Source organism: Streptomyces sp. NPDC052023 (assembly GCF_044548465.1).
In the GTDB taxonomy this organism is placed as follows: Bacteria; Actinomycetota; Actinomycetes; order Streptomycetales; family Streptomycetaceae; genus Streptomyces.
This window is the reverse complement of the sequence record NZ_JBIUBW010000024.1, coordinates 1-104,308: the sequence shown is the minus strand read 5'-3', so window position 1 is coordinate 104,308 and position 104,308 is coordinate 1. Positions and strand designations below refer to the sequence as shown.

The window sequence follows — 104,308 nt, the reverse complement described above, 5'->3', positions numbered from 1 at the left end:
GGGCAGGCCACCCGCACGATCTGGCAGCCCGACGCCGTCAGCTCCGCGATCTGCTGGAGCGTGGCACCGATGTCCGACGTACGCGTCGTCGTCATCGACTGCACCGACACCGGTGCCCCGCCCCCGACCGCCACCGGCCCGACCTGGATCTGCCGCGACGCCCGTCGCCCGGCGACCGGCCGCGTCGCAATGTCGGGGACGCCCAGGGGAACGGCGGTCATGACCTCACTCCCGGTTTCCGGAGACCGTCTCGCGCATGGCGCGCAGCGACTCCTTCAGCGACCCCATGGTGGCGAGGACGGCGGTCGGCTCGTAGCCGCAGTGCGCCATGCAGTTGGCGCAGCGCGGGTCCTTGCCGCGGCCGTACTTGTCCCAGTCGGTCTCCTCGACCAGTTCGCGGTACGTCGGCACGTACCCGTCGCTCATCAGGTAGCAGGGGCGCTGCCAGCCGAAGAGCGAGTAGTTCGGGATCGCCCACGCGGTGCAGGGGAAGTCGACCTTGCCCTCCAGGAAGTCCAGGAAGAGCGGCGAGTGGTTGAGCCGCCAGCGGCGCCGGTTGCCGCCGGAGAAGGCCTTCTTGAACAGCTCGCGGGTCTGCTCCACGCCGAGGAAGTGCTCCTGGTCGGGCGCCTTCTCGTACGCGTAGGCGGGCGAGATCATCATCTCGTCGACCTGAAGGTCGTCGTTGAGGTAGTTGAGCACCTCGATGACGGTCTGCGGGGTGTCGGTGTTGAAGAAGGTGGAGTTGGTGGTCACCCGGAAGCCGCGCTTCTTGGCCTCCTTGATGGCCGCCACCGCCTCGTCGAACACGCCCTCCTTGGCGACCGACTCGTCGTGCCGCTCGCGCAGGCCGTCGATGTGCACGGCGAAGGCGAAGAACGGCGAGGGCTTGAAGTCGTCCATCTTCTTGCGCAGCAGCATCGCGTTGGTGCACAGGAACACGTACTTGCGCTTGGCCACCAACTGCCGCACGATCTCGTCGATCTGAGGGTGCATCAGCGGCTCGCCGCCCGCGATCGACACCATCGGCGCCCCGGACTCCAGCACCGCTCCCACGGCCTGCGCGACCGGCATGCGCTGCTTCAGCACCCCGGCGGGATGCTGGATCTTGCCGCAGCCCTCACACTTCAGGTTGCAGGCGAACAGGGGCTCCAGCTCGACGATCAGCGGGAACTTGTCGCGCCTGCGGAGCTTCTGTTCAGCCAAGTATGTAGCGACCTTGATGGACTGGCGCAGCGGCATGGCCATCGGGCTCACCTCCTGGGGAGCAGCACATTACGGTGCCATTCAAAGAATGCGGGAAGAATGGAACGAAGGACGCGGAAAGCCGATATTCCACCGCGTACCGTGCCGATACGGACGAGTTCATGTTCTGGAGCGTCCACGACCACCCGGACGGCCGCAACGGGACGTGCGCCCGAGCGCCCGGCGCTCAGAAGCGTTGCGGCGGACTCCATGTCGACGGCGATCGCGCCGGTGGCCAGCAGGCCGGACCGCTCCTGACCGCGCACGACATGGTCGGAGCCGGTGACCGGGCCGGTGTGTACGGTGCGGCCGGGCACCGCACGGCTGAGTTCCTTGACGAGCAGGCCGGTGCCCACGCAGGGCGTCGTACCGTTCGGGTCCCGGGTCTCCTCGGCGACCACCAGGTCACCCGGGTGCATGCCGGGTGCCAGCCCCGCGCAGAAGCCGGTGGCCAGTACGGCGGCATCGGCGAGCGCGGGGTCGGCGAGCGCCCGCGAGACGGACCGCTCGGCGGCGGCCGGCCCCATGCCCGTGCGCAGCACCGTCACCGGCCCGTCCGCGCCGCCCCGCTCACCCAGCCGCAACGCCAGCCGCTCGATGCCGAGCGCACAGGCGATCAGCAGCGGCGGCGAGGCGGCAGTGGCGCTCATGCGCTCCCCTTGGCCCCGGCGCGCGGTCTCTGGGCGAACGGCTCTCCGTGCACATAGCGGCCCAGGGCCGTGAGCGGGAAGACCTGCCGGTAGAGGTGGTAGTTGATCGAGAAGTCCCAGGGGAAGCCCGTCCCGGTGAAGTACGGCTCGTCCCAGGAGCCGTCCTCCCGCTGCGTCGCCGCGAGCCACTCGACGCCGCGCTCGACCGCGCGGGAGTCCCGCTCACCCGCCGCCAGCAGCGCCATCAGCGCCCAGGCGGTCTGCGAGGCGGTGGACGCCCCCCTGCCGCTCCACTCCTTGACGTGCTTGTACGAGCGCAGGTCCTCGCCCCAGCCACCGTCGTCGTTCTGCACGCTCTCCAGCCAGGTCACCGCCCGCCGGATCGCCGGGTGCGAGACGGGGAGACCTGCCGCGGTCAGCGCCGGCACCACCGAACCGGTGCCGTAGACGTAGTTGACGCCCCAGCGTCCGAACCAGGAGCCGTCCGGCTCCTGTTCGGCGAGCAGCCACTCGATGCCGCGCCGGGTCCGCGGGTCGTGGGCGAGGCCCTCCACCGCGAGCATCTCCACCACGTGCGCCGTCACGTCGGCGGACGGCGGGTCGATGACCTCGCCGAAGTCGCAGAACGGCAGCCGGTTGGGGAACCGGCTGGTGTTGTCGACGTCGAAGGCGCCCCATGCGCCGTCCTTCGACTGCATGCCGAGGTTCCAGCGCACCCCGCGCCCGATGGCCTTCTCCACCCGCTCCGGGTCGTGATGGCGGACCCGGCGCAGCGCGAGGACCACCTCGGCGGTGTCGTCGATGTCGGGGTAGTTGTCGTTGTGGAACTCGAACGCCCAGCCACCCGGCGGCAGGTGCGGCCTGCGGACCGACCAGTCGCCGGGCCGTACGACCTGCTCCCCCAGCATCCAGTCCGCCGCCTTCACCAGCCGCGGATGGTCCGCCGGCACACCGGCGTCGGCCAGCGCGATGGTGGCCAGGCAGGTGTCCCACACCGGCGACTGGCAGGCCTCGATCATCCGTGCCCCGTCCTCGCGCCAGACGGCGTACCGGTCGAGGGACTCGAGGCCCGTGCGCATCACGGGGTGCTGGAGGTCGTAGCCCAGCAGGTGCAGGGCGATGAGCGAATACACGGCCGGCGGCTGGATGCCGCCCCAGCAGCCGTCGTTCTCCTGCCGCTCGATGATCCAGCGTGCGGCCGACCGTGTCGCCGCGCGCCGCACGGACCTCGGCACGACCTTGCGCAGGGCGTGCAGGCCCTTGTCCAGGCGCTGGAAGGCGCCGTCCCAACTCGCCATCGCCGCGAGGGGTTTGGCGGGGTTCGGCCGGTCCGGGTCGGTGTGCAGCTCGTCCAGCGGGAAGGGCGCGGGCCGTACCGGGCGCTTGGCGGAGACGACGGTCAGCGGGACGATCGTCTGCCGGGCCCAGCACCCGAAGTCGTAGATGTTGAGGGGCAGCCACTTCGGGAACCAGATGAGTTCCGGGGGCAGTTCGGGCAGGTCCTCCCACTTCCACCAGCCGAACAGGGCGAGCCAGATCCGGGTGAAGACCCGGGCCGCCGCGATGCCGCCCTGGGCGCGGATCCACTCCGCCGCCCTGGCCATGTGCGGCGCGTCGGGGGCGTCACCGGCCAGGCGCAGGGCCACGTAGGCCTCGATGGTGGTGGAGAGTTCGCCGGGCCCGCCGTGGAAGGTGGCCCAGGTGCCGTCGTCGCGCTGCTCGCCGCGGATGAAGAGGGCGGCGGCGCTCGTCGTGGACTCGTCGCGGATGCCCAGGAACTGACGGAGCAGCAGGTCCTCGGCGTCCATGGTGACGTTGGTCTCCAGGTCGCCCTTCCACCAGCCTTCGGCGTCCTGGCGGGCAAGGAGGTGGTCGGTGGCGCGCCGGACGGCGCGTTCGGCGGCCTCGTGGATCCCTGCCGCCACCGGGACGGTGCCGTCGGTTTCGCTGGCCGCGGCAGCCCGGGGCGGCACGGCCCCGGTGCTTCCGTCGGTCGTCGCTGTCATGGCTTCCCCTTCGTGCAGTGCGGCAATGGGTGCGTCTGCTGTGGGTCCGCCGTCGGCCGGTGCACACGGAGATCCGCTGCACCGGCCGGCGACTACGCGAGGGCTATTCGGCCGATAGTGATCATCTCTTTCGTACGACGACGAAGTCGGCGAGCGCCACGAACCGCTCCCGCACCCGGTCGGGCATGGCGACGGCGTCGAGGGCTTCGATGGCGACGGTGTGCTGACGGCGTGCCTCTTCGGCGGTCCACTCGCGGCCGCCGGCCTCCTCGATCAGGGCGGCGCGGGCCGCGAACTCCTCCTCGGAGAAGTGCGCGACGTCGCTGCTCTTGGCGTCGGCGGCGAGCAGCTCGCCGAGCCGCTCCGAGGCACTGCCCCCGGCCGCGAGGGCGGCGACGACCGGCAGGGACTTCTTGCGCTGGCGCAGATCGCTCCAGGTCTGCTTGCCCGTGGCCTCCGGGTCGCCCCAGATGCCGAGCAGGTCGTCGACGGCCTGGAAGGCCAGGCCGAGGTGGTAGCCGTACTTCTCCAGGTTGTCGGCGGTGCGGTCGTCGGCGCCGCCGAGCACGGCACCGATGGAGCTGGCGCAGGCCAGCAGGGCGCCGGTCTTGTTGCCCTCCATCTCCAGGCACTCCCCGACGCTGACGCGGTCCCGGTGCTCGTAGGAGATGTCCTGTGCCTGGCCGTCGATCAGGGCACGGGTCGCGGTGGTCAGCCGGCGGGTGGCGCGGCCGGCCTCGACGGTGCCCAGCTCCAGCAGGATCTCGTTGGCCAGCGCGAACAGGGCGTCGCCGACCAGGATGGCCTGGGCGGGGCCGTGCACCTTCCAGACGGTGTCGCGGTGCCGGCGCTGTTCGTCGCCGTCCATCAGGTCGTCGTGCAGCAGGGAGAAGTTGTGCACCAGCTCGACGGCGACCGCCCCGGGGATGCCGGTCTCGGGGGCGCCCCCGGTGACCTCGGCGGACAGGATGGCGAGGGCGGGGCGTACCGCCTTGCCGCCGTCGCCGTCGGCGGGGTTGCCGGCGGCGTCGATCCAGCCGAAGTGGTAGGCGGCGACCGTGTCCATGGGAGACGCCAGGCGGTCGACGGCCGCCCGCAGTACCGGTGTGGCCAGGGTCCGGCCGCGCTCCAGGAGCGCGGCCACGTCCGCCGCGGTCTCTCGAGCGGCCTTCGAGGCCGGGGGCACAGTGGGCACAGTCTCTCCTCTTGTTGCGGTACCGGAGGTGCGGGAGCCTGCCGCGCGCTGCTCGGTCGTCACGCCGCCTCCTCGACGTCGAAGAGATGGCGGGGGCGGGGCCGGCCCAGGGCACGCAACGCGGCGTCCGCCGCGCCGATGCCGCTGCGGACCGCACTCTCCATGGTCGCGGGCCACCCGGTGGCGGTCCACGCTCCGGCCAGGTACAGGCCGGATGCCTTGGTGCGGGCGCCGGGCCGCAGCCGTCCGACGCCGGGGGCGGGAGCGAAGGTCGCGGTGCGCTCCCGGGTCACGAAGAAGTCCCTCACCCCGGCGCCACGGCTCCGCGGCAGCAGGCGCTCCAGCTCGGGCAGGTACCGGCTACGCAGCGCGGCCACGGGCGCGTCGATCTCGTCCTGCGCGGCCGACTGCGACAGCGCGAGGTACTGGCCGGACTTCAGCCCCGAGGCGGCGGTGCGGTCGAAGACCCACTGCACGGGCGTGCCGAGCGCGGTGAGGAAGGGCGCGTCGACGACCTTGCGGTCGTAGACGACATGGACGTTGAGGATCGGCGCGGTGCCGATCCTCAGCAGCTGTGCCGGATCGTCGAGCGCGCCGTCCGGCAGCAGGTCGTACGTCTCGCGCTGGGGTACGGCGAGCACGACCGCGTCGGCCTCGACGACCTCGCCGGGAACCTGAACGCTCCAACGCCCGTTGCCGTTGTGGGAGATGGAGGTGACGCGTGAACGGATCCTGGTGCGGACGCCCACGGAGTCGAGCGCCCTGCGCGCCAGCCGGTCGTGCAGTTCGCCCAGCGGGACGTGCGCCCAGCCGATGTCGGCCGCGCCCGGGTCGGACAGCAGACCGGTCTTGAACACCATCGCGGCGAGCCCCAGTGAGGCGTCGCCCGCGACCGCGTTGAGGGTGGCGACCCCGACCAGGTCCCACAGGGCCTCGACGGCACGCGCCGACTGACCGTGCGCGGCCAGCCAGCTGCCGAAGTCCTGGGCGTCCAGCGCCGGATCGGCGAGGTCGAGGCCCTTGAGCGCGAGCGCGGCGCGGCCGACCTTGGCGCGTTCGGCGAGTGAGAGGTGCGGATACGTCGCGAGGCTGCGCCCCAGATGCAGCGGCACCGGCAGCGCGTCGCGTCGCAGTCTGCCGAGCCGCCGGCCCTCGGGCTTGGTGACGTCGAGGACGGGCACGTCGAGTCGGTCCTGCAGCGGAGCCAGTGCCGCGCCGCCGATCCGGTCGAGGAACCAGCGGTAGGCGGTGCAGCAGCGCAGATAGACGTGCTGGCCGTTGTCGACGGTCAGTTCGCCACGCTGGAAGGAGAAGGCCAGACCGCCCAGTCTCGGCCTGCCTTCGAGCAGGGTGACGCGCACGCCGGCGTCGGCGAGCGCGAGCGCGGCGGTGATTCCGGCCAGCCCTCCGCCGACCACCACCGTCTCCCGTGCGGGTCCGGACCGCATGCCGTCGGTCATCGCGCACCCTCCCCTGCGCACCCACCGCGAGGCGTCACAGCGCCCCGGCAGGCCGTCTCAGTCAGGGACGCCATCCGGCCACGGAGGGTTGCCTGCCGCTTCCCGCCGGCTCCCCCCTTCCCCAGGGTGCCGTCCATCAGGCGCGCCTCCTGACGGTCCGGCGGGTCACGTGCCGGGCGTCCAGACCGGACAGTCCGCGCACGGCGACGTAGGCCTTCTCGCGTCCGGGCAGCGAGACCCGGCCGCGCAGTACCGCCTCGGGTTCGCGTTCGATGCGGTCGAGGAGCCGGCGGTAGATACCGGCCATGGCGGCGACGCAGGCGCCGCTGCGCCGGTCGAGCATGGGCAGCAGCTGGTAGCCCTCGGCGAAAAGGGCGCGGGCCCGACGCACTTCGAAGTGCACGAGGCCCGCGAAGTCGGAGCCCTCCGGCGGGTTCGGCCCGCCGAACCCGGCCGAGCAGCCGAACTTGGCCAGGTCGTCGGCGGGCAGATAGACCCGCCCGCCCTCGGCGTCCTCACGGACGTCCCGCAGGATGTTGGTGAGCTGGAGTGCGAGCCCGAGCGTGTCGGCGTACTCAGGCGCGCGCTCGGCGCCGCGCGCCCCCGGTTCCGTGCCGAACACGCCGAGCGAGAGCCGGCCGATGGCACCGGCCACACAGCGGCAGTAGACCTTCAGGTCGTCCCAGGTCTCGTAGATCTCGCCGCGGACGTCCATCAGGACGCCGTCGATGAGCTCGTCGAGGCCGTCGAGCGGGATCGGGAAGTGCCGGGCGGCGTGGGCCAGGGCGACCCCGACCGGGTCGGTGTCGTCCTCGCCGACGGCGTCCTCGCGGATCCGGGCGAGCAGCGACCGGGTCTCCTGGAGCCGGTCGAACTTCACGTCGTCGGTGAGATCGCCGTCACCGATGTCGTCGACCCGCCGGGAGAAGGCGTACAGCGCCGACATCGCGCGGCGCTTGGGCGTCGGCAGCAGCCGGATGCCGTAGGCGAAGTTACGTGCCTGCTGTGCGGTGACGGCCTCGCAGTAGCTGTAGGCGGCGAGTACCGGTGCGGGCACGAGTGGCGCAGACTCCACGGTCCGGATCACCCCTCTCCTCGCAGGGTCACGCCCACCTCACGCAGCAACCGGAGCTTGCCGGGCTTGGGCGGGCCGGGAAGTACGTCGTACTGGGCGGCGGCGATCGCCTTGACGGCCGCCCTTCCCCCCGCCACGAACCCCGCGAGCAACAGCTTCAGCCTGCCGTGCACGCTACCCACGAGAGGGGCGCCTTCATTCAGGAGCTCGCGGGCGCGTTGCGCTTCGTAGGCGACCAGTGCGCGCACCGATGCGCCGGTGGTCGACGCGGCGAGATCCGCCTCCTGGACGTGAAAGCGTTTCATGTCCTCGACGGGCAGATAGATGCGGTCGCGGCCGAGGTCCTCGGCCACGTCCTGGAGGTGCTCGACGATCTGCAGGGCCGTGCAGATCGCGTCCGAGCGGCGGATGCGCTCGGGGGTGGAGGTGCCGGTGACGGCGAGGACGAGCCGGCCCACGGGGTTCGCGGACAGTTCGCAGTAGGCGAGCAGGTCGTCGTAGGTCTCGTACCGCTTGACGAGCTGGTCCTGGCGGTTGGCGGCGATCAGACCGAGAAACGGCTCGGGGGTGAGGCCGCAGCGGCGGACGGTCGGCCGGAGCCGGCGCAGCAAGGGGTGGCGGGGCGCCGAGTCGAAGACCCGGCGCAGGTCGGCCTCGAAGGCGTCCAGCAGGGCCATGCGGTCGCCGGCCCGCTCGGGCGGGACGCCGAGCAGCCGGGCGTCGGCGCCACCGGGGGCGAGATCGCCGTCGCCGATGTCGTCGACGAGGCGGGCGAAGCCGTAGACGGCCATCAGGTCGGTGCGCCAGGCGCCGGGCAGGAAGAAGGGGGCCACGGGGAAGTTCTCGGCCGCGGCCTTGTCGAGCGTCGCGCGCTCTGTGCCGTCCGTGCGCGTCGTGGCGGTTCCGGTCACCGTTCGCTGCCTACGGCGGGGACGGCGCATGCCTCGCGGAGCTGGGGAGTTTCCGTAGCCATTGCCGTCACATCTCCCGTTCTACACTGCCGACCCAATTCACACTATTTCGGACACGCCGCCATGCGTTCCGGCGACTGCCCCCTTGGAGGGTGTCGCGCATTATGGCCCTACTTGCCGCGTTTCGGCACCGGTACAGCTTACGTTGTACAACGCGGCCCCGGCCGTGGGGGTGTCCGGCGCATCACAAGAACACACCGATTGGCTTCAAGATTCCTACGGCTGACCGGAGTTGACACTTCCTTCACAGCCGCCACAGGGGCCCTTCGCCGACGACGCGGGGCCCCGCCGGAACGGTTCCGGCAGGGCCCTGAACGGCTGTCTACTTACCCGTGAACTTCTCGTACTCCTTGAGGACCTCTGCGGTGGGTCCGTCCATGCGCAGCTCGCCGCGCTCCAGCCACAGCACACGGTCGCAGGTGTCACGGATCGACTTGTTGTTGTGGCTGACCAGGAACACCGTGCCGGCCTGCTTGCGCAGCTCCCTGATGCGCTCCTCGGAACGCTTCTGGAACTTGCGGTCACCGGTGGCCAGTGCCTCGTCGATCATGAGGACGTCGTGGTCCTTGGCGGCCGCGATGGAGAAGCGCAGGCGGGCGGCCATGCCGGAGGAGTACGTCCGCATGGGGAGCGTGATGAAGTCGCCCTTCTCGTTGATGCCGGAGAAGTCGACGATCTCCTGATAGCGCTCCTTGATCTGCTCACGGGTCATGCCCATGGCGAGCCCGCCCAGTATGACGTTGCGCTCGCCGGTCAGGTCGTTCATCAGGGCCGCGTTCACACCGAGCAGCGAGGGCTGCCCGTCGGTGTAGACCTTGCCGCTCTCGGCGGGCAGCAGCCCGGCGATGGCGCGCAGCAGGGTCGACTTGCCGGAGCCGTTGGAGCCGATCAGGCCGATGGCCTCGCCCCGGTAGGCGACGAAGGAGACACCGCGCACGGCGTGCACCTTGCGCACCCCGCGGTCCTCCCGGCGCTTGAGGATGCGGCTGAGGGCCGCGGTGGCGCTGCCCTTGCCGGTCTTGGCACCGTTGACGCGGTAGACGATGTGCAGCTCGTCCGCGACGACGGTGGGGATGCGGTCCTCGGTCGTATGGTCAGCCACGGCCGTACCTCTCCTCCGCCTTCCAGAAGTACACGAAGCCGCCCAGCGCGAACAGCAACGCCCAGCCGCCGGCGATCGCCCAGACATGGTCGGGGAGGTTCTCGGAGCCGTAGCCGTCGATCAGCGCGAAGCGCATCAGGTCCATGTAGATCGCGGCCGGGTTCCACTGGAGGACGTTGGCGATCCAGGACGGCTTGTCGGCCAGCATGATCGGGATGGAGTACATGACGCCGGAGGCGTACATCCACGTCCGCATCACGAAGGGCATCAGCTGCGCCAGGTCAGGGGTCTTCGAACCGGCCCGGGCCATGATCAGCGCGAGGCCGGTGTTGAAGCAGAACTGCAGCGCCAGCGCCGGCACGATCAGCACCCAGGACAGGTCCGGGTAGCTGCCGAAGGCACAGGTCACGGCGAACAGCACGATCATCGAGAAGAGCAGCTGCTGGAGCTGCTGGAGCGCGAAGGAGACCGGCAGCGAGGCGCGCGGGAAGTGCAGGGCGCGCACCAGGCCGAGGTTGCCGGAGATCGCGCGGACGCCCGCCATGACCGAGCTCTGCGTGAAGGTGAACACGAACACGCCCGTGACCAGGAACGGGATGTACACCTCACGCGGCATTCCGCGGTCGGCCTCGAGGATCACACCGAAGACGAAGAAGTACACGGCCGCGTTCAGCAGCGGCGTGACGACCTGCCAGAGCTGGCCGAGCTTGGCCTGGCTGTACTGGGCGGTCAGCTTCGCCCGCGAGAACGCGAGGATGAAGTGACGGCGGTCCCAGAGCTGGCGGACGTACTCGACGAGGGAGGGGCGGGCGCCGCTCACGGTCAGCCCGTACTTCGCGGCGAGCTCCGCCGCGGGCAGTCCCTCGTCGGGTGACACGGGCGCGGTCACCGCGACTGTGCCGTCGTGTGTGGTCTCACTCACTAGTCGAAACTTTCGTCTTCGAGATGCGCAGCCCCAGCGGGCTGGGCAGCGGCCGGGAGCCGAGCGTTACGCCCCGAATGCTCTCAGGGACGAGCTTGTCAGATGACAGGAGGTCGGCCCAGTCGAGTCAGCCGCCACACCGTACGCCACTTCATGGGCCGGCGGGGGCCGCAGGGGGACCTCCAGCCTTCCCGGAAGCCGCCGAACCAGGCCCGCAGGGCCGGCCGCGAGGGGCGGCGCAGCAGCGTGAGGGCGAGCCAGATGCCCAGGTAGACCGGGACCAGGGCGGCCGGAAGGTTGCGGCGGGCGAGCCAGACGCGGTTGCGGGCCACCATGCGGTGGTAGACCGCGTGCCGCGAGGGCGCGGTCGTCGGGTGGTAGAGCACCATGTCCGACCGGTAGTCGATCAGCCAGCCCGCATCCAGCGCGCGCCAGGCGAGGTCGGTCTCCTCGTGCGCGTAGAAGAAGTCGTCCGGCAGACCGCCGACCTCGGCGAACACCCGGGTGCGGACCGCGTTGGCGCCGCCGAGGAAGGTGGTGACACGCGAGGAGCGCAAGGGGTCGGAGGCGCGCAGCCGGGGGACGTGGCGGCGCTGGGTCACCCCGGTGTCGGGGTCGGCGATACGGAAGCTGACGATGCCGAGCCTGGGGTCGGCGTCGAAGGCCTGGCGGCACAGCTCGGCGGTGTCCTCGCGGGCCAGCAGGCCGTCGTCGTCGAGGAACAGCAGTATGTCGACGTCACGGCCGCTGGGGCCGAAGGCCTCGATGCCGACGTTCCGGCCGCCCGGGATGCCGAGGTTCTCCGGCAGCTCGACGGTGCGCACGCCCGGCGGTACCTCGGGAACGGGAGAGCCGTTGCCGACGACGACCACGTCTATCGGGTCGCCGTCCTGCTTGGCGACCGACTCCAGCAGCGCGCGCAGCTCCTCGGGCCGGTTGCCCATCGTGATGATGACGGCCCCGACCCGCATCCCGGGGCTCACCGGAGCCTGCTCGAGACGAGGATGGACACCAGGTGCAGCAGCGTCTGGAGCAGCGCGATCCCGGCGAGCACGGCGACGCCGAGCCGGGTGAAGAACAGGTCGCCGCGGCTCGCGTCCAGGACCGCGAGCACCAGGATCAGCAGCGACGCCTCGATGCCGAGGATCAGCCGGTGGAACTTGAGCGCGGCGGCGGCCCGCCGGGCCAGCGCCATGCCGGAGGAACGCGGCTCGGACGCGGCCTCCTTGACCGGCGGCAGCCCGCCCTGGTGCCGGGCGACCCCGACGAGGTCGGTCTCGGCCTTGATCAGGATGGCGCCGACGGCGGCCAGGGTGCCGAGGAAGGCCCACAGCCAGTCGACACGGCCGCCGCCCCACAGGTCCGCGGCTCGCAGGCCGAGGCCGACGAGCACGGCCGCGTCGGTGAGGTAGGCGCCGACCCGGTCCAGGTAGACGCCGCCCAGCGAGAACTGCTGCTTCCAGCGGGCGATCTCGCCGTCGACGCAGTCCAGCAGCAGGTAGAGCTGGACCATCACCACGCCGAGGACGGCACCCCAGACGCCCGGCACCAGCAGGGCCGGGGCCGCGAGCACGCCGAAGACGGTCATCAGGTACGTCAGCTGGTTGGGCGTGACCCGGGTGTTCACCAGGTAGCGGTCGACCCGCAGCGACACCTCACGCATGTAGAGGCGTCCCGCCCAGTGCTCACCGCTGCGCCGGTCCTTCACCCCGGCGGGGTGGACGACGGGGCGGAGTTCAGCTACCGATGGCCTTGACATAGTCGGCGTAGGTGTCCTTGATCTGGTGGGTTTGCAGGTCGAGGTGTTCGAGGATCGTGTAGCGGCCGGGCCTGGTCCGCGGGGCGTACTCCACGACCCGGACGAACTCGTCGGGGGTGAAGCCGATCTCCTCCGGCAGCACCGGCAGTCCGTGCCGGCGCAGCACCTCGGCCATGAACGCCGACTCCTCGTGCGCGCCGCGCAGATACATCGCGAAGGCCGCGCCCAGTCCGCACTGCTCGCCGTGCGCGGCCGCCCGCTTGGGGAACAGCAGGTCGAAGGCGTGGTTGATCTCGTGGCAGGCACCGGAGGACGGGCGGGAGTCGCCGGAGACCGACATGGCGATACCGCTGAGGACCAGTGCCTCGGCCAGCACCTGGAGGAAGTCGTTGTCGCCGATGCCGCCCGGGTGCCGCAGCACCGCCTCGCCGGCCTGGCGGGCCATCGCGGCGGCCAGGCCGTCGATCTTCTCGCCCTTGACGCGGTGGGCCAGCTCCCAGTCGGCGATCGCGGAGATGTTGGAGACCGCGTCGCCGATGCCCGCCCGGACGAAGCGGACCGGGGCCTCTCGGATCACGTCCAGGTCGATGACGACGGCGATCGGGTTGGGCACGCCGTAGGAGCCGCGCCCGGCGTCGTTGTCGAGGGTCGCGACCGGGGAGCACAGCCCGTCGTGCGCGAGGTTCGTCGGCACGGCGACCAGCGGGAGGCCGACGCGGGCCGCGGCGAACTTGGCGCAGTCGATGATCTTGCCGCCGCCGAGCCCGACAAGCGCGTCGAAATGGCCGGCCTTGATGTCACTGGCCAGCCGGACCGCGTCGTCGAGGGTGCCGCCGTCCACCTCGTACCACGTGGCGCCGGGCAGCTGCGGGGCGACGCGGTCGCGCAGCCGGGCGCCGGAGCCGCCGCTGACGGCGACGGCGAGCCGGCCCGAGTGCGATATGCGCTCGTCGGCGAGGACCGCGGCCAGGTCGTCGAGGGCACCCGGGCGGATGTCCACGACGACCGGCGACGGGATGAGCCGGGTCAGTACTGGCACGCGATCTCCCGTCCCCGTGCCAGGTCGTCATGGTTGTCGATCTCGACCCACGGCACGTCACCGATGGGAGCCACGTCGATCTTGAAGCCCCGGTTGACGAGCTCCTGGTAGCCGTGCTCGTAGAACTGCTGGGGGTCGCTCTCCCAGACGGTCCGCAGGGCGTCCGCCAGCTCGGGGGCGGCGTCGCCCTCGATGAGCGTGACGCCGATGTACTCGCCGGTGGCCTCCGCCGGGTCCATCAGCTTGGTGATCTTCCGGACGCCCCGCTCGGGGTCGGCGACGACCTTCATCTCCTCGTCGGCCAGCGACTTCACGGTGTCCAGGGCGAGGATGATGCGCCGGCCCTCGCCGCGCGCGGCGAGCAGCGTCCGCTCCACGGAAACCGGGTGCACGGTGTCGCCGTTGGCGAGGATGACGCCGTCCTTGAGCGCGTCACGCCCGCACCACAGGGAGTAGGCGTTGTTCCACTCCTCGGCCTTGTCGTTGTCGACCAGCGTGAGTTTCAGGCCGTACGTCCGCTCCAGCTCGGCCTTGCGGGCGTACACGGCCTCCTTGCGGTAGCCGACGATGATCGCGGCCTCGCTCAGGCCGATCTCGGCGAAGTTGGCGAGGGTGAGGTCGAGAACCGTGGGACCGTCCTCGTCGCCCGCGGGCCCCACCGGCACCAGCGCCTTGGGCAGGGTGTCGGTGTAGGGGCGCAGACGCCGGCCGGCGCCGGCCGCCAGCACGAGGCCGATCATGCGGGTTCTCCTTCGTCGTGTACGGCGGGTGCGCCCTGTCGATGGGCGGACACCCAGAACCGGATGCTCTCCAGGAGCACCAGCAGGGCCACGGCCACGGCGAGGACCGTGAGCGCGACCGTGAACTGCGCGGCGGTCAGCACCACGGCGAGCAGCACGACCACCAGCGTCCGGCCCTCGTGCCCCCCGATCGCACGCATCAGCCACGGCGGGGGCGCGCCCGCGTCGCCACGGATGCGGTAGACCGTGTCGTAGTGATGGTAGGCGACAGCCGCAACCAGCCCGAAAGCAGCGGGAAGTGCTCCGTTCACCTCCGATTCAGCTGCCAGGATCAGCACGGTTCCGTACTCGGCGGTCCGGAAGAAGGGCGGAACCAGCCAGTCCAGCGCACCTTTGAGGGGGCGTGAGACGGCCGCCCCCGACAGTGCGACGTAGGCGAGCGCGGCGACGAGGGTCGGCCAGGCAGCGCCCCAGAGTGCGGCGGACGTCACTACGACGCCCCCGCCGACGGCGGCGCACAGCGGAGCCGGGACGGGCACCTTGGGTGTGAACAGGGCCACCAGCGGCCCGCTGTCCGCCAGTTCGGCCAGCGCCCGCGCGGCACGGTCCGTCCGCTCGGCCTTGCGGGTCAGCGACCGCAGGACACGGCCCGCCGTGGTGTAGGCCGCGGCGAAGGCGCAGCCGGCAAGCAGCGCGTAGAAGGTGATGCGCGGGGTCGTGACGGCCGTGAGGACCGCGATGAGCGCCCAGCGTTCGCCGATCGGCAGGACGATCATCCGGCGCAGCCACACCGTCCAGCCGACACTGTCCAGTTTGTCCGAAAGTGCGGCGGTAGGGCTGGTGTTGGCGGTGGCGTCGTGATTCGCCTCGTTGAAGGAGAAGTCGACGATGTGCCGGCAGGTCTGCAGGACCATCGCGCCCAGGGCGAGGGCCCACACGTCGTCGCCGCCCCGGGCCGCGCCGAGGGCGAGGCCCGCGTAATAGGCGTACTCCTTGGCGCGGTCGAAGGTGGCGTCCAGCCAGGCGCCGAGCGTGGAGTACTGCAGGGAGTAGCGGGCCAGCTGGCCGTCGGTGCAGTCCAGCACGAAGGACGCGATGAGCAGCACACCGGCCGCGACGAAGCCGGCGCGGGTGCCGGTGGCCGCGCATCCCGCCGCTGCCAAGGCGGTGAGCAGGGAGGCGGTGGTGACCTGATTGGGGGTCAGTCCGCGCCGGGCGCACCAGCGGGCGATGTAGCGGGAGTAAGGGCTGATGAAGTGGGTGGTGAAGAAGCCGTCGCGCGACTTGACCGCCGACTTCAGGCGTACGGCCTCGTCATCGACGGCGGCGACGGCCTGCCGTGCCTCGTTGCGGGCCTGCGGGTCGGCGGGGACGGCGGCGACGAGGCTGCCCAGCTCGGGCCGGTGCACGTCGGTGTCCAGCGTGCCGGTGATCCGGTCGGCGAGGCTGTCCACCAGCAGCGCGCCCTGGGCGGAGTTCTCGCGGGCCAGCGCGCGCGTCAGGGCCTGGCGGCCGGCGGACTGGGCCGTCACGGCTCCGGGTATCGCAGCGAGCGGGAAGCGCGGGTCGGTGAGGCCGAGGCGCAGCGCGTGCAGATGGCCGACGAAACGCGCGTCCACGACGGCGACCCGCTCCTCGCCCGGGACCTGGGCGAGGAGGGTCTCGGTGTCGGCGGGGTCGGTGGCGGTGCGCACCTCGAAGCCGAGTGACCGCAGATCGCCCTCGATCGACGATCCGGGGACCGGCTGACCGGTGAGGATGGCGGTCGGCAACCGAACTCACTCCCTGGTGGCCGGCGTCTTCCGCGCCGGTCGCGTGCATGGTGGGGCGCCCTGTGGGGCAGGCGGAGCTGCACCGGCGGGCGGCATGTCGGCAGAGGCTATCGGATGATAGGAAGCTCGTGTTCACCGCCCGTTCACGGTCCGGTCGACACGATCTGGCCGGCACCTCCGCGGCGATCATCATCGGGGATGGCAGGGGCGGCGTACAAAATCGGACGTCCGGAAACGGGCAATCAAGACGTACGGGACGCATGGCCGGACCGAGTCGGGCGGCGGCCGGGATTAGGGTGGGCCACCATGACATGGCTGATCACCGGCGGTGCCGGATACATCGGGGCGCATGTGGCGCGGGTCATGGTGGAGGCCGGGGAGCGCGTCGTGGCGCTGGACGACCTCTCGGCCGGGGTGCCCGCGCGGCTCCCGGCGGACATGCCCCTCGTGCGGGGCTCGGCGGGGGACGCCGAGCTGCTGAAACGGGTGTTCGCCGAGCACCAGGTGACCGGTGTGGTGCATCTCGCGGCGCGCAAGCAGGTCGGCGAGTCCGTCGAGCAGCCCACGCGCTACTACGAGGAGAACGTCGGCGGCCTCGCGACCCTGCTGGACGCGGTCGCCGGTGCCGGCATCGGACGCTTCCTCTTCTCCTCCTCCGCGGCCGTCTACGGCAACCCCGATGTGGGACTCATCACGGAGGACACGCCGTGCGCCCCGATGAGCCCGTACGGCGAGACCAAACTCGCCGGTGAGTGGCTGGTGCGCGCGGCGGGCCGGGCGCACGGCATCGCCACGGCGTGTCTGCGCTACTTCAACGTGGCCGGCGCCGCCGCGCCGGCGCTGGCCGACACCGGTGTGTTCAACGTGGTGCCGATGGTCTTCGACCGGCTGACCCGCGGCGAGGCCCCACGGATCTTCGGCGACGACTACCCGACGCCGGACGGCACCTGCGTGCGGGACTACATCCACGTGGCAGACCTCGCCGACGCGCACCTCGCGGCGGCCCGGCGGCTGTCGGCCCCCGGGGAGCCGGGCGACCTGACCGTGAACATCGGCCGCGGCGAGGGCGTCTCGGTGCGGGAGCTGGTCACCCTGATCTCGGAGGTGACCGGCGACACCCGCCCCGCGATCGTCGCGGCGCGCCGGCCGGGGGACGCCCCGCGCGCCGTCGCCTCCGCCGCCCGGGCGGCCCAGGAGCTCGGCTGGCACGCCCGGCGCGACGTACGCGAGATGGTCGAATCGGCGTGGCAGGGGTGGCTGCTGCACCAGCGCCGCTGAGCGCCTGCGCGATCACCGCGGTGCCCTGACCTGCCCGTCGTTTGTGCAGGTCAGGGCACATGACAACGGTGTTCAGTGCCGCGTTGCCGGATACCCCCCGCCCGTAGTTCACTGGGGTCCGTACCCGATCAGCAGGAGGCGGCTCTTCATGGGGGCTGGGCACGATCACGGACATGCGCACGGGGCGCCGGTCACGGGCACGGCCGCCGCGGCGTACCGCGGGCGGCTGCGGGTGGCGCTGGGCATCACGCTCACCGTCATGGTCGTCGAGATCGTCGGCGGCGTGCTCGCGGACTCCCTCGCGCTGATCGCGGACGCCGCGCACATGGCGACCGACGCGCTCGGCCTCGGCATGGCACTGATGGCGATCCACTTCGCCAACCTCCCGGCCAGCGCGAACCGCACCTTCGGTTTCGCCCGCGCCGAGATCCTCGCCGCGCTCGCCAACTGTCTGCTGCTGCTCGGGGTCGGCAGCTATGTGCTCTACGAGGCCATCCAGCGGTTCATCACGCCGGCGGCCACGGAGGGCGGGCTGACCGTGGTGTTCGGCCTGATCGGTCTGGTCGCGAACATGATCTCGCTCACGCTGCTCATGCGCGGTCAGAAGGAGAGCCTCAACGTGCGCGGCGCCTTCCTGGAGGTGGCCGCCGACGCCCTGGGCTCGCTCGCGGTACTGATCTCGGCGGTGGTGATCCTCACCACCGGCTGGCAGGCCGCCGACCCGATCGCGTCGCTGGTGATCGGCCTGATGATCGTGCCGCGCACGCTGAAGCTGCTGCGCGAGACGCTCGACGTGCTGCTGGAGTCGGCCCCCAAGGGCGTGGACATGGCAGAAGTGCGTGCCCACATAGTGGCGCTCGACGGAGTCGAGGACGTGCACGATCTGCACGCCTGGACGATCACCTCGGGCATGCCGGTGCTGTCCGCGCACGTCGTCGTCCGCTCCGACGTCCTGAGCGCGCTAGGGCACGAGAAGATGCTCCACGAACTCCAGGGCTGTCTCGGCGACCACTTCGACGTGGAGCACTGCACGTTCCAGCTCGAACCGAGCGGCCACGCGGAACACGAGGCGGGACTGTGCCACTGAGCGCCCGGAGCGCGCCGGCCGCCGCGCGCCCCCACGCTTTTCCGCACAGCCCGTGACGGACGGTTCCTTCTCCGTGTGCCGGGCACGATCACCTTCCGGGGCCCTCTTCCGGTGCCGACGCGCCGGGAAGTGCCGGGAGTGCCGGATTCGTACGGCAGACTGGGGCGCGAGGAACGAGGCGAAGGATGGGTATGCCGATCACACCTGCCACCGCGACGGACAGCTCGTCGAACGGCACCGCGGAAGCGATCCTGCTGGAACTGGTCGACGAGAACGGCCTGACGATCGGTACCGCGGAGAAGCTCGCCGCCCACCAGCCACCGGGCCGGCTGCACCGGGCGTTCTCGGTGTTCCTGTTCGACGAGTACGGCCGGATGCTGCTCCAGCAGCGTGCGCTGGGCAAGTACCACTCCCCCGGCGTCTGGTCCAACACCTGCTGCGGCCATCCCTACCCCGGTGAGGCCCCCTTCGCGGCGGCGGCCCGGCGGACGTACGAGGAGCTCGGCGTCTCCCCGTCCCTGCTCGCCGAGGCGGGCACCGTGCGCTACAACCACCCGGACCCCGCTTCGGGCCTGGTGGAGCAGGAGTACAACCACCTCTTCGTCGGACTGGTGCAGGCACCGTTGCGGCCGGATGCGCAGGAGGTGCACGCCACGGCGTTCGTCACCCCGGCCGAGCTGGCCGAGCGGCACGCCAAGGACACCTTCTCCGCCTGGTTCATGACGGTGCTGGACGCGGCCCGTCCCGCGATCAGGGAGCTGACCGGTCCGTCCGAGGGCTGGTGAGTATCAGAGCAGCCGGGCGGGGTCGAGCGGCAGGGCGGCCCAGATCACCTTGCCGCCGCTCGCGGTGTGCTCGACGTCGCACACCCCACCCGTCTCGCGGGTGATCTCCCGCACCAGCAGCAGGCCACGGCCGCCGGTCCGGCCGTGGTCGGTCTCCAGGGCGGTCGGGCGGTAGGGGTGGTTGTCCTCCACGGACACGCGCACCCACTCGGCGCCGACGGCGACCTCCACGGCGAGCATCGGGGACAGCACCGCCGCGTGCCGTACGGCGTTCGTGACCAGCTCGGAGACGATCAGCAGCAGTCCGTGGACGACGTCGTCCGCGACCGGCACCCGCTGACGCCGCAGCAGGTCCCGGACGGCGTGCCGGGCCTGCGGGACCGAGGCGTCGACTGCGGGAGCGGTGAACCGCCATACGCCCTCGTAGGGCAGTGGATCGCGCGTCCTCGGCTCGACGGGAGCGTCTGTGCCGCCTTCGGGGCGTGGGGCGGGCCCGCGCCCGTGGTCGTCCATGGTCCGGTCGCCACCCTTGTGCTCGGTTGTCACCACACGTCGAGTGTTGGTACCGCACCGGTCCCCGCCGGAGCACTGAACAGAAGTCAGCGATTATCGAACGCTTCTGACCGCCTTCGTATGACCCCGCCAGGTGTGGGACTGGATCCTGTCCCACCGGTGCCGACTTTCCGAACTATTCGGCTTGTACGCGTTTCGTGGCGTCCCCTCGGGTGCCCTCACCGCCTCCGCCGGCCTCCTCCACCATGCCGACGATCCGGCGCCCGCCGAAGCCGGTGGCGATCAGGCCCAGGCCGTCGAAGAGCAGGGCAAGCGAGAAGAAGGTGCCGATGACGTACTGGCTGCTGCTCGGCCAGGAGGCCAGCACCAGGACCCCCAGCAACAGGTCGAAGGCACCCAAAAGCAGCGTCCAGCCGAACTGCGGGCCGCGCACCACCAGGCCGCCGACCAGCCGGAAGAGCCCGGCGGCGAGGAAGAGCAGCGCGGCGAACATCGCCAGGGCGTCGGCGGCCGCGTCGGGGCTCTTCAGCACCACGACACCCGCCGCGATGTTCAGGGCGGCGACGATCGCCGCGAGCCAGAAGAAGTTGCTGCCGCGACCCTCGATGGCGTGCAGCAGACCGACCACACCGCCGATCAGCAGCAGCCAGCCGAACAGCAGCATGGACGTCAGGGTGGCCACGCCGGCGTAGACGAGCCCGACCAGACCGGCGATCACCAGCAGCACGCCCAGAGCGACCAGCCGGCCGAAGCCGCGCCGGAGTTTCGCCTTCTCGTCCTTCGCGCCTGCGGCCATCGCGACCGCCTCCTCTCCGGGGCCTCTCGTCGATCGTACGGAGCCGGCGTACGGCTAGCATCCGCCATATGGAGCCCCATCTGCAGCACAAGGTCGCCGACTCGGTCGCCACCGTGGTCATCGCCCATCCGGCCAAGCGGAACGCCATGACGGCCGCGATGTGGCGGGCGCTGCCCGAGCTGCTGGACGCCCTGGCGGACGACCCCGGGGTACGGGCCCTGGTGCTGACGGGTGAGGGCAGCACGTTCTGCGCGGGCGCCGACATCTCCACGCTGCGGAACTCGCCCACCGAGGCACAGGGGCTGGCCGTCCTGGCCGAGGAGGCGCTCGCGGCGTTTCCGAAGCCCACGCTGGCGGCCGTCCGCGGGCACTGCGTGGGCGGCGGGGCGCAGCTCGCGGCGGCGTGCGACCTGCGGTTCGCGGAGGAGGGCGCGCTGTTCGGGGTGACACCGGCGAAGCTGGGGATCGTCTACCCGGCCTCCGCGACGCGGCGGCTGGTGTCGCTGGTCGGTCCGGCCACCACCAAGTACCTGCTGTACTCGGGCGAGTTGATCGGCGCCGATCGCGCGCTGCGCAGCGGGCTCGTCGACGAGGTGCTGCCCGAGGGTGAACTCGGCAAGAGGGTCGCCGAGTTCACCCGGATCCTGGCCTCCCGCTCGCAGCTGACACAGGCCGCGGCGAAGGAGTTCGCCGACGGACGCGTCGACCGGGACGCCCACTGGGCGGAGCTGGCGCGCGGCAACGCCGACACCACGGAGGGCGTCGCCGCGTTCCTGGAGCGCCGGCAGCCGCACTTCACCTGGACCCCGTCAGGCTGACGCGGCCTGCGCCCGGAACATCTCGACGAGGTGGGCGGGCGCCTTCAGCGGGGAGCCGGCGTCGTAGGGCGGCTGGGGGTCGTACTCCGTCATCAGCTGGACGGCCTGGGCGTGTTCGTCGCCGGCGATCCTGCCGAGCAGCGTGAGCCCCATGTCGATGCCCGAGGAGACACCTGCGGCGGTGACGTACTTGCCGTCGAGGACGACCCGCTCGGCCGTGGGCTCCACGCCGAAGGGCCTCAGTTCCTCCAGGGTCAGCCAGTGGGAGGTCGCCCGGCGGCCCCGGAGGAGTCCCGCGGCGGCCAGGATCAGGGAGCCCGTGCACACGGACGTCGTCCAGGCGGTACCCGTGTCGGCGGTGCGCAGCCAGTCCAGCAGGGCGTCGTTCGCCATCTGCGGGGCCTGGTCGGGGCCTCCGGGGACCACCACGATGTCGGGACTCGGCACCTCGGCCAGGGTCCGGTCGGCGGTCAGGGCGAGGTTGCCGGTGTCGGTGCGGACGGGGCCGGTGCGTTCGGCCACGAAGACCGTCTCCGTGTCCGGGAGCCGGCCGAGGGTCTCATAGGGGCCCACGGCGTCCAGGGCGGTGAACCCGTCGTAGAGGACGATGGCGATCTGCATCGATGGTCCCTTCCTTCATGGGGTGGGCAGGGTGGGTGGCGCGCCTTCGACTCGTGGTCGAGGGGTCGGTGATGGACGGAAGCGGCGGCGGTACTCCGCCGGGCCGGTGCCGAGTGCCTTCAGGAAGGCGCGGCGCATGGCCTCGGGCGTGCCGTAGCCGCCGGCGCGGGAGATCTCCTCGATGCCGTCGCCCGTGTCCTCCAGCAGGCGGCGGGCGTGTTCGAGCCGGACCCGGTCGACGTAGCGGCCCGGGGTCATGCCGGTCTCGGCGCGGAAGGCGCGGGCGAAGTGGCGCGGGGAGAGCCGCGCGCGGGCGGCGAGCGCCTGCACGGTCAGGTCGTCGGCGGGGTGCTCGGTGATCCACCGCTGGACCTCGCGCAACGGCTGGCGGGAAGCGGTCTGCGCGGCGAGCTGCGCGCTGAACTGGGCCTGGTTCCCGGGGCGGCGCAGGAAGACCACGAGATGGCGGGCGATGGTGAGGGCGGCCTCCCGGCCGAGGTCCTCCTCGACCAGGGCCAGCGCGAGGTCGATGCCGGCCGTGACGCCGGCGGAGGTGGCGACATGCCCGTCCCGCACGTAGATCGGGTCGGGGTCGACCTCGACGGCCGGATGGTCCCGGGCGAGCTTGTCGCAGAACAGCCAGTGGGTCGTCGCGCGGCGGCCGTCCAGCAGGCCCGCCGCGGCGAGCAGGAGCGCCCCGGTGCACACCGACACCAGGCGGGGCGCGGCCGGCCCGTGCGCGCGCAGCCAGTCGGTCAGGCGCGGCTGCGGCGCGCGGGTGCCCTCGCCGCCGGGGACGACCAGGGTGTGCGGCTCGGGTGCGCCGCCGAGAGACCCGTCCGGTACGAGGGTCAGCCCGCTGGAGGTGCGGACCGGGGCGCCGTCAAGGGAGGCGGTACGGATGCGGTACGTCCCCGGCGTGTGGTGCTCGGCGCCCGCGAAGACCTCCACGGGGCCGGTGACGTCGAGGCTCTGCACGCCGTCGAAGAGGACGAACAGAACGGTTCGTTGCTCCATAAAGGCGATTCTTCGCCTGTCCGGGGTGCGGCCGCAATGACGGGCTCCCCACCTTTCCTGCCATCACGTTGATCGGCATGGGTGGCGGAGGACGAGGTACTCGGCGGGCGAAGGACAAGTACCACCAACGAAAGGGGAACGACGTGTTCCGTGCCATCGCGGATGTTCTGCGCCAGATCGGCGGTGCCGTCGCCACGGTCGTGACGCTGCCGTTCCGGGCCGTCGCCCGCCTCCTCGGCGGAGCTTCCGGGTCCGGTCGGCGTGGTGCGCGCCGGGTCTGACAACCGCCGCCCCGCCACTTCCCGCCCTGGTCCCCTCTTGTCGGTGCCACCTGCCACAATTGCCGCGCAACCCGAAGTGGAGAAGGCGGTACGGGATCGTGACGACACCCCTCGTAGGGTCCATCGAAGGCAGGATCGCCGAGGAGCTCGGCGTACGGGAGCGGCAGGTCAAGGCTGCCGTGGAGCTGCTCGACGGCGGTTCGACGGTGCCCTTCATCGCCCGCTACCGCAAGGAAGCGACCGAGATGCTCGACGACGCGCAGCTGCGCACGATCGAGGAGCGGCTGCGCTATCTGCGGGAGCTCGAGGAGCGGCGCTCGGCGATCCTCGAGTCGGTGCGCGAGCAGGGCAAGCTCACCGACGAGCTGGAGGCGCAGATCCGGGGCGCGGAGACCAAGGCGCGCCTGGAGGACATCTACCTGCCGTTCAAGCCCAAGCGGCGTACGAAGGCGCAGATCGCCCGTGAGGCCGGTCTGGAGCCGCTGGCCGAGGGGCTCCTCGGCGATCCGTCCGTCGAGCCCCTCGCGGCCGCGGCCGCGTTCGTGGACGCCGACAAGGGCGTGGCCGATCCGCAGGCCGCCCTGGACGGCGCCCGGGCGATCCTCACCGAGCGGTTCTCGGAGGACGCCGACCTGATCGGCGAGCTGCGTGAGCGCATGTGGGTGCGGGGGCGGCTGGCCGCGAAAGTGCGGGAAGGCAAGGAGGAGGCGGGCGCCAAGTTCGCGGACTACTTCGACTTCGCCGAGCCGTTCACGGAGCTGCCCTCGCACCGGATCCTCGCGATGCTGCGCGGCGAGAAGGAGGAGGTCCTCGACCTCGTCCTGGAACCGGAGGAGCCGGTCGAGGGGCCCTCGTCGTACGAGGGGATCATCGCCGGCAGGTTCGGGATCGCGGACCGCGGGCGCCCCGGCGACAAGTGGCTGACGGACACCGTCCGCTGGGCCTGGCGGACCCGGGTCCTGGTCCACCTCGGCATCGACCTCCGGCTCCGGCTGCGCACGGCGGCCGAGGACGAGGCGGTCGGCGTGTTCGCGGCGAACCTGCGGGACCTGCTGCTCGCCGCCCCGGCGGGCACGCGCGCCACGCTGGGCCTCGACCCCGGATTCCGTACGGGTGTGAAGGTCGCCGTCGTCGACGCCACCGGCAAGGTGGTCGCCACCGACGTCATCTACCCGCACGTCCCGGCCAACAAGTGGGACGAGGCGATCGCGAAGCTGGCCCGGCTCGCCAAGGAGCACGCCGTCGAACTGGTCGCGATCGGCAATGGCACGGCGTCCCGCGAGACCGACAAGCTCGCCGGTGAACTGATCGGCAAGCACCCGGAACTGAAGCTGACCAAGGTGATGGTGTCCGAGGCGGGCGCGTCCGTGTACTCGGCCTCCGCCTTCGCCTCGCAGGAACTGCCCGACATGGACGTGTCGCTGCGCGGCGCGGTGTCGATCGCGCGCCGGCTCCAGGACCCGCTGGCCGAACTGGTGAAGATCGACCCGAAGTCGATCGGGGTCGGCCAGTACCAGCACGACCTGTCCGAGGTGAAGCTGTCGCGCTCGCTGGACGCGGTGGTCGAGGACTGTGTGAACGGCGTCGGTGTCGACGTCAACACCGCGTCCGCGCCGCTGCTCTCGCGGGTGTCGGGCATCTCCTCCGGGCTCGCGGAGAACATCGTGGCCCACCGGGACGCCAACGGACCGTTCACGTCCCGCTCCGAGCTGAAGAAGGTGGCGCGGCTCGGCCCGAAGGCGTACGAGCAGTGCGCGGGCTTCCTGCGTATCCGGGGCGGGGCCGACCCGCTGGACGCGTCCAGCGTGCACCCCGAGGCGTACCCCGTGGTGCGGCAGATGGTGAAGACCACCGGCCAGGAGGTGGCCGCGCTGATCGGCAACACGGGTGTGCTGCGGTCGCTGAAGCCGCAGGACTTCGTGGACGAGACGTTCGGTCTGCCGACGGTCGGCGACATCCTCAAGGAGCTGGAGAAGCCGGGGCGTGACCCGCGCCCGGCGTTCAGGACGGCCACGTTCAAGGAAGGCGTCGAGAAGCTCGGCGACCTTCAGCCGGGCATGGTCCTGGAGGGTGTGGTCACCAATGTGGCCGCGTTCGGGGCGTTCGTCGACGTCGGCGTCCACCAGGACGGTCTGGTGCATGTGTCCGCGATGTCGAAGACGTTCGTCAAGGACCCGCGGGATGTCGTCAAGCCGGGCGACATCGTGAAGGTGAAGGTCCTCGACATCGACATTCCGCGCAAGCGGATCTCCCTGACGCTGCGCCTCGACGACGAGGCCGCGCCCCAGGAGCGGGGTTCCGGCGAGCGCCGCCCGCAGCGGGGCGGGCGGCCGCCGCAGCAGCGGCAGGGCGGGCGCGGCGGCGGTGGCGGTGGCGGTGGCCAGGGCGGCGGTGCCCGCCAGGCACCGGCTCCGGCGAACAGCGCGATGGCCGACGCCCTGCGCCGCGCGGGCCTGCTCGACCCGAAGAGGGGCGGCCGGGGCTGAGGTTGTGCCCCACGGTGTGGCCCGGACGTTTCGCGGATGCGAGGTCCGGGCCTCTGCCGTGGTGCGGGTCGGGCGGGCGCCGCGCAGTGGCCCGGGTCGTGGCCGGGCGTGGGCCGGCACCTTGCCCGTAGGGTGGCGGCATGACCACTTCGCGTGCGGTGACCTGGGACGTCATGGCGAGCCACGGGTACGAGACGGCCTGGGTCGTGTTCGACGGGCAGACGCTGCGGGCGCGGGGGCGGGCGGTGGGGACGGACCCGGAGCCGTACTGGGTGTCGTACGAACTCGACACCGGGGACGGGTACGTGACCCGGCAGCTGCGGGTGACCACCGAGACTCCCGAGGTGACACGGACGCTCGAGCTGCGGCACGACGGGCGGGGCGGATGGACCGCCGACGGCGAGCCGCTGCCGGAGGTGCACGGGGCGCTCGACTGCGACCTCGGCCTGTGTCCCCTGACCAACACCATGCCGGTGCTCCGGCACGGCCTGCACCGGGCCGCCGGTGAGAGGGAGTTCCTGATGGCCTGGGTGTCGGTGCCCGACCTGGCCGTACGGCCCTCGGTGCAGACCTATACGCACCTCGGCGGCGCGGACGGCGGTGGGCGGGTGCGCTACGCGTCGGGTGACTTCCGCAGCGATCTCGACCTCGACGCGGACGGCCTTGTCGTCGACTATCCCGAGCTGGCGACGCGGCTCACGCCTCGTTAGCGCTCGGTCACCTTGCCGTCCGCGATCTCCAGCCGTCGGGTGACGTGGACCGCGTCGAGCATGCGGCGGTCGTGCGTGACCAGCAGCAGGGTGCCGGTGTAGGCGTCGAGGGCCGACTCCAGCTGCTCGATGGCGGGCAGGTCGAGGTGGTTGGTCGGCTCGTCGAGGACCAGCAGGTTGACGCCCCGGCCCTGGAGGAGGGCGAGGGCGGCGCGGGTGCGCTCGCCGGGCGAGAGGGTGGCCGCCGGGCGCAGCACATGGTCCGGCTTCAGGCCGAACTTGGCCAGGAGCGTACGCACTTCGACCGGTTCGGTTTCGGGAACCGCACGGTGGAACGCGTCCAGCAGGGTCTCCGGGCCGTGGAACAGCTTGCGGGCCTGGTCGACCTCGCCGACCAGCACGCCGGAGCCCAGCGCGGCGTGCCCGGCGTCGAGGGCCACCCGCCCGAGCAGCGCCCCGAGAAGCGTCGACTTGCCCGCTCCGTTCGCGCCGGTGACCGCGACCCGGTCCGCCCAGTCGATCTGGAGGGACACCGGGCCGAGCGTGAAGCCGCCCCGGCGGACCTCGGCGTCGCGCAGGGTCGCCACGACAGCGCCGGAGCGCGGTGCCGAGGCGATCTCCATGCGCAGCTCCCACTCCTTGCGGGGCTCCTCGACCACGTCCAGCCGTTCGATCATGCGCTGGGTCTGCCGGGCCTTCGCGGCCTGTTTCTCGCTGGCCTCGCTGCGGAACTTGCGGCCGATCTTGTCGTTGTCGTTGCCCGCCTTGCGCCGGGCGTTCTTCACGCCCTTGTCCATCCAGGACCGCTGCATCTGCGCCCGGTCCTGCAGGGCCGCCTTCTTGTCGGCGTACTCCTCGAACTCCTCGCGCGCGTGCCGGCGGGCCACGTCGCGCTCCTCCAGGTAGGCCGCGTAGCCGCCGCCGTACAGGTTGATCTGCTGCTGGGCGAGGTCGAGTTCGAGGACCTTGGTGACCGTGCGGGTGAGGAACTCGCGGTCGTGGCTGACGACGACCGTGCCGGCACGCAGGCCTCCGACGAAGCGTTCGAGGCGCTCCAGGCCGTCGAGGTCGAGGTCGTTGGTGGGCTCGTCGAGAAGGAAGACGTCGTAGCGGGAGAGCAGCAGCGAGGCGAGGCCGGCGCGGGCGGCCTGCCCGCCGGACAGGGAGGTCATGGGCTGGTCGAGGCCGACGGCGAGGCCGAGCGAGTCGGCGACCTCCTCGGCGCGTTCGTCGAGGTCGGCGCCGCCGAGGCCGAGCCAGCGCTCCAGAGCGGTCGCGTAGGCGTCGTCCGCGCCGGGCGCCCCGTCGACCAGCGCCTGGGTGGCGGCGTCCATGGCGCGCTGGGCCTCGGCGACGCCGGTGCGGCGGGCCAGGAACTCCCGTACCGTCTCGCCCGGCCGCCGCTCCGGTTCCTGCGGCAGGTGCCCGACGGTGGCGGTGGGCGGGGACAGGCGCAGCTGACCCTGCTCCGGCGCGTCGAGCCCGGCGAGCATCCGCAGCAGAGTGGACTTCCCGGCGCCGTTGGCACCGACCAGCCCGATCACGTCGCCGGGCGCGACGACCAGGTCGAGCCCGGTGAAGAGCGCGCGGTCGCCATGGCCGGCGGCGAGGTTCTTGGCGACGAGGGTGGCAGTCATCAGACCGCCGATTCTAGGGCCTGACGGCCGGCTCGCGTCGTCGCCCGCAGGGCGGCCGGACGGCGTCGGGCGCGGCGGCAGCGGGCGCATGGTGCCGTGCGGCGGACGGGGAGTGCCGGACAGGCACCGGTGACCCGGGCAGGCCGCCCCTCGCCTCGGCCCTCAGCGTGCCAGCGCCCCCACCAGCACGCTTCCCGCCGTCCTGGCCACCACGTACGCCTCGCCCCGCATGGCCTTCGCGTCGAGCGGGATACGGTGCAGGCCCGGTTCGAGCAGGCCGTCGAAGACCTCGTGGACGTGGGTGCGGGCGAGCCGGTCGCGGCGGTAGACGGTGAGCCGGACCCGGCACGCGGAGGTGACCTCGATGCCCGCCTCACCGCCGGCCGCGACCAGGCGGGTGAGGCGGCGCTGCTCGGCGGGGCCGCGGTCGAGGGCCTGCTCGATCTGGGCGACGAGCAGCGGGACGATCGGGGCGAGGCCGTCGGCGTAGGCCACCTCGACCCCGGCGCGCTCGAAGGCCCTGCGTACCGCCGCCCGCTCCGCCTCGCCGGTCCCCGGGCCGAAGGTGACGGCTCCGTAGCCGCGCAGTTCGCCGGCGGGGACGCCGTCGGCGTCGCGGGTGATGTCGGCCCCGATACCGATGGTGCGCAGGGCGGCGGCGAGCTTGGCGAGCAGGGCGACGCGGGCGCCGATCAGCAGGACGCGACGGCGGCCGCCGGGGCCTTCGGAGTTCAGCAGGGAGTTCAGCGCCGTGCGGTACTCGCCGCCGTGGAAGCGGAACGGGCCGATTCCCCGGTAGCCGTTCAGCTCCAGGTCGGCCTGTTCGGCGGTCTGCCAGGCGAAGTCCCGCCACACGAAGTCGTCGCCGGCCCGCTCGATCACCGCGGTCACCGCGCCGCACGCGAGGTCGGCGCACTCGGGGCAGCCGTAGATGACGTAGCGCCCGCCGGACAGCGGTGCCCCGGCCTCCAGCAACAGGCTGCGCACCTGGGCGGTGAAGATGGCGGGCGGGACGTCGGAGGCGAGCGGGGAGACGGCGTCCAGGTCCGAGAGCTGGAACAGCAGCGGGCGCCCGTCGACGATGAAGTCCACGAAGTCCCGGTGCACCTGGTAGGCACCGTCCGCGAGGACTCCACCGGCACGCATCGCCGGTGCCAGGCCGAAGGTCGCGTACGCGGCAGACATACGGTGAGTATCCCCATACTTACGGCGCTCTGATCGCAGCATGACACATTCCGCTACCGTCCCGGCATGAGCAGTCACACGCGGGACGAAGTGATCGTCGTCGGCGGGGGTGTCATCGGGCTGACCACGGCCGTGGTGCTGGCGGAGCGGGGCCGGCGGGTGCGGGTGTGGACGCGGGACCCTCTCGAGCGGACCACCTCGGCGGTTGCGGGCGCGCTGTGGTGGCCGTACCGCATCGAGCCGATCAAGGCTGCGCGCGGCTGGGCACTGCGCTCCCTGGATGTCTACGAGGAACTGGCCGGACGCCCCGGGGAAACAGGCGTACGCCTGGTCGAAGGGGTGATGGGCGACACCGGTCCGGACGAGACCGGCTCGTGGACGGCGGGCCGGCTCGAGGGGCTGCGCGCGGCGACGCCCGAGGAGTACGGCGGTCCGGTGGGGCTGTGGGCCCGGCTGCCGCTGGTCGACATGTCGACTCATCTGCCGTGGCTGCGGGACCGGTTGGGGGCCGCGGGCGGGGAGGTGGAGGAGCGCACCGTCTCGGCGCTGGCGGAGGCGGACGCGCCGGTGGTGGTGAACTGCACGGGGCTGGGCGCGCGGGAGCTGGTGCCGGACGCGTCCGTGCGCCCCGTGCGCGGGCAGCTCGTCGTGGTGGAGAACCCGGGCATCCACACCTGGATCGTCTCCAAGGACGCCGCCGGTGGGATCGCGCACGTCTTCCCGCATCCGGGGCGGCTGGTGCTGGGCGGCACCTCGGAGGAGGACGCCTGGTCGAGGTCGCCGGACCCGGCGGTGGCGGAGGCGATCGTACGGCGGTGCGCGGCCCTGCGGCCGGAGGTCGCCGGTGCGCGGGTGCTGGAGCACCGGGTGGGGCTGCGGCCGGTGCGCGACGCCGTGCGGCTGGAGCGCGAACCGCTGCCGGGCGGGCGGGTGCTGGTGCACAACTACGGTCACGGAGGTGCGGGCGTGACCGTTGCGTGGGGGTGCGCGGAGGAGGCGGCACGGCTGGCCGCCTCCTCCTGACGCGGGGACCCGACTCGGGTCAGTGCTTGCCGATCGGGTCACCCTCCACGTCCGGGCCGCGGCCCGGGCCGATGCGGAGTTCGAACTCGCCGTCGTACTTCTTGTGGCCCTCGATGACGGCCAGTTCGACCGCCTCCGAGCCCATCTGGTTGCGGACGATGACCGGGTCCCGGCGCAGGTCGCGCATGAGCGCGACACACATGAAGATCATCACGACGACGAACGGGGCCGCCGCGAGGATCGTCAGGTTCTGCAGACCGGTCAGCGCGTCGCCCTCACCGCTGCCCACCAGCAGCATGATGGCGGCGACCGCCCCGGTGACCACGCCCCAGAACACCACGACCAGGCGGGACGGTTCGAGCGCGCCCTTCTGCGACAGGGTGCCCATGACGATCGAGGCGGCGTCGGCTCCGGAGACGAAGAAGATACCCACGAGGATCATCACCAGCAGGCTGGTGACCGTGGCGACGGGGAACTCCCGCAGCACGGCGAAGAGCTGGCCCTCGGGAGTGGACTCGTCGGCGAGCCGCCCCTGCTGCTGCAACTTCATCGCCGAGCCGCCGAAGACGGCGAACCAGACCAGACTGACCGAGCTGGGCACGAGGATGACACCGCCGATGAACTGCCGGATGGTGCGGCCCCGGCTGATGCGGGCGATGAACATGCCGACGAACGGCGTCCAGGAGATCCACCAGGCCCAGTAGAAGACGGTCCAGCTGCCCAGCCAGTCCGCGACGCCCTCGCCACCGCTCGCCTCGGTGCGGCCCGCGAGCTGCGGCAGATCACCGAGGTAGGAGAAGACCGAGGTGGGCAGCAGGTCGAGGACGACGACGGTGGGGCCCGCGATGAACACGAACACGGCGAGCACCAGGGCCAGCACCATGTTCGTGTTGGACAGCCACTGGATGCCCTTCTCCACACCCGAGACGGCGGAGGCGACGAACGCCAGGGTGAGCACCGCGATGATCGTGACGAGCAGCCCGGTGCTCACCTCGTCCATCCAGTCCAGCTCCCGCACCCCGGACCCGATCTGCAGCGCGCCGAGCCCCAGCGAGGCGGCGGAGCCGAAGACCGTCGCGACGATCGCCAGGATGTCGATGACCCGGCCCGCCGTGCCGTTCGCGTGCTTCCTGCCGATGAGCGGGGTGAAGACGGCGCTTATCGTCTGGCGGCGGCGCCTGCGGAAGGTGCCGTACGCGATGGCGAGTCCCACCACGGCGTAGATCGCCCACGGGTGGAGCGTCCAGTGGAACAGGGTGGTGGCCATGGCCGTCTCCATGCGCTCACCGGAGTCGGCCGGGGACGTGCCCGGCGGCGGCGTGCCGTAGTGCGCCAGCGGCTCGCTCACGCCGTAGAACATCAGGCCGATGCCCATGCCCGCGCTGAACATCATGGCGACCCACGACACCGTGCGGAACTCCGGCTCCTCGCCCTCGGCGCCGAGGTGGATCCGCCCGTAACGGCTGGCCGCGAGCCAGAGGGCGAACACGACGAACCCCGAGGCGGCCAGCATGAACGCCCAGCCACCGTTGTGCATCAGGCCGCTGAGCATGCTGCTGGAGACGCTCTCCAGGGAGTCGGTCGCGGCCGCGCCCCAGACCACGAAGGCCAGCGTGAGCACGGCTGTGACCCCGAACACGATCCGGTCGGTCCGGGGCCGTTCCTTCCCGGGGAGACCCGCCTCCGATCCCGGCAGTGAGTCACCTGCCGGGCGGTCGCGGTCGCGTGGTCGGTCGTTCGTCACGGGCGGCACCTTTCCTCAGAGCCACGGAGGTCACAGGGGGTGCCTCCGTGTCGCCCCTACCCATGTGGCGGAAAGTAGGCCTGTTTCATCTGCCCGTGTCGGGACACGCCGCGCGGATCACCGGCTTTCCTCCGGTAGACGCCGGGCGGTGCGCGGATCGCGTACGCCGGTCAACTCGGCCGCTGCGGATGCGCCCGCGTGCGCGCCCGCGGTGGCGCGGGCGAAGGCGGCGGCTCCACCGGTCAGCGGCACGCGCACGAAGGTGCGGGAGAGGTCCAGGGTCAGGCTCGGGGTGTCGGCCGGCGGGTCGATGAGGTCCTTGTCGGTACCCGCGACGATCAGGGCCAGCCGGTGTCCGGCCGGGATCACGTGGTCGGTCGCCGCCAGGTCGAGGGTGATGGTGTACCGCTTGCCCGGGGTGAGCGGGCGGCCCGCGAGGTCGTCGGCGTGATTGCCGAGGTCGGCCCAGCCGCGGCTGACGATCGTGGCGTCGACGTCGGCGTTCCGGGCCCGGGTCTCCTGGTAGCAGGAGCTGTCGCCGCTGGTGGACGGCCCCCAGCAGGTGCGGTCGGGAAGGGTGGTGATGCCCTCCGCGGCGTCTGCGTAGTCGCGGATGGTGGCGGGGCCGAGATCCACGAGGACGGCCGAGAGGTGGGCCGTCGGGGTCGTGGGCGTCGCGCTGACGGTCACCTCGGAGGAGCCCGCGAGACGCAGGTCGCGGGTGAGGGGGCGAGTGACGAAACCGGCCTTGTCCGGGGTGGTCAGGTCGATCCGCGCGGCCCAGTCGGTCTCGCTCTGCCGCGGGTCGTCCGTGAAGGTCTCGGTGCCCTTGCCGGGACGCAGGCCCAGGGTGCCGACGCCGGGCCGGGAGCCCTGAGCGGTGTTCAGCCGTACCGCGTCGGTGCCGCGCGGCGGCCACACCTTCGACGTCACCCACTGGTCGGGGTGACGCTCGATGTCGGCCATGGGCTCGCGGTCGATGCCGTTGTCGTAGCCCATGAGTTCGTGGTCGAACCAGCGGTGCAGCGTCTTCACCCAGGTGGCACGCCGGAAGTCGAACGGGTCGACGTGGCCCGTCTGGGAGAGCCAGATCTTGCGTGCGACGCCGTTCCTGCCGAGGGCCTTCCACCAGGGGCCGACGTGCTGCATCCGGACGTTGAGGTCCTGCATGCCGTGGACCAGGAAGACGCTCGCCCGCACCTTGCCCGCGTTCCTGAGGTGGTCGCGCTCGGTCCACAGCGGTGTCCAGTCGCCGGTGCGGGGGGCGCCCTCGGCCAGCCTGCGCTGCACAGCGCCGCAGCGGGCGCGGGCCTCGGGGCTGTTGACGTACTGGGAGAGCCAGTCGGGGCCCGAGTCGTACAGCGGGGCGCCCTTGGCGAAGTAGTAGTCGTACCAGGAGGAGATCGCGCTGATCGGCACGATAGTCTCCAGGCCCTCCACGCCGGTGGCGGCGACGCCGTTGGCGATGGTGCCGTCCCAGCTCTTGCCGATCATCCCCGTTCTGCCGTTGGTCCAGCCGGCCGTGGCCCTGGTGGTGCCGGTGCGGGTGGTGTACGCCCTGCCGCGCCCGTTCAGCCAGTCCACGACGGCCTTCGCGGACCGCACGTCGGAACGGCCGCCGACGTCCACACAGCCGTCGGAGCGGCTGGTGCCCGCGAGGTCGACGGCGACGAATGCGTAACCGCGCGGCACGAAGTAGTTGTCGTAGTACAGCGGCATCGAGACGACGTCGCCCTGGGCGTCGTACGACTTGCGCTGGCTCTCGTTGCCCCGGCCGCAGCACGAGTAGTAGGGGCTGGCCTCCATGATGACCGGTACCTTGCGGCCCTGCTCGGCGGGTTCGCGGGGGCGGACGATGTCGACGGCGACGCGGTCGGTGCTGCCGTCGCCGTCGCCGTCGAGGCCGGTGTCCACCCAGACGGCCTCGCGGACGGCGGTGTCGTACGAGTGGACGGGGCGGCTCTCGCGCGGGGCGCTCTCCCGCGGGGTGCCGTGTGCGGCGGACGGGGTGAGCAGGGTGGCCGTCAGGGCGGCGGTGGCCGCCGTCGCGAGCGGTCTCCAGGTCGTGAAGCGCATACGTGTCGGCATGCGCCGGACGGTACCGCCGTCAACTGCCGTGCATAAGGGGGCACCTGACGACGCGCCGGGGCGGATGGAGGTGGCCGGAAGCCGACGCCGGGACGTCCGGGTGTATGAAGGCTGAATGGCGATCTTGTGACGGCGGTTGTTGTGGACAAGCCAGGTACGCCTGAGCCTGAATAGGCTCCGAACGAACCTTTTGCCCCTACGACTTGGAGCTTCAGTGCACCGCAGAATCACTACGCCGGGCGCACTCGCGGCGGCGTCCCTGTTGCTGGCGATCCCGGCATCGGCCGCGAGCCACTCCCCCGGCGCTCCGGGCATCGGCGACCCCTACTACCCGGCGTACGGCAACGGCGGATACGACGTCTCCCACTACGACCTCAGGCTGAAGTACCAGCCGGCGAACGACCGGCTGGAGGGCACGGCGACCTTACTGGCCCGGACCACGCAGGACCTGTCCCGGTTCAACCTGGACTTCCTGCTGGACGTCAGCGAGGTGCGGGTCAACGGCGCGAAGGCGGCGTTCGCCGGCTCGGGCCGACACGAGCTGGAGATCACACCGAGCAAACCGTTGGCCAAAGGAACGGCCGTCACCGTGGTGGTGCGCTACAGCGGGGTGCCGTCCTCCAAGGAGGCGTACGGCTTCACCAGCTGGCTGCGGACCGCGGACGGCGGGGTCGCGGCCGGTGAGCCCGAGTCGGCGTGGTGGTGGTTCCCGAGCAACGACCACCCGCGGGACAAGGCCACGTACGACGTGTCGGTGCAGGTGCCGGACGGCACGCAGGCCATCTCCAACGGCACGCTGCAGTCCACGGGTTCACGGGCCGGCTGGACCCGCTTCAGCTGGCGGTCCGACAAGCCGCAGGCCACCTATCTCGCCACGCTCGCGGTCGGCAGGTTCGACATCACGACCGGAGCGTCGCCCGGCGGCATCCCCGTGGTCAACGCCTACTCCAAGGACCTGGGCTCCCACGACGGCGCGGCGCGCGCCAGCGTCGAGCGGACCGGCGAGATCGCCGACTGGCTGACCGGCTACTTCGGGCCCTATCCCTACAACGCCCTCGGCGGCTACGTACCGAACACAGACACCGGCTACGCGCTGGAGACGCAGACCCGGCCCTTCTACAGCCCCCGGCAGTTCGCCAACGGGTCGAACACGTCCGTGGTCGTGCACGAGCTGGCCCACCAGTGGTACGGCGACCTGGTCTCGGTGTCCGGGTGGAAGGACATCTGGATCAACGAGGGCTTCGCGCGCTACGCGCAGTGGCTGTGGTCCGAGCACGAGGGCGAGGGGACGGCGCAAGAGATCGCGGACCACGTGTACGCGTCGCATCCGGCGGACGACCCCTTCTGGACGGTCCGGCCCGGTGACCCGGGGCCGGAGAACCAGTTCCACCTGGCCGTCTACGACCGGGGTGCGCTGGCCCTGCAGGCGCTGCGCAACAAGATCGGCGACAAGGACTTCTTCGCCGTCCTCAAGGGCTGGCCCCGGAAGTACGCCCACGGCAACGCCTCGGTCGCCGACTTCCGCAGGTACGCCGAGGCGGTCTCCGGCAAGCGGCTGACCGGGCTGTTCGACACCTGGCTGTTCCAGCCCTCGAAGCCGGGGGCACCGGCGGCACGGGACGCCTCGCTGCCGGTCCGGCAACAGGGGCCGGGGCAGCCGCCGAAGTCGTGGAAGAAGATCGCGGCGACCAACGGCGTGCACGACCATGGGCACGGACACGCGGAGTAGAGGGGCCTGAGGTCTTTCAGCCGTCCATCCGAGCCGCGCGCCGGAGGAGAGCGTCCCGGTCCACCGCGTCGGTCCGGGTGGACGGCACCGTGCACGCGTGGGCGCCGGCGAGAGCGCCGTACAGCGCGCACCGTCGGGGTCGCTCGCCGCCCAGGTGACCGAAGAGGAACGCGGCGGCGAAGGCGTCGCCCGCGCCGTTGGAGTCCACCACCGGCGCGGGCGGCGCCACCGCCGGCACACGGGTCAGCTCGCCGTCGGCGAGGAGGTGAGCGCCCTCGGGACCGGCGGTGGCGACGGCGATCCGGGCACGGCCCTCCCCGGCGATCCGGCGCAGGGTGCGCCGGGGGTCGCGGAGGCGGGCGGCGGAGAGGAAGACGATGTCCGCCGCGAGGGCGAAGGGCTCGTGGTAGGGGTTCTCGCCGTCCCAGTCGTGCAGGTCGGTCGAGATCGTCACGCCGCTGTCCAGCAGCGCCGGCAGGGCGTGGACGCAGGGCTGGGTGATGGAGACGTGCGCGTGCCGGCTGCGTGCGGCCAGCTCCCGGACCATGGCCTCGGGGAACCGGTCATCGGGGTGACCGCGGCTGCTGTCGTACAGGGACAGGCGGCGTCCGTCGGGGGCGACCAGGTTGACGGCGCGTTTGGTGCCAGCCGGCTGCGGGATCGCGGTGAACGGGATGCCCCGGTCCCGGTGCAGGGCGCGGACGAGGTCGCCCTCGGGGTCGTCGCCGAGCAGGTCGAGGTGGTGGGTGCGCAGCCCCAGTGCGGCCAGTTGGACGGCCACGAAGTCGCCGGTCTGGCCCGCGCGCGTGTGGATCCCGTCGTGGATCATGTAACTGTCGGCGTCGGGGAGCGGCAGCTCCGGCACGCGCACGACGGTGTCCACGCCCGCTCCGCCCAGCACGAGAACGTCGGTGGCGGTACTCAACTTCCGCTCTCCCCGTGGTCGTAGACGGTCACCGCGACGCCTTGCCGCACCAGCCGCTCGGCGATCAGGGGCTCCACCCGGGACCACCTGCCGCCGGCCAGGCCGCACCCTATGCGGGGCATGTGCACGGAGGCGCCGAGCCCGGCCGCCTTGGCGGCGAGGTGGCCCAGAGCGGTACCGATGGCCTCGTAGCGCACGGGGGCGCCCTTGCTGCCCGTCCGGACACCCCGCTGACCGATCATGTTGGCCACCCACACGTACGGCTCGACCTTGACGAACTGGACGGCGCCCAGCCCGAAGTCGTTCGACGCGCGGTCGCGGTGCCAGGCGCGGTAGGCCGCCTCCGGCTCCGGCCAGCGGCGTGACACGGCCACGACGAAGCCCCTCCCCCAGCCGCCGATGTCGTTGCAGACATGGGCGATCAGCTTGACGCCCTTGACCGACGGAACGGTGGCGTCACCCCGGACATATCTGATCTCCGACATGACGCCACCGTAGGCGCTGCCACTGACAGTGGCCGTGCTCCGTTACTGCGTGAGCTTCGTCAGTTCCTGGTCCGCCGTGCGGGAGACGCGGCGGCGGACGCCGTACCAGCCCGCGACCAGCGCCACCGCGATCAGCGGGACGAGCATCAGCGTCTTGCGGCCGACCTCGGGGTCGTTCCACATCATGGCGAGGCAGGCCAGCAGGAAGGTGATCGTGGCGATCTCCGTGACCGGGCTGCCGGGCAGGCGGAAGTGCGGCCGCTCGACCAGACCCGCCTGGGCGCGGCGGACGAAGATCAGGTGGCAGACCATGATGATCACCCAGGTGCTGATGATGCCGAGCGAGGCGACGTTCAGCACGATCTCGAAGGCCTGGGCCGGCACGAGGAAGTTCAGGCCGACACCGAGCACGCACACCGCGCAGGTCAGCAGGATGCCGCCGTAGGGCACCTGGCTGCGGTTCATGCGGGCGGTGAACTTCGGTGCCGAGCCCGCCATCGCCATCGAGCGCAGGATGCGGCCCGTGGAGTACAGGCCGGAGTTCAGCGACGACATGGCCGCGGTGAGGACGACCAGGTTCATCACGTCGCCCGCGGCCGGCACGCCGATCTTCGACAGCACCGTGACGAAGGGGCTCTGGTCGGCCGAGTACACCGAGCCGGGCAGCAGCAGTGCCAGCAGGACGACCGAGCCGACGTAGAACAGGCCGACGCGCCACATGATCGAGTTCACCGCGCGCGGGACGACCTTCTCCGGCTCGGCGGTCTCGCCCGCGGCGACACCGACCAGCTCCAGCGCGGCGTAGGCGAAGATCACGCCCTGCATCACGAGGACGACGGGCATCAGGCCGTGCGGGAGGAATCCGCCGTTGTCGGTGATGACGCTCAGACCGGGCGTGGTGCCGCCGACCTCGTGCTGGGTGGCGAGCAGGAAGATGCCGACGAACATGAAGGCCACCAGCGTCGCGACCTTGATGATCGCGAACCAGAACTCCATCTCACCGAAGATCTTCACCGAGATCAGGTTCACGGCGAGGACCACCGCGAGGGCGATCAGCGCCAGCACCCACTGGGGGATGTCGGTGAACATGCTCCAGTAGTGCGTGTAGAGCGCGATCGCGGTGATGTCGGCGATGCCGGTCGTCGACCAGTTCAGGAAGTACATCCAGCCGGCGACGTAGGCACCCTTCTCACCGAGGAACTCGCGCGCGTACGACACGAAGGACCCGGAGGACGGCCGGTACAGGACCAGCTCGCCGAGGGCCCGGACGACGAAGAAGGCGAAGACGCCACAGACCAGGTAGGCCAGCGCGAGCGCCGGGCCCGCGCTGTGCAGGCGGCCACCGGCGCCCAGGAAGAGGCCGGTGCCGATGGCGCCGCCGATGGCGATCATGTTGACGTGGCGGGCCTTGAGATCCTTGCTGTAGCCGGCGTCGCCCGCGTCCGCGGGCGTCGTGGTCGTCCCGTTCCCGGCGGTGATTTTGGCCGTGTCCACGGCTTCCTTGCTCACGGGTGGTACCACTCTCTGGTGCGCCCGGACGTCGTGAGTCCGGGTGTCCGTACGTGACTCCGGTCCGTGACCGCGCTCGTGACGTGGCACAGACCAAGGCAGCACCTTCCCATACGAATCACCCCACCGCGGGTGGCTCAGGTCACAGAGCGTTGCTTCTCACACAGTCACCGCACGTTCACCCCCACATCACCCCCGGTTCACCACGGCGTGCTCACGAGCTGTGCACGAGGTTTCACAGCACTGGTGAGACAGCGATACTGCTGCGCATGACGACCGACACCGAGGAGCCGACCTTCACGATCGACGAGCTGGCCGCCCGGGCGGGCGTCACGGTGCGCACCGTGCGCTTCTACGGCACCAAGGGCCTGCTGCCGCCGCCGGAGATCGGTCCGCGCCGGGTGGGTCACTACGGGCGGGAGCACCTGGCCCGGCTGGAGCTCATCGAGGAGTTGCAGCGGCAGGGCATGACGCTGGCGGCCATCGAGCGCTATCTACGGCAATTGCCGGCGGATCTGAGCGCACCCGATCTGGCCATCCACCGTGCGGTGGTGGCTTCCTGGGCGCCGGACACGGTGGAGCGGGTCACGCGTACGGAGCTGGAGCGCCGGGCCGGGCGGGCCCTGCCCGACGCCGACATCGAGCGGCTGACCGCGATGGACGTGGTCCGGTCCCGCGACGGCGCGTACGACGTCGACCTCGGTCTGCTGCGGCTCGGTGTCCGGCTGCTGGACGTGCCGCTCTCCGAGGAGGCGATCCTGGCGGCGCGCAAGGTCCTCATCGAACACTCGCGCGCCGCGGCTCACGAGCTCGCCCAGCTCTTCCGCGGTGAGGTGTCGGAGCGCGGGACACAGGACGTGAAGTCCCTCTCCGCGCACATGCGCCCCTTGGTCGTGCAGGCGCTCCTGACGACTTTCCAGCGGTCGCTGAAGGAGGAGTTGGGCGAGTGGCTCACGGAGTCAGGAACGGGCTGAGTCGCTGAACCGCTCCCCCTTCTCCGCCTTCTCCACCAGCAGCGCCGGCGGGTCGAAGCGGTCCCCGTAGCGCTCGGCGAGCTCCCGCGCGCGGGCCACGAAGCCCGGCAGGCCGCCCTCGTAGCCGTTGATGTACTGCAGGACGCCGCCGGTCCAGCCGGGGAAGCCGATGCCGAGGATCGAGCCGATGTTGGCGTCGGCGACCGAGGTGAGCACGCCCTCCTCGAGCAGCCGGACCGTGTCCAGCGCCTCGGAGAAGAGCATCCGCTCCTGCATGTCGCGGAAGGGGATCTCGGTGCCCGCGCCCGTGAAGTGCTCCCGCAGTCCGGGCCACAGGCGGGCGCGCCTGCCGTCCTCCCCGTACTCGTAGAAGCCGGCGCCACCGCTGCGGCCGGTGCGGCCGAACTCGTCGACCATGCGGTCGATGACGGCGTCCGCCGGGTGCGGGGTCCAGGTGCCGCCCGCCTCCTCGACGGCCCGCCTCGTCTCGCTGCGGATCTTGCGCGGGAGGGTGAGCGTCAGCTCGTCCATGAGGGACAGCACCTTGGCCGGGTAGCCCGCCTGCGCCGCCGCCTGCTCGACCGACGCGGGCTCGATGCCCTCGCCGACCATCGCCACGCCCTCGTTGATGAAGTGGCCGATGACCCGGGAGGTGAAGAAGCCGCGCGAGTCGTTCACGACGATCGGCGTCTTGTTGATCTGCCGCACCAGGTCGAAGGCGCGGGCGAGGGCCTCGTCGCCGGTGCGCTCGCCCTTGATGATCTCGACGAGCGGCATCTTGTCGACCGGCGAGAAGAAGTGCAGCCCGATGAAGTCGCCCTGGCGCTGGACGCCCTCGGCGAGGGCGGTGATGGGCAGGGTGGAGGTGTTGGAGCACAGCAGCGCGTCCGGCGCGACGACCTGCTCGATCTCCTGGAACACCTTGTGCTTCAGCGCGGTGTCCTCGAAGACGGCCTCGATCACCGCGTCGCAGCCGGCGAGGTCCTGGACCTCGGCGGTGGGCGTGATGCGGGCGAGCAGCGCGTCGGCCTTCTCCTGCGTCGTACGGCCCTTGGCGACGGCCTTCGCGCACAGCTTCCCGGAGTAGTCCTTGCCCTTGAGCGCGGCTTCCAGGGAGACGTCCTTCAGGACGACCTCGATACCCGCGCGGGCGCAGGAGTAGGCGATGCCGGCGCCCATCATCCCGGCGCCGAGGACGGCCACCTTGCGGACCTGGCGGGGTTCGACGCCCTTCGGGCGGTTGGCGCCGGAGTTGACGGCCTGGAGGTCGAAGAAGAACGCCTGGATCATGTTCTTCGAGGTCTGGCCGGCCGCCAGCTCCACGAAGTAGCGGGCCTCGATGACCTGGGCGGTCTCGAAGTCGACCTGGGAGCCCTCGACCGCGGCGGCGAGGATGTTGCGCGGGGCCGGGTAGGGGGCGCCGTTCGTCTGCTTGCGCAGGTTGGCGGGGAAGGCGGGCAGGTTGGCCGCGAACTTCGGGTTGGCCGGGGTGCCGCCGGGGATGCGGTAGCCGGGCTTGTCCCAGGGCTGCTGCGACTCGGGGTGGGCGTCGATGAAGGCGCGTGCCTTGGCGAGCATCTCCTCGGGCGTCTCGGCCACCTCGTCGACCAGGCCGTTCTCCAGGGCGCGCCGGGGGCTGTACTGGGTGCCCTGGAGGAGGACCTTCAGCAGGGCGTCGGCGATGCCCAGCAGCCGGACGGTGCGGACCACGCCGCCGCCTCCGGGCAGCAGGCCGAGGGTGACCTCGGGGCAGCCGATCTTCGAGCCGGGCGCGTCCAGGGCGACGCGGTGGTGGCAGGCGAGGGCGATCTCGTAACCGCCGCCCAGGGCCGCGCCGTTCATCGCGGCGACGACCGGCTTGCCCAGGGTCTCGATGCGGCGCAGGTTGCGCTTGATCGCCAGGCCACCGTCGAACAGCTCCTGGACGGTCTCCGGGGTGACGCGGATCAGGTCACGCAGGTCGCCGCCGGCGAAGAAGGTCTTCTTGGCGGAGGTGAAGACGATGCCGCGGATGGAGTCCTGCTCGGCCTCCAGCCGGTCGGTGATCGCGGCGAGGGATTCCCGGAACGCCTGGTTCATGGTGTTCGCGGACTGGCCCGGGTCGTCCAGGACGAGGGTGACGACGCCGGTCTCGTCCTGCTCCCAGCGGATGGTGGTGCTCTCGGTCATTGCTTCTCCGTATCGGGATCTGGGACGGGCCGGTCAGACGCGTTCGACGATGGTGGCGATGCCCATGCCGCCGCCGACGCACAGCGTGGCGAGGCCGAACCGCTTGTCCTGGCGCTCCAGTTCGTCGACGAGGGTGCCGAGGATCATCGCGCCGGTGGCGCCGAGGGGGTGGCCGAGGGCGATGGCGCCGCCGTTGACATTGACCTTGTCCAGGGACAGGCCCATGTCCTTCACGAAGCGCAGGACGACCGCGGCGAAGGCCTCGTTGATCTCGACGAGGTCGATGTCGTCGATGGTGAGCCCGGCCTTGGCGAGCGCCTTGCGGGTGGCCGGGGCGGGGCCGGTGAGCATGATGGTGGGCTCGGAGCCGGAGACCGCGACGGAGACGATCCGCGCGCGCGGGGTGAGGCCGTAGCGCTCCCCCACCTCCTTGGAGCCGATCGCGACGAGGGCGGCGCCGTCGACGATGCCGGAGGAGTTGCCCGCGTGGTGGACGTGGTCGATCTGCTCCACCCAGTGGTACTTCTGCAGCGCCACGGCGTCGAAGCCGCCGAGGTCGCCGATGTCGGCGAACGACGGCTTCAGCTTGGCGAGCGAGTCGGCGGTGGTGCCGGGGCGCATGTGCTCGTCGTGGTCGAGGACGACCAGGCCGCCGCGGTCCTTCACCGGCACGACGGAGCGCTCGAAGCGGCTCTCCTTCCAGGCGGTCGCCGCCCGCTCCTGGGACAGCGCCGCGTACTCGTCGACGTCGCGGCGGGTAAAGCCCTCGATGGTGGCGATCAGGTCGGCGCCGATGCCCTGCGGGACGAAGTTGACCGCGAGGTTGGTCATCGGGTCGTTGAACCAGGCGCCGCCGTCCGAGGCCATCGGCACCCGGGACATCGACTCGACGCCGCCCGCGAGGACGAGGTCCTCCCAGCCCGAACGGACCTTCATCGCGGCCATGTTGACGGCTTCGAGGCCGGAGGCACAGAAGCGGTTCTCCTGCACGCCCGCCACCGTGTCCGGCAGTCCGGCGGCGACCGCGGCGATCCGGGCGATGTCGGAGCCCTGGTCGCCCACGGGCCCGACGACACCGAGCACGATGTCGTCGATCGCGGCGGGGTCGAGGCCGGGGAAGCGGTCGCGGAGTTCGTGGATGAGCCCGACGACCAGGTCGATGGGCTTGGTGCCGTGCAGGGCGCCGTTCGCCTTGCCCCGTCCACGCGGGGTGCGGATCGCGTCGTAGACGTACGCTTCGGTGGTCACTGGGGGGCCTTTCGGTGAGGGGCTTTCGAGAGGGCTGGGGACGGCTCGGGCGCGCCGGGTGTCAGGCCCGGTACGTCCCAGTCGCGGGCCACGTCCGCGGTGTCGGCGCCGGGCCGGGCCGGGCCGGTGCGGACGGCGGTCGGGGTGGCGGAGAAGCGGGGGGCTGGGGCCGGCTGGGTGATGCCGCCGTGGTCGGTGAAGGTGCCGCGCGCGGCCAGGTGCGGGTGGTGCGGGGCCTCGCGCAGCGACAGGACGGGTGCCACGCAGGCGTCGGTGCCCTCGAAGAGGGCCGTCCATTCCTCCCTGGTACGGGTCTTGAAGCGGGCGGCGACGGCCTCGCGCAGTTCGCCCCAGCGGGTGATGTCCTTGCGGGCCGGGGCCTGGCCGTCGATGCCGAGCAGCGTGACGAACTCGTCGTAGAACTGCTGCTCCAGCGCGCCCACCGCCATGTACTGGCCGTCGGCCGTCTCGTAGGTCCCGTAGAACGGGCAGCCGCCGTCGAGGAGGTTGGCGCCGCGCCGGTCCTGCCAGCCACCGGCGGCGAGCATGCCGTGGATCATCGCGGACAGGTGCGCGGCGCCGTCGACGATGGCGGCGTCGACGACCTGGCCGGTGCCCGTGGCGCGGGCGTGGTGCAGTGCGGCCAGGATGCCGGCGACCAGGTACAGGGAGCCGCCCGCGTAGTCGCCGAGCAGGTTGGCGGGGACGGCCGGGGCCTCGTCCGGGCGGCCGATCATGCCGAGGGTGCCGGTCGGCGCGATGTAGGCGATGTCGTGGCCGGCACGGTGGGCGAGGGGGCCTTCCTGGCCCCAGCCGGTCATCCGGCCGTAGACGAGCGCGGGGTTGCGGGCGTGGCAGGCGTCGGGGCCGACGCCGAGGCGTTCGGCGACGCCGGGGCGGTTGCCCTCGATCAGGATGTCGGCGCGGGCCGCGAGGTCCAGGACGCGGGCGGGGCCGTCCGGGGACTTCAGGTCGACGATCACCGAGCGTTTGTTGCGGTTGGTGAGGTCGTAGGCGGGGTCGATCGCGAGACCGGCGCCGCCGGGGCGGTCCACGCGGACCACATCGGCGCCTAGGTCGGCGAGGAGCATGGCCGCGAACGGGCCGGGGCCGATTCCGGCCAGCTCGACCACGCGCACGCCGGTGAGCGGGCCGGGCGGTGGCGTCGCCGCCGGCGTCGTTGCCGTGGTCATCCAGCCCCCTGTCGCTGTGACACAACTGATGTAACACCGGTGATGGTAAGAACGTGTTCCAGTAGGCACAAGGCCTGAACGAGCAAGCGCTTAGACACAGGGTGCCAGGCCGTCGGCCGCACCACCACGCCGATGCGGCGTCAGCGTGCGTCCAGCTCCGCTATCAGCCGCTTGGGGGCGACGACGCGGTAGCTCTCCTCCACCCAGTCGCACAGCAGCTCCGCGGCCGGGGCGCCCTGCGGCTCCACCGGGATCCGCACCCAGCCGGACCTGCCCAGGCCGTAGCCGGCGGGCTCGGCGCCGGGGGCGGTGAGGGCGTGGGCGTGGCTGGTGCCGTCCTTGAGCTTGACGGTGACGCCCATCGGGTAGCTGCCGTCGCTGACGCCGAGGAACACGAACACCTTCTTGTTGACCTTGGCGACGGACTCGCCCCAGGGGAACTCCTCGGCGGCGCCGGGCAGGCCGAGCGCGAACTCGCGCACTTTTTCCCACTTCTTCAGGGCGTTCCTGGGCACCGCCACCGTCCACCTCCGGGCTCGTCTTCGGGCTCCGCACTGCTCACGCTAGCCTCAGCCACCGACAGCGGCGCGGGCTGCGGAAGCGAGGGGTGTCATGAGCAATCCGTCCAGGGCTGACCGTCCGTACGACATCGTGCTCTTCGGAGCCACGGGGTTCGTGGGGACACTGACGGCCGAGTACCTCGCCGAGCATGCCCCGAAGGACCTGCGCTGGGCCGTCGCAGGCCGGGGCGAACTGCAACTGGCCCGGCTGCGGGAGCGGCTGCGGGAGCAGTCTCCGCACGGGGCGGAGATCGGGGTGCTGCGGGCCGACGTGACCGACCCGGCGTCGCTGCGCCGGCTCGCCGAGCAGGCGCGTGTGGTGGCCACGACGGTGGGCCCCTATGTGACGTACGGCGAGGAACTCGTCGCCGCCTGCGCGGACAACGGCACGGACTATCTCGACCTGTCGGGTGAGCCCGAGTTCGTCGACCTGACGTACGTCCGGCACGACGCACGCGCGCGGGAGACCGGCGCCCGGCTGGTGCACGCGGCCGGATTCGACTCGGTGCCGCACGACCTGGGCGTGTACTACACCGTCCAGCAGCTTCCCGAGGGTGTGCCGCTGACGGTCGACGGTTTCGTGACGGTGGACGCCACCTTCTCGGGCGGAACGTTCGCCTCCGCGCTGAACCAGTTCGCGCGGCCCCGGCAGATGGCCGCCGCGGCCCGGGAACGGCACCGGCACGAACCGCGCCTGGTGGGGCGGCGGGCCACGACCCCGGCGGCGGCACCGCGGTTCGTCCCCGAGGTGCGCGCCTGGGCACTGCCGCTGCCGACCATCGACCCGCAGATCGTGCGCCGGTCGGCCAAGGCGCTTGAGCGCTACGGCCCCGACTTCCGCTACCGGCACTACGCCGCCGTACGGCGGCTGCCGGTCGCGGTGGGCGGGGTGGCGGCGCTGGGCGCGCTCGCGACGGCGGCCCAACTGCCGCCCGCCCGGCGCTGGTTGTCCGCCCGGCTCAAGCCCGGCGAGGGGCCGGGCGCTGAGAAGCGCGCCAAGAGCTGGTTCTCCGTGCGCTTCGTGGGCGAGGGCGGCGGACGGAAGGTGTTCACCGAGGTCGCGGGCGGTGACCCCGGGTACGGCGAGACGGCGAAGATGTTCGCCGAGGGGGCTCTGTCCCTGGCCTTCGACGACCTGCCACCGACCGCCGGACAGGTCACCACGGCGACGGCAATGGGCGACGCCCTGCTCGAACGCCTCCGCGCGGCGGGCATCACGTTCCGGGTGGCGGCGAGCCGGTAGCTGCGACGGCGGGGCCCGGACGGCAGGGGCACCGCTTCGGCGGCGTTGGTTCCGGGGGCGCCGCTTCGGGAGCCCCGGCCGCGGGGGCGCCGCTTCGGCAGCCGCGCTCGCGACGCCGCCTCTCCGGCAGAGGCGGTGGCGGCCCCGTCTCGGCACTCCCGATGGCGAGGGCACCCCTTCAGGCAGCCCCCGTGGCGAGGGCGCCGCTCCGGCAGCCCGGGTGACGGGGCGCTGCTTCGGCAGCCCCGGTGACACGAGAACCGCACGCCCCCGCGCGCGGGCTACAGCGACCACCGGGTCAGTGTGTAGATCATTCCGCCGAGCCAGGCGAAGCCGGCCAGTACGGCGACGGCCAGGGTCGATGTCATGGCGCGCTCGACGGGGCGGCTGCGGTGGGCGTGGGGCTCGGGGGCACGGTGCGTCGTCATGCGGCCAGGCTGCCGATCCTGACGGCGCGCCGGCATCCGTACGTGTACTCAGAAGGTGCCGGCCCCGGGCGGCCAGGTACTCACGTACGACCCGGACTCACCCGGCGGTCGCCTCGCGCAGGGCGCGGCGGCACAGGGAGTCGGCCAGGCGGGTGGACTCCGGCAGGCGGTAGCGCGGGCTGAGGCGCAGGACGTGGGCGCAGGACGTGTCCAGGTCGACGCGGTGCCCGACGGACACGTAGACCGGCTTGACGCCCTCCTGGGTGCGCAGGGCGCGGCCGACCTCCTCCTCACCCGCCAGGAGCGGGGACGACGACCCGCGCGCGGGTGCCGGGTCGGCATGGGTGAAGGTGAACGGGTTCTTGGCGACGCCGATGGTGGGCAGGCCGGTGAGGACGCCGAGGTGGCTGGCGAGCCCGAAGCGGCGCGGGTGGGCCAGCCCGTAGCCGTCGCAGACCACCAGGCCGGGCGGGCACGGCAGGGCGTCGAGGGCGGCCAGGACGGTGGGGATCTCGCGGAAGGCGAGCAGTCCGGGCACGTACGGGAAGGAGATCCTCCCGACGGCGGTGGCCTCGGCGACGACGCCGAGGGTGGCCGCGTCCAGCACGACGGCCGCGGCGGCCACCACGTCACGCTCGTCGTCGTAGGCGACGTCGACGCCGGTGACGTGGCCCGTTCCGGGCGGTGGCCCGGGTTCGCCGAGCACCACCTGGCGGCGCAACTCGTCCTGGACGGCGCGGGCCCGTTCCTCGGTGCTGGGCCAGCCCGGGGGGATGCGTACGGTCGTCGTCATGGTGCAGACGAGGATACGGGGCCGGGCAGCCCGCGAACCGGGCCGCCCGGGGCCGGGTCACTTGTCGAGCGCGCGCTGCAGCTGCTGCTTGTTCATGTCCGAACGGCCGTGGATGTTGCGCCGCTTGGCCTCCTGGTACAGCTGGTCGTAGGTCGGGCCCTGAGAGCCCTTGCCGGACCGCTGGCCGCCCCGCTTGCCGGACGACATGTCCTGGATGGACGTACGGCTGGCCGTCTTCGACTCGCCGGACCGTGCCCGCTCCTTGTTCACCGTGCGGGCCGCGATCTCCTTGGCGCGCCCCGTGCTCTCACCGCGGTCCTGAGCACTCTTCTTGATGTGCTCGTACTGCCGTTCTCGTTTGGGGCTCGAACCGCTTGGCATGTCCGCTCACTTCCTCTCGACGTCGGGCGAACGAGTACCCCCATCGTGGGTGAATACGACAATCAGGGCGCGGTCAGCTCTCCAGACGGGCGACTCGGCTCCACCCAGAACCGGAACACGGTGACGAACGTCACTCCGCACGAATGCACGGACACGCGGATTCCGTCGTCTCACCCCATGCCCGGCCGCGTCGCCGGTTGTCCGTCCGGCCGTCACAAGGGAGCAAGGCGATGTCCACCGTCATCGAGCAGTCAGTCGAGGCACGCCTCGTCGCCGCCGCGCCGCGGATGCCGAACATCCCGGCGACTCTCACCTACGACCTGACGGATCCGTTCGCGATCCGGATGACCTTCCCGGCGCAGGCCACACTGGAGGACGAGGAGGTCTGCTGGACCTTCTCCCGCGAGCTTCTCGCCGCCGGGATGCACGGGCCCGAGGGGCACGGCGACGTGCGGGTGCGCCCGTACGGCTACGACCGGACGGTGCTCGAGTTCCACGCACCCGAAGGCACGGCCGTCGTGCACGTCCGCTCGGGCGAGCTGCGCCAGTTCCTGCAGGCGACGCGCGTGCTGGTGCCCGAAGGCCTGGAGCACGCCTACCTCGATCTCGACCACGACCTGGCGGAGCTGATGCGGGACGCCTGCTGACCCGCTCCCCCTCGATGTGCCGGTGAGCCCTGGAGGCGGACGCCCGTTAATCCGTTGACAGGCACCGGCGCCCCTCGTAGCGTTTTGAACGGTCCTGTTGCCGCCGATTGGAGAAGGACGTTGCTCCTCTGAGGTCCTGAGACACCGCGTCACACCTGTCCGGTGTGCACGCCGCGTGCGACCTCGGCGTTCGAGCCGTCCTTGCGGAGCAGGGCTTTTCCCGTTCCCCACACCCCTGGGCCCAGCCATGGCCCGCGCGGTGGTCGCCGCCTTCCGGTGTCTCGACACGCGTTGCCCCTGAACGGATCAAGCAACCGCGAGGCCCGCATGCATACTTCGATCACCTGTACGTCTCTCTCCTTCGCCTGGCCCGACGGCACGGGCGTCTTCGACGGCCTCGACGCCTCCTTCGCCCCCGGCCGCACCGGGCTCGTCGGCGTCAACGGATCGGGGAAGTCGACCCTGCTGAAACTGATCGCCGGCGACCTCACCCCGGCCGACGGCGCGGTACGCGTCGCGGGCGAGGTGGGCCACCTCCCGCAGAACGTCACCCTGGACACCGCCCTGCGCGTCGACGAGGCCCTCGGCATCGCGGACCGGCGCGCCGCGCTGCACGCCATCGAGGCCGGTGACGCGGCCGAGGAGCACTTCGAGGCCCTCGGCGACGACTGGGACGTCGAGGAGCGCGCCCTGGCCACCCTCGGCGAACTCGGCCTCGGCCATGTCGAGCTGGACCGCACCATCGGTGAGATCTCCGGCGGTGAGTCCGTCCTGCTGCGGCTGGCCGCGCTGCTGCTGCGCCGGCCGGACGTGCTGCTGCTGGACGAGCCCACCAACAACCTCGACCTGTACGCGCGCAGGCGGCTGTACGCGGCCGTCGCGTCCTGGCCGGGCGTCATGGTGGTGGTGAGCCACGACCGCGAACTGCTCGAACTGGTCGACCAGATCGCCGATCTGCGCTCCGGGGAGATCACCTGGTACGGCGGGAACTTCTCGGCATACCAGGAGGCCCTGCGGATCGAGCAGGAGGCGGCCGAGCGGATGGTGCGGGTCGCCGAGGCGGACTTCCGCAAGCAGAAGCGCGAACTGGCCGACGCCCAGGTCAAGCTCGCCCGCCGCAAGCGGTACGGCCAGAAGATGTTCGAGCAGAAACGCGAGCCGAAGATCGTCATGGGGGCGCGCAAGCGCGCGGCGGAGGTCTCCGCGGGCAAACACCGCATCATGCACGAGGAGAAGCTCGCCGAGGCCAGGGAGCGGCTCGGCGAGGCCGTGGACGCCGTGCGGGACGACGACGAGATCCGCGTCGACCTGCCGTACACGGCCGTGCCGCAGGGCCGGAGCGTGCTCACCCTGCGGGACCTCCGGCTCGCGTACGGCGCCCGTGTCGAGGGCGGCTTCGACCTGTACGGCCCCGAGCGGATCGCGCTGGTCGGGCGCAACGGCGCGGGCAAGACCACGCTGCTGCGCACCGTCGCCGGGGAACTGGCGCCGGTGTCCGGGGAGGCGACGGCGCATGTGCCGCTGCGCTTCCTGCCGCAGCGGCTGGACGTCCTCGACGGCGGGCTGACGGTCGCCGAGAACGTCGCCCGGTTCGCGCCGGGCGCCACCAACAACCGGATCCGGGCGCAGCTGGCCCGCTTCCTGTTCCGGGGCGGACGTGCCGACCAGCAGGCGGCCACGCTGTCCGGCGGCGAGCGTTTCCGCGCGACCCTGGCCGCGCTGATGCTCGCGGAGCCCGCTCCGCAGCTGCTGATGCTGGACGAGCCGACGAACAACCTGGACATCGCGAGCGTGCGGCAGCTCACCACGGCCCTGGAGTCGTACGAGGGGGCGCTGATCGTGGCCGGCCACGACCTGCCGTTCCTGGAGTCGATCGGGATCACGCGCTGGCTGCTGCTGGACGGAGAACTCCGGGAAACCACGCCGGAAGCTGTCGGGTATCCCGCCTGATCTCGAGTGGGCGAGCGGGCCCCGCGCATCCCGAAAGGCCGGCTGACCGCGTTCACCGGCCTTTCGGGACCAGCACGTGCGCGGGGTGGCGGCGTAGGTGCGGGACTACGGGCCTGTCGTCTCCGACAATGTCGCTGCATGATGTCGCCCGGCCCGACAGGTTTCGGCCACACCCGGGTAACCGGACGGCAAGACCGCCCCATCCGATACGGAGACCGCACGTGCCCAGCAAGAAGGCCCTGATCCGTCGCCCCGGCCCGCGCCTCACCGAAGGCCTGGTGACGCACATCCAGCGGGAGAAGGCCGATGCCGAGCTCGCGGTACGGCAGTGGGAGGCGTACGCGGAGGCGCTGCGCACGCACGGCTGGGAGACCATCGAGGTCGACCCGGCCGACGACTGCCCGGACGCCGTGTTCGTCGAGGACACCGTGGTCATGTACAGGAACGTCGCCCTGATCGCGCGCTCCGGCGCCGAGTCCCGGCGGGCCGAGACCGCGGGCGTCGAGGAGGTCGTCGCCCGTCTGGGCTGCTCGGTGAACTGGATCTGGGAGCCCGGCACGCTCGACGGCGGTGACGTGCTGAAGATCGGCGACACGATCTACGTCGGCCGGGGCGGGCGCACCAACGCCGCCGGCCTGCAGCAACTGCGGGCGGCCTTCGAACCGCTGGGGGCGCGTGTGGTCGCCGTGCCGGTCAGCAAGGTGCTGCATCTGAAGTCCGCCGTCACGGCACTGCCCGACGGGACCGTGATCGGGCACATCCCGCTGATGGACACGCCGTCCCTGTTCGGGCGTTTTCTGCATGTGCCGGAGGCCTCCGGCTCCCATGTGGTGCTGCTGGGCGGTGACAAGCTGCTCATGGCCGCCAGTGCCCCGAAGACCGCGGAGCTGTTCACGGACCTCGGCTACACGCCGGTCGTCGTGGACATCAGCGAGTTCGAGAAGCTCGAAGGCTGTGTGACATGTCTCTCGGTACGGCTGCGGGAGCTGTATGCCTAGTGGGCCTGAACAGGAGTCTTTACAGCGCACTTAACCTACGTCTTCGTAACCTACGGATTCGTAGCCTACGATCCCGTAGGTTCCGGCGCCGCTCGCCGGTCCGACTCTCGTTGTCCCTCGTCCCCCTGGAGTACCCGTGACGATCACCTCTCCGCACCTCGGCAGCCCCTCTGTCTGGACCGACGCCCGGCTGCTGTACGCCCTGGAGGAAGTGGTCGAGAAGGAACTGAACCGCCACCTGCAGGTGGCCAAGGACTGGATGCCGCACGAGTACGTGCCGTGGACCGACGGGCGGAACTTCCCGGGTCTCTTCGAGGACGGCGAGGCCTGGCAGAAGGACCAGTCCAAGGTCACCGAGATCGGCCGGATCGCGCTGGTCGTCAATCTGCTGACCGAGGACAACCTGCCCAGCTACCACCACGAGATCGCCTCCCTCTTCGGCCGCGACGGCGCCTGGGGCACCTGGGTGCACCGCTGGACCGCCGAGGAGGGCCGGCACGGCATCGTGATGCGGGACTACCTGCTGACGTCGCGCGCGGTGGACCCGGACAAGCTGGAGCAGTTCCGGATGTCGCACATGAGTGAGGGCTTCGAGTCGGACAACCGGCACTCGATGCTGCACTCGGTCGCCTATGTCGCCTTCCAGGAGCTCGCGACCCGTATCTCGCACCGCAACACCGGCCACCAGTCGGGTGACCCGATCTGCGACCGGATGCTGGCGCGGATCGCGACGGACGAGAACCTGCACATGGTCTTCTACCGGAACCTGCTGAAGGCGGCCTTCGAGCTCGCGCCCGACCTGACCATGCAGGCGGTGCGGGACGTCGTCGTCGACTTCCGCATGCCCGGCCACGGTATCCCCGGCTTCGAGCGGGCCGCCGCGCAGATGGCGATCGGCGAGGTCTACAACCTGCGCATCCATCACGACGACGTGCTCCAGCCCGTGCTGCGCTTCCTGAAGATCATGGAGATCGACGGCCTCGGCCCCGACGGTCTCAAGGCCCAGGAGGAGCTCGGCCTGTTCATGAACGGGCTGGACGCGGAGGCCCTGAAGTTCGACGAGAAGCTGGCGGCGCGCAAGGCGCGGATGGCGGCACGCGGGGCGGCCTGACCCACCCCGGCCGGGGGCTGCCGGGGCGCGAACCGGCGGCTCCCGGCGTTCCGAGCCCCGGTGGGGCCTGCGCACGGCCTCGGGGCCATGTCGCCGGTCAGTAGGCGGTACGGCGGAGCTGGAGGCGTTCCTTCTCGGACAGGCCGCCCCAGACGCCGAAACGCTCGTCGTTCGCCAGGGCGTAGTCGAGGCAGGCGGTGCGCATCTCGCACAGGCCGCAGATGCGCTTCGCCTCCCGAACCGAACTGCCCGGTTCGGGAAAGAAGAAGTCCGCACCGGTCTGTGCGCACAGGGCCTCGGCCTGCCAGGCGGTGTCCGCGGGGGTGCTGGTTTCGAAAGGCATGGCTGAGAGCGTGCCCAAGTGCGAAAAACGTTCGATCAACGCGCGCTCAACGCCACGCCCGGGGCCGCCGGCCGACCCCGATGATGCCCGCGCGGGCGGGCGCGGCGCACGACGGCGCGCGGGAGCGGCGGCGAACGACGAGGATCCCGCTCGTCACAGACGGTGACCGTCAAGAGTGCGTTCGGCGTGCGCGGTCCGGCACGCGATCGCCGGTGGGCGGTGCAAGACTCGGCAGTGCAGGCAGCGGGCTCTTCCGGGAGGCAGCGATGCTCACCACGCGCTTCGTCCACGGCGCTCCGATCTGGATCGATGTCTCGACCTCCGACATCGACGGCGCCATCCACTTCTACGGCGGTCTCTTCGGCTGGCAGTTCCGCTCGGCGGGTCCCGAAGCCGGGGGCTACGGGTTCTTCCAGCTGGACGGCAGGACCGTGGCGGGGGGGATGCAGACGAGCGGCGAACAGGGTCCGCCGTCCTGGACGGTGTACTTCCACAGCCCGGACGCGCAGGCCACCGCCGAATCGGCCCGGCAGGCGCACGGGCGGGTGCTGGTGGAGCCCACGGACGTGATGGGCGAGGGACACATGGCGATCCTGTCCGACCAGCAGAGTGTGCCGTTCGGCATCTGGCAGCCGGGGAGGACCAAAGGGGTGGACATGATGAACGAGTCCGGCGCGCTGTGCTGGCTGGAGCTGTACACGCCGGACATCGCGGCGGCCGCCGGCTATTACAACAAGCTGCTCGGCTGGGAGACGTCGGCGGTCAACTTCCCGGGTGGCTCCTACACCTGCGTCAATCCGGCCGGTGAGGACGAGGACACCATGTTCGCCGGCCTGGTCCCGCTGCCCGACGACCCGTCGGAGGACACGGCCTACTGGCTGCCGTACTTCGAGGTCGCCGACACGGACGCCGCGGTGGGCCGGGCGCGCGAGCTGGGCGGCACGGTCCGGGTGGAGCCCAGGGACGTGTCCGACGCCGGCCGCGTCGCCAAACTGAGCGACCCCTACGGCGCCCGCTTCGCGGTGATCAGGAGCGCCGCGCCGCAGAGCTGAGCCCCACGTCCGGTGCCGACCAGGTGCCCTCATCCCTGTCCAGGTGTCACGCGGAGGCGCGGCGTACGAGGGTCGTCGACAGGACGACACCGGGCGCCGGGTCCTCCTGCGACCCGCCCCGCCCCGTGCGCAGGCGGCCGAGGAGGAGCCGGGCCATCAGACGGCCCATCTCCTCTATGTCCTGACGGACCGTCGTGAGCGGTGGGTCGGTCTGCTCGGCGATCGGCAGCATGTCGTCGAAGCCGACCACGGCCACGTCGTCCGGCACCCGCCGCCCGGCCTCCCGCAGCACGCGCAGGGCGCCGGACGCCATGAGGTCGTTGCCGGCGAACACGGCGTCCAGGTCGGGGCGGCGGCCGAGGAGTTCACGCATGGCCCGCTCACCCCCGGCCGGGGTGAAGTCACCCTCGGCGACCAGCCGCGGGTCGGCGTCCGGCATCACGTCCCGGAAGCCGTCGAGCCGGTCCACCGCCGAGGTCTGGTCCAGGGCCCCGGCGATGTGTGCGACGCGCCGGCGGCCGAGGGCCACGAGATGTCGTACGGCCTCACGGGCGCCACCCCGGTTGTCGCTGTCGACGTACACGGCCCCGTCCTCGCCGTCGCTCCAGTCCGGCCGGCCGCCGAAGACGGTCGGGACGCCGGCGCGCCGGATCAGGGCGGGCAGGGCGTCGTCGAGATGCAAGGAGAACACCAGTGCCCCGTCGACGTGTCCGCCGGCGAGATAGCGGCCGACGCGGGCGTGGTCGTCGCGGCCCTCGGTGAGGAGCAGGACGAGCTGGTTGTCGTGCGCGGTCAGTTCCTTGCTGATGCCGCGGAGTTGGAGCGCGAAGAAGGGGTCGGCGAAGACGCGGGTCTCCGGCTCGGCGATGACGACGGCCACGGCGTCGTGGCGTTTCGTCACCAGGCTGCGGGCCGCCTGGTTGGGTACGTATCCGAGTTCCTCGACGGCCCGCCGGACCCGCTCGATCAGCGGCTCCCGCACCCCGTCCCCGCCGTTGACCACCCGTGAGACGGTGGCCCGCGACACCCCGGCCCGTGCGGCCACGGCCTCCAGCGTGGGACGTGACACTGCCTCGGACACTTCGGGACTCCTCACCGGCGCTTGCCGATCAGGATAACCGCACGCCAGGGCGCGGGAGGGGGCGCTCACCACCGGAACGCGCCCCCCTTTCCGTGCCGGTGAGCCCCCGCTCAGTGGTGGTGCGCCCCGTGAGCGCCCTCAGCTCCCGCCGCCCCTCCGTCACCCTTCACGCCCTCGGCGTCCTTCGCGCCCCCGGCACCCTTCACTCCCTCGGCGTCCTTCGCGCCCTCCGCGCGCGCACCGTCGGCCGTGCGGGGTTCGTGCGGGTGGTGCGGTTCGTATCCGGGAATCGTCCCGTCCGTCTTCTTCACCAGGAACAGCCCCACCATCCCCATGTCCGAATGGCTCTGGACATGGCAGTGGTACATCCACGCGCCGGCGCCCACCCCCTCCCCCGCGATCACCTGGAAGCCGAAGGAGTCGGCCGGGCCCACGATCTTGTTGTCGACGACCTGGCTGGGGTCGTCGGGGCCGGTCAGCATGCCGGTGCGGTTGTCGGCCCAGCGGTGACCGTGCATGTGGAAGGTGTGGTAGTACTCGCCGTGCGTGATCACGACGAACTCGACGCGATCGCCCACGGTGGCCTCGAAGTCGGGCCCGGTGTGCGGCGGCCTGTTGTTGATGAGCAGGTCGTTGAAGACGATCGTGTGGGTGCGGTCCGGCAGGACGTCGCCCTTGCGGCGGACGATCACCGGACCGTAGAGGCCCTTCCTGATCCCGCCGGTGCCGTGTTCCGTGCCCACCACGTGGTCGTGGTAGTGCCAGTAGCCCGCGCTGCCCGCCCGCCAGGAGCCGTCGCTGCGGCGGCCGGGGGCGTGGGTGCGCCAGGTGTAGGTGCGGGTGGCGCCCGGTTCGACATCGCTCTTGTTCATCTTGGTGCCGTCACTGGTGATTTCGTAGTCCAGCCCGTGCACGTGCAGGCTCGCCGTCACATCCGTGGTGTTCTCGAACTCGATGTGCACGGTGTCGCCCTCGTTGAGCTCGATCAAGGGCCCCGGGATGCCGGCCCGGCCCTTCTCGAAGCCGTAACCGAGCTGCCCGTCGGCGAGCTTCTCCGCATAGAGCTTGATGTGTCTGACCTGGCCTCCGGCCGGGGCCGTCCGCGCCGTCGTCCGGCCGGCGCCGGTCGCCTCCGTGCCCAGGGACAACGATGTCGCGACGGCCGCACCGCCGACGGCGGCGCCACCCAGGAGGACCCGCCGGTTGAACCCACGTCTGTCCATGCCGAACTCCCCACTCCGGTACGGGATTCGAGACGGTAGCGGGACGGGCGGCGTTTATCCACACCCAGGACAAAGTTCGTTCCATCGCGGTCATACCTATTGGCGAACCGAGCAAAGAGGTCTAGCTTCTAGGCGCTGTTGCTGTGACCGACGAGGGGTGGATGACCACATGCGGTCCACATCGCACCACAGACCCATCCGTTTCATAAGGCCGCCGAGAAGGCCGAGCACCGCACGGCGGGCCTGGACGGCCGCCCTGACCGCCGGATTAGTCACCGCGGGCCTGCTCTCGGGCTCCGCCGCGAGTGCACGCCCGGCCCCGGATCCGTCCCTGACAACGATGTCCATCAAGTCACCGCCCGGCGGCGCCAACGTCCGCGTGCTGGTCTTCCACGGCTCCGCGGCAGCCGGGGACGAGTCACCCGTGGTGAACGCCGGCATCGAGGCGATCGAGCAGATCGGCCTGACCGGGCCGACCGCCCAGCGCTTCAGGACCGAGGCCACGGACGACGCCTCGGTCTTCACCAACGAGACCAGGCTGGGCCGTTACCACGCGATCGTGTTCCTGACCGGCGGCGGCGACGTGCTGGAGCCGGAGCAGGAGGCGGGCCTGGAGGCCTACATGGAGGCCGGCGGCGGTTTCGTCGGCATCCATGACGCCGCCCGCGCCGAGCCGTACTCCGACTGGTACACCGGCCTCGTCGGCGCCCGCCCGGCGCCGGACAGCCCGGCGGCCGTCCAGCGGGCCACCGTCGAGGTGGGCGACCGCCTGCACCCGGCGACCAAGGACCTGCCGGTCCAGTGGAGGCGCCCCGACCAGTGGCCGAACTGGGTGAAGAACCCGTCCGGCGCGGTGCACACGGTGGCCCGGGTGCGCGAGGCGACGTACCAGCCGGGCGCGAGCGCCAACGGCTGGGACCACCCGATCAGCTGGTGCCGCGACTACGACGGCGGCCGTTCCTTCTACACCGGCATGGGCGGCACGGTGTCGTCGTACGACGAGACCGACTTCCGCGCCCATCTGCGCGGCGCCCTGCTGTGGACGACCCGTCTCGCACGTGCCGACTGCAAGGCGACGATCAACGCCAACTACAAGGCGGAGCGGCTGACCAAGGCGAACCAGCCCGGTCAGAACGACCAGATCGGCGAGCCGCACGGCCTGGTCACCGCCCCCGACGGCCGCGTGCTGTACATCGGCCGCGGCGGCGCCGACTCCTCCCAGCCGGTGATCACCGACTGGAACAACCCGGACATCGGCAAGGGCAAGGGCGAGATCCACGTCTACGACCCGAAGACCAAGCAGGTCACCCTGGCCGGTGCGCTGACCGTCTTCGGCAACAAGGGCGGCGGCGACGAACTGGTCAAGGTCGAGGAGGGGTTGCTCGGCATCGAGTTGGACCCGCACTTCGAGGACAACGGCTGGGTGTATCTGCACTACACGCCGCACTCGCGGATCGACCGCGACACCAGGATGGCCGAGCGGCGCGTCTCCCGCTTCACGCTGGACCTCGCGACCAACAAGCTGGACCTGGGCAGCGAGAAGGTGCTGCTGCACTGGCCGGTGCAGATCCACAGCTGCTGCCACGCCGGTGGCGGGATGGCCTGGGACTCCGAGGGCAACCTGTACATCGCGACCGGCGACAACAACTCCAGCGGCTTCAGCGGCGGTTACTCCGGCAACAACCCGCAGCCGAACTACAAGGGTGTCTCCTTCGCCGACGCGCGCCGCACCGCCGGCAACACCAACAACCTCAACGGCAAGATCCTGCGCATCCACCCGGAGCCGGACGGGACCTACACCCTCCCCGACGGGAACCTCTTCACCGGCGAGGAGACCGACGAGGGCGGCGGGAAGACGCGCGGCGAGATCTATGTGATGGGGGTCAGGAACCCGGCCCGCATCTTCGTCGACAAGAAGACGGACGTGCTGTACGCGGGTTGGGTCGGGCCGGACGCCTCGGCGCCCTCGACGACCTGGGGCCCGGCCAAGTACGACACCTTCGCCGCCATCACCGAGGCGGGCAACCGGGGCTGGCCGTACTGCATGGGCAACAAGCAGCCCTACCGGGACCGCAACCTGCCGGATCCGTCGCAGCCGCTCGGCTGGTACGACTGCGACCACCCGAAGAACGAGTCCCCGAACAACGACGGTCTCGTGAACCTGCCGCCGGTCACCGGGAACAACATCTGGTACTCGCCGCAAGGTGGCGCCCCGGACTTCCCGCGTGACGCGAGCGGTGTGCCCTCCTACAAGCAGGAGGAGGCGACCTACCGGCTGCCCTGGCTCAAGGGCGGCGGGCAGGCCGCGATGAACGGGCCGGTGTACCGGTCCGAGGACGTCTCGGCCGGCAGCGAGGTCAAGTGGCCGGCGTACTGGGACGGCAAGTGGTTCGTCGGCGACTTCTACGACGCCGACCAGCCGCGCAACGCCGTGCTGATGGATCCGAGGACCCTGGGTGACGGTGGCCTGCCGGTGCACTCGGAGTCGCTGAAGAAGATCGTGCCGATCGGCAACGACGGCATCAAGAACCTGATGGACTGGAAGTTCGGTCCGGACGGCGCGCTGTACGTCCTCGACTACGGGCGTGGCTTCTTCACCTCGGACGCCAAGTCGGCGCTGTGGCGCGTGACGTACCAGGGCGGCGGTCCGACGCCGGCCGCCGGTCAGCTGGCGAGGGGAGCACAGCAGTGACAGGCCATCGAAGAATGTGGGCGGCCCTGCTGGCCGCGCTCCTGATGGTGCTCGGGCTCCAGGCCGCGACGGCCACCGGGCAGCCCGAGCGGTCCGGCGGGAAGGCCGGGGCGGCCGCCGCACAGGTCCTCACCTGGACGGCCGGCAACGCCATCGACAAGTACGTCTCGGCGCCGGCGACGGCGGTGGCGGGGCAGGCCACGATCGTCTTCGAGAACAGTGAGGCGACCGGCAACACCACCGGTATGCCGCACACGCTGACGTTCGTGACCAGCGACCCGGAGTTCAACAGCGACGTCCAGCTCAACATCCTCGCCAACCCCAACGACGACCAGGGCGGCAAGCACACCGCCGAGGTCACGCTCACCCCGGGCCGGTACTTCTACCACTGCACCATCCCGGGCCACGGCATGATGCAGGGCATCCTGACCGTGACCGAGGGCAGCGGCGAGGACACCACAGCGCCGCAGGCGTCGGCGCACGTCAGCGGCACGCAGAACCAGCAGGGCCAGTACGTCGGCTCGGCGAGCGTGGCGCTGCACGCGACCGACGAGACCGGCGGCTCCGGCGTCGACCGGATCGAGTACGCCGTCGGGCCCGCCGGCGCCTGGCAGCCGTACACGGCTCCGGTCGTCGTCGACCAGGTCGGCGACCACAAGGTCCGCTACCGGGCCTTCGACAAGGCGGGCAACGTGTCCGCCGAGAAAAGCGCCGAGTTCACGGTGGTGCCCCCGCCGACGGACGACACGACGCCGCCGGAGACCTCGGCGGCGGTCAGCGGTGAGCAGAACCCCGACGGTACCTATGTCGACATGGCGACGGTCACCGTCTCCGCGTCCGACACCGGGTCGGGCGTCAACACGATCGAGTACGCGATCGGCGTGTCCGGCGCCTGGCAGCCGTACGCCCAGCCCGTGATGGTGCACCAGGCCGGCACCCACACCGTCCGCTACCGCGCCACCGACAAGGCGGGCAACGTGGCGGCTGAGAAGAGCGTCGAGTTCACGGTGGTCGCCGCGCCACCACAGGACACGACACCGCCGGTGACGGGGGTGACCGTCGAGGGCACCCGCAACTCCGACGGGGCGTACGTCGCCACGGCCAAGGTCACCGTCAGCGCCACCGACCACGGCGGTGAGGTCGCGAGCGTCGAGTACTCGCTCGACGGCGGGCCGTACCTCGTGTACTCCGCGCCCGTGATCGTGGACCGGGCGGGTGCGCACACCGTGGCGTACCGCGCGACCGACAAGGCGGGCAACACCTCCGCGGCGCGGACCGTGAGCTTCACGGTGGTGGCCGGCGGCGTGCCCGCGCCGCCCTGTCCCGAGTACGACGAGCGGGAGACGGTGATCGTCGGCACGGTCGACTCGGGTGTGCCGAACCGGCTCACCGGCAACCGGTGCCGGATCAACGAGCTGATCGAGGACGAGAAGGAGTGGACCTCCCACGCACTGTTCCTCAAGCATGTGAAGACGGTCCTCGACGGGCTCCGCACCGACGGCGTGGTCGACGGGCGTGAGTACAACGCCGTCACCAAGGCCGCCCGTCAGTCCGGCATCGGCAAGCCCGGTCAGACGGAGGGCTACCGCCCGCTGTTCGACGGCACGGCGGCTTCCTTCGCCAAGTGGCAGCACGTGGGCGGTGGTTCGTTCGCGCTGAACGCCGACGGGTCGATGACCAGCGGCACCACCAGGGCCGGGCTGGGCATGCTGTGGTTCCCGCAGCGCAAGTACGGCGACTTCTCGCTCAAGCTCCAGTGGCGGGACGACGCTCCGGGCACCGGCAACGCCAACTCCGGGGTGTTCGTGCGGTTCCCGTACGTCCATGAGCATCCGGAGGAGCCACGGCCGGAGTGGGTCGCCATCAAGTACGGGCATGAGGTGCAGGTGTTCGACTCGCCCACCGGCGACATGTACAAGACGGGGTCGGTCTACGGCTTCGACCGGGTGGGACTCGCGGGCGCGGGTGTCACCCAGAAGGGCACGTGGAACGACTACGAGATCCGGGTGGTGGACCAGCACTACTCGGTCTACCGCAACGGCAAGCTGATCAACGAGTTCGACAACACCGGCGGTCAGGACTTCACCCCGCCCCGCTCGGACGACCCGGGCACGGACGGGCGGCGGTTCGCCTCCGGCTACATCGGGCTCCAGGTGCACGGCACGACGGACGTGGTCTCCTACCGGGACATCCGGATCAAGGAGCTGTGACCGTCGGTGAAGTCATGGGGCGGCCCTACGGCGTGGGGTCGCCCTTCTTCGCGCGGCTCGGCTGCACCCGCTTGGGCTCGCCGGGCATCTTCGGGTACTCGGGCGGGTACGGCAGATCGCCGAGCCCGTGGTCGCGCTCGTCCTTGTTCGCGAGCTCCAGCAGCGCGTCCAGCGCATAGCGGCGGTCGTCCATGTCCGCGTGCACGTCGCCGAGTTCGGCGAAGCGCGCGGGCATGGTCGCGAGGTCGAAGTCCTGGGGGTGGGCCACCCCGACCTCCTCCCAGCGCAGGGGCGCCGAGACGGGGGCGTGCGGGCGGGGGCGTACGGAGTAGGCGGAGGCGATCGTGCGGTCGCGTGCGGTCTGGTTGTAGTCGATGAAGATCTTCTCGCCCCGCTCCTCCTTCCACCACTTGATCGTGACGTGCTCGGGCATCCTGCGTTCCATCTCCCGGCCGACGGCGATCGCGGCGCGGCGGACCTGGGTGAAGGTCCAGCGGGGCTCGATGGGCACGAAGACGTGCAGGCCGCGGCCGCCGGAGGTCTTGGGAAAGCCGCGCAGGCCGCCGAACTCGTCGAGGACCGCGCGCAGTTCGTGGGCGGCGCGGACCGCGTCGTCGTAGTCGGTGCCGGGCTGTGGATCGAGGTCGATGCGGAGTTCGTCGGGGCTGTCGACGTCGTCGCGACGCACCGGCCACGGGTGGAAGGTGAGGGTGCCGTACTGGGCGGCCCACACGACGGCGGCCTCCTCCGTCGGGCACATCTCGTCGGCGCTGCGGCCGCTCGGGAAGGTGATGTGGGCGGTGGGGATCCAGTCGGGCATGTTCTTGGGGGCCCGCTTCTGGAAGAAGGACTCGCCGGTCACGCCCTCGGGATAGCGCTCCAGGGTGGTGGGCCGGTTGCGCAGGGCGCGCAGGATGCCGGGGCCCACCGCGATGTAGTACCGGGCGAGGTCCAGCTTGGTGAACCCGCGCTCCGGGAAGAACACCTTGCCGGGACTGGACAGCCGTACGGTCCGCCCGCCCGCCTCCAGTTCCACCGCGTCACCCATGCGAGCCACGGTAGGCGCACCGCACCCGCCTCGCACCCGGGCGTGCGTCCGCGCGGACGGACGCACGGCGGCGGATCCGTAGTCCGCCTAGAGTCGGAACATGGACCTGCCGGTGATGCCGCCCGTCAAGCCGATGCTCGCCAAGTCCGTGGCGAAGATCCCGCCGGACATGCACTACGAGGCGAAGTGGGACGGCTTCCGGGCGATCGTGTTCCGCGACGGCGCCGAGGTGGAGATCGGCAGCCGTACCACCAAGCCGCTGACGAGGTACTTCCCGGAGCTGGTGGAGGCGCTCAAGGAGCGGCTGCCGGAGCGCTGTGTGCTGGACGGGGAGATCGTGATCGCCCGGGAGGGGCGGCTGGACTTCGACGCGCTCACCGAGCGGATCCACCCGGCCGCCTCACGGGTGCGGACGCTGGCCGAGCGCACGCCGTCCTCCTTCGTCGCCTTCGACCTGCTGGCACTGGCCGACCGGTCGCTGACGGACGTGCCGCTCGCCGATCGCCGCGCGTTGCTGGTGACGGCGCTGTCCGGGGCGACCGCGCCGGTCCATGTGGCGCCGGCGACGACCGACATCGACGTGGCGCGGCAGTGGTTCGAGCAGTACGAGGGTGCGGGCCTGGACGGTGTGGTCGCCAAGCCGCTGACACTGCGCTATCTGCAGGACGAGCGGGCGATGTTCAAGGTCAAGCACGAGCGCACGGCGGACGTCGTCGTGGCCGGCTACCGGCTGCACAAGAGCGGGCCCGTGGTCGGCTCGCTGCTGCTCGGGCTGTACGACGACAAGGGTGCCCTCCAGCACGTCGGCGTGTCCGCCGCCTTCTCCATGGCGCGGCGCGCCGAGCTGATCGAGGAGCTGGAGCCGCTGCGCCTGGACGAGGTGTCGGGACATCCGTGGGCGGCCTGGGCCGAGGAGGCGGCGCACGAGACGGCCCGGCTGCCGGGGGCGCCGAGCCGCTGGTCCGGCAAGAAGGACCTCTCCTGGGTGCCGCTCAGGCCGGAGCGCGTGTGCGAGGTGGCGTACGACCACATGGAGAACGGCGCGCGGTTCCGCCACACGGCCCGCTTCCGCCGCTGGCGGCCGGACCGGACGCCGGAGAGCTGCACATACGCGCAGCTGGAGGAGCCGGTGCGGTACGACCTCGCGGAGATCTTCGCGCCGCAGGCGTGAGACACCCGGGGCGCGGCTCCCTCGTGGACCGGGTACTCAGGGCCGCATCACGATCTTCACGGCCCCGTCCCGCTTGTGCTGGAACATCTCGTACGCCTGGGGCGCCTCGTCCAGCGACAGCCGGTGCGTGGCGAAGTCGTCGACGCCGAGCGGGTCCTCGTCGCTCAGATAGGGCAGGATCTCGTCGGCCCAGCGGCGGACGTTGGCCTGGCCCATGCGGATCTGGAGCTGCTTGTCGAACATGGTGAGCATCGGCAGCGGGTCGGCCATGCCACCGTAGACACCGACGAGCGAGAGGGTGCCGCCGCGGCGTACCAGCTCGATGGCGGTGTGCAGGGCGGCGAGCCGGTCGACGCTGAAGCGTTCGGCGAGCGGGCCGCTGAGCTTGCGGGGCAGCATGGCGGACGCCTGCTGGGCGAGCCGGGCGGCGACGCTGCCGTGCGCCTCGGTGCCGACCGCGTCGATCACGGCGTCGGGGCCGCGCCCGTCGGTCTCGTCGCGGATCGCGGCGACGAGCTCCTTCTCGTTGTCGAAGGCCCGCAGGTCGTACGTCTGCACGCCGCGTGCCTCGGCCCTGCGCAGCCGGTCGGGCACCAGGTCGACGCCGAACACCCGTCCGGCACCCCGCACCTGGGCGACCCGGCAGGCCATGTCACCGATCGGGCCGAGCCCCAGCACGGCGAGGGAGCCGCCCTCGGGGACGCCGGCGTACGCGACCGCCTGCCAGGCGGTGGGCAGCACGTCGGACAGGTAGAGGAACCGGTCGTCCGGCGGGCCCTCGGGCACCTTGATCGGGCCGAACTGGGCCTGCGGGACGCGCAGGTACTCGGCCTGGCCGCCCGGCACCGCGCCGTACAGGCGGGTGTAGCCGAACAGGGCGGCGCCCATGCCCTCGCCGGTCACCTGGGTGGTCTCGCACTGCGTGGGCAGCGAGTTGAGACACATCCAGCAGTTTCCGCACGCGATCTGGAACGGCACGACGACCCGGTCGCCCACCGCCAGGTCCGGTACGCCGGGGCCGACCTCCTCGACGATGCCCATGGGCTCGTGCCCGAGGATGTCGCCCGGGGTCATGAACGGGGTGAGCACCTCGTACAGGTGCAGGTCGGACCCGCACAGCCCGGTCGAGGTGATGCGGATGACGGCGTCGGTCGGCTCCTCGATCCGGGGATCGGGCACGTTCTCCACCCGCACGTCCCGCTTCCCCTGCCACGTCACAGCCCTCATCACCCGCACTCCCTTCCGTCGTACGCCTACGTCTGCCGGTACTGCGGTGCGGGCCGGGTACCCGAGGGGGCCGGGGCCGAACCGCCGTCCCGTGGGGCGGTCCGGTGGCTGGGCCGGGCGGGCTAGCCGACGTGCGCGATCGGCTTATTCGTAGTAGGGACCAGGTCTGATCGGGTATGGCCATTGATGAACGGATAAGCGCACAATCGAGAGCACAGAACTGGTCGGGTGGCGGCGGTGGGCAAGGGCAGGGGACGAAGAACGCGCATGCGGCGTGCGGCCGTGGTGGTACTGGTGGGCGCCGGGACGGCGGTCGCGCTCCTGGCGGGCTGCACGGGCGGCGGCGGGCCGCACGACGACGGGCGGGCGCCGGAGCCGGGACCCGCACCGTCGCCGTCGCCGACGCGAACCGCGGAGCGGGCGGGCCCCGTGCTCGCCGTGAAGGTCGACAACGCGCCCCCGGCCCGCCCCCACACCGGTCTCGGCGCGGCCGACATCGTCTACGTCGAGCAGGTCGAGGGCGGGCTCAGCCGTCTGCTGGCGGTGTACGCGAGCAGCTTGCCGAAGGCGGTCGGCCCGGTGCGCAGTGCCCGTGAGTCGGACCTGGAGCTGCTGCGCCAGTTCGAGCGCCCCACCCTCGCCTTCTCCGGCGCGCAGACCAAGCTGCTGCCGCTCGTCGACCGGGCCCCGCTGCGGGCCGAGCCCCCCGGCCGGACCCCCGGCGCCTATGTCCGCGGCAGCGGCAGGGCCGCCCCGCACAATCTCTACCTGCACCCCCACCGGCTGCTGCCCGCCCCTCCCGGCAAGGCCGCCCTCACGACCGGCTTCACCTACGGTGCCGCCCCGGGCGATGGCCGGACCGAGACCACCAGGACCGTCCGGTACCCGGCGGCCCGCTTCACCTTCACCTGGGACGCGAGCCGCGACCGCTACCGGGTCGCGCTGGACGGAACGGCCGCCGCGACGACCGACGGGCAGCCGCCGGAACCCGCGACGGTCGTCGTGCAGCACGTGCGGATGCGCCCTTCGGGCTACTTCGACTCGCGGGGCAGCAACACCCCGTACACGGAGACCGTCGGCGCGGGCACGGCGGAGGTGCTGCGCGGCGGGAAGTCGTACGACGCGCTCTGGAAGCGTCCGGAGCCGGGCGACGGCACACGGTTCACCACGCCCGGCGGCGAGCCGCTGAACTTCGCCGACGGCCAGGTGTGGGTGGTGCTCGCGAAGGGCTGAGTCAGGGCCGGCCCAGGAGAGGTTCCGCCGGGTCGCCCGGATCGCGGAGCCTCTCCGCCGCGTCCGCGACCCGTCGGATCAGCTCCAGGAACCGCGTCCGCTCGTCCGTGGACAGCGGGGCGAGGAAGACCTGGTTCATCCGGGCCGTGCGCACCGCCAGCCTGCGGTGGGTGCGCGTCCCGTCCCCGGTCAGGCGCAGCAGGAAACGCCGGCCGTCGCGCGGGTCACGGACCTTGTCCAGCAGTCCGCGGCGGCCCAGACGGCTGATCACCTCGGCGACGGTGGACCGGTCGAGCCCCACCCGCTCCCCCACCGTGCGCTGGTCCAGGCCCGGCTCACCGGCGACCGCGTTGAGGACGGCGAACTGGGGCGAGGTGATCTCCTCGGACACCATCGCGTTCCACAGCAGATGGTGCGCCTGCTGGAGCCGCCGGGCGAGATGCCCGGGATGGTTGGTGAGATCCACCGCCGACATGTCCGCTCCCGAGACCCTTGTGAATGTCAGTGCACTGAACACTACAGCGGGGGCGTGCTCGCTGTCGCGGGTGCCTGTCCATGCATTCCGGAGCCTTTGCGGGCCTTGACGGCTCCCCGCATGGATGACAGCGTGAAGAAAACTTCACCCAATTGCTCAGTGTCCTGAATGATTGCTCGGAGAGAGGACCTCTCGGATGGACAAGGTGGTCGCCACGGCCCTGGAGGCGGTGGCCGACGTGGGCGACGGAGCGTCGCTCGCGGTGGGCGGCTTCGGGCTGAGCGGTGTCCCGAACGTACTGATCGACGCCCTCCACCAGCGGGGCGTCGGCGGGCTGTCGGTGGTGTCGAACAACTGCGGGGCCATGGAGTCCGGCCTGGCGGTACTGCTCGCGGCCGGACGGATCGCCCGGGTGACCGGCTCCTACATCGGCGCCAACAAGGAGTTCGCCCGCCAGTACCTGGCCGGGGAACTGGAGCTGGAGCTGATCCCGCAGGGCACGCTGGCGGAGCGGCTGCGGGCGGGCGGGGCGGGCATCCCCGCCTTCTACACACCGGCGGGCGTGGGCACGCAGGTCGCCGAGGGCGGACTGCCCTGGCGCTACGACGGCCGGGGCGGTGTCGCGGTCGCCTCACCGGCCAAGGAGGTGCGGGAGTTCGAGGGGGTGGAGCACGTGCTGGAGCACGGCATCCGCACCGACTTCGCGCTCGTCCGCGCCGCCCGGGGCGACCGGCACGGCAACCTGGTCTTCCGCAGGTCCGCCCGCAACTTCAACCCCCTCGCGGCGACGGCCGGCCGGGTGACGATCGCGGAGGTGGAGGAACTCGTCGAGCCGGGCGGCATCGACCCGGACGCCGTTCACCTGCCCGGCGTCTTCGTCCAGCGGGTGGTGGCGCTGACCCCGGAACAGGCCGCCGGCAAGCGGATCGAGCGGCGGACGGTGAGCGGCTGATGGCCTGGACACGCGAGGAGATGGCCGCACGGGCCGCACGCGAGCTCAAGGACGGGCAGTACGTGAATCTGGGCATCGGCCTGCCGACCCTGATCCCCCATCACCTCCCGCCCGGCGTGGAGGTGGTGCTGCAGTCGGAGAACGGCATCCTCGGTACCGGCCCCTACCCGGCCGAGGAGCAGGTCGACCCGGACCTGATCAACGCGGGCAAGGAGACCGTCACCGTGCTGCCGGGCGCCTCCTTCTTCGACTCGGCGCTGTCCTTCGGGATGATCCGCGGCGGGCACATCGACGTCGCCGTGCTGGGTGGCATGCAGGTCTCGGCCCGCGGGGATCTGGCCAACTGGGCCGTACCGGGGAAGCTGGTGACCGGCATCGGCGGGGCGATGGACCTGGTGCACGGCGCCCGTACCGTCGTCGTCGTGATGACCCACACCGCCAAGGACGGCAGCCCGAAGATCCTCGACGAGTGCACCTTGCCGCTCACGGGCAAGGCGTGTGTGAACCGTGTCGTCACCGACCTCGGCGTGCTCGACGTCACCGACGGCGGGCTGGTGCTGACGGAGTGCGCGCCGGGTGTCACCGCCGGGGAGATCGTCGCCCGGACCGCCGCGAAGGTACGGGTCGGCCGCCAGGCACGGCCGTGACGGCCCCGCGCACCGTCCCCGGACTCCTCGAATGCCGCGACCCCGTCCTCCAACCGCAGGAAGTGCCATGGCCCCCACCCAGCACGAGATCGACCAGGAAATAGCGGCCGAGCACGCCGCGTACGACAAGCGCGTCGCCGACGGCGGTCCCGTCGAGCACCACCCGCGCCGCGACTACGCGCCGTACCGCTCCTCCGTGTTGCGCCACCCGAAGCAGCCGCCGGTCGCCATCGACGTGGCCGGGGACCCGGAACTGGTGGAGCTGGCCTCCCCCGCCTTCGGCGAGCGCGACGTCACCGAGACCGACAACGACCTGACGCGGCAGCACACCGGCGAGCCGATCGGCGAGCGCATCACTGTCTCCGGCCGGCTGCTGGACCGTGCCGGGCGACCGGTCCGCGGCCAGCTCGTCGAGGTCTGGCAGGCCAACGCGGCCGGCCGCTACGCCCACCGGCGCGAGCAGCACGACGCCCCGCTGGACCCCCACTTCACCGGTGTGGGACGCACCCTCACCGACGACGACGGCTTCTACAGGTTCACCACCGTCCGGCCCGGCCCCTACCCGTGGCGCAACCACGTGGGTGCCTGGCGCCCGGCGCACATCCACTTCTCGGTCTTCGGCACGGCGTTCACCCAGCGGCTGGTGACGCAGATGTACTTCCCGAACGACCCGCTCTTCGCGTACGACCCGATCCTGCAGTCCGTGACGGACGACGCGGCACGGCAGCGCCTGGTCGCCACCTACGACCACGGCCTGTCCGTGCCGGAGTTCTCGCTGGGCTACCACTGGGACATCGTGCTCGACGGCCCGCACGCCACCTGGACGGAAGAGGGACGCTGACCTCCATGACGAAGATCGACACCAGCAGCCCGGAGAAGGTGCTGCCGACCCCGTCGCACACGGTGGGCCCGTTCTACGGGTACGCGCTGCCCTTCCCGGGCGGCGAGGACATCGCGCCCACCGGGCACCCGGAGACGATCACCCTGCGCGGCCGGGTGCTGGACGGCGCGGGTGCGCCCCTGCCGGACGCCTTCATCGAGTTGTGGGGCCCCGACCCGCGGGGCGAGCTGCCCCGGGTGGACGGCTCCATGCGGCGTGATCCCTCCTCCGGCGGCTTCCTCGGCCGCAACGGCGTCGAGTTCACCGGCTGGGGCCGCGTCCAGACGGACGCGAAGGGTCACTGGTACGCGCGTACGCTGCGGCCCGGCGCGCGCGGGAGCAGCGCCCCCTACCTCAGCGTGTGCGTGTTCGCGCGCGGCCTGCTGACGCATCTGTTCACACGGATCTACCTGCCGGGCGACGAGGCCGCGCACGCCGCCGATCCGCTGCTGTCCCGCCTGGCACCGGCCCGTCGCGACACGCTGATCGCGTGCGCCCTCGACGACGGCACCTACCGCTTCGACATCCGTCTCCAGGGCGAGGGCGAGACGGTCTTCCTGGAGTTCCGGTGACGTCCGGGGACCTGGGCGGCGGGCTGCTCGCCCCGGGCTGGACGGGCTCACCCGCCGCCTCCGCGACGAGCGACACCGCCTTCCTGCAGGCCCTTCTCGACGCGGAGGCGGCCCTCACCCGCGCGCAGGCGGCGCTCGGGCTGGCCCCGGCGTCGGCCGCCACGGCGGTCACCGCGGCGGCCGACGCCGGCCGGTACGACGTACGCTCGCTGGCGGGCCGCGCGCGCGACGGCGGCAACCCCGTCATCCCGCTGGTGGCCGACCTGACGCAGGAGGTGGGCGCGCGGCACGGGCCGTACGTCCACCGGGGCGCGACCAGCCAGGACATCATGGACACCGCGGCCATGCTGGTCGCCGCGCGCACCCTGAACCTGATCCTGGCCGGCCTCGCCCGCGCCGAACGGGCGCTGGCGCGGCTGGCCACCGGGCACCGTGGCACGGCGATGCCGGGACGCACGCTCACCCAGCACGCCGTGCCGACGACCTTCGGTCTGAAGGCGGCCGGCTGGCGGTCCCTGGTTCTGGACGCGCGGGACCGCGTGGCAGCCGTACGGGACTCGCTGCCCGCCCAACTCGGGGGTGCCGCCGGCACGCTGGCCGCGTTCGGGGCGTACGGCGCGAGTGACCCCACCGCGCTGCCGGCGGCGTACGCGCGCGAACTCGGCCTGAAGGCGCCCGAACTGCCCTGGCACACACTGCGGACACCGGTCGCCGACCTCGCCGGGTGTCTGGCGCTGACCGCCGGCGCGCTCGGCAAGATCGCCGTCGATGTCCTCACGCTGTCCCGGACCGAGATCGCCGAGGTCACGGAGGGCGGCGGCGGCGCTTCGTCGGCGATGCCGCACAAGGCCAACCCGGTACGGTCCACGCTCGTCGCGGCGGCGGCCCGGCGGGCGCCGCAGCTCGCCGCCACGCTGTACGCCTCGCTGGTGGCGGAGGACGAGCGGCCCGCCGGGGCCTGGCACGCGGAGTGGGAGTCACTCCGGGATCTGCTGCGGCTGACCGGCGGTGCCGCCCGGGACACCGCCGAACTGGCCGAGGGGCTCCGGGTCCACCCGGACGTCATGCGCGAACACCTGCATCTCACCCACGGGTTGATCGTCTCGGAGCGGCTGGCGGCCGAGCTGGAGCCGGCGCTGGGCCGGACGCGCGCCAAGGAGCTGCTCACCCGGCTGGCGGCCGCGGGACGCCCCCTGACCGAGGCGCCGGAGCTGACGGACACCGACCTCGAACCCGCCCACTACACCGGCTCCGCCCAAGCCCTGGTCGATCGTGCCCTGGAGCGACGTTGAAACTGCTCAACCACCTCATCGAGGGGGCCACTTCCGCGCCCCCGCTGCTGCTCGGACCGTCGCTGGGGACCTCGTACGCCCTGTGGGACGCGGTCGCGCCCGAGCTGTCCGTCACCCACCGGGTGATCCGCTGGGACCTGCCGGGGCACGGCGGTTCGGCCCCGGATCTGATCGGCGCGGGCGCCACCGTGGGTGACCTCGCCGGGCTGGTGCTCGCGCTCGCCGACTCCCTAGGCGTGGAGCGGTTCGCGTACGCCGGGGTGTCGCTGGGGGGCGCCGTGGGACTGCATCTCGCCGTGCACCACCCGCGGCGGGTGTCCTCCCTCGCCGTGATCTGCTCGTCGGCCCACTTCGGCGGGGCTGCGCCGTGGCAGGAACGGGCCGCGCTGGTGCGGCGCGAGGGGCTGGCCTCGCTCGCCGGGAGCGCGGACGCCCGCTGGTTCACGTCCGGGTTCACCGTGCCCCGGCTGGTGCGGGACCACCGGGACGCCGACCCGGAGGCGTACGCGGCCTGCTGTGACGCGCTCGCCGCGTTCGACCTGCGGGAGCGGCTCGCGGAGATCTCGGCGCCGACGCTGCTGGTGGCCGGCCGCGAGGATCCGGCCACGCCGCCCGCGCATCTGCGCCGGATCGCGGACGCCGTGCCGGGGGCGGCGCTGGTGGAGATTCCCGGCGCCTCGCATCTGGCGCCCGCACAGTGCCCCGAGGCGGTGCTCACGGCCCTGCGGGCACATCTCGGCGGCCCCGCCCGGCGCGGCATGGAGGTACGGCGGCAGGTGCTCGGCGACGCGCATGTCGACCGGGCGCAGGCGCGGCAGACGCCCTTCACCGCGCGCTTCCAGGACTTCATCTCGCGCTACGCCTGGGGCGAGATCTGGACCGACCCGACGCTCTCCCGCCGCGAACGCAGCATGATCACGCTGACCGCGCTGGTGGCACACGGCCGCTACGAGGAGCTGGCCCTGCATGTCAGGGCGGCGCGGCGGGGCGGCCTCACGCCCGAGGAGATCGGTGCGGTGCTGCTGCAGACTGCCGTGTACTGCGGGGTGCCGGCGGCGAACTCGGCGTTCGCGGCCGCCCAGCGGGTGCTCGCCGAGGAGGACGAGGACCACGGGTGACCTGCTGGTCGTAGCCTCAGCGGGGCCCCCTCGCGGCGCGGGCGGCGTGCCTGGGCCGGAGACATGTCCACCGTTCTGATCACCGGGGCCACCTCGGGGCTCGGCCGCCTTCATGGACAGGGCGATGGTCCGCGAGGGCGGGATCACCCCGCTGCACGCGGTCGCCGACGGCGCGTCCGGCGTGCCGGCCCCGGCCACCCGGGACCTGGGTTCCGGCGGCTGCTTCGACAGCACCACTCCGGCCAGGACGGACGCGGCGGCGTACGACCCGAAGGTACGCGAGCGGCCGGCGGCGGTCACCGGGCCCTAGGCCTGCAACTCGGCCAGCGCCTCCCGTGCCCGCCGTGCGAGACCGTCGGCACCGCACGAACGGGCCAGGGTCAGGCCCCGGCCGAGCTCGGCGGTGGAGCGGGAGGCGAGGCCGTACTCGATGCGGGCGGCGGCGTGCTCGTACTGGCAGGGCGAGGCCTCCAGGTAGGTGACCGCCTGCGCGGCGAGGCGTACCTTGCGCTGGCCGGTCTCCAGTTGGGCGGCGCAGCGCAGGGCCTCGCCGATGGCGGTGTCCGTGCCGAACCGCTCGGCCCGGCGGCGGGCGTCGGCGGCGAGCCGGGCGGCGCGGGCCGGGTCCTGGCCGGCGAGGGCGACGGCCAGGTCGACGGTCGAGGGCGCCAGCACCGGGTTGTGACCGCCGCGGACGGCGGCTGCCTTCTCGGCCGCCTCCAGTTCGTTGACGCCGTCCTCGGTGCGGCCCACGGCGAGCAGCAGCCGGCCGCGCACCGAACGGGTGTCGGGCAGGACGATCGTGGACGGGTAGGGCGGGGCGAAGCCGTACTGCTCGGCGATCCTCCAGGCCTCCTGCACGTGCCCGCGGGCGAGCAGCGTGTCGACCAGGCCGCAGGTCGCCGACCAGTACAGCGGCAGTCCACGGCCGACCCGCTCCGCCAGGCGCAGCGACTCGCGCAGAACGGCTTCGGCGTCCTTCAGGCGGCCCTGCCTGCGGAAGGCGAGCCCGAGGAAGGCGTTGGCGAGGGCGAGATGGCCGCCGCTCCAGCCGGCTGTGGTGTAGGTACGCAGGGCCTCGGCGAACAGGTTCTCCGCGCGGTCGAGGCGGTCGGCGTAGGCGTAGGAGCTGCCGAGCATCATCAGCAGTTCGGCACCCCACTCGGTGTCGGTCCAGCCGAGGCCGGGGGCGAGCCGGCCGTTGACGAGGGCGCGGTCGCACAGTTCGACGACCTCTTCGGCGTTCTCGCCGTGGGTCATGGCGTCGAAGCCGCGCAGGATGAGCAGCGCCCGCTCGGAGTTGTCGCGGCCGGTGCAGGTGCCTGCGAGTTCGGCGAGCCTCTCGGAGCGTCCCGGGGTCTGCGCCTCACCGGCGTGGATGCCCTCCCACATGTACTGCACGGCCCGCAGCCGCAGCCGGGCGGGTCCCTCCTCGTGCCGGGCGGCCTCGGCCTCGACCGTGCGGACGGCCTGTTCCAGCTGGTCGTTGTGGAGCAGGGCCTGGGAGAGCCGGAAGACCGCGTCGACGCGCGCGGGGCCGTCGAGGCCGGGCATGGCGAGCGCCGTCTGGAGGTGGCCGATGGTCCGGGCGGGCGCGGTGAGCAGGGTGGCGCAGCCGAGTTCGTAGAGCACACGCGCGTGCACGTCGGGCCGGGGCGGTTCCTGCAGGGCGCGTTCGAGGCAGCGGCGGGCGGCGTCGGGGGCGCCGACGGCGAGGTGTTCGCGGGCGGCCTCGCGCAGCTGGTCGACGAGTTCGGTGTCGTCGTCCGGGTGGACCTGGAGCAGATGCCGGGAGGCGGCCGCGGCACCGCGGCCGGAGTCGGTGACGATCTGCGCGGCGATGCCGTGCATGGCGGTGCGCAGGGCGTCGGGGATGGAGTTGTAGACGGCGGTGGCGATCAGCGGGTGGACGAACTCCAGGTCGCCGTCGCCGGCCTGCGCGCCGGCCGGGTCCGGGGCGGTGAGGATCCGGGCCGAGCAGAGCAACTCCGCGCACCGCGCCGCCTGTTCGGGCCGCATGGTGGTGAGCCGGGCGACCAGGTCGACGGATATGCCGGTGCCCAGTATGGCCGCCGCCCAGGCGAACCGGGTCGCGTCGATGCCGAGTCCCTCCAGGCGGGCGACGAGTCCGCCGCCGCGTGCCGAGCGGTTCAGGGCGCGCAGTTCCCCGGCCGAGGACTCGGTCGGCTCCAGCTCGGTGTCCTGCACCTTGGCGAGGAGTTCGACGGTCTCGTAGGGGTTGCCGCCGGTGACGGCCCAGACCTCGCGGCAGAACGGCGCGTCGGCGTGCGGGCCGACGGTGGCGCGGGTGAGCCCGGCGGTGGCGTCCGGGGTGAGGGCGCTCAGCGTGGTCTCCGGGCGGCCCGCGGCGGCGGCGACGGCGTCGAGGTGGCGGGCGCTCTGCCCGGTCACCTCGCCGGGCCTGCGGGCCACGACGACCAGCACGGACAGGTCGTCCAGCCGTTCGGCGAAGGCGGCGAGCCAGTGCAGGGTCTCCTGGTCGGCCCAGTGCGCGTCGTCGATCAGCAGCACCAGCGGCCAGTCCCGCTTGGCCAGCCGGCGCACCGCGACGACGAGGCCGTCGCAGACGCCCTGCGGGTCGGCCCGCCGCCCGCCGGGGTCCGCGATGCCGAGGGCGGGTCCGGCGACGTCGTACCAGTCGCCGAGGTACTCCCGGGCCTCCTCGGGGAGCAGCGAGACGAGGGCGGGCTGCAGCAACTGGCGTACGACGTTGAACGGGACGGAGCGCAGGGTTTCGCCGCCGCGTGCCGACCACACCGTGCAGCCGCGTTCCTCGGCCCGCCGGCGGGTCTCGGCGAGCAGCGCGGTCTTGCCCAGACCCGCCTCTCCCCGGAACACCAGCAGGCCGCCCGACGACGAGCGGTCCGCGCACAGGGCGTCGAGTGCCTCGACCACCCGGGCGATCTCCTCGTCCCGCTCCCACAGGGGAGCCGAGGCGCCCGCCGCCGGCGGTACCACCGTCATCCCGCTACCTCCCCGAGTCGCCCGAACGACCTACAGGGCGAGCGTAGCCCCATGGCAGGTCCGGCGGTGGATGGTCGGGTGGGTGTGGTAGCCATGGGTGACGTCCTCGTGAAAGTTATCGACAGTCAACGGCCCTTGATCTGACGCTAATTTTTTATTGTCGGCTCGACAGCGGTGGCTGGACGGGAGGGACGCGATGAGCGCGCCTGCGAAGGTGACCGGCACCGGGCCGGAGCGGTCCCGCCGGGCGCTGGTCGCGGGCTCGGTGGGCAACCTCATCGAGTGGTACGAGTTCGGTGTCTACGGCTACTTCGCCACCGTCATCGCCGCGCGCTTCTTCACCCCCGAGGGTGGCAGCGAGGCGGAGGCGCTGGTGAAGACGTACGCCTCCTTCGCCCTGGCCTTCTTCTTCCGGCCCGTCGGCGCGGCCCTGTTCGGGCGGCTGGGTGACCGGATCGGCCGGCGGCCGGTGCTGATCCTGGTGATCGTGCTGATGACGGGGGCGACGACGCTGATCGGGGCGCTGCCGACGTACGAGACGGTGGGGGCACTGGCACCCTGGCTGCTGACCTTCCTGAGGGTGCTTCAGGGACTGTCGGCCGGCGGCGAGTTCGGTGGGGCGGTGGCGGTGATGACGGAGTTCGCGCCACCGGGCAGGCGCGGGCTGTACGGCTCGTGGCAGTCGTTCACCGTCGCCCTGGGACTGCTCGGCGGGGCGGGGGCGGCGGCCCTGCTGGCCACCGTGCTGACGGAGCAGCAACTCGGGGACTGGGGCTGGCGGCTGCCGTTCCTGCTGACGCTGCCGATGGGGCTGGGCGCGCTGTGGCTGAGGCTGCGGCTGGAGGAGACACCGGCGTTCAGCGAACAGCGGGAGCTGCGGCGCCCGCCTCCGGGTGAGGTGGTGCGGGCCATCGCGCTGGGCGCCGGGCGGATCATGGGCTGGGCGGCGGCCGGGTACACCTTCCTGGTCGTGCTCCCCTCCTACCTCCAGAGCAGCCTTGACGCGAGCTTCCAGCAGGCGCTGATCGCCACCGTCTTGGCCAACCTCGGCTTCGCGGTGACGATCATCCCGGCGGGGCTGCTCAGCGACCGGGTGGGCCGGCGGGCCGTGATGCTCTCCGGTGCGCTGCTGGTGGTGGTCCTGGCGGTGCCCCTGCTGAACCTGCTCCAGGACCCGGGCGCCTCCGGGGCCCTCAAGGGCCTGGCCGTGTTCGGCGCGGGCGCGGTGGTGGGGCTGATGGCGGGGCCGGGCCCGGCGATGCTGTCGGAGATGTTCCCGACCACCGTCCGCCACACCGGCCTGGGACTCGCCTACGCCCTGTCCAATGCGGTGTTCTCGGGGTGCGCCGGGCTCATCATCACGGAGACGATCGAACGGACCGGCGATGTGGACATCCCCGCGTACTACGCGGCGGCCACCTGCGCGGTCAGCGTGCTCGCCCTCGCCACCCTCCCGGCGAAGGGCACTTCGCAGAAGGCGAGTTGAACGGATGCGGGTGATCGGGCTGATGTCCGGCACGTCGTACGACGCGATCGACGCGGCGGCGGCCGAGCTGAGCCTCGTCGGTGACAGCCTCGTGCTGAAGCCGCTCGGCATGGTGAGCGAGCGCTACGACGACGAGCTGCGGGCGGCGCTCGCGGCGGCGCTGCCGCCGGGGACCACGGCGATGGCGGAGGTGTGCAGGCTCGACACGCTGATCGGGCAGGCCTTCGCGGCCGCCGCCGTCCGCGCCGACCGGGAACTGTGCGCAAGCCAGGGCGAGTTGGTGGCCTCGCACGGGCAGACGGTGTACCACTGGGTCGATGCGGGCCGGGTGCGCGGCACCCTGCAGCTCGGGCAGCCGGCGTGGATCGCCGAGGCGACCGGGCTGCCCGTCGTCGCCGACTTCCGGCCCCGGGACATCGCCGCCGGGGGGCAGGGCGCACCGCTGGTCAGCCTGGTCGACCAGCTGTGGCTGCGCGGCCGTCCGGGCACGCCGGTGGCCCTGAACCTGGGCGGGATCGCCAATCTCACCGCGCCCGGCGGGACCGCCTTCGACACCGGGCCGGGGTGTGCGCTGATCGACGCCGCGGCGCACGGCTTCAGCGGCGGCCGGCTCACCTGTGACCTGGACGGCGCACTGGCGGCCCGTGGCCGCGTCCACCCGGCGCTGCTGGAGCGGCTCCTCGCGGAGCCGTACTACGCGCTGCCCGCGCCGAAGACCACGGGCAAGGAGCTGTTCCACGTCGGATATCTGCGCGAGGCGCTGGCCGGGGTGGGCACGCTGCCCGCCGAGGACGTCGTCGCGACGCTCACCCACCTCACCGCGCGCACCGTCGCCGACGCCGTGCGGACCGTGGGCGCGACCGAGGTGATCGCGTCCGGCGGCGGCACCCGCAACCCGGCGCTGATGCGGATGCTCGGGGAGCTGCTGCCGGGTGTGGCGGTGCGCCGCTCCGACGAGCTCGGGCTGCCGTCGGACGCGAAGGAGGCGTACGCGTTCGCGGTCCTGGGGTTCCTCGCGGCGCACGGCCTGCCGGGGACGGTCCCGGCGAGCACGGGAGCCCGCCATCCGAGTGTGCTGGGCTCGGTGACACCGGGGCGGGACGGGCTGCGGTTGCCGGCGGCCCCCCGGGAAAGCCCGGTGCGGCTGGTGCTGGAGTGACGGCGCGTCAGTCCGTGGGGTCCCCGCGCCATGGCGCGGACGGCCCTCCCTCCCCGGAGGCGGGATCCCTCTCATCCGCTTTTCACCGAGGCCTCATACGGTGGGGGCATGACGCAGCTGACTCCTCCCGGGTGGTACCCCGACCCCGGGCAGACAAGTGACGGTCCCGCTACCGAGCGCTGGTGGGACGGCAAGGCATGGACGGACCGGATTCGTCCGGCGGGGTCGGCCGTGGGCTGGGGTCCCCCGGCGGGGCCCGTGCCGCCCGCTCACGCCCAGCAGGCCCAGCAGGCCCAGCCGGCGTTTCCCGCGTACCCAGGCGGCGGGGGAGCCGCGGGGCACGGGGGACACCTGGCGTACCCGGGACATCCGGGATACCCCGGGTATCCGGTCCGGCCGCCGGGCGGGCGGCGGCGTGCCCTGCGGACCGGGATAGCCGTCGCGGCGGCGGCCGCGGTCCTCGCCAGCATCGGCATCGGGGTGTACGCGCTCACCGAGGACGGCGGTCCGAGCCGCGCCGAGTCGCGGCAGCAGGGTCAGGACGGCGGTTCCGGCGGCGAGGACCGCGGCGGACCGTTCGGAGACTCGGGCGGGTCCGGCGAGTCCGGCGGCTCCGGAGGCGAATCGCCCGGCCCCCGTGAGCCGCAGGCTCCGGAGGTCGAGGGCGGCGGCACGCTGTCCGACCCGGTGAACGGGATCAGCATGCCCGTGCCGGAGGGCTGGACCGGCCAGTCCTTCCGCGTGGGCGCGCAGATGACCTCCGACGAGAGCTACGAGTGCCCCGGCGACACGTCCAAGTCGTGCACCAAGGGCGGCGCGTACTCGGCACCCGCCCAGGTGCTCGGCACCAAGGGCAGCACGCCCGAGCAGGTGGCGAAGGCGGACATCGCGGCGAACGCCGAGGAGTCGTACGGCGGCAACAGCTACGGAGAGATCACCTCGCACCAGGTGCTGGCGTCCGAGGCGGTGACCGTGGCAGGGCAGAAGGGGTACCTGGTCCGCTGGAAGGCGGTCACCAGCAAGGGCGCCGACGGTCTGGTCGAGTCGCTGGTCTTCCCCTCGCCCGCCGACGCCGGCCAGCTGGTCGTGGTCCGCTTCGGCATCGACGCCGACCAGAAGGCGACCGTGATCGACGAGATCACGAAGGGCATCGAGGCGTCGTCCGGCGGAGGCAACGGACAGAACGTCTGAGTCGTACGCCCCCTGTTCGGCCGGGCGGGGTACCCCTCCGCTCCAGAGGTACCCCACCCGGCCGGGGTGCGCGCCGCCCCCGTCCCCACGGTGCGGCGCGATCAGGCCGGTCGTCCCGTCATCCCCTGGACGACGTGGCCTGGGTCTTCAGGTGAGTCCGAGCGCCGGCAGCACGGCGGACTCCACGAACTCCAGCAGAAAGTCCGGGTCGGCGTCCCGGCCCTCCAGCATGGGCCGCACCCGCAGCACGCCGAAGATCTGCGCGGGCACGTACGGCAGCGCCGGGTGGCCGGCGTCGATCTCGCCGCGTTCCACCCCTCGCCGCAGGATCTTCTCGACCGCGGCGATCTCCGGCTCGACGAGCGTCTCGCGCAGCGCCTTCGCCAGTTCCTGGTCCTCAAGGACCGCGTGCCCGAGTGCCTGGACGAGCCGGTGGTCCCGGCCGGACCACTCCCCCAGCACCCGCGCGACCTGCCGCAGGTCCTCCGCCAGCGAGCCGCTGTCGATCCCCGCGAAGCACACCCGGCGCCGGGAGCGCAGCGCCGCCGCGACGAACTGGGGCTTGGTCTTCCACTGCCGGTACAGCGTGGACTTGCTGCACCGCGTGCTCGCGGCGACACCGTCCATGGTCACGGCGTCGTATCCGCACTCGCGGATCTGTGCGAGCACCGCGTCGAAGAACTCCTGCTCGCGCTCCCGCGTCAGCTTGGAGCGGCGCGAGGCGCCGACCGTCTCCGGTCGGTCCGCGGCCTGCGACGTCATGAGTCCTCTCCTCGCTCCGGTCACTTCCGGTACTGCGGCCGAGACCCGCAGTCCAGTGTGTCGTACGCAATCGATACGCCAGTGTACCGGTACTCAGCCGTATCGGTACACTGACGTACCGGTACGTTGCCGTATCGATGAGCTGTCAGCACCACCGTCAGTGAAGGGGCCGGGGGATGAATGCCCGCACCGAGCCTGCCGAGGACGCCTCCGCCATAGCGCGGCCGCCTCTCGTCCGGGAGTTCCTGCTGGTCGCAGGGCTCTTCCTCGTCTACAAGTCCGGCAGGCTGCTCGCGTCCGACCACACCGGCGTGGCCTTTCGCCACGCACATCGGGTGTGGGACCTGGAGCGGGCCGTGCGCCTCCCGGGCGAGGGCTGGGTGCAGTCCCTGCTGCTGCACGGCGACACTCTGGTGCGGGCGGCGAACACCTACTACGCCACCGTCCACTTCCCGGCGACGGCGGCCTTCCTGGTCTGGCTGTACCTGCGGCGCCCCCACCACTACATCTGGGCCCGGCGGGTACTCGCGGCGCTCACCGCCGCCGCGCTGGTGCTGCACCTGACGTTCCCGCTGGCACCGCCGCGGATGCTCGCGGCGACAGGGCTGGTGGACACCGCGCGGGTGTACGGACCGTCCGTGTACGGCTCCCCCGGGGCCGACCAGCTGGCGAACCAGTTCGCGGCGATGCCCTCGCTGCACTTCGGCTGGGCGCTGATGGTGGCCGTCGGCCTGATCGTGGCGACCCGGTCACGGCTGCGCCCCCTGTGGCTGCTGCACCCACTGCTGACCCTCCTTGTCATCGTGGGCACCGCGAACCACTACTGGCTCGACGCGCTGGTCGCGGCCGCGCTGCTCGCCGGGGCGCTCACGCTGGTCCGGCCTGCCGTGCGAGGCGCCGCACCGGCCGCCCGGCCCGTCGTACCGGCACCACGAGCGGCACGGGACGCGGCACCCGGGACGGCGCAACGGCGACCGGCGCGGAAAGACGCGCCGGAACCGGACCTCGTGGAGGCGGGCCGATGAGCGCGACCGTGCTCGCCGTCGTCCTGTCGCTGTTCTCCGCCGTCGCCTAGGCGGCCGCGGCCGTCGCTCAGGAACGGCTCGCCGCCCACGCCTCCGGCTCGGGTGTGCTGCGGTTGCTGGGCAGCGCGACCTGGTGGGCGTCGGTGGCGCTGAACGCCTCGGGCGCGATGCTGCATGTCGTCGCCCTGAAGTACGGGCCGCTGACAGTGGTGCAGCCGCTGGGGGCGCTGACACTGGTCGCCGCGGTGCCGATGGGAGCCCGGCTCGCGGGGCGGCGGGTCAGCGCGGTGGAGTGGCGGGGCACCGCCTTCACACTGGCCGGCCTGGCCGCGCTGCTCGTGACGGCGTCCGGGCCCGCACCCGACGACGTGCTCGGCGTGACCGAGGCACTGGCGGTCGCGGGATCGGCCTCCGTGCTGATCGGCGCGCTCGCCCGGCCCGGGACCCGGCCCGGCCTGCGGCACGCCGGCGCGTCCGGCATCGCCTCCGGGGTGGCCTCCGCCCTCACGCAGACGGTGACGGTGGCCGCGACGGACGCCACGGGCCCGCTGCTCAGCGTCCAGGTGGTGGGAGTCGCCCTGCTCGTCGCGGTGTTCGCGAGCGGCGGTCTGCTCTTGTCGCAGACCGCCTACCGGGGCGGGCTCGGCGCCCCGCTCGCCGTCGTGACCCTCAGCAACCCGCTGGCGGCCTCGGTGATCGGCATCAGTCTGCTGGGGGAACGGCTCAGGGGCGGGACGGCGGGCATGCTGCTGGCCGCCGCGGGGGCGCTGCTGGCGTCCTGGGGCGTGGTGCTGCTGTCCCGGACGCCGTCCGGCGGCCGCCCTGCCCTGCCGCCCGAGCCGGAGACGAGAGTGCCCCGGCCACCACGGCCGGGGCACCTCACGCCGCTCTGAGCGCCGCGCCCGCCACCTGGAGCGCGCCCTGACGGCTACTCCGTGATGATCGCCGGGTCGCTCACACCCGGGCGCCCGTTGTCGACGTGGCCCGCGAAGCGCCGCAGGTACGAGGGGTCGGCGTCGGAGGTGACCGTCAGGTCGTACCAGCGCCTGCTCTTCGACAGGTCGGCGACGTGCTTGACCGTCGAACCGGGGCGCACCTTCAGGTTCTTCGTCCGGCCCGTGTAGCCGTCGGCCAGCTTGAGCTGAGCCGTGCCGGAGCCCTTGTTGGTGAAGGTCAGCACGATGTCGTCGCCGAAGTGGCGTGCGGTGACCTCCGGACCGGCGACCTTGTTCGGGCCCTTGAAGACGCGCACGAAGCCGTTGGGGCCGTGCACGGTGAGGTCGTAGGAGCCCTGGGAGTACGCCGAGTTCCAGGTGTCGGTCAGGCTCTTGCCCGCCTCGGTGGTGTACTGCCACGGCCCGTCGGTGCGGTTGCCGGAGGTGACCAGGAACGCGGCACCGGCCTTCTCCCCGGAGGCGAAGGCGAGCGTGAACTTGCCGGCGGCCGCGTCCACCGTGCCGTCCACCAGCGGGGCGTACTTCAGCGGGCGGGCCGGGCGCAGGCCGCGCTCCTGCTTGGGCATGTCCGGGTCGGCCGGCGGCGTCGGACGGTAGTCCGGGTGACGCTCGCGGTCCGGCGGCTCGTAGCCGTCGGTGTCCGGCAGGCGGGCTGGCCTCGCGTCCTTGCGGGAGAAGTCGAACGCCGAGGTCAGGTCACCGCAGACGGCACGCCGCCAGGGCGAGATGTTCGGCTCCTGGACGCCGAAGCGGCGCTCCATGAAGCGGACGATCGACGTGTGGTCGAGGGTCTCGGAGCAGACGTAGCCGCCCTTGCTCCACGGCGAGACGACCAGCATCGGCACGCGCGGGCCGAGACCGTAGGCGCCGGCCGGACGCCCGCTGTCGCCCTTGTACAGATCGAGCGAGACGTCCACCGTGGACAGGCCCTGCGCGGCGGACTTCGGCGGCAGCGGCGGGACCACGTGGTCGAAGAAGCCGTCGTTCTCGTCGTACGTGATGAACAGGGCCGTCTTCGCCCACACCTCGGGATTGGAGGTGAGCGCGTCCAGGACCTTGGCGATGTACCAGGCGCCGTAGTTGGTCGGCCAGTTGGAGTGCTCGGTGAAGGCCTCGGGGGCGGCGATCCAGGAGATCTGCGGCAGCCGATCGGCCTTCACGTCGGCCTGGAGCTGGTCGAAGTAGCCGTCGCCGTTCTTGACGTCGGTGCCGGTGCGGGCCTTGTCGTACCAGGGGTCGCCCGGCTCGGCGTTGCGGTACTTGTTGAAGTACAGCAGCGAGTTGTCGCCGTAGTTGCCCCGGTAGGGGTCCTCGATCCAGCCCCAGGAGCCGTCCGCGTCCAGGCCGTCGCCGATGTCCTGGTAGATCTTCCAGGAGATGCCGGCCTGCTCCAGGCGCTCGGGGTAGGTCGTCCAGTCGTAGCCCAGTTCGTCGTTGCCGAGGACCGGGCCGCCGCCCTTGCCGTCGTTGCCGGTGTGACCGGACCACATGTAGTAGCGGTTCGGGTCGGTGGAGCCGATGAACGAGCAGTGGTAGGCGTCGCAGACGGTGAAGGTGTCGGCGAGGGCGTAGTGGAACGGGATGTCCTCGCGCGTCAGGTACGCCATGGTGGTGGTGCCCTTGGCGGGCAGCCACTTGTCGTACTTACCGCCGTTGTAGGCCTGCTGGCCGTCGGTCCAGCCGTGCGGCAGGCCCTCCAGGAACTGCATGCCGAGGTCGTCGGCGTCCGGGTGGAAGGGCAGCACCTCCTTGCCGCCGTTCGCCTGGTGCCAGACCGACTTGCCGTTGTCGAGCGCCACCGGGCGCGGGTCGCCGAAGCCGCGAACGCCGCGCAGCTTGCCGAAGTAGTGATCGAAGGAACGGTTCTCCTGCATCAGGACGACGATGTGCTCGACATCCTCGATCGTTCCCTTGCGGTGGTTGGCCGGCAGCGCGGCGGCGCGCTCGATGCTGCTCGCCAGGGCGGTGAAGGCCGTGGTGGCCCCCGCGATCTGGAGGAACTTTCGCCGGTTGACTTCGGGCATGGGTGGGGGACCTCTCGTCCTGAAGGAGTTCGACCGGCCGGATGCTGACGGAATGCGCGCGAAAGGAGTGTTCCAAGAGCACCAAACGTCAGGGAAGGGTCTGGTGGCCTCGTTGTGAAAGTCGCGCGTACGCAGCGGTGCGTCAGGGAGCGTCTGCGCCATTTGGGGCGTCGCAGGGGAAACCGGCACGCAGTGGCCGGCCGGCGCGCACCGGGCGGCCGGCGTGGCGCGTGAGCGGAATCGGGGCTGTCCCGTCGCGTACTGCCGGGACCGCCGCGCCTGCGCTCGGCAGAGCCGTCACCATGGACTGCCGCAACACTCGCCGGCGCGTCACCTCCCCCGGCCCGACCGTGGCGCCGTCGGCGACCTGAACGCCGACGGCGCCCGGTCAGGCCTCGGGGGTGGGTACCACCGTGAGATGGCTCGCGACACCGCGGTCGCGGGACCGGCGGCGGGGAGCGGCGCCGGGCCGGCGTGGCTCGCGCAGCACCATGGTGAGCCGGGTGCAGCCCAACTCCCGCAGCGTCCTCGGCGTCTCGGCGACGATCCGGCAGTCGGTGGCGCCCCAGCGCGGATCGGGGTGCAGCAGCGGACGCACCGCCCCGTCGTGCTCGACGGCCGCCTCACCCACGGCGCGCACCCAGTGCGGCAGCCCCTGCCGGTAGGCGGCCTCCATGATCGGGTCCTGTGCGATCTCCCGCCGGATGGCCTGCAGCCCGGGGTCGTGGCCGTGCCGCTCCACGGTGTCGGCGAAGTGGGCCAGCATCGGCAGGCACCAGCGCGACTCGTGCTCCCCGAGCACGCTCGCGGCATCGGGGTGGAACAGCACGAACCTCAGGAAGTTGTCGCCCGGCATGGCCGTCGGATGGGGCGTGACCCCGCGGAAGAGCGACGCGAACGCGCTGTTGGCCAGGACGACGTCCCAGCGGTGGTCGACGACCATGGACGGGAAGGGCACGGCCTCCATGAAGGCGGCGTAGTCCTGGAGATACGACTGGGCCTCGGAATCCTCGGGGACGGACCGCAACGCGGCCCGCTGCCCTCCTGCCTGGTGTGCCATCGGGAGGTCACCCCTCTTGCCTATGCGGCCTTCACGCGGCGACCCGATCCTGATGCCCCGAAGCTTGCTGTGTCAACTATCGTGGCATTTCATGCCGGTTGACGGCTGAAATTGGCCACAGTTGTGGCGAGACCTGGATGTGAGTTCGAACCAACCGCTACTCTCCGGGAAGTTCACGGGAACCACTCGCGATGAAGTACGTGAGAGACGTAGGAGACCTGTCGGTGACGGATGGCTACCAGGTTCCGGGCGCCACGGCGACGGCCACCCTGCCGGCCGTGATCGCCCGCGTCACCGCACTGGCCGACCGGCTGGGCGTGCCGCACGCGGAGGTCTTCGACACCGCTCGGCTCTCCGTGGCCAGCGGCGTCCCCGAGTCCGTCGTCAGGGACCTGCTGCGCGGCCGCCCGGCGGGCGAGCGCGATGTGCAGGCGCGGTTCCTGCAACGCCTGGACCTGCTGCGCCGCACCCGGCTGAAACCCAACGGGCGCAAGTACACCCAGCAGGAGATCGCCGACGGCGCCGGGATGTCGCGGCAGCAGGCGGGCGCCCTCATCAACGGCGACCGCCGGCCGACCATGGAGCACTGCGACGCCATCCAGCGCTTCTTCCGGGTGCACGCCGGATTCCTCACGGCCGAGGACTCCGAGGCGCTCGCGGACGTCCTCCAGCGCACCGAGCAGGAACTGCTCCAGAAGCTCGCCGACCGGGAACGGGAGGCGGCAGCGGCGGCCGGCGACCCGCTGGAACGGCTGCTCCAGGACCACGGCGTGCGCGGGATCGCCTGGCGGGCCGCTCAACTGCCCACCGACCAGCACCGCGACAAGGTCGCCGAGTGGCTGGACATGCTCCTGGAGAGCGTCAAGCGGCCCGAGTCGTGATCCGGGAGAGAATCTGTGGGCATCGGTAAGGAAATGCGCCGTCTGTGCGGCGAGCTGGTCGCGGAGCTGACCCTGCCCGCGCCCGCGCGCCCCGCCGACCTCTACACCGCGCTGTGCGACGGGATGAGCAGACGCCGCGGCCGCCCCGTCCACTTCCGTACGGCCGCCTTCCCGGTCGGTACGGCCAGCGGGCTGTGGCTCGACATGGCCGACCAGGACCTCGTGGTCATCGAGGAACGCACCGCTCCCGAGCACCAGTTGGTGATCCTCGGGCACGAGCTGTGGCACATGAAGGCCGGGCACTGCAGCCATCACGTGGAGGGCGCCGCCGTCGCGGCGCGTTTACTCGACCACAACGCCGACCTCCAGGACACCGTCCTGAAGGTCGCCGCCCGCACCCGCTTCGACCTCGCCGACGAGAAGGAGGCGGAGAGCTTCGGGTTGCTGCTGGCGAGCAAGTGCCGCACCTGGCTGGCGGGTTCGGCGCTTCGCGGGCCCGTGCAGCGCGATCATCTGGCGGGGCGGATCGAGGCATCGCTGGGCTATATGGGGCCGCAGCACCCGTAGCGGCGACCCGCGCCTGCGCGGTCGGCCACGAGGTGGGCCGGTCCGCCACGGCCCGGCCGAAACCCCTTCACACCGGCGCGGAGCAGCGCCTTCGCGCCGCGTCACGGCGGTGTCGCGCTTCCGCTGAGCGGGCGAACCGGGGCGCCGCCGGGCCGGATTGTCAGTGGTGGACGGCAAGCTGGGGGTGCGCCGCCGAATGCGGGGGCGTACGTGCCGTCCGGGCACGTGTGGCGACGACGAGACGGGGAGAGCCGACCGATGCCCACTGCCGTACTGACCGACCGGGAACGCACCGCCGTGCAGGCCTATCTGCGCCTGCTGCACACCGTGCGAGCGGCGTTCGACACCGCGGCCGGCCCGCCGGAGGCCTGCCGGCCACCCGTCGTCCCGCCCGCCGTGCTCGCCGAGGCGGAACAGGCACTGTCGGAGGCGGGTCTGACGGGCAATGAGGAGGCGTTCTTCCGGCTGTTGCAGAGCCGCTTCCCGGAGCCCTGATCCCGCCTGGCCCCGGGCGAAGTGCGCGAGCGCCGCACGCCGTCAGGCGTGCGGCACCGTCACCGAGGTGGCCACCAGCCCCCGCTGTACCGTCCACCGGCCGTCGAAGGCGCCGACGCGGCGGCCGTCGACCACCGGGCCCGGGACGAGAAGCTCGGCGTGGAAGCGGCCCTGGCCCGCGTCTTCGGGGCCGACGGCGATGTCGATGTCGGCCTCCGTGAAGTCGAGCCACTTCCCGGTGAGCGGGAACCACGCCTTGTAGACGGACTCCTTGGCGCTGAACAGCACACGCGCCCAGTGGACGCCGGGGTGACGCGCGGTCAGCAGGCGCAGCCGCTCCTGCTCGCCCGGCAGGGCCACCACCTCCAGCACACCGGCCGGGAGGGGCGCGTGCGGTTCGGCGTCTATGCCGAGGGACGCCAGGTCGGCCTCGCGGACCAGCGCGGCGGCGCCGTAACCCTCGCAGTGGGTCATGCTGCCGACCAGCCCGGCCGGCCAGCCGGGGGCGCCACGCTCTCCGGGCAGGACGGCCTGCGGGGGCACGCCGAGTTTCTCCATGGCGCGGCGGGCGCAGGTGCGTACGAGAGCGAACTCGCGCCGTCGCTTGGCGACCGCCCGGGCGACGATCGCCACCTCCTCGGGGTACAGCGGCGCCGGCTCGCCCCCGTCGTCGCCGTGCACCTCCACGGTCACGACCGCGGCAGGCAGGAGCTCCTCGATCACGACGTCGTGTCCTCCTTCGGCAGGATGCGGCGCAGCCGGCCCGGCGGCTCCTCGCGCCCCCGCCACTCGCGCGGATAGCCCACCGACACCTCCTCGAAACGGACGCCGTCGTGCCAGGTGGTCCGTGGGATGTGGAGGTGTCCGTAGACCATCGTCTCCACCCGGAACCGCCGGTGCCAGTCGGCCGTCAGCCGCGTGCCGCACCACATGGCGAACTCGGGGTACCACAGGACCTCGGTCGGGTGACGGTCCAGCGGATAGTGGTTGACCAGCACGGTCGGCAGCTCTTCGGGGATCTCGGCGAGCCGCCGCTCGGTCTCCGCGACCCGGGCCCGGCACCAGGCCTCGCGTGTGGGATAGGGATCGGGGTGGAGCAGATGCTCGTCGCTGCACACGATCCCGGTCGAGTGCGCGTACGCCAGCCCCTCGTCCTTCGTCGTGCAGCCGGCCGGCAGGAAGGAGTAGTCGTACAGCAGGAACAGCGGCGCCACGGCGACCGGGCCGCCGGGGCCGTCCCAGACCGGGTACGGGTCCTCGGGTGTCGTCACGCCCAGCTCTCGGCACATGGCGACCAGATGCTCGTAGCGGGCGACGCCGCGCAGGGTGACGGAGTCGGACGGGTGGGTCCACAGCTCGTGGTTGCCGGGGGCCCAGATCACCTTGCGGAACCGGCCCGCGAGAGTCTGCAGCGCCCAGTGGATCCGGGACACGCTCTCCGCCACGTCCCCGGCCACCAGCAGCCAGTCGTCATCGGTGTCGGGGCGCATCTTCTCCACCAGCTCGCGGTTCTCCGCGTACCCGATGTGCAGGTCGCTGATGGCCAGCAGCTGTCCGGCACCACCGGCCGTCGATGTCACCTGTCGCCCCCTCACGATCACACGAAGGCACCACGACAACACATGCGCGCCTCGGTCGGCAAGGGCCACCGGAGTGTATTGGGAGTGTCGGGAACCCGCTCGACGGGTGGGCCCGATCGGCAATTCCGTAACCCGCACGTTGCACGCGGCGGGCCGGCGAAGCCGTATGATCGCCCCAACACCACCGCCCACAACTCCCTTCACGCAAGGGCGGTTCGGTGTCCCTCCCACCACCCCCAGGCCGGGCCGGCCTCGCTCCGCCGTGCCCGCGAACCGTGAAAGGCGGCCTGCATGGTCTCTCGCGTACGCGTCTGGCTCAACCGCACGTACGCGGAGAACGTGTTCTTCATGGATCAGCTGCGGAGAAATCCCGGCGACCGGGCGGTCGAGATCCATGCCACGCACGGCGACCCCGACTCCCCCGTCCTCGCCGCCGCCGACACCGCCGAGCTGGAGCCCGAGGGCCTCTCCCCGGCCGCGTACGTCGAGTACGCCCTGAACGTGTGTGCCCGGCGCGCGATCGACGTGTTCGTGCCGCGTCTGCACCAGGCGGCGGTCGTGGCGCATCGCGCGGAGTTCGAGGCGGCCGGTACGGCGCTGCTGGCGCCGCCGCCGGAGGCCGTGGCCGTCTTCCAGGACAAGGTGATCGCCTACGAGGCGGTCCAGGCGATCGGCGTGCCGGTGCCGCCGTGGTGGCGGGTCCGGGACGAAGGCGAACTGCTCGCCGCCGTGGAGGAGTTGGAGGCGGGCGGGCACAAGGCATGCTTCAAGCCGGCGTCCGGTGCGGGCGGGGTGGGCTTCCGTGTGATCACGCGCGCCCCCTTCTCGCTGCTGCACCTCAACGGGTTCCCCACCCCCTACGTCCAGCTGGAGCTGGTCTTGCAGGCGCTGCGGGAGGCCGACGAGCCGGTGGACTGGCTGGTGATGCCGCGGCTGGAGCAGCCGGAGGTGTCCGTGGACTGCCTCACCGGTCGGGACAACGTGGTCCGGCTGGCCGTCGGACGGACGAAGAGCGGGCGCCGTCGCGGGTTCACGCTGCACGAGCAGTTCGTGGAGCCGGCACGGCGTATCGCCGAGGGGTTCGGGCTGCACCATCTGTCCAACATCCAGTTCCGGATGTTCGGTGAGCGGCCGGTGCTGATGGACGTCAACACGCGTCCGGCCGGCGGGCTGCACCAGCTGTCGCTGTGCGGGGTCAACGCGCCGTGGGCCGCGGTACGGCTGGCCCTGGGCGACGACCCCGGGGAGATCGTGCCGCCGTTCCTCGGCCAGGACTACACGGTGGTGTCCGCTCCACGACCGCTGCGGCCGGTCTCCATTCCGCCGCAGCGGACGGCGGCGGAGCCGGCCCCCCTGCTGCCGGCCGTTCCCTCGCCGGCGCCCGTCGGGCCGACGGCACAGGTTCTGCCGCTCTAGGGGGTGCGCCGGCCGCGGTGCGGGGTGCGGGGCTCGCCGCGCCGTCCGCCGCGCCGCCGCTCCCCGGGGCCTAGTCCGGGTAGCCCCACGCCTTCGCCAACTCCAGCAGGCGGGGCGGGAGCTCCGCCGACGGGTCGGCCTCGCGGGCGGGCTGGATGCGGCCCGACTTGATCGTGCTGCTCCAGTCACCGAGCTGGGGGCGGAACCTGCCGTGGTCGCGGCTTCCGTAGTCGAGCATGCCGCTCTCCCACTCCACGCCGAGGTACGCGCACAGGCCGCGCGTCGCGTGTTCCGGCTCGGCGGTCAGGTTCTCGTAGGTGAGCACATGTGCGTCGAGGTTCCGGCGTGCCTCCTCCAGCTTCTCCGCGTAGTCCAGGACCTCGGCGTGGATGGCCGCCAGGTCGGGGTCCTCGCGGCGGTCGGTCAGGGAGGCGACGATCGCGCCCGGGTGGCGGAGCAGCAGGATGTAGCGGGCGTTCGGCCAGCATCGCTGGAGCCTCGGCCAGATGAGGGTGTTGGGCGGCGTCTTGTCGACGATGACGTCCTTGCCGCTGCGGACCAGCTCCAGGTGCAGGATGCGGTCCCACAGGACGTGTTCCAGCTCCTGCCTGTCGAGCTTCAGCTCCTGCATGGCGGCCGCGGTGAAGCTGCGGGTCAGCTGCACATGGACGGTGCGCAGATGCATCTCGTGCGGGGCGCGGACGCGGCTGTGGCTGTTGAGCAGCACCCGCAGCAGGGTCGAGCCGGAGCGCACCGAGGACAGCACGAAGACCGGCGACTCCACCAGCCGGGGGGCGCGCGGCGCGGTGAACGGGGGGTTCTTGTCCGAGCCCGGCCGGGGTGCGGGAATAGCGTCCAGGGCGCGGCGCGGTGGACTCACCGCCTGGATCATCAGCCTCCCCCGACGCCTCAGTCCCTTGCCGATCGACGACATACGCGGGTCTCGCACCGTGCCACCTCTCTCTAGCGCCGTGCCTCCGCATGTCACGGGCCGCAGGCGAACTCCAGATGTCCGAAGGGCGAACCGCCGGGGTCACGGACACCGAAATTCGGCTCATGACCTGGCGCTTCACCGCTTCCTTAAAACTTCCTAGGAGTTCCCGTCCGGGGGGAGCGCTCTACGTGAGGTACGCCAGGCCGGGATGGACGGCCGTGTAGCCGTCGACCAGCCGCCGGGCCACGCCCACCGAGTCGACCAGCGGATGCAGCGCGAAGGCCTTGACGGCCGAGGCGCGGGAGCCGGACGCGGCGGCCGACAGCACCTCGCGCTCGACCGCCTTCACCGCGCAGACCAGGCCGGTGGCGTGGTCCGGCAGCGGATCCACGGCCACCGGGTGCGCGCCGCCCGCGTCGACCAGGCACGGCACCTCGATCACCGCCTCGGAGTCGAGCACCGGGAGGGTGTGGCGGTTGCGGACGTTGAGGATCAGCGTCGTGCGCTCGTTCCGGGCGATGGCCCGCATCAGCGCGAGCGCCACCTTCTCGTAGCCGCCGGACAGGTCGTCGGCGTCGCGCTCGCCGGCGCCGGCCGTCTCCCGGTTCTCCGCCATGTAGGTGGCCTCGCGCTCGGCGCGGGTGGCGTTCCAGGCGCGCAGCGCGGAGGCGCCGGGGTCGCGCGTCTGCGCGTAGAAGCGGGCCTGCTGGTCACGGAGGAAGGCGCCCCGCGTCTGCTCGGCCTCCTGGTAGGCGCGGACGGTTTCCCGGTTGAAGTAGTAGTAGTGCAGGTACTCGTTGGGGATCGCGCCCAGCGACCTCAGCCATTCGGCGCCGAACAGCTTGCCCTCCTCGAAGGAGCCGAGCAGAGCGGGGTCGGCGAGCAGGCGCGGCAGTTCGTCGCGGCCGGCGACGCGCAGGCCGCGTACCCAGCCGAGGTGGTTGAGGCCGGCATAGTCGATCCACGCCTCGGCCGGGTCGCGCACGCCGAGTACGCGGGCGATACGGCGGCCGAGGCCGACCGGCGAGTCGCAGATGCCGATGACGCGGTCGCCGAGGTGGCGGGACATGGCCTCGGTGACCAGACCGGCCGGGTTCGTGAAGTTGATGACCCAGGCGTCGGGGGCGAGGAGGGCGACGCGGCGGGCGATGCCGTCCGCCACCGGCACGGTCCGCAGTCCGTAGGCGATGCCGCCCGCGCCCACCGTCTCCTGGCCGAGAACACCCTCCGCGAGCGCCACCCGCTCGTCGTGGGCGCGGCCCTCCAGGCCGCCGACGCGGATCGCGGAGAACACGAAGTCGGCGCCGCGCAGCGCCTCGTCGAGGTCGGTGGTCGCGGTGACCTCGGGCGCGTCGGGCACACCGGCGGCCTGCTCCGCCAGGACGCGGGTGACGGCGTGCAGCCGCCCGGCGTCCAGGTCGTGGAGCACGACGTGCGTGACCCGGCCCTCGGCGTGGTCGCCGAGGAGCGCCCCGTACACGAGCGGCACCCGGAAGCCGCCACCGCCCAGAATCGTCAGCCTCACGCCTGCACCTCTCCTGTCACGAGGGCCCACGGGACGGGTCGACGTCGTGGTTCTGCCAGCACCTGATGCACAGTACCCGTCCCCTTCGTCATCCCCACGCGGCTCCCTGCCCGGCGTCGACCACTCTCCCGGAGGGCTGCGGCGAGTACTCCACGCCATGGGCGGCGGCAACGGCACGCCGGCCGACCACTGGGCCGCCATCGAGGCCACCCCGGGTCTTCAGGGCGGCTTCATCTGGCAGTTCTGGGACCACGGCATTCTCCAGCGAGTGAGCGACGGAAGACCGGCCGGGCGCGCTGGCGCCGGGCTGTACGAGCGTGGCGTCGCCGCGTCCGGCCACCGCCGGGCGTACGGCGGACACTTCGGCGAGGTGCCCCAAGACGGCGCCTTCATCGCGGAGGGTGTGGTCCTTCCGGACCGGACGCCCGAGCCCGTGCTGTACGAGCACCGGGAGTTCGCGGCGCCGGTACGGCTGGAGTGCCTCCGGCACGAGGGCCCGGTGATCCGCAACCACCAGCACTTCCGTGGGCTGGACTGGCTGACCGCGCAGTGGCAGCTGTCCCTCGCCGACGGCCGGACACTGACCGCGCCGGCCGAACTTCCCGAGCTGCGCCCGGGCGAGACGGCGGCGGTGCCGCTGCCGTTCGCGCTGCCCGGGGACGCGGCCGAGGCCTGGCTGACACTGAACGTGACGACCGCGCGGGACGAGCCGTGGGCGCCGCGGGGCACGGTGGTGTGCCTGCCGCGGGTACGGCTGCGGGCGACCCCCGTGCAGCCCGCTCTGCCGGTGACCGGAGGCCCCGTCGAGCTCGACGCCGACGGCCTGCTGGTCCACCCCCTGCTGGTCGCCGCCCCCACGCTGTCGCTCCGGCGGGCACCGACCGGCAACGACGAGCCGGCCGGCATGGCGGACCGCCTGCGCGAGTGGGGGCTCGACACGCCCGCCCGCAAGCTGGTCGCCGTGCGCCGGGCGGCCGGGAGTGTCGGCGTGCTCGCCGAGTACGTCTGCGAGGGCGGGACCGTGCGGCACGAGCAGGTGTTCACGGCCGTCGAGGGCGGCATCCACGTCGAGGAGGCGGCGGAGCTGCCCGGCACACTGGACGACGTGGCGCGGGTCGGTTCGGTGTTCGAGACGGTGGCCGGGCTGAATCTGCTGGAGTGGTTCGGGCAGCAGCCCTGGGAGTCGTACCCGGACGGTGGCGCGGGTGCGCCGGTCGCCCGTCACTCGCTCCCCGTGGACGTGGACGAGTCGTCCACCCCCTGTCCGCGGCCGCAGGAGAGTGGCGGCCGGCCCTTCAGGCTGCCGGCGCCGGACCCCACCGGTCTCGCGGCGGAACTGAGGCGGCCCAGCCAGATCTCCGTCCACCGCCACCGTCCCGCGGACCTGGCTGCGGCCGCCCGCCACGACGCACTCGTCCCGCGCGCCGGCTGCGTCGTGCGCATCGACGCCGCCCACCGCGGCCTGGGTACCGCGTCCTGCGGGCCCGGCACCGCACCGGTGCATCTCGTCCCGGCGGGCACGCACCGCTGGGGCTGGACGCTGCGCGCGCTCTGACTCGCCTTCCCCGCTCGCCTCTCGGCTCCCCGCTCCCCCATCGGCTCACCTCCCATCCCGCCGCCCATCCCCCGCCCACGGAGCAGACGTGTGCACTTCGCCTGACCGGCAACAGGCCGAATACGCGCAGGCCGACTCCGGCCGGGGCGACTTCGCGCGCGCCGCCGCGCTGATCGCCGCCGCCGCGGGTGCCGGGCTCCCCGCCACTTCCGCGAGGCCGCCGGGCAGGACCGTTGGCGGCCGGATACGAGGAGCCGGCGCTTCCCGTTCGTCGTGGCGCCGGACACGCAGTAACTGTTCGAGGGGCCCAGCGCCGAGCCGAAGCCGGTCGAAGCCACCCCGCGGCACGCCGCGACGGACGTCGAGGGCTGCCCCGTCGTCCGCGACCCCAGCGCCCGCGCGGCCGGGCCGACCTCGCCGGGGCTGCCCTGGCTGCCCTGGCTGCCCTGGCTGCCCGGCGGCCATGTGTACGGGGGCAGTGCCGAGCAGCTCCCGAACAGGTGGCCCGGCGACGTCCCGATCGTCGAACCCGCCCTGCCCGTCTCCCAGTCCATGAACCACTGAGACTGACCTGAGGACCGTCATGACCGAGCAGCAGCTGCCCGAGTGGGCCGACCCGTCCGTCCCGCGCGCCGAACTCGACCCCCAGGGACTGTCCCGGCGCCAGCTCCTCGCCACCGCGGGCCTGTTCGGCACGACGTTCGCCCTGGGTACGGCTGCCCCCGCGGCCGCCGGTGAGCGCCGGCCGGGCGGCAGCGACCCGCGCCTGGCCTATCTCGTCGGCGACCACCACGTCCATTCCGTCTACAGCCACGACGCCAAGTACACGTTCTCCCAGCTGGCCGGGGCGGGCGCGAAGTACGGCCTGGACTGGATGGTGTTCACCGAGCACTCCAACGTCGGGCACGCCGACCTCGGCGCCGCGCTGGAGCACGAGGAGATCCGCAGGGCCCGCGCCGAGAACCCGCGCCGGCTGATCTTCCAGGGCCTGGAGTGGTACATCCCGGCCGCCGAGCACTGCACGGTCCTCACCGCCCCCGGCCCCCACGAGGTCGAGCTGCTCACCCGCTTCGAGCGCGCCTACGACGGCAAGCTGCTCGGCTGGACCGAGGGCACTCCCGGTCATGCCGACACGGCCCGTAACGAGGCACACGCGGTCAAGGCCATCCAATGGCTGGCCGAGCAGCGCCGCAGCGGGTACGTCGACGACGTCCTGGTGCTCGCCAACCACCCGATGCGCCTCGGCATCGACTCCCCGCACGAGATACGCGCCTGGCGGGACGCCGCCCCGGAGGTCATGATCGGCATGGAGGGCGCGCCCGGCGCCCAGGGCGCCGCCATCCCCGGGTGGCGCGGTGCGACCTCGATCCGCGGCGAGTACGAGAACAAGCCGTCCGCCCAGTCCTGGCCCGGCTACCCGGCCGGCGCCTATCTCACCTACGGCGGCTTCGACTGGGCGACCGCGACGGTCGGCGGCCTGTGGGACGCCATGCTCTCCGAGGGCAAGCTGTTCTCGGTCACCACCAACTCCGACGCCCACCGGGTCGTCTTCGACACCTGGAAGAACGGCGACTGGCAGCCCGGGCAGACCTTCGACAACACCGGCAGGCTGCCGGACCCGGTGAACACCGGCACCCCGCAGCCGGGCAGCGACTTCTGGCCCGGTCAGTTCAGCCGCACCCACGTCGGCGTGACCCGCTACGGCTACCGGGCGGTGATGGCGGGCCTGCGCGCCGGCCGGGTCTGGCTCGACCACGGGCATCTGCTCGACGGCCTGGAGGTGCGCCTGCGGCGCGACCGCGACCAGTCCCGGGGCGTGACGCTGGGCGGCCGGCTGCGGGTCCGCAAGGGCGAGCGGCTCACCCTGTACGTCACGGTGACCACGGCCTCGCGCCACAACCCGGCCGGGATCCTGCCCCAGTTGGCGCACGTCGACGTCGTCCGGGGCGCGGTGCGCGGCCCGGCCGCCGACCGGGACAGCTGGCGCGCGCCCGGCACCCGGGTCGTGCACACCAGGGAGGTGGGCGGCCGCAAGGGGACGTACACCCTGCGCATTCCGCTCACCGCCGGGGACGAGTCGTTCTACGTCCGGCTGCGCGGCAGCGACGGCAAGCGGCACGGCGCCGGTTACCTGGGGGCGTCCGTCGACCCGCACGGGCCGATCACCCACGCGCCGGGCGACGGTGACCCGTGGGCGGACACGTGGTTCTACTCCAACCCGATCTTCATCGACGTGACAGAGTCCCGATGAGACGTCAACCGCCGTGCTCCGTCGCGTAGCCGGCGGCTTTCGGACCGGGACCCAGGACTGACGGAGCCCGGTCCGGCGTACGCCGGCACTCTCGGAGACGGCCTGCGCCCTCGACGGGCAGGCCGCCGACGCAACCGAGACGCCTCGCCGATGTACGCCTCGAACACCGGGCCGACCCGCTGCCGCCCAGGCCGAGATGCCGAGCATGTCCGCGTTCATCGCTTGAACTCCGCTGCCCCGTAAGGACTTTCCCCCGCTGCACCTCTTGACGGCCGCGATGCCCGGGAGCACATTGTCCGCGCACCCCTTGTCTGAGAGCGCTCTCAAACACCCCCACTCCCGTACCGAGAGGCACCCCATGAGTGAAACCTCCGGCACTCCCCGCAGACGCGGACCCCACCGGCGGGCGCTCGTCGCCCTCCTGAGCACGCTGGGTCTCGCCGGGCTCGCCGCCACGGCCGTGACGCCGAGCGCGACCGCCGCCGCCCCGCCGCCCCCGTCGGGCTGGACGCAGGTCTTCGCCGACGACTTCGACGGGGCCGCAGGCTCCGGCGTCAACACCGCCAACTGGCAGTACGCCACCGGGAAGGGCTACCCGGGCGGCCCCTCCAACTGGGGCACCGGCGAGATCGAGACGATGACGTCCAGCACCAGCAACGTCTCCCTCGACGGCAGCGGCAACCTCCGTATCACCCCGCGCCGCGACGCGGCCGGCAACTGGACGTCGGGCCGCATCGAGACCAACCGCACCGACTTCCAGCCCCCGGCAGGGGGCAAACTGCGCGTCGAGGCGCGCATCCAGATGCCCAACGTCACCGGCGCCGCCGCCCGCGGCTACTGGCCGGCCTTCTGGATGCTGGGCGCCCCGTTCCGCGGCAACTACTGGAACTGGCCGGGCGTCGGGGAGCTGGACATCCTGGAGAACGTCCAGGGCCTCAACACCGTCTGGGCGACGATGCACTGCGGCACCTCACCCGGCGGCCCGTGCAACGAGACCACCGGCATCGGCGGTTCGGCCCCCTGCCCCGGCTCCACCTGCCAGTCCGGCTTCCACACGTACCGCATGGAGTGGGACCGCTCCAGCAGCGTCGAGGAGATCCGCTTCTTCGTCGACAGCACACACTTCCACACCGTGCGGGAGAACCAGGTCGACGCGGCCACCTGGACGAACGCCACGGACCACGGCTTCTTCATCATCCTCAACGTGGCGATGGGCGGCGGCTTCGTGGACGCCTTCGGGGGCGGCCCCGACGCGGCCACGGTGCCGGGCCACCCGATGGTCGTCGACTACGTCCAGGTGCTGTCCCAGGGGGGCGGCACAACACCTCCCCCGACCGGCAACCGCGACGCCTACGGCACCATCCAGGCCGAGTCCCACGACGGGCAGTCCGGCACGATGACGGAGGGGACCTCCGACACGGGCGGCGGGCAGAACATCGGCGCGCTGGCCAATGGCGACTGGGCGCTGTACCGGGGCGTCAACTTCGGCTCCTCACCGGCCAGGCAGTTCAGCGCCCGGGTCGCGAGCGGCGCCGGCTCCGGTGTGAGCGGGCTGGTCGAGGTCCGCCTGGACAGCCGCAGCAGCGCGCCCGTCGGCAGCTTCGCGGTCGGCAACACCGGCGGCTGGCAGTCCTGGCGCACGGTTCCCGCGAACATCTCCGCCGTGACGGGCACCCACGACGTCTATCTGACCTTCACCAGCGGCCAGCCGGCCGACTTCGTGAACGTGAACTGGTTCACCTTCGGCCGCTGACGGCGGCACCAGGAAGGGGCCGGGGCGGCGACGTCCCGGCCCGCGGCCGTGCCTGGCCGCCGCTGAGCCCGCCAAGGGCTGGCGCAGCTCCGCCCGGAAGGCCGCCGGCGTCCGGTCCGTGTGCTGCTGGAAGAACTTGGAGAAGTTGGCCGCGTCCGGGAAGCCGACCGCCGCGCCGACGCGGCCTATGGGCAGGTCGGTGTGGGCGAGGAGGCGCTTGGCCTCCAGGACGACGCGTCTGTCGATGAACGCCTTGGGCGTGTCGCCGGTGGCGGCGCCGACCGCGCGGACGAGGGTGCGGCGGGAGTAACCGAGGGCGTCGGCGTAGGCGCTGACACTGTGGTTGGTGGCGAAGTCCCGCTCGACCGCCTCCCGGAAGAGCGTGAACGTGGTGTCCGTCTGCTGCGCCGCCGCTGCCGCCGAGCCGGCCGCCAGATGGGACAGCCGCAGCAGGAACGCGCTGAGGGAGTGGCGCAGGACCGCCGTGTGCAGGCTCAGGGGGAGCGTCGCCGCGTCCTCGTACTCACGTTGCAGATGGGCGAGGGAGGCGCACAGGGCCGCGAGCTGGGTGGCGTCGGGGCGCAGCAGGGGCGGGAGGTCGTAGCGGTACAGGCCGGTGGCCTCGACCGTGGCCCTCGGAAGGAAGCCGGGCTGCATGGTGAGGACCGTTCCGCGGTACTCGCTCGTGGCCGTGAAGCGGTGCACCTGCCCCGGGCGGATCCACAGCACGTCGCCGGCCTTCGCCTCGTACTCGGTGAAGTCGACCATGTGCCGTACGGGTCCGCCGCCGAAGACCATCACGGCATGGAAGTCGATGCGGTGGATGCGATCCAGTGGAACGTCCGAGTGCCAGTCCCGGCCGGGGTCCATCGTGCCGACCTGCATGCCGACGCCGCAGACGGTCTGCTCGACCGGGAAGGCGAACGTCCGGATGCCCTCCCCCGCACCACCACCTTGGATAGATCTGTCCGCCATGTCCTTCTCGTGTCACCTCGTCGCCGTGGGCGTGTCCCACTTTCACCACAGGCTGACACACCCCAACCTTCCCGCCAAAAAGTCAGACTTTTAAGGTCGAACGCGTCCTACCAGCTGGAACGCTGGTTTCGATGACCTTTTGAAGAGGACGGCTTACAGATGAGCACGCAGACACCCGACGGGCCCGGCGGCTTCGAGTGGACCGACCTCGACCGGCGGGCCGTCGACACCGCACGTCTGCTGGCGGCCGATGCCGTGCAGCAGGTGGGCAACGGCCACCCCGGAACCGCGATGAGCCTCGCCCCGGCGGCGTACACCATCTTTCAGAAAGTGATGCGGCACGACCCGGCCGACCCGGAGTGGCCCGGCCGCGACCGCTTCGTCCTCTCCCCGGGGCACACCTCGCTCACCCTCTACACCCAGCTCCACCTCGCCGGGTACGAACTGGGGATCGACGACCTGAAGGCCTTCCGCACCCACGGCTCCAGGACCCCCGGCCACCCGGAGTACGGGCACACCGCCGGCGTCGAGACCACCACCGGGCCGCTCGGGCAGGGTGCCGCCAACGCCGTCGGCATGGCCATGGCCGCCCGCTACGAGCGCGGCCTGTTCGACCCGGACGCGCCCGAGGGCACCTCCCCCTTCGACCACACCATCTGGGCGATCGTGTCCGACGGCGACCTTCAGGAGGGCGTCAGCGCCGAGGCCTCGTCGCTGGCGGGCCATCAGAAGCTGGGCAACCTCGTCTTCCTCTACGACGACAACCACATCTCCATCGAGGGCGACACCGCGACCGCGTTCTCCGAGGACGTGATCGAGCGCTACCGGGCCTACGGCTGGCACACCCAGCGGGTCGAGCCCGCCCCGAACGGCGACATCGACGTCCAGGCGCTGTACGCGGCGCTGCGGGCGGCGCGGGCCGAGACCGGGCGTCCCTCCCTCGTCGCGATGCGCACGATCATCGCCTGGCCCGCTCCGAACGCGCAGAACACCGAGGCATCGCACGGCTCTGCGCTGGGCGCGGACGAGGTCGCCGCCACCAAGCGGGTGCTGGGCTTCGACCCCGAGCGCAGCTTCGAGGTCGCCGGGGAGGTGCTCGCCCACACCCGCCGGGCTCTCGAGCGGGGTGCCGAGGCACACGCCGCGTGGGACCGGCGGATCGCGGCCTGGCGGGAGGCCGAGCCGGAGCGGGCCGCCGAGTTCGACCGCGTCAGCAAGGGCGAGCTGCCCGTGGGCTGGGAGCAGAAGCTGCCCGTCTTCGAGACGGGCCGCCCGGTCGCTACGCGTGCCGCGTCGGGCAAGGTGCTCCAGGCGCTCGGCCCGGTGATCCCCGAGCTGTGGGGCGGCTCGGCCGACCTGGCCGGCTCGAACAACACCACCATCGACAAGGCCTCGTCCTTCCTGCCGCGGGGCAATCCGCTGCCGGAGGCCGACCCGTACGGCCGTACGATCCACTTCGGCATCCGCGAGTTCTCGATGGCGGCGGCGATGAACGGCATCGCCCTGCACGGCAACACCCGCGTCTACGGCGGCACGTTCCTGGTCTTCTCCGACTACATGCGCAACGCCGTACGCATGTCGGCGCTGATGCAACTGCCGGTGACCTACGTGTGGACCCACGACTCCATCGGCCTCGGCGAGGACGGGCCGACGCACCAGCCCGTCGAGCACCTCGCCGCCCTGCGCGCGATCCCGGGGCTGAACGTCGTCCGTCCGGCCGACGCCAACGAGACGGCCGTCGCCTGGGCCGAGATCCTGCGCCGGCACACCACGAACCCGGCACCGCACGGCCTCGCCCTCACCCGGCAGGCGGTACCGGTGTACGAGAGGAACGAGGACGCGGCGCGCGGCGGTTATGTGCTGTTCGAGGCCGAGGGAGGCACGCCCCAGGTCGTCCTCATCGCCACCGGCTCCGAGGTGCAGCTGGCCGTCGAGGCGCGCGAGCGGCTCCAGGAGGCCGGTGTGCCGGCCCGGGTGGTCTCGATGCCGTCCGTGGAGTGGTTCGAGGAGCAGCCGCGCGAGTACCGCGAGCAGGTGCTTCCGCCGTCCGTGAAGGCGCGTGTCGCTGTCGAGGCGGGGGTGGGCCTGACGTGGTACCGCTTCGTAGGTGACGCAGGACGCATCGTCTCCCTCGAACACTTCGGCGCCTCGGCCGACGCCAGGACCCTGTTCGCCGAGTTCGGCTTCACCGCCGAGAACGTCGTCGCAGCAGCCAGGGAATCGCTCGCTGCCGCGCGTGGTTGATCCGATCGCAAGAAAGAAGATGATCACTGTGACCGAAGCATCCGCCACCGCGGGAGCACTCAAGCGCCTGTCCGACGAGGGCGTGTCGATCTGGCTGGACGACCTCTCGCGCGAGCGGATCACGTCCGGAAACCTCGCCGAACTCGTCGCCACCAGCCACGTCGTGGGCGTCACCACCAACCCGTCCATCTTCCAGGCCGCCATCGGCTCCGGCGAGGGGTACGAGGAGCAGCTCGCCGACCTCGCCGTGCGGGGCGTCACGGTCGACGAGGCGGTGCGCATGATGACCACCGCCGACGTCCGGGCCGCCGCCGACATCCTGCGGCCGGTGTACGAGGCCACCGGCGGCCGGGACGGCCGGGTCTCCATCGAGGTCGACCCGCGCCTCGCGCACGACACCCGCGCCACCGTCGCCGAGGCCCGGCAGCTCGCCTGGCTCGTCGACCGGCCCAACGTGATGATCAAGATCCCGGCGACGAAGGCCGGCCTCCCGGCGATCACCGAGGTGATCGGCGCCGGGATCAGCGTCAACGTCACGCTGATCTTCTCGCTGGAGCGGTACCGGGAGGTCATGGACGCCTACCAGGCCGGCCTGGAGAAGGCGCGGGCGGCGGGGATCGACCTGGCCGGCATCCACTCCGTCGCGTCCTTCTTCGTCTCCCGCGTCGACAGCGAGATCGACAAGCGCCTGACCGTGCTGGGCACGAAGGAGGCGCTGGCGCTGAAGGGGCGGGCGGCGCTCGCCAACGCGCGGCTCGCCTACGCGGCGTACGAGGAGGTCTTCTCGGCAGGCCGGTGGACCGTCCTGGCCGGGTCGCGGGCGAACAGGCAGCGCCCGCTGTGGGCCTCCACCGGTGTGAAGGACCCGGCATACAAGGACACCCTGTATGTGGAGGACCTGGTCGCACCCGGCACGGTCAACACCATGCCGGAGGCCACGCTGCGTGCCACCGCCGACCACGGCCACATCCACGGCGACACCGTGAGCGGCGGCTACGCGCAGGCGCGGGCCGACCTGGCGGCCGTGGAGCGGCTGGGGATCTCCTACGACGAGGTGGTGCGGCAGCTGGAGGACGAGGGGGTCGCCAAGTTCGAGGTGGCCTGGCAGGAGCTGCTGGATGCCGTGACGAAGTCGCTGACCGGTAAGGGAGTTGACGGGGAATGAGCACCGAACCGAACACTGGGGAGCATGTCGCCGGGGAGGCGTCCGCGCCGGCCGGCCCGTCCCCCGACTGGAGCAACCCGCTGCGCGACGCGCGGGACCGTCGCCTGCCCCGGATCGCCGGCCCCTCGGGGCTGGTCATCTTCGGCGTCACGGGTGACCTGTCCCGCAAGAAGCTGATGCCGGCCGTCTACGACCTGGCCAACCGGGGCCTGCTGCCGCCGGGCTTCTCGCTCGTCGGATTCGCCCGCCGGGACTGGGCGGACCAGGACTTCGCGGAGGTCGTGCACGACGCGGTACGCGAGCACGCGCGGACGCCGTTCCGTGAGGAGGTCTGGCAGCAGCTGGCCGAGGGCATGCGGTTCGTGCCGGGCGACTTCGACGACGACGACGCGTTCAAGCAGCTGCGCTCGGCCGTCGACGAGCTGGACGCCTCCCGGGGCACCAGCGGCAACTACGCCTTCTACCTCTCCGTGCCGCCGAAGTTCTTCCCCAAGGTCGTCCAGCAGCTGAAGAAGCACGGGCTGGCGGACGCTCCGCAGGGCTCGTGGCGGCGGGCGGTGATCGAGAAGCCGTTCGGCCACGACCTGAAGTCGGCCCGGGAACTCAACACGATCGTGCACGACGTGTTCGACCCGGAGCAGGTCTTCCGGATCGACCACTACCTGGGCAAGGAGACCGTCCAGAACATCCTGGCGCTGCGCTTCGCCAACCAGATGTTCGAGCCGATCTGGAACCGGTCCTTCGTCGACCATGTGCAGATCACGATGGCCGAGGACATCGGCATCGGCGGCCGGGCCGGCTACTACGACGGCATCGGCTCGGCGCGTGACGTGATCCAGAACCACCTCCTGCAGCTGATGGCCCTCACCGCGATGGAGGAACCCGCCTCCTTCGACGCGTCCTCGCTGCTGATGGAGAAGCTGAAGGTGCTCAAGGCGGTGAAGCTGCCCGAGGACCTCGGCCGGCACACCGTGCGCGCCCAGTACACGGCGGCCTGGCAGGGCGGCGAGAAGGTGCGCGGCTATCTGGAGGAGGAGGGCATCGACGCGGCGTCCACCACGGACACCTATGCCGCGATCAAGCTCAACGTCGACAACCGCCGCTGGGCGGGCGTCCCCTTCTACCTGCGCACCGGCAAGCGCCTCGGCCGCCGGGTCACGGAGATCGCGGTGGTCTTCCAGCGGGCGCCGCACTCCCCCTTCGACTCCACGGCCACCGAGGAGCTCGGCAAGAACGCGATCGTGATCCGCGTCCAGCCGGACGAGGGCATGACGGTCCGGTTCGGCTCGAAGGTGCCGGGCACGTCGATGGAGATCCGGGACGTGACGATGGACTTCGCCTACGGCGAGTCCTTCACCGAGTCGAGTCCCGAGGCGTACGAGCGGCTCATCCTCGACGTCCTCCTGGGTGACGCCAATTTGTTCCCCCGTCACCAGGAAGTGGAAGAGTCCTGGAAGATCCTCGACCCGATCGAGGGGTACTGGGCCGCACACGGCAGCCCCGCGCGCTACGTCGCGGGCAGCTGGGGTCCCGCGGAAGCCGACGAGATGCTCGCACGAGACGGACGGAGCTGGCGCAGGCCATGAAGATCGACCTGACCGACACCACGGCAAGCAAGATCAACAAGGCGCTGGTGCAGGGTCGCCGTGCCATCGGCACACCGGCCGTGGGCATGGTCCTGACGATGGTCATCGTCACGGACGAGGAGAACGCCTACGACGCCATCAAGGCGGCCGAGGAGGCCTCGCACGAGCACCCCTCGCGCACCCTGGTCGTCATCAAACGGCACGCCCGCTCCCCGCGCGACCGCACGCAGTCCCGGCTGGACGCCGAGGTGCGCGTCGGCTCCGAGGCGGGCACCGGCGAGACGGTCGTGCTGCGTACCTACGGCGAGGTGTCCGACCACGCCGACTCCGTGGTGCTGCCGCTGCTCCTGCCGGACGCGCCGGTCGTCGTGTGGTGGCCGGTGGACGCGCCCGAGAGGCCCGCCAAGGACCCGCTCGGCGCCCTCGCCCAGCGCCGGATCACCGACATGTACGCCGTCGAGGCCCCGCTGGCCGCGCTGGACGCCCGTGCCCGGTCCTACGCGCCCGGCGACACCGACCTCGCCTGGACCCGCCTCACCCCCTGGCGCTCGATGCTGGCGGCGGCCCTGGACCAGGCCCGGCTGCGGATCACCTCGGCGGCCGTGGAGAGCGAGGCCGACAACCCCAGCGCCGAGCTGCTGGCCCGCTGGCTGGAGGCCCGTCTGCACGTCGCCGTCGACCGGGTGGAGACCGCGGGCCCCGTGGTGACCGGCGTCCGGCTGGGCACGGAAAGCGGTGAGATCGTCATCGACCGGCCCGAGGGCCCGCTGGCCACGCTGTCCCTGCCGGGCCAGCCGCCGCGCACCCTGGCGCTGAAGGTGCGCCCCACGTCCGAACTGATCGCCGAGGAGCTCCGGCGCCTCGACGCCGACGAGATGTACGCCGTCGCCCTGCAGGGCGAGGGCATCACCAAGGAGAAGCTCTCTCATGTCTGACACCCCTCTGCTGACGCGGCGGCCCGAGTGGACGGCGCTGGAGGATCACCGCGCCGAGTGGAAGGCCCACCTGCGGGAGCTGTTCGAGTCCGATCCCGGCCGTGCGGAGCGGTACGTCGTCACCGTCGGCGATCTTCGTATCGACTACTCCAAGCACCTCGTCACCGACGAGACGCTGGCCCTGCTCCAGGAGCTGGCGGCCGCGACGGATGTCTTCGGGCTGCGGGACGCGAT

The 104,308-nt window shown here is 72.0% G+C and carries 89 protein-coding genes and 4 pseudogenes; 44 read left to right on the top strand and 49 right to left on the bottom strand.

Annotation, left to right across the window (positions count from 1 at the left end; all coding sequences use genetic code 11):
• The 16 genes from ACIHCM_RS33045 to ACIHCM_RS32970 all read right to left on the bottom strand — a co-directional run.
• Positions 1-221: flavodoxin-dependent (E)-4-hydroxy-3-methylbut-2-enyl-diphosphate synthase (locus tag ACIHCM_RS33045; protein ID WP_399904175.1), on the bottom strand; the 221-nt coding region annotated here is incomplete at its 3' end.
• 4 nt (positions 222-225) lie between these two features.
• Positions 226-1,248, bottom strand: a complete 1,023-nt coding sequence (gene hpnH / locus ACIHCM_RS33040) for an adenosyl-hopene transferase HpnH (protein ID WP_399904171.1) — start codon at positions 1,246-1,248, stop codon at positions 226-228.
• A gap of 5 nt (positions 1,249-1,253) precedes the next feature.
• On the bottom strand, positions 1,254-1,895 hold the full coding sequence (locus tag ACIHCM_RS33035) for a 1-hydroxy-2-methyl-2-butenyl 4-diphosphate reductase (RefSeq protein ID WP_399904167.1): 642 nt from the start codon (positions 1,893-1,895) through the stop codon (positions 1,254-1,256).
• The gene (gene shc, locus ACIHCM_RS33030; RefSeq protein ID WP_399904164.1) at positions 1,892-3,901 is read right to left on the bottom strand and encodes a squalene--hopene cyclase; all 2,010 of its coding nucleotides are present in this window, start codon (positions 3,899-3,901) and stop codon (positions 1,892-1,894) included. The genes ACIHCM_RS33035 and shc overlap by 4 nt, the downstream gene beginning before the upstream one ends.
• A 121-nt stretch (positions 3,902-4,022) precedes the next feature.
• Positions 4,023-5,087 carry a polyprenyl synthetase family protein gene (locus ACIHCM_RS33025; RefSeq protein WP_399904202.1) on the bottom strand — a complete coding sequence of 355 codons (1,065 nt, stop codon included), beginning with the start codon at positions 5,085-5,087 and terminating at the stop codon, positions 4,023-4,025.
• A gap of 68 nt (positions 5,088-5,155) precedes the next feature.
• Positions 5,156-6,556 (bottom strand): hydroxysqualene dehydroxylase HpnE, encoded by a 1,401-nt coding sequence (gene hpnE, locus ACIHCM_RS33020; protein WP_399904160.1) that lies wholly within the window; start codon positions 6,554-6,556, stop codon positions 5,156-5,158.
• A complete protein-coding gene (locus tag ACIHCM_RS33015; protein WP_399904199.1) occupies positions 6,553-6,630 on the bottom strand; it encodes a DUF6380 family protein in 78 nt (25 codons plus the stop codon). The genes hpnE and ACIHCM_RS33015 overlap by 4 nt, the downstream gene beginning before the upstream one ends.
• A 62-nt stretch (positions 6,631-6,692) precedes the next feature.
• Positions 6,693-7,643, bottom strand: a complete 951-nt coding sequence (gene hpnD / locus ACIHCM_RS33010; protein ID WP_399904158.1) for a presqualene diphosphate synthase HpnD — start codon at positions 7,641-7,643, stop codon at positions 6,693-6,695.
• Positions 7,640-8,542: a squalene synthase HpnC gene (gene hpnC / locus ACIHCM_RS33005; RefSeq protein WP_399904155.1), complete on the bottom strand. Its 903-nt coding sequence runs from the start codon at positions 8,540-8,542 to the stop codon at positions 7,640-7,642. The genes hpnD and hpnC overlap by 4 nt, the downstream gene beginning before the upstream one ends.
• Positions 8,543-8,924: 382 nt before the next feature.
• Positions 8,925-9,704: an ABC transporter ATP-binding protein gene (locus ACIHCM_RS33000; RefSeq protein ID WP_393113318.1), complete on the bottom strand. Its 780-nt coding sequence runs from the start codon at positions 9,702-9,704 to the stop codon at positions 8,925-8,927.
• On the bottom strand, positions 9,697-10,626 hold the full coding sequence (locus ACIHCM_RS32995; RefSeq protein WP_399904151.1) for an ABC transporter permease: 930 nt from the start codon (positions 10,624-10,626) through the stop codon (positions 9,697-9,699). Before ACIHCM_RS32995 ends, ACIHCM_RS33000 begins: the two co-directional genes overlap by 8 nt.
• A 98-nt stretch (positions 10,627-10,724) precedes the next feature.
• Positions 10,725-11,597 (bottom strand): glycosyltransferase family 2 protein, encoded by an 873-nt coding sequence (locus ACIHCM_RS32990; protein ID WP_399904196.1) that lies wholly within the window; start codon positions 11,595-11,597, stop codon positions 10,725-10,727.
• Positions 11,598-11,605: 8 nt separating this feature from the next.
• Positions 11,606-12,385, bottom strand: a complete 780-nt coding sequence (locus tag ACIHCM_RS32985; RefSeq protein ID WP_399904148.1) for a CDP-alcohol phosphatidyltransferase family protein — start codon at positions 12,383-12,385, stop codon at positions 11,606-11,608.
• Complete coding sequence (locus tag ACIHCM_RS32980; protein ID WP_399904145.1) at positions 12,363-13,424, bottom strand: iron-containing alcohol dehydrogenase family protein; 1,062 nt, start codon at positions 13,422-13,424, stop codon at positions 12,363-12,365. Before ACIHCM_RS32980 ends, ACIHCM_RS32985 begins: the two co-directional genes overlap by 23 nt.
• Positions 13,412-14,164 carry a sugar phosphate nucleotidyltransferase gene (locus ACIHCM_RS32975; protein ID WP_399904142.1) on the bottom strand — a complete coding sequence of 251 codons (753 nt, stop codon included), beginning with the start codon at positions 14,162-14,164 and terminating at the stop codon, positions 13,412-13,414. Before ACIHCM_RS32975 ends, ACIHCM_RS32980 begins: the two co-directional genes overlap by 13 nt.
• The gene (locus ACIHCM_RS32970) at positions 14,161-15,936 is read right to left on the bottom strand and encodes a DUF5941 domain-containing protein (protein ID WP_399904138.1); all 1,776 of its coding nucleotides are present in this window, start codon (positions 15,934-15,936) and stop codon (positions 14,161-14,163) included. The genes ACIHCM_RS32975 and ACIHCM_RS32970 overlap by 4 nt, the downstream gene beginning before the upstream one ends.
• A 306-nt stretch (positions 15,937-16,242) precedes the next feature.
• Here ACIHCM_RS32970 and galE point away from each other — a divergent pair, with 306 nt between their 5' ends.
• The 3 genes from galE to idi all read left to right on the top strand — a co-directional run bounded on the left by galE (position 16,243) and on the right by idi (position 19,086).
• Positions 16,243-17,214 (top strand): UDP-glucose 4-epimerase GalE, encoded by a 972-nt coding sequence (gene galE / locus ACIHCM_RS32965; protein WP_399904135.1) that lies wholly within the window; start codon positions 16,243-16,245, stop codon positions 17,212-17,214.
• A 148-nt stretch (positions 17,215-17,362) separates the two neighbouring features.
• Positions 17,363-18,301, top strand: a complete 939-nt coding sequence (locus tag ACIHCM_RS32960; RefSeq protein WP_399904132.1) for a cation diffusion facilitator family transporter — start codon at positions 17,363-17,365, stop codon at positions 18,299-18,301.
• 191 nt (positions 18,302-18,492) lie between these two features.
• Positions 18,493-19,086 (top strand): isopentenyl-diphosphate Delta-isomerase, encoded by a 594-nt coding sequence (gene idi, locus ACIHCM_RS32955; protein ID WP_399904129.1) that lies wholly within the window; start codon positions 18,493-18,495, stop codon positions 19,084-19,086.
• A gap of 3 nt (positions 19,087-19,089) precedes the next feature.
• On the opposite strand, the gene ACIHCM_RS32950 is transcribed toward idi, so the two are convergent.
• Together ACIHCM_RS32950 and ACIHCM_RS32945 are read right to left on the bottom strand one after the other, a co-directional pair.
• Positions 19,090-19,599: an ATP-binding protein gene (locus ACIHCM_RS32950; protein ID WP_399904193.1), complete on the bottom strand. Its 510-nt coding sequence runs from the start codon at positions 19,597-19,599 to the stop codon at positions 19,090-19,092.
• Positions 19,600-19,774: 175 nt separating this feature from the next.
• Positions 19,775-20,395 (bottom strand): HdeD family acid-resistance protein, encoded by a 621-nt coding sequence (locus ACIHCM_RS32945; protein ID WP_399904125.1) that lies wholly within the window; start codon positions 20,393-20,395, stop codon positions 19,775-19,777.
• A 68-nt stretch (positions 20,396-20,463) separates the two neighbouring features.
• Between ACIHCM_RS32945 and ACIHCM_RS32940 the strand changes: the two genes are divergently transcribed.
• Positions 20,464-21,213, top strand: coding sequence for an enoyl-CoA hydratase/isomerase family protein (locus ACIHCM_RS32940; protein ID WP_399904122.1), 750 nt, complete (start codon positions 20,464-20,466; stop codon positions 21,211-21,213).
• Here ACIHCM_RS32940 and ACIHCM_RS32935 read toward each other — a convergent pair.
• Together ACIHCM_RS32935 and ACIHCM_RS32930 are read right to left on the bottom strand one after the other, a co-directional pair.
• Positions 21,205-21,834, bottom strand: a complete 630-nt coding sequence (locus ACIHCM_RS32935; RefSeq protein ID WP_399904119.1) for a DJ-1/PfpI family protein — start codon at positions 21,832-21,834, stop codon at positions 21,205-21,207. The two genes, ACIHCM_RS32940 and ACIHCM_RS32935, sit on opposite strands and share 9 nt — an antisense overlap.
• A gap of 15 nt (positions 21,835-21,849) precedes the next feature.
• Positions 21,850-22,851, bottom strand: coding sequence for a GlxA family transcriptional regulator (locus tag ACIHCM_RS32930; protein WP_399904116.1), 1,002 nt, complete (start codon positions 22,849-22,851; stop codon positions 21,850-21,852).
• 143 nt (positions 22,852-22,994) lie between these two features.
• Between ACIHCM_RS32930 and ACIHCM_RS32925 the strand changes: the two genes are divergently transcribed.
• The 3 genes from ACIHCM_RS32925 (at position 22,995) to ACIHCM_RS32915 (ending at position 26,328) form a co-directional block, all read left to right on the top strand.
• Positions 22,995-23,132: an LPFR motif small protein gene (locus ACIHCM_RS32925; protein ID WP_218512358.1), complete on the top strand. Its 138-nt coding sequence runs from the start codon at positions 22,995-22,997 to the stop codon at positions 23,130-23,132.
• A 98-nt stretch (positions 23,133-23,230) separates the two neighbouring features.
• Entirely contained in the window at positions 23,231-25,618 is a 2,388-nt protein-coding gene (locus tag ACIHCM_RS32920) for a Tex family protein (RefSeq protein ID WP_399904113.1), read from the top strand.
• 140 nt (positions 25,619-25,758) lie between these two features.
• The gene (locus ACIHCM_RS32915; RefSeq protein ID WP_399904110.1) at positions 25,759-26,328 is read left to right on the top strand and encodes a putative glycolipid-binding domain-containing protein; all 570 of its coding nucleotides are present in this window, start codon (positions 25,759-25,761) and stop codon (positions 26,326-26,328) included.
• Here ACIHCM_RS32915 and ACIHCM_RS32910 read toward each other — a convergent pair.
• On the bottom strand, positions 26,325-27,965 hold the full coding sequence (locus tag ACIHCM_RS32910) for an ABC-F family ATP-binding cassette domain-containing protein (RefSeq protein WP_399904107.1): 1,641 nt from the start codon (positions 27,963-27,965) through the stop codon (positions 26,325-26,327). The two genes, ACIHCM_RS32915 and ACIHCM_RS32910, sit on opposite strands and share 4 nt — an antisense overlap.
• Before the next feature lie 162 nt (positions 27,966-28,127).
• A complete protein-coding gene (locus tag ACIHCM_RS32905; protein ID WP_399904104.1) occupies positions 28,128-29,150 on the bottom strand; it encodes an oxidoreductase in 1,023 nt (340 codons plus the stop codon).
• 66 nt (positions 29,151-29,216) lie between these two features.
• Here ACIHCM_RS32905 and ACIHCM_RS32900 point away from each other — a divergent pair, with 66 nt between their 5' ends.
• Positions 29,217-30,173, top strand: coding sequence for an FAD-dependent oxidoreductase (locus ACIHCM_RS32900; protein ID WP_399904101.1), 957 nt, complete (start codon positions 29,217-29,219; stop codon positions 30,171-30,173).
• 19 nt (positions 30,174-30,192) lie between these two features.
• Here the strand turns inward: ACIHCM_RS32900 and ACIHCM_RS32895 are convergent, their stop codons facing one another.
• Together ACIHCM_RS32895 and ACIHCM_RS32890 are read right to left on the bottom strand one after the other, a co-directional pair.
• On the bottom strand, positions 30,193-31,917 hold the full coding sequence (locus ACIHCM_RS32895) for a BCCT family transporter (RefSeq protein ID WP_399904098.1): 1,725 nt from the start codon (positions 31,915-31,917) through the stop codon (positions 30,193-30,195).
• A 117-nt stretch (positions 31,918-32,034) separates the two neighbouring features.
• Complete coding sequence (locus tag ACIHCM_RS32890; RefSeq protein ID WP_399904095.1) at positions 32,035-34,005, bottom strand: Xaa-Pro dipeptidyl-peptidase; 1,971 nt, start codon at positions 34,003-34,005, stop codon at positions 32,035-32,037.
• Between the two features lie 214 nt (positions 34,006-34,219).
• On the opposite strand from ACIHCM_RS32890, the gene ACIHCM_RS32885 reads away from it, so the two are divergent.
• Complete coding sequence (locus ACIHCM_RS32885; RefSeq protein WP_399904092.1) at positions 34,220-35,734, top strand: M1 family metallopeptidase; 1,515 nt, start codon at positions 34,220-34,222, stop codon at positions 35,732-35,734.
• A gap of 16 nt (positions 35,735-35,750) precedes the next feature.
• On the opposite strand, the gene ACIHCM_RS32880 is transcribed toward ACIHCM_RS32885, so the two are convergent.
• From ACIHCM_RS32880 to ACIHCM_RS32870, 3 genes are read right to left on the bottom strand one after another with little or no spacing between them, the layout of a single operon-like run.
• Positions 35,751-36,659, bottom strand: coding sequence for a PfkB family carbohydrate kinase (locus ACIHCM_RS32880; protein WP_399904089.1), 909 nt, complete (start codon positions 36,657-36,659; stop codon positions 35,751-35,753).
• Positions 36,656-37,144: a macro domain-containing protein gene (locus ACIHCM_RS32875; protein ID WP_399904086.1), complete on the bottom strand. Its 489-nt coding sequence runs from the start codon at positions 37,142-37,144 to the stop codon at positions 36,656-36,658. Before ACIHCM_RS32875 ends, ACIHCM_RS32880 begins: the two co-directional genes overlap by 4 nt.
• Before the next feature lie 42 nt (positions 37,145-37,186).
• A complete protein-coding gene (locus ACIHCM_RS32870) occupies positions 37,187-38,653 on the bottom strand; it encodes an amino acid permease (protein WP_399904082.1) in 1,467 nt (488 codons plus the stop codon).
• A 269-nt stretch (positions 38,654-38,922) separates the two neighbouring features.
• Here ACIHCM_RS32870 and ACIHCM_RS32865 point away from each other — a divergent pair, with 269 nt between their 5' ends.
• The gene (locus ACIHCM_RS32865) at positions 38,923-39,627 is read left to right on the top strand and encodes a MerR family transcriptional regulator (protein ID WP_399904079.1); all 705 of its coding nucleotides are present in this window, start codon (positions 38,923-38,925) and stop codon (positions 39,625-39,627) included.
• Here ACIHCM_RS32865 and ACIHCM_RS32860 read toward each other — a convergent pair.
• The 4 genes from ACIHCM_RS32860 to ACIHCM_RS32845 all read right to left on the bottom strand — a co-directional run bounded on the left by ACIHCM_RS32860 (position 39,613) and on the right by ACIHCM_RS32845 (position 44,758).
• Positions 39,613-41,796: a 3-hydroxyacyl-CoA dehydrogenase NAD-binding domain-containing protein gene (locus ACIHCM_RS32860; protein WP_399904077.1), complete on the bottom strand. Its 2,184-nt coding sequence runs from the start codon at positions 41,794-41,796 to the stop codon at positions 39,613-39,615. The genes ACIHCM_RS32865 and ACIHCM_RS32860 overlap by 15 nt on opposite strands.
• Before the next feature lie 33 nt (positions 41,797-41,829).
• Entirely contained in the window at positions 41,830-43,044 is a 1,215-nt protein-coding gene (locus ACIHCM_RS32855; RefSeq protein ID WP_399904074.1) for an acetyl-CoA C-acetyltransferase, read from the bottom strand.
• Entirely contained in the window at positions 43,041-44,237 is a 1,197-nt protein-coding gene (locus ACIHCM_RS32850; protein WP_399904071.1) for a CaiB/BaiF CoA transferase family protein, read from the bottom strand. The genes ACIHCM_RS32855 and ACIHCM_RS32850 overlap by 4 nt, the downstream gene beginning before the upstream one ends.
• Positions 44,238-44,377: 140 nt before the next feature.
• Positions 44,378-44,758: an MmcQ/YjbR family DNA-binding protein gene (locus ACIHCM_RS32845; protein WP_399904068.1), complete on the bottom strand. Its 381-nt coding sequence runs from the start codon at positions 44,756-44,758 to the stop codon at positions 44,378-44,380.
• A gap of 91 nt (positions 44,759-44,849) precedes the next feature.
• Here ACIHCM_RS32845 and ACIHCM_RS32840 point away from each other — a divergent pair, with 91 nt between their 5' ends.
• Positions 44,850-46,040 (top strand): saccharopine dehydrogenase family protein, encoded by a 1,191-nt coding sequence (locus ACIHCM_RS32840; protein ID WP_399904065.1) that lies wholly within the window; start codon positions 44,850-44,852, stop codon positions 46,038-46,040.
• A gap of 281 nt (positions 46,041-46,321) precedes the next feature.
• Here ACIHCM_RS32840 and mmpA read toward each other — a convergent pair whose 3' ends face one another.
• The 3 genes from mmpA to ACIHCM_RS32825 all read right to left on the bottom strand — a co-directional run bounded on the left by mmpA (position 46,322) and on the right by ACIHCM_RS32825 (position 47,642).
• Positions 46,322-46,468 carry a morphogenic membrane protein MmpA gene (gene mmpA / locus ACIHCM_RS32835; RefSeq protein ID WP_399904062.1) on the bottom strand — a complete coding sequence of 49 codons (147 nt, stop codon included), beginning with the start codon at positions 46,466-46,468 and terminating at the stop codon, positions 46,322-46,324.
• Positions 46,469-46,565: 97 nt separating this feature from the next.
• Positions 46,566-47,261, bottom strand: coding sequence for an endonuclease V (locus ACIHCM_RS32830; protein WP_399904059.1), 696 nt, complete (start codon positions 47,259-47,261; stop codon positions 46,566-46,568).
• A gap of 57 nt (positions 47,262-47,318) precedes the next feature.
• Positions 47,319-47,642 carry a plasmid stabilization protein gene (locus tag ACIHCM_RS32825; protein ID WP_399904056.1) on the bottom strand — a complete coding sequence of 108 codons (324 nt, stop codon included), beginning with the start codon at positions 47,640-47,642 and terminating at the stop codon, positions 47,319-47,321.
• A 230-nt stretch (positions 47,643-47,872) separates the two neighbouring features.
• Between ACIHCM_RS32825 and ACIHCM_RS32820 the strand changes: the two genes are divergently transcribed.
• The 4 genes from ACIHCM_RS32820 to ACIHCM_RS32805 all read left to right on the top strand — a co-directional run bounded on the left by ACIHCM_RS32820 (position 47,873) and on the right by ACIHCM_RS32805 (position 52,348).
• On the top strand, positions 47,873-48,289 hold the full coding sequence (locus ACIHCM_RS32820; protein ID WP_399904053.1) for an SsgA family sporulation/cell division regulator: 417 nt from the start codon (positions 47,873-47,875) through the stop codon (positions 48,287-48,289).
• 327 nt (positions 48,290-48,616) lie between these two features.
• A complete protein-coding gene (locus ACIHCM_RS32815) occupies positions 48,617-50,239 on the top strand; it encodes an ABC-F family ATP-binding cassette domain-containing protein (protein ID WP_399904049.1) in 1,623 nt (540 codons plus the stop codon).
• A 221-nt stretch (positions 50,240-50,460) separates the two neighbouring features.
• Positions 50,461-51,237, top strand: coding sequence for a dimethylargininase (ddaH, locus tag ACIHCM_RS32810; RefSeq protein WP_399904046.1), 777 nt, complete (start codon positions 50,461-50,463; stop codon positions 51,235-51,237).
• A 136-nt stretch (positions 51,238-51,373) separates the two neighbouring features.
• Positions 51,374-52,348 carry an acyl-ACP desaturase gene (locus ACIHCM_RS32805; RefSeq protein WP_399904044.1) on the top strand — a complete coding sequence of 325 codons (975 nt, stop codon included), beginning with the start codon at positions 51,374-51,376 and terminating at the stop codon, positions 52,346-52,348.
• Between the two features lie 97 nt (positions 52,349-52,445).
• On the opposite strand, the gene ACIHCM_RS32800 is transcribed toward ACIHCM_RS32805, so the two are convergent.
• Positions 52,446-52,691: a WhiB family transcriptional regulator gene (locus ACIHCM_RS32800; RefSeq protein WP_399904041.1), complete on the bottom strand. Its 246-nt coding sequence runs from the start codon at positions 52,689-52,691 to the stop codon at positions 52,446-52,448.
• A gap of 266 nt (positions 52,692-52,957) precedes the next feature.
• Between ACIHCM_RS32800 and ACIHCM_RS32795 the strand changes: the two genes are divergently transcribed.
• Positions 52,958-53,743, top strand: a complete 786-nt coding sequence (locus tag ACIHCM_RS32795; RefSeq protein ID WP_399904038.1) for a VOC family protein — start codon at positions 52,958-52,960, stop codon at positions 53,741-53,743.
• Between the two features lie 46 nt (positions 53,744-53,789).
• On the opposite strand, the gene ACIHCM_RS32790 is transcribed toward ACIHCM_RS32795, so the two are convergent.
• Together ACIHCM_RS32790 and ACIHCM_RS32785 are read right to left on the bottom strand one after the other, a co-directional pair.
• The gene (locus tag ACIHCM_RS32790; RefSeq protein ID WP_399904035.1) at positions 53,790-54,824 is read right to left on the bottom strand and encodes a LacI family DNA-binding transcriptional regulator; all 1,035 of its coding nucleotides are present in this window, start codon (positions 54,822-54,824) and stop codon (positions 53,790-53,792) included.
• Positions 54,825-54,934: 110 nt separating this feature from the next.
• The gene (locus tag ACIHCM_RS32785) at positions 54,935-56,047 is read right to left on the bottom strand and encodes a multicopper oxidase domain-containing protein (protein ID WP_399904032.1); all 1,113 of its coding nucleotides are present in this window, start codon (positions 56,045-56,047) and stop codon (positions 54,935-54,937) included.
• Between the two features lie 256 nt (positions 56,048-56,303).
• On the opposite strand from ACIHCM_RS32785, the gene ACIHCM_RS32780 reads away from it, so the two are divergent.
• Together ACIHCM_RS32780 and ACIHCM_RS32775 are read left to right on the top strand one after the other, a co-directional pair.
• On the top strand, positions 56,304-58,739 hold the full coding sequence (locus tag ACIHCM_RS32780; RefSeq protein ID WP_399904190.1) for a ThuA domain-containing protein: 2,436 nt from the start codon (positions 56,304-56,306) through the stop codon (positions 58,737-58,739).
• A 14-nt stretch (positions 58,740-58,753) separates the two neighbouring features.
• Positions 58,754-60,949, top strand: coding sequence for an OmpL47-type beta-barrel domain-containing protein (locus tag ACIHCM_RS32775; protein ID WP_399904187.1), 2,196 nt, complete (start codon positions 58,754-58,756; stop codon positions 60,947-60,949).
• Between the two features lie 25 nt (positions 60,950-60,974).
• Here ACIHCM_RS32775 and ligD read toward each other — a convergent pair whose 3' ends face one another.
• Positions 60,975-61,997, bottom strand: coding sequence for a non-homologous end-joining DNA ligase (gene ligD / locus ACIHCM_RS32770; RefSeq protein ID WP_399904029.1), 1,023 nt, complete (start codon positions 61,995-61,997; stop codon positions 60,975-60,977).
• 100 nt (positions 61,998-62,097) lie between these two features.
• On the opposite strand from ligD, the gene ACIHCM_RS32765 reads away from it, so the two are divergent.
• A complete protein-coding gene (locus ACIHCM_RS32765) occupies positions 62,098-63,168 on the top strand; it encodes an ATP-dependent DNA ligase (RefSeq protein WP_399904026.1) in 1,071 nt (356 codons plus the stop codon).
• A gap of 36 nt (positions 63,169-63,204) precedes the next feature.
• Here ACIHCM_RS32765 and ACIHCM_RS32760 read toward each other — a convergent pair whose 3' ends face one another.
• Complete coding sequence (locus tag ACIHCM_RS32760) at positions 63,205-64,395, bottom strand: zinc-dependent alcohol dehydrogenase (RefSeq protein WP_399904023.1); 1,191 nt, start codon at positions 64,393-64,395, stop codon at positions 63,205-63,207.
• Positions 64,396-64,662: 267 nt separating this feature from the next.
• On the opposite strand from ACIHCM_RS32760, the gene ACIHCM_RS32755 reads away from it, so the two are divergent.
• Complete coding sequence (locus tag ACIHCM_RS32755; protein WP_399904020.1) at positions 64,663-65,628, top strand: DUF3048 domain-containing protein; 966 nt, start codon at positions 64,663-64,665, stop codon at positions 65,626-65,628.
• Between the two features lies 1 nt (position 65,629).
• Here the strand turns inward: ACIHCM_RS32755 and ACIHCM_RS32750 are convergent, their stop codons facing one another.
• Positions 65,630-66,103, bottom strand: coding sequence for a MarR family winged helix-turn-helix transcriptional regulator (locus ACIHCM_RS32750; protein ID WP_399904017.1), 474 nt, complete (start codon positions 66,101-66,103; stop codon positions 65,630-65,632).
• Between the two features lie 196 nt (positions 66,104-66,299).
• Here ACIHCM_RS32750 and ACIHCM_RS32745 point away from each other — a divergent pair, with 196 nt between their 5' ends.
• From ACIHCM_RS32745 to ACIHCM_RS32715, 7 genes are all read left to right on the top strand, one after another.
• A complete protein-coding gene (locus tag ACIHCM_RS32745) occupies positions 66,300-67,055 on the top strand; it encodes a CoA transferase subunit A (protein ID WP_399904014.1) in 756 nt (251 codons plus the stop codon).
• Positions 67,055-67,702, top strand: coding sequence for a CoA transferase subunit B (locus ACIHCM_RS32740; RefSeq protein WP_399904011.1), 648 nt, complete (start codon positions 67,055-67,057; stop codon positions 67,700-67,702). The genes ACIHCM_RS32745 and ACIHCM_RS32740 overlap by 1 nt, the downstream gene beginning before the upstream one ends.
• Before the next feature lie 67 nt (positions 67,703-67,769).
• A complete protein-coding gene (gene pcaH, locus ACIHCM_RS32735) occupies positions 67,770-68,543 on the top strand; it encodes a protocatechuate 3,4-dioxygenase subunit beta (protein WP_399904008.1) in 774 nt (257 codons plus the stop codon).
• Between the two features lie 5 nt (positions 68,544-68,548).
• Entirely contained in the window at positions 68,549-69,154 is a 606-nt protein-coding gene (gene pcaG, locus ACIHCM_RS32730) for a protocatechuate 3,4-dioxygenase subunit alpha (protein WP_399904005.1), read from the top strand.
• A complete protein-coding gene (gene pcaB / locus ACIHCM_RS32725) occupies positions 69,151-70,446 on the top strand; it encodes a 3-carboxy-cis,cis-muconate cycloisomerase (protein ID WP_399904002.1) in 1,296 nt (431 codons plus the stop codon). The genes pcaG and pcaB overlap by 4 nt, the downstream gene beginning before the upstream one ends.
• The gene (pcaD, locus tag ACIHCM_RS32720; protein WP_399904000.1) at positions 70,443-71,564 is read left to right on the top strand and encodes a 3-oxoadipate enol-lactonase; all 1,122 of its coding nucleotides are present in this window, start codon (positions 70,443-70,445) and stop codon (positions 71,562-71,564) included. The genes pcaB and pcaD overlap by 4 nt, the downstream gene beginning before the upstream one ends.
• Before the next feature lie 112 nt (positions 71,565-71,676).
• Entirely contained in the window at positions 71,677-71,874 is a 198-nt protein-coding gene (locus tag ACIHCM_RS32715; RefSeq protein WP_399903997.1) for a hypothetical protein, read from the top strand.
• On the opposite strand, the gene ACIHCM_RS32710 is transcribed toward ACIHCM_RS32715, so the two are convergent.
• Entirely contained in the window at positions 71,871-74,549 is a 2,679-nt protein-coding gene (locus tag ACIHCM_RS32710; RefSeq protein ID WP_399903994.1) for an ATP-binding protein, read from the bottom strand. The genes ACIHCM_RS32715 and ACIHCM_RS32710 overlap by 4 nt on opposite strands.
• Before the next feature lie 196 nt (positions 74,550-74,745).
• Between ACIHCM_RS32710 and ACIHCM_RS32705 the strand changes: the two genes are divergently transcribed.
• The 3 genes from ACIHCM_RS32705 (at position 74,746) to ACIHCM_RS32695 (ending at position 78,385) form a co-directional block, all read left to right on the top strand.
• Positions 74,746-76,035, top strand: a complete 1,290-nt coding sequence (locus ACIHCM_RS32705; protein WP_399903991.1) for an MFS transporter — start codon at positions 74,746-74,748, stop codon at positions 76,033-76,035.
• Positions 76,036-76,039: 4 nt separating this feature from the next.
• A complete protein-coding gene (locus tag ACIHCM_RS32700) occupies positions 76,040-77,194 on the top strand; it encodes an anhydro-N-acetylmuramic acid kinase (RefSeq protein ID WP_399903989.1) in 1,155 nt (384 codons plus the stop codon).
• Between the two features lie 108 nt (positions 77,195-77,302).
• Complete coding sequence (locus tag ACIHCM_RS32695) at positions 77,303-78,385, top strand: DUF2510 domain-containing protein (RefSeq protein ID WP_399903986.1); 1,083 nt, start codon at positions 77,303-77,305, stop codon at positions 78,383-78,385.
• A gap of 147 nt (positions 78,386-78,532) precedes the next feature.
• Here ACIHCM_RS32695 and ACIHCM_RS32690 read toward each other — a convergent pair whose 3' ends face one another.
• Entirely contained in the window at positions 78,533-79,147 is a 615-nt protein-coding gene (locus ACIHCM_RS32690; RefSeq protein ID WP_399903983.1) for a TetR/AcrR family transcriptional regulator, read from the bottom strand.
• A gap of 176 nt (positions 79,148-79,323) precedes the next feature.
• Here ACIHCM_RS32690 and ACIHCM_RS32685 point away from each other — a divergent pair, with 176 nt between their 5' ends.
• Together ACIHCM_RS32685 and ACIHCM_RS32680 are read left to right on the top strand one after the other, a co-directional pair.
• A complete protein-coding gene (locus ACIHCM_RS32685) occupies positions 79,324-80,172 on the top strand; it encodes a phosphatase PAP2 family protein (RefSeq protein ID WP_399903980.1) in 849 nt (282 codons plus the stop codon).
• Positions 80,169-81,065: pseudogene (locus tag ACIHCM_RS32680) on the top strand (DMT family transporter). Before ACIHCM_RS32685 ends, ACIHCM_RS32680 begins: the two are co-directional and overlap by 4 nt.
• Before the next feature lie 35 nt (positions 81,066-81,100).
• On the opposite strand, the gene ACIHCM_RS32675 reads toward ACIHCM_RS32680, so the two are convergent.
• Positions 81,101-83,152, bottom strand: a complete 2,052-nt coding sequence (locus tag ACIHCM_RS32675) for a phosphocholine-specific phospholipase C (protein WP_399903977.1) — start codon at positions 83,150-83,152, stop codon at positions 81,101-81,103.
• Positions 83,153-83,540: 388 nt separating this feature from the next.
• Positions 83,541-84,212: a hypothetical protein gene (locus ACIHCM_RS32670; protein WP_399903974.1), complete on the bottom strand. Its 672-nt coding sequence runs from the start codon at positions 84,210-84,212 to the stop codon at positions 83,541-83,543.
• A 224-nt stretch (positions 84,213-84,436) separates the two neighbouring features.
• On the opposite strand from ACIHCM_RS32670, the gene ACIHCM_RS32665 reads away from it, so the two are divergent.
• The 3 genes from ACIHCM_RS32665 to ACIHCM_RS32655 all read left to right on the top strand — a co-directional run bounded on the left by ACIHCM_RS32665 (position 84,437) and on the right by ACIHCM_RS32655 (position 86,155).
• Positions 84,437-85,093 carry a helix-turn-helix domain-containing protein gene (locus ACIHCM_RS32665; RefSeq protein WP_399904184.1) on the top strand — a complete coding sequence of 219 codons (657 nt, stop codon included), beginning with the start codon at positions 84,437-84,439 and terminating at the stop codon, positions 85,091-85,093.
• 33 nt (positions 85,094-85,126) lie between these two features.
• Positions 85,127-85,660, top strand: a complete 534-nt coding sequence (locus ACIHCM_RS32660) for a toxin-antitoxin system, toxin component (protein WP_399904181.1) — start codon at positions 85,127-85,129, stop codon at positions 85,658-85,660.
• A 258-nt stretch (positions 85,661-85,918) separates the two neighbouring features.
• Positions 85,919-86,155, top strand: coding sequence for a hypothetical protein (locus ACIHCM_RS32655; RefSeq protein WP_399903971.1), 237 nt, complete (start codon positions 85,919-85,921; stop codon positions 86,153-86,155).
• 42 nt (positions 86,156-86,197) lie between these two features.
• Here the strand turns inward: ACIHCM_RS32655 and ACIHCM_RS32650 are convergent, their stop codons facing one another.
• Both ACIHCM_RS32650 and ACIHCM_RS32645 read right to left on the bottom strand, forming a co-directional pair.
• Complete coding sequence (locus tag ACIHCM_RS32650) at positions 86,198-86,878, bottom strand: 4'-phosphopantetheinyl transferase (RefSeq protein WP_399903969.1); 681 nt, start codon at positions 86,876-86,878, stop codon at positions 86,198-86,200.
• A complete protein-coding gene (locus tag ACIHCM_RS32645; protein ID WP_399903966.1) occupies positions 86,875-87,735 on the bottom strand; it encodes a metallophosphoesterase family protein in 861 nt (286 codons plus the stop codon). Before ACIHCM_RS32645 ends, ACIHCM_RS32650 begins: the two co-directional genes overlap by 4 nt.
• A 291-nt stretch (positions 87,736-88,026) precedes the next feature.
• Between ACIHCM_RS32645 and ACIHCM_RS32640 the strand changes: the two genes are divergently transcribed.
• A complete protein-coding gene (locus ACIHCM_RS32640) occupies positions 88,027-89,151 on the top strand; it encodes an ATP-grasp domain-containing protein (protein WP_399903963.1) in 1,125 nt (374 codons plus the stop codon).
• Positions 89,152-89,221: 70 nt separating this feature from the next.
• Here the strand turns inward: ACIHCM_RS32640 and ACIHCM_RS32635 are convergent, their stop codons facing one another.
• Together ACIHCM_RS32635 and ACIHCM_RS32630 are read right to left on the bottom strand one after the other, a co-directional pair.
• A complete protein-coding gene (locus ACIHCM_RS32635; RefSeq protein WP_399904178.1) occupies positions 89,222-90,085 on the bottom strand; it encodes a sulfotransferase family protein in 864 nt (287 codons plus the stop codon).
• Between the two features lie 184 nt (positions 90,086-90,269).
• Complete coding sequence (locus tag ACIHCM_RS32630) at positions 90,270-91,610, bottom strand: 6-phospho-beta-glucosidase (protein ID WP_399903960.1); 1,341 nt, start codon at positions 91,608-91,610, stop codon at positions 90,270-90,272.
• Positions 91,611-91,761: 151 nt separating this feature from the next.
• Here ACIHCM_RS32630 and ACIHCM_RS32625 point away from each other — a divergent pair.
• The 3 genes and pseudogenes from ACIHCM_RS32625 to ACIHCM_RS32615 form a co-directional block, all read left to right on the top strand.
• Positions 91,762-93,165 (top strand): annotated as a pseudogene (locus tag ACIHCM_RS32625) (beta-galactosidase domain 4-containing protein); the annotation flags it as partial.
• Between the two features lie 583 nt (positions 93,166-93,748).
• A complete protein-coding gene (locus ACIHCM_RS32620; RefSeq protein WP_399903957.1) occupies positions 93,749-95,416 on the top strand; it encodes a PHP domain-containing protein in 1,668 nt (555 codons plus the stop codon).
• 358 nt (positions 95,417-95,774) lie between these two features.
• Positions 95,775-97,169 (top strand): glycoside hydrolase family 16 protein, encoded by a 1,395-nt coding sequence (locus tag ACIHCM_RS32615; protein ID WP_399903954.1) that lies wholly within the window; start codon positions 95,775-95,777, stop codon positions 97,167-97,169.
• Between the two features lie 81 nt (positions 97,170-97,250).
• Here ACIHCM_RS32615 and ACIHCM_RS32610 read toward each other — a convergent pair.
• Positions 97,251-98,144: pseudogene (locus ACIHCM_RS32610) on the bottom strand (helix-turn-helix domain-containing protein); the annotation flags it as partial.
• 159 nt (positions 98,145-98,303) lie between these two features.
• On the opposite strand from ACIHCM_RS32610, the gene tkt reads away from it, so the two are divergent.
• The 5 genes and pseudogenes from tkt to ACIHCM_RS32585 all read left to right on the top strand — a co-directional run.
• Positions 98,304-100,388 carry a transketolase gene (gene tkt / locus ACIHCM_RS32605; protein WP_399903951.1) on the top strand — a complete coding sequence of 695 codons (2,085 nt, stop codon included), beginning with the start codon at positions 98,304-98,306 and terminating at the stop codon, positions 100,386-100,388.
• A gap of 19 nt (positions 100,389-100,407) precedes the next feature.
• The gene (gene tal / locus ACIHCM_RS32600) at positions 100,408-101,553 is read left to right on the top strand and encodes a transaldolase (RefSeq protein WP_399903949.1); all 1,146 of its coding nucleotides are present in this window, start codon (positions 100,408-100,410) and stop codon (positions 101,551-101,553) included.
• Positions 101,550-103,139: a glucose-6-phosphate dehydrogenase gene (zwf, locus tag ACIHCM_RS32595; protein WP_399903947.1), complete on the top strand. Its 1,590-nt coding sequence runs from the start codon at positions 101,550-101,552 to the stop codon at positions 103,137-103,139. Before tal ends, zwf begins: the two co-directional genes overlap by 4 nt.
• Positions 103,136-104,074 (top strand): glucose-6-phosphate dehydrogenase assembly protein OpcA, encoded by a 939-nt coding sequence (opcA, locus tag ACIHCM_RS32590; protein WP_399903944.1) that lies wholly within the window; start codon positions 103,136-103,138, stop codon positions 104,072-104,074. Before zwf ends, opcA begins: the two co-directional genes overlap by 4 nt.
• Positions 104,067-104,308 (top strand): annotated as a pseudogene (locus ACIHCM_RS32585) (glucose-6-phosphate isomerase); the annotation flags it as partial. The gene opcA and the pseudogene ACIHCM_RS32585, both read left to right, overlap by 8 nt.

What these genes read in the sequence shown, in the direction of transcription:
- ACIHCM_RS32685 (WP_399903980.1), top strand. Translation starts at nt 79,324, where the DNA reads ATGAATGCCCGCACCGAGCCTGCCGAGGACGCCTCCGCCATAGCGCGG.
- idi (WP_399904129.1), top strand. Translation starts at nt 18,493, where the DNA reads ATGCCGATCACACCTGCCACCGCGACGGACAGCTCGTCGAACGGCACC.
- ACIHCM_RS32635 (WP_399904178.1), bottom strand. Translation starts at nt 90,085, where the DNA reads ATGTCGTCGATCGGCAAGGGACTGAGGCGTCGGGGGAGGCTGATGATC.
- ACIHCM_RS33035 (WP_399904167.1), bottom strand. Translation starts at nt 1,895, where the DNA reads ATGAGCGCCACTGCCGCCTCGCCGCCGCTGCTGATCGCCTGTGCGCTC.
- ACIHCM_RS32930 (WP_399904116.1), bottom strand. Translation starts at nt 22,851, where the DNA reads ATGGAGCAACGAACCGTTCTGTTCGTCCTCTTCGACGGCGTGCAGAGC.
- ACIHCM_RS32660 (WP_399904181.1), top strand. Translation starts at nt 85,127, where the DNA reads ATGCGCCGTCTGTGCGGCGAGCTGGTCGCGGAGCTGACCCTGCCCGCG.
- ACIHCM_RS32705 (WP_399903991.1), top strand. Translation starts at nt 74,746, where the DNA reads ATGAGCGCGCCTGCGAAGGTGACCGGCACCGGGCCGGAGCGGTCCCGC.
- ACIHCM_RS32745 (WP_399904014.1), top strand. Translation starts at nt 66,300, where the DNA reads ATGGACAAGGTGGTCGCCACGGCCCTGGAGGCGGTGGCCGACGTGGGC.
- ACIHCM_RS32985 (WP_399904148.1), bottom strand. Translation starts at nt 12,385, where the DNA reads ATGTCAAGGCCATCGGTAGCTGAACTCCGCCCCGTCGTCCACCCCGCC.
- ACIHCM_RS32990 (WP_399904196.1), bottom strand. Translation starts at nt 11,597, where the DNA reads ATGCGGGTCGGGGCCGTCATCATCACGATGGGCAACCGGCCCGAGGAG.
- hpnE (WP_399904160.1), bottom strand. Translation starts at nt 6,556, where the DNA reads ATGACCGACGGCATGCGGTCCGGACCCGCACGGGAGACGGTGGTGGTC.
- ACIHCM_RS32800 (WP_399904041.1), bottom strand. Translation starts at nt 52,691, where the DNA reads ATGCCTTTCGAAACCAGCACCCCCGCGGACACCGCCTGGCAGGCCGAG.
- ACIHCM_RS32940 (WP_399904122.1), top strand. Translation starts at nt 20,464, where the DNA reads ATGGAGCCCCATCTGCAGCACAAGGTCGCCGACTCGGTCGCCACCGTG.
- ACIHCM_RS32620 (WP_399903957.1), top strand. Translation starts at nt 93,749, where the DNA reads ATGACCGAGCAGCAGCTGCCCGAGTGGGCCGACCCGTCCGTCCCGCGC.
- ACIHCM_RS32700 (WP_399903989.1), top strand. Translation starts at nt 76,040, where the DNA reads ATGCGGGTGATCGGGCTGATGTCCGGCACGTCGTACGACGCGATCGAC.
- ACIHCM_RS33015 (WP_399904199.1), bottom strand. Translation starts at nt 6,630, where the DNA reads ATGGCGTCCCTGACTGAGACGGCCTGCCGGGGCGCTGTGACGCCTCGC.
- shc (WP_399904164.1), bottom strand. Translation starts at nt 3,901, where the DNA reads ATGACAGCGACGACCGACGGAAGCACCGGGGCCGTGCCGCCCCGGGCT.
- ACIHCM_RS32670 (WP_399903974.1), bottom strand. Translation starts at nt 84,212, where the DNA reads ATGGCACACCAGGCAGGAGGGCAGCGGGCCGCGTTGCGGTCCGTCCCC.
- opcA (WP_399903944.1), top strand. Translation starts at nt 103,136, where the DNA reads ATGAAGATCGACCTGACCGACACCACGGCAAGCAAGATCAACAAGGCG.
- ACIHCM_RS32915 (WP_399904110.1), top strand. Translation starts at nt 25,759, where the DNA reads ATGACCACTTCGCGTGCGGTGACCTGGGACGTCATGGCGAGCCACGGG.
- ACIHCM_RS32640 (WP_399903963.1), top strand. Translation starts at nt 88,027, where the DNA reads ATGGTCTCTCGCGTACGCGTCTGGCTCAACCGCACGTACGCGGAGAAC.
- ACIHCM_RS32795 (WP_399904038.1), top strand. Translation starts at nt 52,958, where the DNA reads ATGCTCACCACGCGCTTCGTCCACGGCGCTCCGATCTGGATCGATGTC.
- ACIHCM_RS32860 (WP_399904077.1), bottom strand. Translation starts at nt 41,796, where the DNA reads ATGACCGAGAGCACCACCATCCGCTGGGAGCAGGACGAGACCGGCGTC.
- ACIHCM_RS32840 (WP_399904065.1), top strand. Translation starts at nt 44,850, where the DNA reads ATGAGCAATCCGTCCAGGGCTGACCGTCCGTACGACATCGTGCTCTTC.
- ACIHCM_RS32775 (WP_399904187.1), top strand. Translation starts at nt 58,754, where the DNA reads ATGTGGGCGGCCCTGCTGGCCGCGCTCCTGATGGTGCTCGGGCTCCAG.
- ACIHCM_RS32890 (WP_399904095.1), bottom strand. Translation starts at nt 34,005, where the DNA reads ATGCCGACACGTATGCGCTTCACGACCTGGAGACCGCTCGCGACGGCG.
- ACIHCM_RS32760 (WP_399904023.1), bottom strand. Translation starts at nt 64,395, where the DNA reads ATGAGGGCTGTGACGTGGCAGGGGAAGCGGGACGTGCGGGTGGAGAAC.
- ACIHCM_RS32905 (WP_399904104.1), bottom strand. Translation starts at nt 29,150, where the DNA reads ATGTCTGCCGCGTACGCGACCTTCGGCCTGGCACCGGCGATGCGTGCC.
- tal (WP_399903949.1), top strand. Translation starts at nt 100,408, where the DNA reads ATGATCACTGTGACCGAAGCATCCGCCACCGCGGGAGCACTCAAGCGC.
- galE (WP_399904135.1), top strand. Translation starts at nt 16,243, where the DNA reads ATGACATGGCTGATCACCGGCGGTGCCGGATACATCGGGGCGCATGTG.
- ACIHCM_RS32655 (WP_399903971.1), top strand. Translation starts at nt 85,919, where the DNA reads ATGCCCACTGCCGTACTGACCGACCGGGAACGCACCGCCGTGCAGGCC.
- ACIHCM_RS32715 (WP_399903997.1), top strand. Translation starts at nt 71,677, where the DNA reads ATGGACAGGGCGATGGTCCGCGAGGGCGGGATCACCCCGCTGCACGCG.
- ACIHCM_RS32975 (WP_399904142.1), bottom strand. Translation starts at nt 14,164, where the DNA reads ATGATCGGCCTCGTGCTGGCGGCCGGCGCCGGCCGGCGTCTGCGCCCC.
- ACIHCM_RS32950 (WP_399904193.1), bottom strand. Translation starts at nt 19,599, where the DNA reads ATGGACGACCACGGGCGCGGGCCCGCCCCACGCCCCGAAGGCGGCACA.
- ACIHCM_RS32675 (WP_399903977.1), bottom strand. Translation starts at nt 83,152, where the DNA reads ATGCCCGAAGTCAACCGGCGAAAGTTCCTCCAGATCGCGGGGGCCACC.
- ACIHCM_RS32945 (WP_399904125.1), bottom strand. Translation starts at nt 20,395, where the DNA reads ATGGCCGCAGGCGCGAAGGACGAGAAGGCGAAACTCCGGCGCGGCTTC.
- tkt (WP_399903951.1), top strand. Translation starts at nt 98,304, where the DNA reads ATGAGCACGCAGACACCCGACGGGCCCGGCGGCTTCGAGTGGACCGAC.
- ACIHCM_RS32910 (WP_399904107.1), bottom strand. Translation starts at nt 27,965, where the DNA reads ATGACTGCCACCCTCGTCGCCAAGAACCTCGCCGCCGGCCATGGCGAC.
- zwf (WP_399903947.1), top strand. Translation starts at nt 101,550, where the DNA reads ATGAGCACCGAACCGAACACTGGGGAGCATGTCGCCGGGGAGGCGTCC.
- pcaH (WP_399904008.1), top strand. Translation starts at nt 67,770, where the DNA reads ATGGCCCCCACCCAGCACGAGATCGACCAGGAAATAGCGGCCGAGCAC.
- ligD (WP_399904029.1), bottom strand. Translation starts at nt 61,997, where the DNA reads ATGGGTGACGCGGTGGAACTGGAGGCGGGCGGGCGGACCGTACGGCTG.
- ACIHCM_RS32695 (WP_399903986.1), top strand. Translation starts at nt 77,303, where the DNA reads ATGACGCAGCTGACTCCTCCCGGGTGGTACCCCGACCCCGGGCAGACA.
- ACIHCM_RS32710 (WP_399903994.1), bottom strand. Translation starts at nt 74,549, where the DNA reads ATGACGGTGGTACCGCCGGCGGCGGGCGCCTCGGCTCCCCTGTGGGAG.
- ACIHCM_RS32935 (WP_399904119.1), bottom strand. Translation starts at nt 21,834, where the DNA reads ATGCAGATCGCCATCGTCCTCTACGACGGGTTCACCGCCCTGGACGCC.
- ACIHCM_RS32875 (WP_399904086.1), bottom strand. Translation starts at nt 37,144, where the DNA reads ATGTCGGAGATCAGATATGTCCGGGGTGACGCCACCGTTCCGTCGGTC.
- ACIHCM_RS32690 (WP_399903983.1), bottom strand. Translation starts at nt 79,147, where the DNA reads ATGACGTCGCAGGCCGCGGACCGACCGGAGACGGTCGGCGCCTCGCGC.
- ACIHCM_RS32785 (WP_399904032.1), bottom strand. Translation starts at nt 56,047, where the DNA reads ATGGACAGACGTGGGTTCAACCGGCGGGTCCTCCTGGGTGGCGCCGCC.
- ACIHCM_RS32830 (WP_399904059.1), bottom strand. Translation starts at nt 47,261, where the DNA reads ATGACGACGACCGTACGCATCCCCCCGGGCTGGCCCAGCACCGAGGAA.
- ACIHCM_RS32850 (WP_399904071.1), bottom strand. Translation starts at nt 44,237, where the DNA reads ATGACCACGGCAACGACGCCGGCGGCGACGCCACCGCCCGGCCCGCTC.
- ACIHCM_RS32900 (WP_399904101.1), top strand. Translation starts at nt 29,217, where the DNA reads ATGAGCAGTCACACGCGGGACGAAGTGATCGTCGTCGGCGGGGGTGTC.
- ACIHCM_RS32960 (WP_399904132.1), top strand. Translation starts at nt 17,363, where the DNA reads ATGGGGGCTGGGCACGATCACGGACATGCGCACGGGGCGCCGGTCACG.
- ACIHCM_RS32815 (WP_399904049.1), top strand. Translation starts at nt 48,617, where the DNA reads ATGCATACTTCGATCACCTGTACGTCTCTCTCCTTCGCCTGGCCCGAC.
- mmpA (WP_399904062.1), bottom strand. Translation starts at nt 46,468, where the DNA reads ATGACGACGCACCGTGCCCCCGAGCCCCACGCCCACCGCAGCCGCCCC.
- ACIHCM_RS32750 (WP_399904017.1), bottom strand. Translation starts at nt 66,103, where the DNA reads ATGTCGGCGGTGGATCTCACCAACCATCCCGGGCATCTCGCCCGGCGG.
- ACIHCM_RS32740 (WP_399904011.1), top strand. Translation starts at nt 67,055, where the DNA reads ATGGCCTGGACACGCGAGGAGATGGCCGCACGGGCCGCACGCGAGCTC.
- ACIHCM_RS32865 (WP_399904079.1), top strand. Translation starts at nt 38,923, where the DNA reads ATGACGACCGACACCGAGGAGCCGACCTTCACGATCGACGAGCTGGCC.
- ACIHCM_RS32820 (WP_399904053.1), top strand. Translation starts at nt 47,873, where the DNA reads ATGTCCACCGTCATCGAGCAGTCAGTCGAGGCACGCCTCGTCGCCGCC.
- hpnH (WP_399904171.1), bottom strand. Translation starts at nt 1,248, where the DNA reads ATGGCCATGCCGCTGCGCCAGTCCATCAAGGTCGCTACATACTTGGCT.
- ACIHCM_RS32755 (WP_399904020.1), top strand. Translation starts at nt 64,663, where the DNA reads ATGCGGCGTGCGGCCGTGGTGGTACTGGTGGGCGCCGGGACGGCGGTC.
- pcaG (WP_399904005.1), top strand. Translation starts at nt 68,549, where the DNA reads ATGACGAAGATCGACACCAGCAGCCCGGAGAAGGTGCTGCCGACCCCG.
- ACIHCM_RS32615 (WP_399903954.1), top strand. Translation starts at nt 95,775, where the DNA reads ATGAGTGAAACCTCCGGCACTCCCCGCAGACGCGGACCCCACCGGCGG.
- ACIHCM_RS32765 (WP_399904026.1), top strand. Translation starts at nt 62,098, where the DNA reads ATGGACCTGCCGGTGATGCCGCCCGTCAAGCCGATGCTCGCCAAGTCC.
- ACIHCM_RS32825 (WP_399904056.1), bottom strand. Translation starts at nt 47,642, where the DNA reads ATGCCAAGCGGTTCGAGCCCCAAACGAGAACGGCAGTACGAGCACATC.